This is a genomic window from Fibrobacter sp. UBA7003 (assembly GCA_002449765.1).
In the GTDB taxonomy this organism is placed as follows: domain Bacteria; phylum Fibrobacterota; class Fibrobacteria; order Fibrobacterales; family Fibrobacteraceae; genus Fibrobacter.
In genome coordinates this window covers 1-115,343 of the sequence record DJXN01000008.1, presented here as the reverse complement: position 1 = coordinate 115,343, position 115,343 = coordinate 1, and the positions used below count along the sequence as shown (strand labels likewise).

The window sequence follows — 115,343 nt, the reverse complement described above, 5'->3', positions numbered from 1 at the left end:
AAGCGCCGTGCCACGCGGATAGCGGATGGCAACCGGGCCTTCCATGTCGATGGAGGCCGTTATCATGTCGCGGAGCTCGTTCTCGTCGCTCGGAGCCATGATGGTAAGGCCAGGCACGGTACGCAGGAACGAAAGGTCGAATGCGCCATGGTGCGTGGGGCCGTCGGCTCCGACAAGCCCTGCGCGGTCGAGGACGAAAACGACATGCAGGTTCTGGAGCGCCACGTCGTGCATAATCTGGTCGTAGGCACGCTGCATGAAGCTCGAATAAATTGCCACGACGGGAACAACGCCATCGCAGGCGAGCCCCGCGGCAAAAGTAACCGCATGCTCTTCGGCGATGCCCACATCGATGACACGGTCGGGCAGTTCCTTCGCGACAATATCCATGCCGCAGCCAGTCGGCATCGCGGCCGTAATGCCCATGATGCGGTCGTCCTTCTTCGCAAGTTCCAAAAGCGTCTTGCCGAACACGCTTGTCAGCGAGGGATTCGGGCTGCCCGGCGAAAGCGGAAGTCCGCTCTCGGGATCGAACGGGCCCGTACCGTGGAACTTCGTCGGATTCTTCTCGGCAGCGTTGAGGCCGCGGCCCTTCTCGGTAAGCACGTGCACAATGCAGGGACCGGGCTGGTTCTTGACCCTCTGAAGGATCATGATAAGTTCGTTGATATCGTGGCCGTCGATCGGGCCAAAGTAGCGGACGCCCAGGTCCTCGAAGAACGTTCCGGGCTTCACCGCATTCTTCGCGGCCGTTTCCACCTGCAGGAACAAATCACGGAAACGGCTGCCGAGCACACCCGGAAGCCTCTTCATCAGGCGGTCCAGGTCCGAACGCATCTTGTTGTAGACCGGGTCCGATATAACGCGGTTCAGGTACTTGCTGAACCCGCCCACGTTCGGCGCGATGCTCATCTTGTTATCGTTCAAGATGATGGTCATGTTCTGCTTCGAGACGCCCGCATTGTTCAGGGCCTCGTAGGCCATACCGCCAGTCATGGAGCCGTCACCGATGACCGCCACCACGTTGTTCTTGCGGTTGAAATGGTTACGGGCAACCGCAAAACCGAGCGCCGCCGAAATGGAGGTGGTCGCATGCCCCGCGCCAAAGCAGTCGTATTCGCTTTCGCAGCGCTTCAAGAACCCGGAGATGCCGCCCTGTTGACGGAGCGTGTCGAACCGGTCGTAGCGACCCGTCAGAAGCTTGTGCACGTAAGCCTGGTGTCCCACGTCCCAGACAATCTTGTCGTCCGGGGCGTTGAACACGTAATGGAGCGCAAGCGTGAGCTCCACGACGCCAAGGCTAGACGCAAGATGCCCGCCATGCTTCGAGACCTGCCCGATGATGGTTTCGCGGACCTGCGATGCAAGCCGGTTCAATTCGTCCAAGGAGCAGTGCTTGATGTCCTCGGGAGACTTTACGTCTTTCAATTCCATTACTTAACCCGTGTAATGATGAAGGCGGCAATCGCGCGGAGGATGGAGGTGTCGCAGTCCAACCTATCCAAGGCAAGGAGAGATTCTTCGTAGAGTTCGTGCGCACGCTCGCGGGACTTTTCGAGTCCGACCAGCGAAGGATAAGTCGCCTTGCCCTTCTCGATGTCGGAACCGGCATCCTTGCCCAGTTCCTCGGTCGTAGAAACAATGTCCAGGATGTCGTCCACAATCTGGAAGGCAAGCCCGATGGAGCGTCCGTAATCGCGGATAGCTTCGATAGATTTCTTGTCGGCGCCAGCCAGCATCGCACCCACCTGGAGCGAAGCCTCGATAAGGGCAGCCGTCTTGTGGTAATGGATGTAGTCCACAATTTCGAGGTCGACCGTCTTGCCTTCGCATTCGATATCGGTCATCTCGCCGCCGATCATGCCGTAGGTACCGAGCAGGTGGGCAAGCAGCTCTATCGCCTGGGCATCGCCCGTCTTGCCCATCAGTTCGAAAGCCTGCACGCACAGGGCGTCTCCCGCCATGACGGCAGTCGCCTCCCCGAACTTCTTGTGGTTCGTGAGCTTTCCGCGACGGTAGTCGTCATTATCGACACAGGGCAGGTCGTCGTGGATGAGGCTAAAGGTGTGGAGCATCTCGAGCGCAGATGTCGCAAGCCAGATTTTCTCGCCCTTGCCGCCGAACATGTCGAACGTCGCCTTTGCAAGGCCCGGACGCAAGCGTTTCCCACCAGCAAACATGGAATAACGCATAGCCTCGTGCAGGCGGCACGGGCGGTCACTTACGGGGGGAAGGTGTTCGTCAAATTTCGCTTCCGCTTCCTTGGCAATGCGGGCAAGATAGTCCTGCGCTATAGCAGATTCTTTTTCAAGATTTTCCATAATCCAAAGATACTTAAATTCGCGTTTACAAACAATGGCGGCATTGTTCAAATATCAAATAAAAAAGCCCCCAGCAGGGGCTTTTCGGACATTTTCATGTGCGTTAGAACAGTGCGCCGTAGAGAATCACGTCGTCGATGTAGAACTCGGAACCGTCCTGCACGAAGATGTGGAACTGCTTGACCCAGCTCTTGACGCCGCTCCACGAGGTGAAGCAAGTTTCCGTTGCCGCGGCACCCACGCAGAGTTCTGCCGGGTTCACGCTGATGCGCTTCCAGTCCTTGGAGAGCGGGATCCATTCAGTCGCGGCCTTCAGGTTCTTGCTATCATCGATATAGTTCTCGAGCGAAAGCCTGATGTTGCCGTTGCCCTTCGCGTAGAACACCACGGAATCGATTTCGGAGAGATTCATGTAGTGTTCGAAAGACGTTCCGACAAGGGCCCATGCGTAATCGTCGTTGGCAAGCTTGTATGTACCGTGGAACACCTTCGACTTGCGGGTCGAATCGTAGACGATACCTTCCGCCACATTGTTGGCCGGCTTGATTTCGGTACCCTTCTTGAGGAGGTCGATATTCAGGTACCAGCCTTCGCCATCCTTCTCGAAATCCTGCAGCACCTTCACCGGGTTCAGGAACTGCGTACTGCTGGGTTCGACGGAGGTCTTCCATTCCGTGTAGAGGCTGTTCAGGCTGTCGGATGCGACGAAGTAGATGGAAAGCGAATCGTCGGCAGGCACGTTCGGGAGTACGTAGGCACCCACATCGTTAGTCTTCACAAGCATGTCGAGGCCACGCACGCCCACCCACAGGAAATCAGTCGTAGAGCGGAGCGTTACCTTGCTCGAAATGGAAGCGGTTGCAGAAAGCCTGATAGTGTCGAGATCGGGAAGATCTTCCGCATCGAAGACTTTCGAGAACGCGAAGCCATCCGAAACGACCGTCAGTCGGAAATCACCCTTCTTGGGCCATTCCATAGTGAACTTGCCGTTCGCATCGGTGCGGACATCCGAATCCACCACCATGCTCTGGACGGCGAATTCTTCGGCCATCGCATCCGCGGCACGGAGGGCGACCGTCGCATAGGCAGCGGGAGTACCGTCCTTCAGGAGCGCGACGATTTTCCCTTCATCGGGATCGGGAGCGCGATAATCCTTCAGCACGGATTCGCGGGGCTTCAGGTACAAGGTCTTTTCGTCCAGGGTCTTGTCGTAGTCCCCGTCAACGAAATAGAGGTGCAGCGAATCGTTCGCCGGGAGCGCGGACAACGCGAACCAGCCGTTCGAATCGGTCTTCACGAGCACGTCGGTACCGAGCACGCCCACCCAGACATTGGAACTGCCTTCGGGAACATCCACGACTCCAGCCATCAGGGCGGTCGCGAGGAGGTTCACCGTGTCGGGGGAAGCCTTGTCGTTCGATTCACTGAAATCGGCGCGGGTCACGACCTTGGAGAACGCGACTCCATCCGGATGGACCACCGTCAAGCGGTACTCGCCTTCCTCGGGAATCTTCACCTCGAAGGCGCCCTTCTCGTCTGCATAGCCGTCGGCCACCACGAGGGCGTTCTCCTCGACTGCCTGCGAAGCGCGGAAGTTGACCTTCCGGAGCGCGACAGACGCATAGGAAGCAGGCTTGCCGTCGATAAGCGCAAGTCCGTTCGTCGTCTCGCTGCCGGGACCTTTCGTAAATTCATCGGGCGCGGAAGAACAGAACCACCCCATAAGGGCGATCGGCATTAGAAGAAGCAACTTTTTCATTTTTCCTTCTCCTGTAGTTTCTTCGCAAATCCAATCGGGAACAGCTGGACATTCAGCTGGAAGACCGTATCGTCGCCATCGCCTTCCTGCGACATGCGCAGAAGCTCGCTGCGGAACTCCTTGATCTTTTCGCGGATGAGCGCGATGTCGTCCATGTTGAACGTCATCGTCACCGTGCTAATGTCCCTGAGGGGAGGCGCATGGCGTTCGAGGGATTCGCCGCCAAGGCGGATGGTTTCCTTCTGGAACGTGCGGACAGCCTCGGAGCGCCAGTTTCCACCGGTACTCACGAAGGTATCGTTCACCTTCCAGTATCCATCCCTATCCCTCGAAATCATGTTTAAATCATACAAAAGTTTTACGGCGCTCTTGGCCTCTTCCACCGTAATCGGGGGCGTACAGCTCTCCGCAAGGCCCTCGAAGTCGTCCTTGAACTTGCAGATGCCGATAATCGAGCGGATGGCGTTGCAATACCAGTTGCGGTAGAACTCGAGTTCCTTCTTCGCAAGCCTCTTGAGGGGGATTCCCTTCAGGATCTGCATCTTCTCGTAATGGTTCAGCGCCTCGGCATCCGTCTTCGCGCGGCCGAAGCAAACAAGTTCGGTCCAGTAGGCGGTCTCCTTCTCGTCGAGCCCGAAGAATTCCGCCATGGGCTTCACGAGAGAGAGCGTGAGGTGGATCTTTCCCTGGGATACGCGCAAAAGGTTGCCCGGGTCCGCCCCGAGCTTCATCGCCATGTAACGCCAGGAGATGACGCTCTTGCGCTGCTTGAAGTCGTCAAATGCGTCACGGATCCATTCGCGGTAGTCTGTATATTCAAAAATCGGCTTCACAAAAATATCCTCTGGAATCACCCCTCGGGGTGGCCCGCAAAGTCTTGTGGGCTAACAGATTAAAAATAAAACAGCGCAAGCCAAAAAGGTAGTATTAGGGGCTAGTCTCCGTTGTGAAATTTTACAACGACATTTTCGGCGCTAGGGCATGAGGCCGTCCAGCGGCACTCCGGGGATTCACGGGAAGCCGAAACCCCGCAAAAACCCTCAAATTCGAGGATACCGCCCTTAAGATCGTAGTTCACCAGGTAGTCCAGCACCTCGGACTTCGAGTCCAGGACCGCCCTCTCGCGCATCATTTTTGCGGTGACGGCAATCACACAGGCGTCCTTTTCCGGGTGGTTCTCGGCCTCCTCGGAGAGGGCGTTCCACGACAGCTGGATAGGCTTGAAATCGACCTCCGGCTCCTTGTGTGCGCACGAGGCGAGCAGAAGCGACAACGCCGCAAGGGCAAGGGAAAGACGCGTGCGCATAGGCTATCGGTTCTGGCGCTTGTAGGTCGCGCTCGTCACGCGGTTGCGGCCGCCTTCCTTGGAGGCATAGAGGGCCTTGTCGGCGCGTTCGAACAGCTTCTTGGGATCTTCGCCCGGAATCATCTCCGCAATGCCGAACGAGCACGTAATGGTCTGCTGCTTGATGAGCTGGGCCTTCTCGATGGCGATACGGAGCTTCTCGGCCAGGAACTGCGCGTTCTGGATGGGAGTGTCGCCGCAGAGGATGACGAATTCCTCGCCTCCCCAGCGCACCAGGCTGTCGCTGTTGCGGATCTTGCCCTGGATGAGCTTCGAGAGGTTCACGAGCACCTCGTCGCCCACGCTGTGGCCGTAGGTGTCGTTCACTTCCTTGAAATGGTCGATATCGAGCATCACGAACGAGACGGAGGAACCGTTCTTGTTGAGGTTTTCCTGTTCGCGCAAGAGCACACTGCCGAAACCGGCGCGGTTGAGGCAGCCAGTAAGCGGGTCGGTACGGCTGGACTTCTCGTATTCGCTCTTCTCGATTTCGAGAGCCTCGAGGTAGCGCTCCAGTTCTTCCTGGCGCTTCTTGTTCGCGGCGCGCTCGCGGTTGTAGTCGAAGAAGCGGATGACGAGGATGATAAGGAAGGTGACGAACCAGACCGCGACGATGATGGTCACAAGGTCGGCCCACGGGATCTTCTTGCCCTTGAAGCAGAGTCCGCGGATTTCGAGCGTGCCGTAGCCGAGCGGGGCGTTCGTGCCCGTCTGGATTTCGATAAGCGGGATGTTCGAGAGGTCGACGCGCGCCTTGTGGACGTTGATTTCGTTCTGGGCGACCCACCAGGACGCCACGCGGAATTCCTGCGGGACGAACACGGCGGGATAAGTCTCTTCGAGCGGGAAGAACTCGATTTCGTTGAACTTGAGCGAACCTTCGTCGCCCTCGCGGTAGAAGTCGGCATCGTAGCCGCGCAGGTAGAGGCGGACCGTTCCCTCGCCACGGGGCTTGATCCACACGAAGATGCTGTCGTATTTGGAGAAGTCGCGGCCCTTGGTCTTGCCATCGCCCAGGAGGATCTTCACGCCCGCATACGGGTAGGCGTAGCCTTCCTTGAGTTCGTAGTCGACAATGATGGAAGAATCCGTACGGGTAAGGGCGACCGCGGAAGCACCCCCGTCCGCGCTGTCCGTCTCGGGAATCACGTAGGCGTAATCAGAAAGGTTCAGGAACGTAATATCGTCCAAACCGTTCTTGTATGCGAACAGCGCAATGACCGTCGCAGCCAATAGGACGAAAATCAGGATGTTCATCCTGAATAGGGCGTATATTTTCTCCATGATTCTCGACATGTTCCTTCCTACCGATATACCTCCAAAAATAACATATTACGGATTCCTAAACCAGCCCGCTACCGCGAAAGCCACCCGCCAAGGCGCCCGACAAGGGGTCTGAGAGTGTTCGCGAGCTCCTTTTGCGACATTTCGCTCGGGTGACCGTGCAAGGCGGTATTCTCGGTGTAAACAAACTTATACACAATATCGTTCTTCCCCGCGGCCACCTGGTCGTTGTAGATGCTCTCGACAACGCCGCCCAGGTCGTCATTCGGCCACGTCTTCGTCGCGACGAGCAGGAACTTCACGCCGGGATGCAGGGCGCGGAGCTTATCCAGCAGTTTCGCATACGCTTCCTTGAACTTGCCCACGTCCGCATACGGGGGCTCGCCCTGGAAATCGTTGATGCCCACGAACACGACCACGACCTGCGGATGGAACTTCTCGAAATTCCAGCGTTCGGCATCCTTTTCCTGTTCGGGGGTGCCCATCATCGTGTATTCGTACAAATTCTCGAGCGTCCACTCGGGGACGATATTCGCATAGTTGCGCACGAGCCCGCGACCGCTCACGGCGTTTACCTGGTAATCGGCCTTGTAGCCTTCGGCAAGCAGGAAGGCGTAGCTCTTGCTCGCGTTCGTCTTCTCGAAGGGCGTGCCGTCTTCCGGCCCCTTGCCCTCGACCCCGTAGCCGACCGTAAAGGAATCGCCGATAAATTCGATGCGTCGGTTCCAGGACTTCGGTTTCGGCCCGAAGGAACCGCCCTTCCCGAGTTCGATGCCGCGGATGCAGATCTTGCCCGGATTGGATTCACTGACCTTGACGAGGCGGTAGGTGTGGGAAGCCTTGTCTTTCGGGGCCTTGAAGGAAAGTTTCCTGCGGTCGTTCACCGTCTCGTATTTCACCGCCTTGCCGTCGATTTCGAAAAGGAACCGGGCCTCGCCCTCGATGTCAAACGAAACTTCGGATGCCGTCGCGTTGAAGGAGACCGATGCCGCGGGGGCACTCGCACAAAGGCATTCTTCACTGACACTCCACCGCCCCTGCAAAAGCAGGGACTCTTCTTTGGGCATGGACATGGATTGCCCTCCATAGGCAAGGACGGACACAAAAAGGGCCGTCGGCAAAAACAACTTCACATTCATGGGGGACAAAGTAGCAAGTTCAGCCCCAGAGCCTGGGCGTTTTATATATTCTCTACATGCAAAAGCGCAGAAATGCATATGTTTTCATCGCGGCGGCCACCTTCTACGGGCTGCTCTCGGGCCTTGCCGCCGCGGGCGAGGCTGCGCCGGAAGGCGCCGGCGCCCCCCAGGTGGAGGCGCCCGCCCCCGGATCCCCCGGGGACACCCTCACCCGCGAGGATGCGCGCATGGCGTACCTCGTGTACAAGCTGCTCGACAAGAACGGCAAGATAAAGGGTGCAAACCTCAAGCGCGGCGCAAAGCTCTTTTACCAGAACTGCAGGCCATGCCACGGCGAAGACGGCAGGCGCGTAAACGTGAATCCCTCCGGGAAGCCCACCTACATAGGAGAGCGCGCACGCGAGGACATGCCCACGTTCTGGTACCAGATGAACTTCGGCGACGAAGAGCGCAACATGGAAGCCTACTACGACGAGATTTCGCTCGACGAGATGAAGGACATCGCGGGCTACGCGCAGACGCTTCCCTAGCGCGGGAGGCGCCGCGGGGGCCTAGATATTCTTCTGCAGGACCTTGATTTCCTGGATAAACGAAAGCGGAAGCGGAAGCATGGATTCGACTCCGCGTTCCTGGATATCGACATTGAGCGGCGCCCTTGCTAGGTGCAGCGCATGGACGGAGAAGACAATCTCGCGTTCCTTTTCCGCACGCTTGGCAGGATCCTTGACCTTTGCGGCCAGGAACGTCCCCGCCATCTTCGCATAGCGGAGCACCTTCACCAGGTCGAACGTATCCAGCTTCTGGTAGACGCTTCCGTACTTGGTCGAATTGAGCGCAGACTGGATAGACGCCTCGTCGATATCGTCCTTGAGTTCGTAGTCGGGCTTGCCCGCCTCGGGCCAGGCGATGGTGAAATCCTTGCGCCATTCTTCCGTAGGCGCGCGGTCGCGAACCTTCGCGGACAGATCCACGAACGGACAGTAACCGAAACTCTCGAGGATTTCAAAAGCCTTGTGTTCGAGTTTCGGGTTCAAGATAAAACCGTAGCCCGGGATGTATTCTTCCGTACATTCCATGAAATGCGGGAACCTGGCCAGTTCCGACAGGATCTTCAGGTCGTCAATCTTCAGCAGCCGGACCGTACTCACGCGGGCGCCATAGAACGAGGAGTTCCATTCCCGGAAAGTCGAGAGCACGTTCTCGGGCGGCTTGATCCAGTTGAAGAACTGCTCCATCTCGGATTCGTATATGCCGCTCTTCAGCCCCGCGAGGTAGCCTTCCTTGTCGATGTTGAAGCAGAGGAAGGATTCGTCGTTCTTTACGCGGGAGAGGCACGAGACAAGGAACAGCAGGTAGGGCGAAGTGTCCGTAGATACGACCATGTCGAAGTTCGGCAACATCGAGACATTCCCTTCGGGCTGCGGGACGACGGACGTTTCCATCCATTCCTTCCCCGCACCGCTTACCACAACGGCCGAGACCTTGCCCGACTGGAACTGGAACTTCACGAGCCCGAGAAGCCAGAGTTCACGGAGCGGACGCGGCAAGAAATCCCAGGCCAGGTGCTTGCTCGACTCGAGGACCCGGTAGGAGGGGTCCATGACCCAGAAGAGGTACGCCGCCTCGGACACGCTCCTTCCCTTGGCAAGCTCGTTCAGCAGCTGCCTGCAATGCACGGCATCGCCGCGGAAGCGCACATTCAGCCACCACGACAGGACATACTGACGGAGGCGGAATCCACTCGTCTTCAGGAACTCGGTCGCCTTCTCGGAGGGGTACAGGAGGGAGTTCTCCTGTTCGAGCCAGTCGTTCTGCGTGAGGAAATTGAAGATGAGCGAAAGCTCGTTCTCGGCGGCCTTTTCCGAAATCTTGGATGCAGCCGTAAACGCGCTCGTGCAAATCTGGAAGCTCCTCCTGTGGAGCGTACCGTTGGTGTTCACCCGCAGCTCACCCTTTTTGGCAAGCGAGAGCACCATGCAAATGTGCCAGTTCAGCAGGTTCCCGTAATCGACAAGATTGCGGTCGAGCCCGGCCGGTTCGTCCGCCTTTATCTCGAAGCACCTCGAAAAATCGCTGAAGCCCTGGTATACGGCCGCACCCGTAGAATTCGACCTCCAAATCAGGAAGTCCCTGCACATCGCAAGCAGGAACTTTCTCAGTTCCTTCTCCTTGCTCACGTGGACCGTCAGGCGGAGCTCATTGTAGGTAAGGCCCCTAGAGACGCTGTGGTAAATCAGGTTCAGTACGCGACGCTGCCACGGTTCCATCGCCGCAAATTTTTCGACGGCGCGGTTCTTGTCGCTAAAGAACGACATCACCTCGGACTGGATGAGCGCATTGTTCAGAAGCCCCTTTTTCCCATACGCCTTCGCATGGACATCGCGGAGCAGCGACTTGGACATGCCATCGAAATAACTAAAGAGATCTAGCATCAAAAAACCTAAACATCAAAGGAACACCCCTTCCCAAACACAACATTCAGGGGGACGCAAATTTAGAAAATATGGCGAGGGGTGTCAAGAAACGAACTTCTTCACGTCGTCGACAGTATTCGCGGTAGCGTGCTTCATGTTCCAAATGCGAGCGAACGTCTTGCCGTAAGCCTCGGTCACTACACGGTTGTCGAGAACAAGCACCTTGCCCGAATCGTTTTCCGTGCGCAAAAGCCTGCCCAGGCCCTGACGCAGTTCCATGTACGCCTCGGGAATGTAGTAGCTCTTGAACACGTTCTCGCCCTTCGCCTTCAGGTCGGCGGAGATTCCCGCGACCAGCGGTTCCGACGGATTCGGGAACGGAAGTTTCGTAATGACCAAAAGCTTGAGCGCATCGCCCGGGAAGTCGACACCTTCCCACAGGCTCTGGCAGCCGAGAAGGCATGCGCCGCGCGACTTGCGGAACATCGCCACGAGACCGTCGAGAGCGCCATCCACGTGCTGGCACAACAGGAGTTTGCCCTTCGCCGCAAAAACGGGAGCGAGCGCCGCCTGCGCCTTCATCATCGCGGAAATGCTCGTGAACAGCACCATCGTGTTCTCTTCCACTTCGGGGAGCACCTGCACGAGAGTCTCGTTCAGCGCATCGCCGAATTCGGGAGTCGAGGGTTTCGGCAGGTAGCGCGCAACCATCACGGAGCGTCTGGAATCGCTGTTGAACGGTTCGTTGAACACCTTGAGGAACGGACGCTTGGGCTGGTCCGCGCCGACAAGGCCCATGCGCTGCGAGAAATACATGAGATCCCCCTGCACGGCAAGCGTCGCCGACGTGAACGTTGCAGACTTTACCCACGGATAGAATTTGGACTTCCAGACATCGCCGGAATCGAGCGGATAGGCATGCATCTTGAGCGTATGCGGATTGAACGGTTCTTCCAGGTAGAACACCCAGTCGCCACGGCCAGCCTTCACAAGGAATTCGAAATCGGCCATGAAACGCTTGAGCTCTTCCATTCGGCCGGAGGCATCTTTCACAAGGCCTTCCATACGCGGGTTTCCGGAAACGAACCCGAACAGGGACTCGGCACGGCTCTTCGCAATTTCGTACTGGTCCAGCACAGATTTTGGGTCCGCCTCGTATTCGGCAAGGATCCCGTTCGCAAAGACAAAGCCTCCCCTTCCGGCTTTCTGCTTCTGGAGCTTTTTCCCGATCTTCATGAAGAAGCGATGCAGGCACTTTTCCGTCTCGGCAATATCGGCGGTAAGCTGGTCGCACTCGCTACGGGCCGCGGCATCCTCTTCGGGAATACGCGAGCGGATTTCCGAGAGCAGCCCGCCCTGGCCATCCTTCGTCGGCAAAAGCGTCTTGGCCACATTCCTGAATCCAAAGAAGGAGACTGTCCTCCCAAAGCACTGGTTGCTAGCATCGGGAAGCTTGTGCGCCTCATCGAACACCACATGTTCGTACGAAGGCAGCAGCGCGAAATCGAGAGAAAGGTCCGCAAGGAACAGCGAGTGGTTCACCAGGAGAAGGTTCGCCGCCATGGCACGGCGCTTGGCGGCAAGCGCGGGACACTTCGAATAGTAGGGGCACTTTTCGCCGCTACACGAAGAGGCGCTGCTCGAAATCTTGGACCACAGCACGCGATTGCGGGAATGGCTGAGCGACGAACATTCGCCCACGTCGCCGCTCCGGGTCGAAACGGCCCACGGCAGGATCGCCATGAAGGAATCGCGTTCATCGGGAGCCAGAAGCGTTTCCGGTGCAGAAAGGATTTCCGAAAGTTTGCGGAGACAGAGGTAATTGTCGCGGCCCTTGAGGATCGCGGGCACGAGATTGCCTTCGTAGAGAGGCATGATCGAGGGAATGTCCTTGTTCCACAGCTGGCTCTGCAGCGCATGTGTCGCCGTGCTGATAACCACGCGTTCGCCCGTGACCGCCTTGTTCGCGGCAGAAACGAGATAGGCAAGCGACTTGCCCGAGCCCGTCGGGGCTTCGAGCACGCAGAGGCCGCCCTTGTGCATATTGCGTTCCACGCACGATGCGTAGTCCTGCTGGTTCAGCCTCGGCTTGAATCCTTCGACAACGCGAGAAAGCAGGCCGTCTTCCTTCAAGAATTCGCTCACGCGAGGAGCTTTCCAGGTCGGAAGCGAGCCCGCCTGCGACGGGACATCCGCCATGGCGAACTTGGCTTCGGGCAATTCTCCCGCCTTCTTTTCGAATAAAATCTCCCAGTCGGAACCTTCGGCAATGCGTCCGAACGCATCAAGCAGCCACGGGTCCATCCCCTTGATTTTTTCGTAGGCCATCACGAACAGCTTTCCGCAGGCATCCGCATCGGGAAGCGCACGGTGGGCGCGGCTACGTTCGATTCCCAGTTCCTGAGTAAGCGTGTCGAGCCTATGGTTGGGCACATCCTGGTAGGCGATTCTGGACAAGGTAAGCGAATCCCAAACGCGGACATTGTCGAAGGCGATTCCCACCTTCTTCATGGATTGCTTCAGGAATTTGGAATCGAAATTCGCATTGTGCGCAACGAGCGGCAGGTCGCCGACAAACGAGCAAATTTTCCCGGCGAGGCTTGCAAAATCTTCCGCCGATTCCAGGTCCGCACGCGAAATACCCGTCAAGGATTCGATGAAGGGCCGAAGTTCGGCAGATGCCGGCTTGACCAAGCAATCCAGGGAGTCCACGGGTTCCCCATTCTCGAAGCGGACGAGAGCCACCTCGATAATTTCGTCCTTGTCAAATTCCAGACCGGTCGTTTCCAAATCGACCGCGACAAATGCGGGAATCTTGTCCATTATTTACCTCTTTCTTTCCGGAAGCACCGGCAAATTCGGCAACAGCTTGTTGATATCGTTTTCACCATTGGCCACATGCACCGTATCGTTCGGGGCGCGCCACGGCAAGCCATACCGGAATGGCGCCAGAGTCCCGCCGTCGGGAGTCAGCCTGCCACTTTCGGCATAGTAGTAGTCAATAAAATACTTGCCTTCCACAAGATTTTCAAAGGCAAAGGTCCCATCGCGGTTGCAACGGACATAGTAGGGATTCTTGTTTTCGGTCGCAATCAGTCGAACTGTCACGTCCGTGTTCCCGTTCGGGATGCGCCCCTTGAGTTTCGCAAGCTTCAGCTTGGATACCGTCTCGAACTTAAGAAGCTGCTGATACTTAGTCTCGATTACCGTATCGCGCACGCCGTTGCTGTCGGCTTTTGCAAGCGTCGTATCCTTGTAGCCCTTCAAGAAGCCGACCGTCACGTCCGTAGGCCACGGTTCCTTAGGAACGGCCATGTAGCGGACCGGGTCTATGCGTTGCATTTTCACTTCGGACGTATCCTTATTTATCACGATATGGAACGTTTCTAAAAGCGAATCGACCGGCTTGCTGTAAGCGACGACAAGCGTATCGCCCGGGAACGCGGACCTCGTTTTCGAAAGCAGCTTAGTCTTCGCAATCGATGGGGCAAGCGTGTCGGCGGGCTTCTCGACCCATTCGAGTTCCACTTCCGCATGAAGGGAATCGAGTTCGCGGAAAAGGGAATCCTTCGCCACCTTGCATGCAAACTTGTATGTAAGTTCAGGAGCAGGAACCGAATCGAAATAGAACTGCGGCTTTTCGGAAGATGCCCCCAGGTAAACCGCCGAGGGGTGTACGGAACGCCCGTCGGGATAAGTCAGCGTGCAGTTCGAAAGTTCCGCGAATGCGGAATCGAAATAGAGCGGACGGGAAAACGAGGCTTCCAGGACATTCGCAAACGGCTGTGAGACAGACACGAGTTCCAGCTTGGAGGAATCCTGGTCCGCGAGGGGAACCCACAGCGTATCCGCAGTCTCGGGAGTCAGCACAAGGTCGTCCGTCCACACACCGGCAAGTTCCATCGAAGGCTCAATTTTCTGGTTCCCGTTCACATCCACAAAGGCAACAACGCGGTAGCGTCCGGGCTTGAGCCCCGTGAGCTTGAAGTTGCCCGCGCTGTCCGCACGCGTAAGGAACAGCGGGGGTTCCTTCGTGAGCATCGGGAGGGAATCAAGCGCATGCGTCACCGTATCGCGGTACTTTTCGAGATAGCGGTGCCCTTCGCGGGATTCTCCCATCAAAAAGAGGCCGATGCTCGGGAACATCTTCTTCCTCGCCATGGAATCGTTCACCAGCACGCGCCCTTCAAGCGAAAGCGAATCGATATGGTCGCCCGTCGAGAACACTATCTGGAACGGTTGCGCAAGGGCGTTGCCGTGCAAGTCCTTGATGCCGCCCGCGAAGGTGACCGTATAGGTCGTTCCCGTGTCGAGAACCGCCCTGGACGTAAGCTCCAGCGTCTTCCCGCTGACCTCGAACTTCATCTTCTTTTCGATGGGGGGCGAAATGGACACGGCACTGCGCGGAATCGAGGCGTTAATCCACTCATCGAACTCGAGTTTCACATAGAGTTCCTCGGGATGGTTCGTCGTATTCAGGGCCGGGTAGACCGCAGCCACCCGCGGAGGCAACTTGTCCGCAGGGCCTCCCGAGGGCGCCACCTGAGTCGCGCACGCCCATAGCCCGATGCAGGCAAGCAACGAGACAAAGGCGGAAACGTATGCGGAACGGCCAAACTTCATCAGTCTATCAGCGAAATAATCTTTCCGATGCGGGACCAGCGGATCCTGAACGGGATGCGCCACCAGGTAAAGGGGTTCCCCAGGCTGAACGCCTGGTCATCGTTCTCGAAGGAGAAGTAGATTACGAATGCCTTCGCACGGATATTGCGGAGCGTCACGAATCCCCAGTAGCGACTATCCGCAGAGTTGTCGCGGTTGTCTCCCATCATAAAGAAGAGCGGCGTCTGGACAACATAGCGGTCGATCGGCTTTCCGTCCACCAGCAGGCGGCGGCGAATCTCGAAGCGCGGCTGCGTAGACGGTTCCATGAAGGAGCTTTCTGCAGCAGCGGAATCGGAAGCGACACTGTCGGCCACCGTGGAATCCACGGTAACGGCAGGCGCATTAAGCATCGCCACGTTGCCTTCCAAATCACGCAACAGCGAACCCTCGAAGCCGACATAGCTGACAAGGCGCGACATCGAGCCCTGCGCTTCCGGCGGAATCGGGACGGGGATAAAACCGATCCCTGCGTTCCTGCGGAAGAACTCAAAATTCACAGACCCCGTCACCGTATCGCCCCAGACCGGCCTGCTGTCCGTCTTGGACCTGAGTCCGGAAAGCGCCTGCAGGAGCATCCCGCGATCCGTTTCCACGGGCAGATTGAAATCCTCGAATATGTAGTTGTTCGCCTCTACGCCATCTTTCCACAGCGCAAGTTCCAAATTCACACGGCTGTCCGGATTTTCCTGCAGCACGATGGAACGGAGCCACCACAATTTTTCGAGCGACAGCGAATCCACGAACAAGGTATCGCCCACGGAAGGAATCACGAAGCTTTCTCGTTCGTCGCGCGGAGAATGGCTCCTGAACGACATCGTGAGCTTGCCGCGTCCCGGGAGTTCCGTCTGTTCCTTGCCGTTGATCGAAAGGCGCCCCTGATGGACAGCCACAGTATCGCCGCTCACGGCCACACAGCGCTTGATGTAGTCCTTCGGACCGTCCGCATAGTGCACCAGGTGAGGCTTCCCCTTCTCCGGCTCGTGATCCCAGTAATAGTTGCCGAACATGAGCGCGTTGAACAGGTGCGTGTAGCGCGCGGGATTGTTGTCGGGATACTCCGGTTCGCCGGGATAGCGGAAAATCACCACGTCGCCGGGTTTGGGTTCGGCATAGCCCGGAAAATGCTGGTTCGTAAAAGGAATCGGCGAACCGTACGTAAACTTGAGGCCCAGCAAAAAGTCACCCGTATGGAGCGTATCTTCCATCGAGCCGCTCGGGATCTGGAACGCCTGGATAACGTACTGGATAACCACGAGCGCAAGCACGATGGGAACGATGATTTCGCGCAGGAACGATTTCAGGAATTTCTTTATCGAAAAATTCTTAGGAGGCTCTTCCATATCTTTCCATTCTTAGAGGTTGCGGACACTCTTCACGAAATTCCTGCTCACGAGGATCTGCGTCCTGTCCTTGTCGCGCAGCTGCACGACCAGACGGCCCATGTCCGACTTGCGGATTTCGGAGATGTAGTCGATGGCTACGAGGTGCGCACGATGCACACGCACGAACTGGCGCGGGTCGAGTTTCTTTTCGAGATCCACCAGCGGCGTGTCGATAATATACTGGTTCGTGGGCGTGTAGACCGTCGTGTACTTTTCCTCGCTGTGGAAGCGGATAATCTCGTCCACGTTCACGAGCAAAATCCTATCGCCGATCTTCACCTGGATGCGCTGCAGGTAGGCGTCGCCCTGCGCCATGAGCGAACGGAACTTCTCCCACGAAAAATCCGCAGGCATCTGCGAATTTTCCGCGACCGCAGAGAACCGCTTGCGCAATTTTTCCATCGTGGCTTCGAGACGCTCGGGATCGACCGGCTTAAGCAGGTAATCCACCGTATTTTCCTCGTAGGCACGGAGCGCAAAATTTTCGTAGGCCGTCGTGAAGACAATCAGCGGCATGTCGTCGTCCTCGATCTTTTTCAGGACCTCGAACGCGTCCATGTCAGGCATCTGGATATCCAGAAACACCACATCGGGCATCAGTTCGCGGATTTTCGATATCGCCTGCGCACCGGATCCGGCCTCGTCCAATATTTCCAAATCCTCGGAATATTTTTCCAGGAGCGAACGCATACGCATACGCGCCAAGGGTTCATCATCCACAATCAAAGTTTTTGCACGCATATTACTTCTCCGTTACTGTTCCGTTTTTTTCTGAGACGGGAGGTTGAGTATCCTGATGAGATCGACCCGCACGCCATTTTCATCCTCGTAGACGGTACCCGCGCCCGTCAAGAGCGAAAGCGATCCCGACTTTTCCACCTGGAAATTCCAACGGGTTCCTTCCGACAGCGCCACGGCCACCTTTCCCGAATCGATGGAGAACCTGCCGGCAAGCGTGTCCGTCTTCATGGAATCCGTCATGATGTTCTGTATCACCGTCACGCTGCTATCTTCGGCAAGCGTCATGCGAACCATGCGCACCTTGCAGTTTTCGCACGGCAGGCGGCCGGTATAGAAGCCCACGATGGTTTCCGGAAGCTCGACCTTGGGCAAATCCGGCAACGGAGCCGGTTCTTCCTTATTGCAACCGGCAAGAAAAAGACCCATACAAAGGGTCGCAAGCACAATCCTTTTCATGGGCTATAATCTAACAAAATTAGAGCAGTCCGCGGGAATAAACCACACGGAACCCAAGTGTCGGAGCCGTATAGAGCGGGTCCTTTTTCGCACGCACGTCCGGAGCGCAGTCCTTGATGGGGTCGCTCCAGCCGCCACCGCGCACCACGCGGGCCGTACCCGAAGTGGCACCCGTGTAATTGTCCATGGTCTTCGTCGGGAATGCGCCGTACCAGTCGTTTACCCATTCGGCGACGTTACCCGCCATATCGAACAGGCCATAAGGATTCGGTGGATAACTCCCTACCCTCGTGGGGCCAGAAGTTTGTCCGTAATACACAAAGTCCGACGCCTTGTCCGTACCCCAGTAGAACATCGTGTTCGTACCGCCATGTGCAGCGATTTCCCACTCGATTTCTGTGGCAAGACGGAACGATTCCACCCCGTAATTGATTTCGAGATCCTGCAGGTAGTTCTCAGCGCCCACGGAAGAATAGACGTAGGCCGTATCGAGCCCCATGCTCTTGGAAAGTTCATTGCAAAAGAGTACCGCATCGAACCAGGAAACATTCACTACGGGGTTCTCGGGGGCATCCTTTGGCTGGTCAGGCATGCCGCCCATCGCCTCCGCATATGCCGCCTGCGTCACTTCCGTCGCCGAAACGGAATACGCACTGAAAGAGAACTCGACAGAATTGACCTTCGCCTTCCCGCCCTGGAATTCAACCCAACGCAGAAGATTGTAGATAGAAGAATCACGTTCCCCGCCATTCCCGGATTCACTACTGGAAGGATCCCCGGCAGATGACTTTCCATCGCCAGAGGAAGGCTGCTTCGCGGAAGAATACCAGTCGGAGTCATGCTCGATGGGCTTGACATCGACGGGATCGCCGCCGGCAGTACAGGCGGAAAGGAAAGCGGCAAACAAACCCGCGAGTGCTAGTTTATACACAACCTTCATTGTTTTCCGCCTCCAAAGACTACTTAATCACGCCCACGCGGTAAAGCTTCTGTTTCGTCTTGCCGCTCTTGAATTTTACCTTGAGCCGCGCCGTATAGACATCGGAACCGAGTTGCTTCAGGTCGAGATTCTCGAACTGGTTACGGCCCTGCGCAGGTTCTTCCATCTTCTGCTTGAACACGCAAAGGCCCGTGATGTCGTAAAGTTCAAGGGTTGCATTCTTTGCGGCCGCACCGATTTCAAAACGCGCCTTCGCATTGCCGCCGCGGACCGGATTCGGGAATACGAAGAACTCGCTTATCTCGTCCTTCTCTTCCGCCTTCTCCACGTCGCCAAGTTTGCTTGCATCAAAGTAACCCGTGCGCTCGTTGCCACCCGCGGGGAGCGTCCATGCCGCAGGCGATTCCGCGGCCGACCCGTTCGCCTTGCGCAGGCGGAAAGCGGAGAGGCTGTTGCGATGCAGTGCGTAAAGTTCGGGACCCGCAGACTTCTTGCCCGGAACAGCGTCCGCTACGAATATGCTCATCGGGTAGATTGTCCCAAGCGTATCCTGGTATTCAAAGCTGCCGGCCGCAAGCGGGAACTGGTCCTTCACTTCCGTGCCCTTGCCCGTATAGGCGTACACGAGGCCGTCGCTGCTCGGGACAAGAATCTCGGGAATATCGTCGCCCGTCACATCCACAAGGAGCGGGTCGCTCATGAATCCCGCAACCGGGGTGCCGCGGGAAATCTTCACCGGGAAGCCCGCAATCGGGAGGCCCGAACGGTCGAGCGCATACACGAGGTTATCGCCCAGGAATACGACTTCAGGATAACCGTCGCCGTTTATGTCGCCGATGGCAATGCCGGAAGTCTCGTCCTTGAGGCCGCTCGTACCGCTGGCGCCACGCTTGTAGCTCTTGGTCCAGAGGGCTCTCAATTCATTTTTACCCTGCCCGTATGCAGTCACCGTACCGCGGCTACCGACCACAATCACATCGTCTGTCCCGTCACGGTCCAAATCGGTGCATGCAATTTTCCACTTTTCACCGGATGCGCCACCCAGATTTTTTCCATGTCCTTTCGCATAAACAAAATTGCCGGCTGTTACAAAAGCAAAGGCGAAAGCACCATCTGTTCTTGAGCACTTTGCCATATCGACAACGGGCGCAGGAATTTCACGTATAGGAGCGGACTTCCCGTCAAACGACGCCCCGCTAAAGGTCCACACAAAGCTCCTTCCTTCCGTTTTATCTGCAACCATAATTTTTCCATCATAAACCAGAGGCCCCGCCGTCGCGGAATCGATGTCAATTTCCTGCTGCACCGGGAATCCGCCCGCAAAACTCGTCTTCACGAGTTTCTTGGTATGCAGGCTGTAAACATCCTTGCCGTCGCTCGCCATGCCCACCAGCGGGCCGTAGCTTGCGCCCACGCGGTACAGCGGCACTTCGCGCTCCGCTCCGTCGCGGCTCAGCGACTTCTGCACAATCGCGGTATCGGCAACGAACAGCGTATCGCCCAAAGCATTAAAGGCCTGCAGCGTTCCGTCCTCGGCACCCACCACGATAATCTTTTGCCCTTCGTTTTCGGGGTCGTCCACGAACACCGCGCCGCGCACCGCCGAATTCAGGCCAATCTCACGCGGGAACTTGCCGCCCTCGATACTCCCGTCGTCGATGCTTATCGTCACGCTGATTGTCTGTGCTGCAAAGTTCACCACGCTATCGCCCATGAATGCGTTCGCGGTCTTTTCCTTGCGGGCATCCTTCGGCACGTTCACCGTAATCTTCACGCCGGTATAGCCGCCCATGGAGGTCATCGTGTTCGCGTAGCCCGAGGGCCCGATGCTCTTGACAGTATCGTACTTCTTCTTTTCGGAATAGCGCAGGTGCGGCAACAAATCCGTACCGCTTCCGTAATCGTACATGTCCTCGCCGAGCGCGTTCTTGAACGTCTTGCCGATGGAAAGCATGCCGTCGGCCTCCACCATCGCAACCCCGAACTGGTGGTCGCGCAGGGTATCGCCGCCCCAGAAGTTCGCAATGCCGTACGGCAACGTCTCGCGCAGGTACCAGTCGTTCACGCGCCACACCACGATACCGCTCGCCGGCAGCCCCGCATCGTAGGAATCGAGCCCGACAATCAGGCCCTTCGCCTTCTTCTTGTTCTCGTTGCACTTGCCCTTCACGCAAACGCTGTCCTCGAACACGAGATTCAGGCTATCCACGGGAACCGTACGAACGCTCGACTCCGCATTCGGAGTCAGCCTGTCCACTGCCACGTCGACCGTTCCTTCCTTGTTCCAGCTGCGCTGGCGGTTTTCAATCAGCAGGTATTCGCTCGCGCTGAGCGGCACCTTTACAATCTCGGTTCCCTTGCCCGTACCCGCGGCTGCGATATCCACCGTCACGGGTTTCCCTGCCACCGGGCGCACTTCCTTCACCTGCGACCAGCCCATGTAGGCACGTTCCCACGCGGCAGGCAGCGAAGGCAGGAACCCGTTGCCGGCATTGTAGCCCGCAAAATCCATCACGTCGTAATAACCGAGGCGGCTGATTCCCTTCACCACGTCGTAGGTGTTCGGGAGCCCGATTTCGCGCGCAATCTGGTTCACGATGATTCCGTTTACGCCCCAGTTGAGGCCATCCTGCGAGGCAGTCTCGCTCACCACCATTACCGAACGGAGCGTATCGACAGCACCGCCCGGAATGCGGATTCCCGTCGTCGCGGTATCGCCGACGCTCGTAAGCCCGATTACCGGTTTTGCGGCCTTGCTCCTCGCGGAATCTGCCTGCAGGTATTGCCAGTCGTCACCGGCAATGTAGATGTCCATGAAGTCGCCCGGAGTGTCCGCACCCTTCGTGCCCATGCTTCCGCCATCCACAAGGCGGCTTGCGCCCGCGTGTATAATCATGTACGCGCGCTTCACGTTCGGATTCTTCGAAACCGGAATGCGGAACGGCCCCGCCTCCGAGGAATCTGCGGCGGCAGCGGCAATGGCGTCGTAAATGAACGTGAGGTAGTCGCGACTGCGGGCCTCGTCATATTCGGCCGTCTTTTCGCCCTTCTTCTTGCTCGTGCGGTTGTAGTCGATAATCGGCTTGGCCAGCGTATAGACGGAAGAACCCGTGGATGGGTCCGGGAACACGCGCGCCTTCACGACCAGGTTCCCGCCGCTCACCGCATTGAAATAATTGTTGGCGAATTCAAAATGCTTGAGCCAATACAAGGGCGTGCCGCGGTTTTCGGGAGGATCCAGACTATAGGCATCCTTGTTCTTCTTGTCGGAATCGAAAGTGCCGTCGCCCGTAGTGAGCGAGTTATCCGGGTTTTCCTTCTGGAACTGGATGCGCAGCGCAAATACTTCAAGCGTATCTACAGCAAAAGACTTCGGAACAAGACCGAATACACCCAAAAACAATGCAAGTAGGGTCGCATTAAACTTCATGATTACAATTTACAAAAATAGTCCCCGACGGATTATTCCCCGACGGCCTTGTAGCTTCTAGGGACATTCAACCGCCAGGTTCCGAGGCTGAAGGCCTTCCCGTGGGTCACCTTCTTCAGGCGTATTTCAAGATATTTAGCACCGTCGCGCTCGAACACGATTCTTTCGGCCAGCGTACGGCCTTCGAAGGGCCTATAGTCCAGGAATTTCAGCACCTCGGGCTTGCCGCCACTCCCCTTCTTCGAGATCCATTCCACCTGCCCGTCACGCACCGCATACGTCAGGCGAATTCCCATGGCGTCATCCGCCTCTACAAGTTTCAGGCCCGCGGAATCCCGCTCCGACACCAGTTTCGCACCCGCGGGTACATATTGCCCGTCAAAGAAACCGGCAATCTGGTGAATATTCACCGTCGGGATAGAGGGTTCACCGAATAGCCCCACCATGTAGCCGCGGCCCTTCATGTAGAGTTTCTCCGTCGGGAAGGTCATGGTCCAGCCCTCTTCGGTCCAGAGCATCGAGGCAACGCCTATCCCCATCGGACCCGTAAGTTCCATGCGGTAGCGCTTCCCGGGTACCGAGAACAGTACCGCGTCCAGGTTCTGTTCCTTGCCGTTCTGGTCCACGAGGGTTATCGCCATCTTCGCGCGCAGGCTATCAAGCTTCGGCGCTTCGGGTGCGCACGCCGCACTCGCCGCATCTGTTGCACCGGCCACGCACTTCGCCGCAGTCGGTTCCACTGCGGGTTTCGACGACGCACATCCCGCAAGCCACACGGTCACGGCACAAAGCACAGCGAGCGCAATGCGGTTCACGAAAGCAGTGCGATTTAAGACAAACGAACGCATGAATACTACTTCTTGCCCTTCAGGAATTCGAGCGCCGCCGGGTGCTTGGGCCTGAGTTTCAAAAGCCTGCGGTATGTTTCCGCCGCCTCGGTCTTCTTGCCTGCGGCATCCTGTATCGCGGCCAAATGTTCCAAGTACTCGTCATCGTCCTTGAACTTTTCGGGATTGACCTGCAAAATCACCTCGAGCGCTTCCTGGAAGCGGCCCAAGCGGTAGAGCCCCCAGGCCTTGGAATCTATAATCGCATCGGGCTTGTCGCCCTTTATCGCGTCGAGCGCCTTGAGTACGAGCGAATAGCCGTATTCCACCTCGGCCTTGTTGCGGTTCAAGTTAATAAGCGTATAGCCGTAGTAGTTTGCCACCTCGGGGTAGTCGAGCTTTTGCAGCTGAGGCGACTTGAGGATAGCCTCGAACATCACAAACATCTCGTCTATGCGGCCGAGACGTTCGAGGTTGCGGGCCATCGTAAAGCGGAGCGCGACATCGTCGGGTTCCTCGGCCAGAATACTTTCCCAGAAAAGTTCCGCCTTCGTGCGCGCCTCGCGTGCAGCGGCACGGTTCAGGGAATCCTTCAGGGATTCCTTCGGCTTGCCCGCAAGGGGACTGAGATTTTTGAAGAAATCCGTAAACACTGTCTTGCCTTCGAGGTCGCGAGCCTGCAACATAAGCACATCGGCATAGGCACGCTGGAACCTGCGGTGTTTCACCTTCGCGGCAGTCATCAGTTTGTTCAGTTGCGCGGAATCCACGACACCTTCCATCGGGCGCCAGTTGCTCCACACGCCGAGCATCGAATCCAGCAGCGCATACGCCTTGTTGAATTCCTTCGCCGTCCCCAAAGCAAGCGCAAGGAACACCTTCCCTTCTCCTTGCAGCAGGGAATCCGCCTGCTCCGCATAACGCACGCCTTCCTTGTTCTGCCCGCGACTAAAAGCGATTGCCGAAAGGGTCCTGCAAGCCTGCGCCCCGTAAGAAGGGTCGCGCTCCAATTTCAGGTGGACACTGTCCAAATGAACCTTCGCGCTATCGACCTCGTGCAGCATGTACTCGTTCAGTCCCAGGTGATACACCAGCTCCGGCACACGCACGCCATCGTTGTAATACTTCTTCTTGAGGAACTTGAGTACAGGTTCACGCGAGCCATCGACAAAAGTGAGGAGTGCAAGTTCGACAATCATCGCATCGGATTCGGTCGAACCCGTAATGGTATCGGCAACCGCGCGCGCCTCGATAAAGCGTTTCTGCAGCACCAAGGCGTGCACCCCCTTCGCCAGAAAATCCCGGTTTCCAGTCGCCTCGTACGCGCTCATGAAAAGTTCCACAACCGCAGAATCCTTTCCCTGTTCAGTAAGAAGTTTCACCTGCCTGTTAAAAAGAGACTGAATATAGTTCGTCTGCGGAAGCAATTGTTCATAAACGCGAACCAGTTCTTCCTTGTCCTGCACCGCCTCCAAGAACAAGCTATAATCATAAAGCAACTTCATGTCCTGATTCTTCGAAGAATCGAGAGCGGCCACAAAATATTTACGGGCGGAATCGGCAACACCTTCTTTCACATACAGGCGGGCCATCGTTTCTAGTTGCGCCGCAGTCTGCCGACCCTTTAACTTGTTCGCTTGTTTTGCAATGGCGAATGCAAGCGAGTCCGCGCCGTGGGCAAGCATCCTTTGCGCCACCTGGAAAGCCAGGAAACGATTATTCGGATCATATTGCCACGCAAGAATCCACAGCGAATCCGCTTCAAATCCAAGCCCCCGAAGTTCCATGTCCATCGCGGCGATAAACGCAGCATGAGCCGTATCGAGATTGCCCTTGTACACCTGCGGCGTTTCCGCAACCGGAGTCGCGACCGCCGGAGTCGCCGGAGCGGCACTATCCGTTTTTTTCACGGGAGCCGAGCTGCACGCCACAAGGGCGAACGCAGTACAAGCAAGTACGGCAAGCAGCTTGGCAAAAAAATTCATAGTTTAGTCCACAATGACGAAATCGATTTTCGTGTCGGGCTTCAGGTAGTCGCCTTCCTTCGGAGCGGTCTCGAGAACCGTGCCCGACATCTCGCCGTTTTCGCCCTTCACGCGCTTAATCTTGCCCACGCGGAACCCGAGCTTTTCGAGTTTCGGGTAAACGTTATCCATTATTTCGCCTTCGAACGAGGGGAGCATCACCTTGCCGGTGGTTACACCCGCAGAAATAACGACCTTCACCGTATCGCCCATACGGACCTTGTTACCCGCCATCGGTTCCGTGCGGATAACTACCCCGCGGGGGATACTCGCATGGGCGCCCTTCACGATTTCGCCCTGCACGAGGCCGGCACGGGTAAGCGAGATTTCGGCCTGTTTCTGGCTCTTTCCGCGCAGGTCAGGGATTTCCACCTCGCGCACGCCGAGGCTCCTGGTGAGCTTTACCGTGCGGCCGAGCTTTGCGGTACGGCCCGCTGCAGGCATCTGCACGAGCACCATGCCCGCAGGCACCTGTGCGCTGTAGCGGCCCTCCTCGAGCCATTCGTACTTGAATCCGGCGGAATCGAGCGCCTTTTCCACTGCAGAGGCCTCAAGCCCTTCCAGGTTCGGCACTATGCCCGTCTTTGCGAAATGCCCGGAGAATATAGGCAACGCAATCTTGTCGACAACAAAGGCGAGCACGACCAGGCCCACAATCCAAACTATTACCGCCTTCACGATAGGCGACGTCTTGAACCAGGTCAACAACTTGTTTATAATGGATTTTAGTTTATTCATACAGCGGTCATTAGTCACAGGTCAATAGGCGGCCGCAACGCGCCGCCAACCACTAGCCCTTCGTAGCCTTTTCCTGCAAGGCGCTTTCGTCGAAGATGACGATGTCCTTGCCAGTCATGGCAATCGCGTTCGTCTTCACCAACAGGGAGCAGATGCGGCTCACGGTCTCGCGGGTAGTACCCGACATGTCGGCCAGCTGCTGCTGGGTCGGGCGGTTGTGGATGACCGTCACCATGTTGCCGTTGTCGGTGTGGATGCGCACGCCGCGTTCTTCCATGAGGTTGAGGAGGGTGCCGGCCACGCGCCCGCTCACGGACATCGTGGAGAGCGACCCGATCTGGCGGTTCGCCTTGCGGAGGCGCTTGCTGAGTTCACTCAGGAGGCCCATCGCAATCTCGGGGGACTGGCGGATGAGTTGCAGGAAGGATTCACGGTGGATGATGAGCAACTGCGCGTCGGTCACGGTGCGCACCGAGGCAGACCTCGGTTCGCCGTCGATGAGCGACATTTCGCCGAAGAAGTCACCGCGTTCAAGGAAGCTGAGGATCGTTTCGCGACCATCGACGCCGGTCATGTAGACCTGCACCGAGCCCGACGCGATGAGGTACAGGGCCTGCACCGAATCGTCGCCCTCAAGCACAACCGTCTCGTCGCGGTTGAAGTTCTGGGACACCACCAGATTGGCAAGCATCCCGATCTGTTCTTCGCTCAACTCCGAGAAGAGTTCAACGCCCTTCAGCAGTCCAAGAATTGTAGAGTCCACCATGTGCGATTCTCCTGTTTCTAGTTACAGACCCAACCCCTTCGCGAGGCCCTTATCGATTACGATACTCTGGTCGCGCTTAGCGCCAATAGATATCATACCAATTTTTACGTCAACAAGTTCAGCCATTTTCTGCAAATATTTTTTTGCGTTTTCCGGGAGCTCGTCGTAACTGCGGCACTTGGTCGTGTCGCACTTCCAGCCGGGCATTTCCTCGTACACCGGAGTGCAGCGGCCCACCTTCGAGAGCTGGTTCGGGATAAAGTCGAGCTTTTCGCCGTCGCATTCGTAGTGGGTGCAGATTTTCACCGTGTCGAAGGTGTCGAGCACGTCGAGCTTGGTGATGGCGAGGTGCGTGAGGCCGTTCACCACGGCAGCCTTGCGGACGACCGGGGCGTCGAACCAGCCGCAACGGCGGTTGCGGCCCGTGGTGGCGCCATATTCGTTACCGATCTTGCGAAGCGTGTCGCCCGTCTCGTCCAGAAGTTCCGTCGGGAAGGGGCCGTTACCCACGCGGGTCGTGTACGCCTTCACCACGCCCCAGACTTCGTCCAGGGCCGTAGGTCCGACGCCCGCGCCGCAGCTCGCGTAACCCGCGACCGTATTGCTGGAGGTCACGAACGGGTAGGTACCCTGGTCCACGTCGAGGATGGTGCCCTGGGCGCCCTCGAACACGAGGCGCTTGCCCGCCTTCACGGCCTTGTAGAGCATCTCGCTCACGTCGGTCACGAACGGCTTGATCTTCTGGCCGAGTTCGAGGTAGTCCTTGATGACCACTTCGGGGTCAATCGCCGGGACGTCGTACATCACGGTAAATTCTTCGTTGTGGACCTTGGCCATCGCCTCGACGCGGGGGCGCAGTTCGCGTTCATCCATGAGGTCACCCACGCGGACGCCGATACGGTTCACCTTGTCGCTGTAGCAGGGGCCAATGCCGCGGCCCGTCGTGCCGATGGCAGCCTTGCCCGCCTTCTTTTCCTTCGCCTTGTCGAGCGTGGAGTGGTACGGGAGCACCACGTGGGCGTTATTCGCAATGAACAGGCGGCCTTCCGGGTTGATTCCCTTCGTGTGGAGGTCGGCAATCTCGGCGAGCGTCTGGATGGGGTCGAGTACGACACCGTTACCGATGACGCAAATCTTGTCCTGGTGCATGATGCCCGAGGGAATCAGGTGGAACACGAACTTCTGGTCGCCCACCTCGACGGTGTGGCCCGCATTCGCGCCGCCCTGGAAGCGCACGATGATATCCGCATCGAGCGTCAAGAAATCAACAACCTTCGCCTTACCTTCATCGCCCCACTGGGAGCCGATTACAACACGATTTGCCATATATCCTTCGTTTTTGTGACCCGGAGCAAAGCCTTGGCGGGCAGCCCGCGGGTCGATTGCTTGTTTAAAACGCGAAATTGCAACGCGGGGGATTTCCCTGCGCCCTTTTTCGCCCAAAAGATAAAAAAGTGGGGTTAAATTGGGGCGGGCAGCGCGGCTGCGGGGCATTAAAAACAGCATTTTCACTTGTTTATACGCCCCGTTCGAGTTTCAACAGCGTCTTTTGACCGTCCTTACATACTAAACCTGCAATTTCAGCAAGCTAGTATGTAAGCAGCACGAATTCGGTCGCCTTTTAGCATTCCATTTTCAGAACCTTACATACTTTTCAGCCCGTTTCAAACATTTAGTATGTATTTTTCAAAAATTCCATACAAACTAGAAAACCAAGATTCATGTTTTTACATATTAAATACTCTTTTTCCGCCATGTAGTATGTAAGGCAGCTCTAAAACAGTCCATCACGCAAGACTTTTTTACGAAGCCTACATACCAAAACCTGTCTAATTCACATTCTAGTATGTAAATCTCGTAAAAAACACCCCCCAAAAAATTTTTTGACGTAAAATTGGTTTCCAAAACCGCAATTTCGTATATTAACGGAACATCTGCGTTGATACTTAGCCCATAGGCCGTATCAACGCTTTTTTTATTTCAAACCTTCAAATGGAAATAACAATGGCAGTTGAAGCAAATAACGAAGATTCTCAGGATATTCTCATCCAAGCAGTTCTAAATCGTCGTCGGGAAATGCAAGAACTACTTGCTGCGATTCCCAGAGCAAGCAAGACAATAAAGGACAGATTACGTATCATCAGGAACCACAATTCACTGCAATATTATATTGTAAGCGACAAAGAAAAACCCAACGGGACGTTCTTGCCTCAAATGCAAATCAAGAAGGCCAAAACAATCGCCCAGCGGGACTACAATGCGGCAGCGGCGGCCATCCTCAAAAGAGACATCGCGACCATCAACAACTTCCTCGCGGCATTCCACCCGGAGGAACTCGACAACGCCTTCACTAGACTGCACCCCGGCCGTCGCGCGCTCGTCACACCCGTCCGCGAATCCGACGAAGATTTCATTGCCCGATGGCGGCACCTCCCCTACACCGGCAAACCGTTCGAAATCAACGCGCCCGAGCACTACACCGCAAGCGGCGTCCGCGTCCGCTCGAAATCCGAGATCATCATCGCGGACGCCCTCGACCGCGCAGGCACCCCCTACCGCTACGAATACCCTACAAGCGTCAAGGGCTGGGGCACGCTCTACCCGGACTTCACATGCCTCGACGTTCGCACCCGCAAGGAAATCATCTGGGAGCACTTCGGCCTGATGGGCAACCCCGACTACGCCGAGAACGCCATCCAGAAAATCGCGCACTACGCCGCAAGCGGATACATCCTCGGCAAGAACCTCGTTGCGACATTCGAAATCGGCACCACCCCGCTCTCCACAAAACAGGTGCAAACCTGTATCAAGGCGTTTTTTGGGTAATGTTTAAATTTTGAGATAACGCAGGAATAACGACAGCCTACTTCGCGAGCGCCTCGATATCGGCGCGGCTGAGGTAGGTCCGCTCGTTCAGGGCCTGCGCAATCTTGCAGAGCTGCATCCGGCAGGCCATCAGGATGTTGTAATCCTGCTCGACCACGTTCGTCTCGGCCAGCTGAAAATAGTAGCACGCCGCCTGGAACTTCTGGTAATCCGGATCGTTCTTGTAGAGTTCCATGGGCAGTTCCTTCATGACGGTATCGAGGTCGCACTTGAAATCCTTGCGCATCAGGAATTCCGCGATGTGGCCCGCCATCGCGATATGTGCATCGCCCTCGAGTTCCGTACCCGCGATGTGCGTGGTGCCCGGCTGCTCCCTGGAATTGTTCATTTTCACGTAATCCAGCGGGCGCTTGAACAGGAACGCGACGAGCGCGTGGCCCGCCTCGTGATTGCACAACTTCTTGAATTCTTCTTCCCCGAAAAACTCCACCAACGATTCACGCGTCAAGACTTGTTCCGGCATTGCGAAACTCCTTTTTTAGCCGAATAAAATATATGAAAATTACAGGCGTTCACCATTCAGCGTGTTATTGACAAGGCGCGTCCTTTCCTTGTTATTCGCATCAAAGTATATCGGAAGCGCAGGTAATCCCGCCGCAGCGTCACCCGAGCAACGGAAGGAACAATTTTCAAAGTCTCCCGAAGCTTCTGGCATAATGGCTGCGGCACACTTTATGTAATCTATCTTGCAGTTATTGAACGTTCCATGCGCCCCGATATCTATACGGAGCGTAATGCATTTTTCGGAAAACATCTGGCAATCGACAAACGAGCACTGCGCGAAATGCCACAGCGACACGCTCGGTTCATTTTCTCCATGGAACGAACAGGCCTTAAAAGAGGCCGATGGAAATTCACCCGATAAAAAAAAACTCTTAGAATTTCCTTTAACCAGCACGCCTTTTTCAAAGACGCAGTTTTCAAAAGTTGATTCACCTTCATAAATTTCGACTTTTTCCGTGAAGACCTGACCTATGTAATTTCCTGGAGCCATATTCCCTCACCGCATTGTGGTTCAACCATAAATATATATTATATTTACGTCATAAAATGACAGAAATAATTTTCTTTCGTTCCTACCTACCTAAAAAATATTGAGTAGATAAACAGGAACGCCAAGAATATCCCTGTAAGGCATCCGCCGCACAGGGCTATTTCCCGTTGTGCCCACCGCGCCTTGCGTAGTCGGCATCGACCTTCGCCTTCCACTGGCGGGCGTTCTTGCGATTGTTACGGATGTCGCTCATCAGGCAGCATTCCGCCTCGTACATGACTCCGATTCCGGGTTTGTCGTTCACGAAGTTTGCGGCGCGATCCTCGTCGATGCCGAAGTTCCTTGCGGTCTCGATGGCGTCGATGTTTGCACCGAGGAAGATAAATTCCCAGCCGTACTTCTGCTTCTGGCGTTCAATCATCTGCTTCACGCGTTCGGCGGTGTACTTGCGGCTCGAATTCTCGTAGCCGTCGGTGGTGATGACAAAGATGGTCTTTTCGGGGCGGTCTTCGTCGCGGGCGTACTTGTGCACGTTGCCGATGTGGTGAATTGCCCCGCCGATGGCGTCGAGGAGCGCGGTGCAGCCACGGGCGTAGTATTCCTTTTCGGTGAGCGGCGCAATGTTTGCAAGCGGGGTGCGGTCGTGGAGCACTTCCATTTCGGTATCGAAGAGCACGGTAGAGACATACGCCTCGCCCGTCTCCTGTTTCTGCTTGTCGATGGTGCTGTTAAAGCCCCCGATAGTATCCTTTTCGAGCCCGCTCATGGAACCACTGCGGTCCAGGATAAATACGATTTCGGTGAGTCCCTGTTTCATGATTGCCTCCGTGCCGCTATGAATGCGGCTTAGGTAGTGGTCGCTGGCTTGGTGCGTTCGCACCTTCACATTTGCGACCGGTTAACGATGGCAATAATAGATGTTAGGTGAGGCGTTTTGGTCGCCTGGCAGGCGACATTTTAAGCGCCAAGAGTCGGCAGCCCGAACTTGAAAAGCATGTTATTGATTTCCCAGATATCGAACATTCCGCGCTCGATAAAGTACGAAACGACCAGGTCGCCCCTGTTGGAGGGCGAAAGCGCGAGTTCCGCGCGGGCGAGCAAGTCCTTTGTCTCGTCCATGTTCAGGTGGAGCGCGATGGCAAGCGCGAGGGCCGTCTTCTTGGTGGGCTTGTACTTCACGTTGCTGCGTATCTTGGAAAAATGCTTGCGGTCGAGATTTGCCTTCTTGTAGACTTCCACGTCGTCCAGGTTCTTTTCGTGAATGAGATTGAAAAGCTTGTCGCAGAAGGTTTCGCCAGGTTTCGCGAGAATGTCATCGAGGCTTGCCGAGCTTTTTTCTGCCAGTTTCATCGCGCAATAGAGAGGTTCCTCGGCAGGAATCTGCGGCGATTGCAGGGCCATGTCTTCGCATTCCTCGTCGGGAACGTTGCGACCTTGCCAGCGCCGCCTTGCATACCTGCGCACACCCTCGTATTTATCTTGTACGTAATTGTCGTCGATAAACGCCTGGATATCGCTGTACAAATCCTCGGAAACTTCGAACGCCTTGCGGTCAAAAACCACGAGGGTCACCAGTATTTCGTTTGTCTGCAAGAACTCGCCGATAGCCTGCGTCGCAATCCTTACGGCATAATCCTTCGGGAAACGGAACACACCGCTGGAAATAAGCGGGAAGGCGATGGACTCACAACCCAGTTCCTTCGCCTTATCGAGGGCATTACGGTAGCAATTTGCGAGCGCGAGCATTTCGCCGGACTTGCCGTCATTCCACTTTGGCCCCACGGTATGGATGATGTACTTCGCGTCTAGCGCGAACGCGGGCGTCACCGCCACCTCGGCAACATCCAGCGGGCCAACCTGCTCGCGGGCCTTCAGCAGATCTTCGCGGCCTGCGGCCTCGTAAATCTGGTATTCGGTACCGCCCCCGCAAATAGGGTGCCTATTCGCGGAATTTACGATGGCATCAGCCTTGACCTTGGTAATGTCGTTGCGTACAATCTCGAAGGGCATTACTTACTTTTCTTGTAGCGCTCGATGCATTCCTGGTAAAAGTCGTACGTCTGCTTGGCGATAGACTTCCAGCTGAACACATCTACGGCACGCTTGCGGCTTACCTCGCCCATTTTCTTCGCGAGTTCCGGGTCTGCGAGAACCTTGTTTAGCTTGTTCGCAAAGTCGGTCTGGAAGGCCTTCGGGTCGGCAGGCTCGAAATCCGTCTCGGACACGTGCTTGAGCGGCACCAGGAATCCGGTTTCGCCGTCCACGATAATCTCGGGAATCCCGCCCACCGCAGAACCCACCACCGGGGTCCCGCAGCTCATCGCCTCGAGGTTGATTATCCCGAACGGCTCGTAGAGCGAGGGCGTGGCAAACACGGTCGCATGGCTGTAGAGCACGCGGAGTTCCTCGTGCGGGACGGCTTCCTGAATCCACACCACGCCGTCGCGGGTGGCCTGGACCTTTTCGATAAGCGACTTGCATTCCTCGGCGAGTTCCACCGTATCGGGAGCACCCGCACAGAGCACCACCTGCGCCTTCTTGTCGATTTGCGGAATGGCCTGGATAAGCTGGCTAATGCCCTTCTGGCGCGTAATGCGGCCCACGAACAGCACGTAGGGGCGGTTCGGGTCCACGCCCCACTTCTCGAGGATGCCCGCATTGAATGTCGGCGCGTAGAATTCCGGGTCGATGCCGTTGTAGATAACCTTTACGCGGTCCTCGGGCACACCATAGAGTTTCATCACGTCGCGCTTCATGCCCTCGCTCACCGCAATCACGCCGTCGGCAGCCTCGTAGGCCGTGCGTTCGATCCAGCAGCTCATGGCATAACCGCCGTCACCGAGCTGTTCCGCCTTCCACGGGCGGTGCGGTTCAAGCGAATGCGTAGTGAGGATTAGCGGGCACTGCAAAAGGCGGCTCGCAAGCACGCCGCCGAAATGGCTGTACCAGGTGTGACAATGGATTACGTCAATATCCTTGAGGGTAGCGGCCCACTGCAGGTTGATATCGAGCGGCTTGAAAATTTTCTGGAAACGGTCATCTTCCGGATTCAGCCCGATCTTGCGCGAAAAGCCCAATGCACGGATATTGTCCTCGTCGACATCCTGGTCTCCGAAGCAGCGCGCCTCGATGTGGCAAAGCTTTGCGAGTTCCTGCGTGAGGAACTTGACATGGATACCTGCACCACCGTAAATCTCCGGCGGGAACTCATTGGTCAGAATTGCTGCGTTCATGCGATTAAACTCCGGTTTGACGTTCCTAGACTTCATTAAAATAGTAATTATATCATAGAAAAAGAGCCTATTATTAAATTACATCTTTTTTCAAAATATCTATTTTTCAGGTAAAAACGGGATAACGCGAATGTACAAGAAATTACTGACAAGCCTGTTCTTCGCCTCGTGCGTCACGGCCCTCCATGCAGAACCGAACTGCACCAGCGGTGATCCGGTCAACGGGTGGGGCAATGCCGCCCCGGAAGACGAAGCTCAGTGCGCCAAGGAATACTACGAGAACCTCCTGAAGAACGATCCCGACAAGTTCTTCGAGGTCTGCAAGCTGGACGGATGCCCGGTCAAGTGGAACGACGTGATGCTCTACGCCGCCGCATCGAATGTTCTCGCCGGAGGCCACGACCCCAACAGCAGGCTGCGCGACGACAATACCGCGACCGCCTGGGCCGCCAAATGGGAAGGCCAGAAGAACCTGACCATCGCCATCAAGGTGAAGGCCAAGGTCATCGCAGGATTCAGCATCGCGAACGGCTACCAGAAAACCGACGAGGATTTTGAAAAGCACGGCGCCATCAAGAAAATTTCCATCTACCATGACGCCGTCACCGAAGCGAACAAGGTCGGCACCTTCGAAATCAACAAGCAGAAGGAAATCCAATACTTCCCCTTCGACAAGCTCCTGAGAGGCGCCGGCAAGCTTTTCTGCCGCATCGAGGAAGTTCACGAAGGCGAAGCCGCGTCCGTAAGCGCATCCGAATTCAGGGTCTGGGGCAACTAGCCACCACCCCCAAGACAAGCCTCTATAAAAAGTGCCCCGCCGGTATGGCGAGGCACTTTTTTGGAGTGAGTGTGGAGATTCTTAGAAGTTCTTGCACTGGCCTTTCCACTTGCCATCGTGGCCGGCGATGTTTCCGTCGATGTACTTGCCGCTGGTGCCTACGAAGTCTGCCTTACGCCATTCTTCGCCACCGAGATGCCAGCGCATCCAGGCAACCGTAGCGGCCATGCCGTCCCACGAGCCGGAACCGTGACCGTAACCGCATTCCCTGCGGCCGGGAGCGACTTCGTAGCATTCGGTACCCTTGCCACCCGTCATCTGGATAAGGCATGCAGGTGCCTTGACGTTCGCGTTGTTGTAATCGTTCTCGGCGTTGCCGCGTTCCATGCCGCCTTCACCGTAGAGGATAGCGATAGTCCGGTCGGTCGCCACCTTCATGGCACCGGCTCCGCCCCAGTCACCGCTGTTGTTGAGGAATGCGGTAAGCACGCGCCTGTCCTTGATGAGGGCCTGTTCGGATTCGAGACCACCCATGGAGTGGCCCGAGCAACCGACCGTATTCATGTCGAGCTTGCCAAACAGCGGGCTGTTCGAATCCTTGTTCAGCCCATCCAGCCAGTCGAGAGCCTTGATGGCCTGGGTCGCGTTGCCCGGAGATTCCTTGAGAGCAACCACCACGAAACCGTGAGAAGCAAGACGGCGAATCATGCCTTCGTATGCACTCGGCTGAGTACCACCACCGGGGCCCCACACCACGATGGCGTGCTTCTGGTCCGGATTGTCGGTCAGACGCTTGGGATATGCGAGGATTCCTTCCCCATCCCAGCCTGTCCTTGTCTTGTACTCGACTTCCATATAGTTCTTTTCTTCTTCCTTGTCGTTCGCGAGGAAAATTTTCGGAACAGCGGGCTTCGCTTCTTCGCTGGAAGAAGAAACGACCGGAGCCGCCTCGCTAGAAGAAGATTCAGCCGAAACCGACTCGCTGGAAGCGGGCGCGACCATTTCGGAACTTGTCGGGTTTACATCGGCACTGGAAGAAAGATTCTCATCGGCACTACTCGTCGGATTTACGACAGGATTTGTCCCAGGGCCGCAAGCATCGGGCAGGCTAGAGGCCAAGCAGGCATCGTCGCCGCCCGGAGTCACCGTCCCGTCCCCCATTTGGGAGGGATCGACCATGCCCGAAGAACTAAGCGCGGCAAGCGGATCGTTCGGATCGTATTGCGGGGCATTGGTCAACGCGGAATCATCGCAGTTGACAACGGCGAAAGCAGCACTAGCAACCACAATGCCCTTCGCCAGATTCCTGAAGAATCGAGATTTCATTGTATTACTCCTTGTTTTGCTCCGTAACCGCATATAAAGATACCTCGCAAAAAAAGGAAAAACTCGCGGCTTACGCGAGTTTCTATGGACAATAAATCCAAAAGCGGCAATTTAACGGGGCGCGTAGATACGCGACATGAACTCGGCGCGGGTCTTCTCGTCGGTCTTGAAACGGCCGAGAAGCTGGGTCGTGACCATCGTGGCACCGGGCTTCTTTACCCCGCGCATGGTCATGCACATGTGGGATGCCTCGAGCACCACGGCGACTCCCTTCGGGTTCAGTTCCTTCTGGATAAGTTCTGCAATCTGGCGGGTCATGCGTTCCTGGATTTGCGGGAAGCGGGCATAGAATTCAACGACGCGCGGGATCTTGGAAAGGCCCACCACGCAGTCGCCCGGAATGTAGGCCACGTGCGCCTTGCCCGTAAACGGCAGAAAATGATGTTCGCACATGCTCGCGAACTCGATATCCGGCACGATAATCATCTCGTCGTACTTCTCGTGGAAACGCGTCTTGAGAATGTCTTCGGCGCGGGTCTCGCCCGAAAGGCCGGTCATGAGTTCGGCATACATCTTCGCGACACGCTTCGGCGTATCAAGCAAGCCTTCGCGGTTCGGATTCTCGCCCATGCCGGTGAGAATCATCCGGAAGCCGTCTTCCATCATCTTCAAGTTCATGCGGGCAAAGATAGAAAAATTACCGGATATCAACCCTCACCAAGGCGCCAGCGCCCTTGGCAATATATATACCGTGCGGAATGTTTTCGAGCGACATGCCGTTTATCGCGGTGCGGACAAGCGTTCCGTTCAGGTTGAACAGCCTGATCTCGCCCGCAGATTCCAGGCGGTTGCCCACGCGGACAATCCCGGAGGTCACGCGCGCCAAGCCCTCACCCAACTGCGCGCCGTTCACGATGCCCGTCGTTTCGCCGCCGGCCTTGAAATTTTCCACGTGCGTGATGCCATTGTTCACATAGTCGCCGAGCCCGTAGGCACTGCGCATAATCTTCAGCACGTCCATGTCGAACACGGAGCCGTCCGGCGCGGACTGCCTGCGGATAATGGTCATGTTGTTTTCGCCCTCGTGACCGGTATCCCAGGCGATGGGCACAACCTTGTTCTGTTTCGCGAGTTTCATCACGGCGTCGTAATAGGCAAGGCGGCCCTTGCGGTGCTTCGCGTAGTTGTCGCCCGTCAGCACGCCCACACGGTCGTTCGCACCGAACTCGCCGATAATCACGGGCACGCCCTTGTCCACAAAGTTCGTCTTCATCTTGCCGAACTGTTCCTGAATCTGCGCGCTGGTGCACTTGTCGCCCATCGCGCCCGCCCAGGCGTTGTAACCGCAGTTGTGCACGATGTCTGCACCGGTCGCAAGGTCATCGCCCCAGTAGTATTGCGGATAAACTTGCGCGCCCCAGTCGGCAATGTCGTTCATGAGCGTGTAGGTGTACGGGTCGTAAAAATGCACCTCGACCATCAGGCGGTTTTCAATCACGTCCTTCGGGAGCTTGGAAACCGGCATCACCTCGGTCGTGCGGTCGATACTCGTGGAAGGTCCCTGGATTACAAGAGTACGGCTCGCGTTGTTGCCGCCCGTTGCGCGCACGGCATCCACGAACGTCTGGTGGTATACCATCAGGATTTCCGTCTCGTGCCTGTAATTGTCGTCGGTAGTCGCGGGCTCGTTCGCGCTCGCAAAGAGCAGGTTCTCGTTATAGTCCTTGAAACGCGTCGCAATCTGCGTCCAGTAGGATTTCTGCTTCGCGTTCACCTCGTCCTTCTTTTCGTCCTTCAGGTTCTCTTCGAGCCAGCCGCCATCCCAATGGATGTTCAGGACCGTCACGAGGCCTGCGCGCATGCACATGTCCACCACCGTCTGCACCGAGTCCATCCAGCTTTCGTTAATCACGCCATCCTTAGCGTGGCTGTCCCAGGCGCAGGGAATGCGTATGGTGCTGAACCCCGCCGCCTTCACCGAATCAATGTAGGCCTCTGTCGGGAACTTGTTTCCCCAACCCGTCGGGTTGCCTGGAACTTCCATCGTGTTGCCGATGTTTATCCCGAAGCCCATCTTGTTGAACATTTCGCCCGCCGTCGGGAGCGTTTCGGCATTCGCGAGCACAGCAAGCGACGCCACGGAGAAGGAAGCGGCCTGCGCCGCAGTCCTGAATCTGCTTTTAAGCATAACATCCCTTTAAGGCGCGAAGGCGCCTTCACTTCAAACAACACCCAAAATATATATGGATTTACAGCCCGCAGGCGCCCGCCAGGCAGTTTTTCTCGTTGACAAAATGTCCTTGAATTGGATTTCTTTGCAAAAAAGTCGGGTTTTAGCAGAATTTACACAAACACGACTTCGTTGCCGGTGCGGGGCGACTGGCTGCGGTTCGGGAGGCCACTCTCCGTATCGGCGTAGCCGATGGCAACGGAGGCGTACACGCGTTCGTCTTCGCGCAAGCCAAGGCCACGCAGGTATTCGAGGAGCGTCGGGTCTTCGTTCAGCCACTTGAGCTGGTTGATGTAGCAACTGCCCAGGTCGAGCTCGTTCGCCGCAAGCATCATGTTCTCCACCGCGCATGCCACGTCGGCCATGTTGTTGCCGTAATCTTTCTTGTTCGCGACTACAATCAGAACAGGCGCCGTGTAGCAGAACGAGTAATTGCCTTTGCGGGCGAGCGTGATGGAATTCTTGAGGCTCTTGTACAGGTCTTCGCGGAGTTCCATCTTCGCGAACGCTGCCTGTACCAGTTCCTTGAGTTTCGCAATCACCGAAGCATCCGAAATCACGAAGAAGTGATTCGTCTGAGCGTTGCCGCCGGTAGGGCCAAACTGACCCGCCTCGACAATCTGCTTCAACTTCTCGAGTTCCACAGGCTGTGCCTTGAACTTGCGGGTACTGCGACGTGTGCGTATTGCTTCGAGTGTGTTCATACTACTTATCCAGCGGGAGAATCAGGATACGCGAGTTGCGCTTCTGGTTGTAATGGTCGCGCTTGCTCTTGGGCAAATCCTCGACCGTACCATCCTCGAATCCGAAGTGGTAGAACCAGTCGAGAGCCTGCGTGGTGAGCAAGAACAGCTTACTGTAGCCTTTCATGCGCCCGACAGAAATCAGGTGCCGCACGATGGCATCGCCAATGCCCGACTTGCGGTAGTTCGCACCCACCGCGATGCCCGCAACTTCGGCCATCCCGTCTTCGAACTCGTGCAAGGCGCCGCAACCGTGAATGCTGTTGTCGATGCTGTACACCACGTAGTCCTTGAGCTTCTCGGAAATGCTTTCCTGAGTGCGCGGCACCAGGTAGCCCTTCGCGATGTAGTCCTGCATAATGCGCAGGATATCGGGAATGTCCTCGATGTTCGCGGGCCGGATACTCGAGTACTGGTTCGCGTACACCATGGTACCGTCGCCCCGCGCGCTGAACACTTCCTGCAGCACGCTGCCCTGAAATTCACCGCTCAGCAAATGCACGCGGTTAGCGCCCGCCTCGCACGCCCGGATGGCGTTCATCAGGTAGTCCATCTGCGCGAAGTCGAGCACGTCGGAATTGAGTTCCAGGAGTTCCTTCGCCTGGTCCACGTCCAGTGCAGAAATCACGCCCGAGTCGGTCGGTTCCAGATACTTCGTGTTCTTGCCGGTGACAAGCCCCTTGAGCTTGATGCCGTTCTCGTTACCGATAAAGAAGAGCTTGCCGACCTGCATGTACTTGCAGATTTCAGTCGCGAGCTCGGTAGAACTGATGTTGTAGGCGTGCCCGAGCTTGTTCCACCCGATAGGCGGAATGATGGGCACGAACTTCTCGTCCAAAAGCTGTTCGAGCGTATCGCGCTGGATACGTTCAATGCGCCCGGTACGCATGTAGTCGATACCGTCAATAACCCCGAGGCTCCGGGCGAGCACCCAGTTGCCCTGGATACCCTTGAGCCCGCTCGCCGTGAGGTGGCTCATGATGCGCTGTGCAACCCCGAGGCTCGCCTGCTCAATGAGGGGCAGGGCCTCCTCGCTCGTAAGCCGGACGCCGCCCTCGAACTTGCTTTCAAGTTCCCAGGCCTTCAGCTGCGCGTCGATACTGTTCCGCGTACCCGGCACGATGATGATGCGGATGCCCGCCTTGTGCAACAGGGCGATATCCCGCATGAGCACGGGGAACAGCGGATGGTCCATAAGGCTATCGTCAATCTTCAATACGAAAAGCTGGCCCTTGAACCGGTCCATATAGCCGAACACTTCCCGGATGAATCCGGCAACTTCGAAGTGCTGGGAATAGAAATCGGACGCAGTGTTGTTCATATTTCTTACTTCTTCTTGCCCTTCGCAGGCTTCTTGCTATCCTTCGCGGGCTTTGCAGGTTCGGCAGCCTTCGGCGCTTCGGCGGCAGGCTTCTCCTCGGCCTTCGGGGCCTCTTCGGCAGCGGGGGCGGCCTCGGCCGGAGCGGCAGGGGCTACAGCGGCATCGGTTGGCGAGCCCGTCGAACCATCCACGGCCGGAGTTTCGGCATACACCTTCAGGAGTTCCACCTCGAACACGAGAAGCGCATTCGCGGGAATCATCGGCGGCACGCCGGCCTCTCCGTAAGCAAGCGCGCTCGGAATCCAGGCCTTCACCTTCATGCCTTCCTTCATCACCTGGAGCAAATCCTGCCAGCCCTCGATCACGGCATTCACCGGGAATTCCAGCGGCTCGCCGCGCTTCACGCTGTTGTCGAACTCGGTACCGTCGAGGAGCGAACCCACATAGTGCACCTGCACCTTGTCGGAGGCCTTGGGGGTAATGCCCGCGCCTTCCTTAATTACCTTGTACTGCACTCCTTTGGTCGTCACCTTCACCGTGGAATCCAACACGTTCTTCGCGAGGAACTGAGCCTGCTCCTCGAGAGCCTTCTGGGCGGCGGCCTTCGCGTCGGCTTCCTTCTTCTGCTGCATCTGCAAGAGCAAGCCCTGGAGCGCCTGCTCGGAAGCGGAATCCGTCATGAGCACCTTGCGGCTCGTGTCCACCTCGTCCTTGATGGCGGCGATAATCACGTCGAGCTTGAGGGGAACTTTTATTTCGGCAATCGCCCTGCCAAGATCCATACCCAGGGCGTAACTGTAGCGGTCGACCGTGCTGTCGAGGGAAATCTTCGTTTCGGGGGCAACCGCGGGAGCGGGAGCCGGAGTCGGGTCTGTCGCGGGAGCAGCGTTCTTGTTTCCGCCACAGGCGACAAAAACCAGGCAAGAGGCAGCAATCGGGGCTAAAACAGAAAATTTCATACAGGAGAACCTTTTTTGGATGTTAACATAAGAAAAAATAGGTAATTTCGCTCACACCCGCCTCCGAAAAGGGGCAAGATTGCGTGAATCACCTCACAAAAAACCTGCTTTGTAAACTTCTATAAACATTTTCTATTGCGGAAGGGCGCTGCATGTACTATTTTTTATAAGCAGGAAGAGAAAGGTACAGCTTATGACCAGCAACTTTATGAATATCGTAGCGAAAGCAAGCGAGAACAAAAGTCGCTTCGACACGTCTATGCTCGGCCTCAAGGACGAACTTGAGAAATCAGTGAGCCGCGACGCCAGCATGGTGCGCGCACACGTGAGACATTCCAAAGGCACAACCGGCTGGCTCCCGGGAGCCCTCTCCTACCCCTGGATTTTCGTCTGCATCGTAATTCCTGCCGTCATGGACATGTTCGTCTAGGCGCCACTTTTCTATCTTTGTTGCCGTAAAACAGCGCACCCGCGCACCGGAGACATTATGGCAGCACTCATCCTCGACGGCAAGGCCCTCGCCAAGACCACTGAAGAAGAACTCAGCGCCCGCGTGGCGAAACTCAAGGAAAAGACGGGCAAGACCCCCATCCTCGCCACCATCCTGGTGGGCGACGACCCGGCGAGCGCCACCTACGTGAAGATGAAGGGCAACGCCTGCGCCCGCGTGGGCATGAAAAGCATCCGCGTGGTGCTCCCGAAGAACACCACCACCGAGGAACTCCTGAACAAAATCCAGGAACTCAACGACAACCGCGACGTGCACGGCATTTTGCTGCAGCACCCGGTTCCGCGCCACATCGACGAGCGTGCCGCCTTCGAGGCCATCGACGCCCGCAAGGACGTGGATGGCGTGACCTGCCTGGGCTTTGGCCGCATGGCGATGGGCGAACCCGCCTACGGATGCGCCACACCCGCAGGCATCATGCGCCTCCTGAAGGCATACAACATCCCGCTCGCGGGCAAGCACGCCGTCGTGGTGGGCCGTAGCGCGATCCTCGGCAAGCCCATGGCCATGATGCTCCTGAACGCAGACTGCACCGTGACCATCTGCCACAGCAAGACGCAGAACCTCCCCGAATTTGTGGGTCAGGCCGACATCCTCGTGGGTGCGGTCGGCAAACCCGAGTTCATCAAGAAGGAATGGATCAAGCAGGGCGCGGTCGTGGTCGACGCCGGCTACCATCCGGGTGGCGTGGGCGATATCGAGAAGGGTCTCGACGACGTGGCGAGCGCGTACACTCCGGTTCCGGGCGGCGTGGGCCCCATGACCATCAATACGCTCATCTACCAGAGCGTGGAAAGCGGCGAAAAATATTTAGGGTAAGATCCTCGCCTGCTCCCCAAAGAGGATAACTCTACTATGGCAACAAGTTGCCAAGTATCGTATAGCGAGGATGACGTGGGCCTGCAAGGATGACGAGGGCGCGGGCTAGCGTCTTTGGCGTTCGAGCTCGACGGCATCCGCTTCGGCGGAATTCGGCGAGAGGATGTTCTTGACGGTCTGTCCCACGAATTCGGCGCCAATACCAATCAATGTCCCCGTGAGGGAATCGTTCGAGTATTCAAGGTTCATCGCGGCCTTCGCATCGGATGTCGCACGTTCGTTACGCAGCGTCGCACTGTCTGAATAAACTAACGGACGTTTGCCGGTGAGGTTCACGCTATCGGTCTGCGAGGCATCCTTCTTCTGCACGAGCTGCGCATTTGCAGCCGAAGCGCAGGCAAATAATGCAGCAAGCACGGCAAGACGGGAAACAAGCCTCTTCGCCAAAATCATGCCGTTTTTTCCTTCTTATCGTGCCGCGCAAAGAACTCCGCGACAATCGTGCCACTTATGGAATGGTACGCGCAGCTGATGGCACACGGAACCACGCAAATCGCAGCCTCCGGGTGGGCAGCTACGTTCTCGGGGTTCGCGAAGAAGGCTGCCGCAAGCACGGTCGCCATGCCCGCATTCTGCACGCCCACCTCGATAGCGATAGTGCGCTTCTTTGCGGTATTGAACTTGAATATGCGCCCGACGGTATAGCCCAGCACGTAGCCGAGCCCGTTGTGGAAAAACACCACCGCAAGCACGAGGAACAACAGCGAAAGCCCGTTCGTAAGCAGGTGCGGGCGCACCGTCACGATGACACCGCCCACAATCAGCGCAAGGCCAATCACGCTAACCGCGGGCATGTTCGCACGCACTTCCTTGAACACCGGGTTCTTGCCCAGGAAATAGTTGCAAACAAAGCCAACCAGAATCGGCGCAACCGTCACGTACAGGATATTCAGGAACATCCCCTTCGCGTTCACGTCAATGCTCGTATCGGCAAGCCAGAGCACGAGCAGCGGGGTCATGAGCGGGGCAAGCAAAGTCGAGACCATCGTCATGCTCACGGAATACGTCACGTCCCCCTTGGCGAGGAAGCTCATCACGTTGCTCGAGACGCCACCCGGGCAGCAACCCACGAGAATGATGCCCACGGCCAGGTACGGGTCGAGCCTGAAAACCTTGGTGAGGGTGAAGGCCACCAGCGGCATGATGGTGTACTGCGCGCAGGCCCCGAGCAGAATGTGGAGCGGCTGCTTCATGAGGTTCTTCACGTCGTCGACGGTGATGGTAAGGCCCATGCTGAGCATGATAACGCCGAGGATTATGGAACTCGTGTTGCCGTGCACCCAACCGAAAGTTACAGGGGCAAAAAAAGCCACGACGGCGGCACCGATGACGAAAAGCGATGTGTATGAAGAAAGCAGACGGCTAGCAGCCTTGATTATTTTCAACATGCGCAAAATATAGGAAATCGCCTACACTGCAACACGTCTACCGTCTAGAACATTACCCTGTAAGGGATCAGCCTGTCGAAGCGACGTCCCTTCAGGTCGCGGTATTCCTTATGCGTAGCCCCGCGCATGTCGGCAGGGCGAGTCCGGCGAATATCGCGAATAAGGGTTGTCGAATCCGTCGCCGTAGAATCACCCGCGACAATGGACGTCGTGTCGGTCGCGGAGGTATCGCGCGCAGTCGTGTCCTGCGGCTGCACGGTTGAAGTATCCGCGCCTGCCGACTTTTCCACCAGCACCTCGACGCGGCCCGTATATTCGGTATTGTCGTTGCCCTTCACGGTATACTTAAACGAGGCAAGCCCGCTGAAATTCGCCTTGGGCGCAAACCTTGCCGTATAGCCGTCACCCGCAAGTTCCACACTTCCGTTCTCCGCAGCAGAGACGCTGTAGGTCGGCGATACATCCTTGAACCCGCGCGTAATCGTGCGCAGGTCAAAATCGAGAGACTTGCCGTCCGTTGCCGTCGCGTGCATGGCACCCAGCCAGTTGATATACTTCTCGATACGCACGTAGCCGTCGCTTTCCTTGGTCATGGCATCATCTTTTGACTTGTCATAACCCATCGCCTCTTCGAAGTAATCCGGCATGCCATCCTTGTCGGAATCGGTCGCGGTCTTCCCCGCAATCACCTCTCCCCAGCCGTTATTGGTCTTGAGCCCCATCGCGCCCACGCTCTTCACGAGCGCACCGGCCGTTCCAAGCGTATTCACCTGGTACCACACCAGCGAATCGATGTCGTCGTACGGGAGCACGCCGCTCTGCGACGTCACGTAGCGCCACGCACTTGCGGCAGAGAGCATCGGGCCCGATGTCGTAAGTTCGCTCCAGGGTTTCGCAAGTTCCTCGCCCACGCCCTGATAGTAGTAAATACTCGAAGGCCCGCCGTTCAGTTTTCCGTCGCGGTCCGTATCAATCATGTTGCCGCTCGCGTAGATACTCTGGTTCTTGTCCACCTGGAACCACGGGTTACTCCCCTTCGGGCCATAGACAAAGTAATTGTTCACGATATCGTGATTGAAGTGCGTGCTAGTGTGCGTCGTATAGCCCGCCTCGAAGTTGTAGAGGATGTTGTTCACGAACACATCGTTAATCTTGTCGAGCGGGTTTCGGTTGTGCGTATTCACAAAGGCGTTGTAGTACCAAGCCCAAGTGCCATCCACCGATTCGATGTGCGCACCGAACTGCTGCCCGATGGGGTTTGCAATCAGCGAGTTCTGCACCGTAATGCCCGTAACGCGGTAGCTTGCGTTGTCCGAGGAACCGCCGAAGTTGTTCCACGGCGCAAGTTCCACCGAGCAGTGGTCCACGATTACGTTCTTGGAATCGTAAAGGTTGAGCGCATCATCCTTCTCGGACGCGGTATTTTCGCCCGGACGGATTCGCAGGTAGCGGATGATAATGTTGCTCTGCTTGCCGGTACTGAGCTTGCCGCCGTGAATGGCGATTCCCTCGCCCGGAGCCGTCTGCCCCGCGATGGTAATGTTGCTCTTGATGGAAACCGCCGTCTTGATATTGATGATGCCACCCACGTCAAAAACCACAATGCGGTTGCCCTGGCTCACCGCATCGCGGAAAGAACCCGCACCGTCATCGTTCAGGTTCGTCACGTGGTAAACGCTGCCGCCACGACCACCCGTGACCTGCGCGCCAAAACCCAGCGCCTCAGGGAAAGCCAGCGGCTCGGCACCCGCCCCGATAAAACCAAACACTGTTAGGCAAAGCGCCGAAACCGGCAATCCTTTATGCAAACCAAAGCCCATATTTCCCATACCTTTACTGGGCGGGTTTCCGAACCACCGGAATCCGCCTTCTGAAATATATACTTAAAAATGATGGAACGGGACTGAAAATGAGCATTAACGTTGTCTACGGACTACGGCGGTATACCCGGAAACCATTCCATCTCTGCATTCTTGCACCTTGTCAGGCAATTTGCGAAACAACGCTCTGTGCAGCCCCTATTTTGTTATTTTTCCGATATGCACAAGAAAATCGCCATATTTTCAGCGACCGCAATCGCCGCTACCATCCTCGGGGCCTGTGATGCCAACGGGGACCTCATCATCGTAGATGATGAAGGCCGCATTTTGGGAATGGACCCGGTCTACGACTACTGCGAAAACCATGTTTGCCTCCCCGCAGCCGAAATAGTGCACCGTCCAACGACACTCCAGATTTCGTTCACCGCAACAGACTCCATCACAAACGTGCACCTGGAAACGCTTGATTGCAAACTGCTCGAGAACGAGAGCGCGGATTCGGTACACCCCGCATGCGTCACGAAAATCAAGGTGGGTGACAGCGATTCTATTAGAAACATGCCGCCTTTTGATTACTACAACAGGCATTACAATTACGGCATAAGCTTTGCCCCCGATAGCGACAACCACTTACGATTCGCCCTCGTTGACATAAAAGGCGAAGAGAAAAAGTTTGACATAGACCTTAATTTATACGCAAAGATATACCATAAGGTTTCTGCCGGCGACCACGATACGGCCTACTTCTCGTTCCCCGAGGGGCTTGACTCGCTAGAGGGCTACACGCTCGACACGAACTTCGACAGGTCGCAACTGCCAAGTGGCACCGAGTTCGAGACCATCGAAAAATGTTCTATCGCAAGCTATGAATACGACTACGATCTCGATACCACCTACAAATGCGTCTCATGCCCCGAATGGATGGACGATTCTACCCGGCGCGAGGCCCTCAAGAAAAACGACTGTCCTTTCTACATGGCCGAATCACCCGAAAAATGCAACGGAGACACGCTCTACGTCCTCCCTAGAAGATGGGAGCATAAGGACATAGGCTGCCTGCACTTCACGGCGACCGACCTACCCCAAGACGTCGCCATCGCCGACATGTTCTCGACTTCGCGCATCAAGAACAACTACGAAGCCGACAAAGCCTACCGCGCCTCAGACTCAAGATTCTTTAACATCTGGCAAGCAACGTTCCGTCTCGGGAACCAGGGTTCGTTCAAAACCGACAGCCTGGTCATCACCGTGCACGCTCCGTACAGTTACGGCGAATAGAAAAGGGCCGCATCCTTTTTTGATAAGACGAATTTATCCCGCAATTTCATCAAGATTCTGCATCAACTTGTGAGTTTCGATAAGGATGGCGATGATTTTACGGTAGTGAGAGATGTCGTCGTAGGTAAGGGTGCGGTTCTTGCGGTCTTTGAGCCACTTTTGGGCGGGTTGGTAACCGCCGATGTAGAAATTCCAGGCTAGTTCAGGAACGTTTGCAAAATACTGCGTCTTGTTGATGTAGACCTTTCCCTTTTCAAAACGAATTTCGCTCACGGCATTGTCGCCTTCGATGTCGAAGGAGGTCGCCTGCGGAGGAATTTCTTCCATCAGGTGCAATTTGCGGAGTTTATTGCCGATGGAAACGATGCGTTCGAATTCTTCTTTGTTTTCAGGGAAAGGAATACGCGGGAAATCGATTTTCAGAAATTCCTTGTATTTTTCACGATAGGACGGTGTATGGAGAACGCCATAGATGTAATCAAAAATCTGTTCAGGAGTTGTAATATGCGAATTGTCATTCTGAGCGTAGTTCCCTGAGCTTGCCGAAGGGAACGGAGTCGAAGAATCTAGGCATGCGTCGATTTTACGCCAAATAGTTTCATCTAGATTGGGCTTGCGTGTTTCGCCGAGTTTTTCTTCACCTTCGGTAGGGTAAAGATAGAGAGGGAAAACATTGGCCGTAGCATTCATTGTTTCCAATATGTGAGAATCAACAATATTTCGACACACAAAATACTGTGTAATATCCTCAGATTTTATTGTTTTATTTGCAATCAAGGCGCAATTACTTACATTCAGCAGATTTCGCATCAATGAATGTCTAGGATAGCTCATTATCCCTTTTGAATTTCCTGTATAGTTTGCGAACCGTAAATCAAATGGCCGATAATCAATAGTAGTCAACAAAACCGTTTTTTTACTCAGGTCTTCTTTTGCAAAAGAAATCTTCCAATCTCGAGAATCTTTAAAATTGTATTTTGATTGAATTTCAGAATGGTTCAAATTCAAAAAATCTTTTTTTAAAATATTACACTCTTCTTGTGTGAATGCAATAGAAGCTTCATCTCGCTGAGTTACAATTCCTTTAGCAAAAGTATTCATCAATTCATCTATTTTAAAACCCTTCTCGTATTCAATCTGAACGGAAAAATCTTTAGGGACAAAGAAATATTGTGGTGCTTGCGGAGAGAGTTCTTTCCAAGGAATATCGCTGAATGATGTTTTAGCCAGAAAAGCGTACTTTTCAAAACGTTTGCCGAAGAGTTCATAGTGATAAACGCGGGCTAGAAATCCTTCGACTTCGCCCTTACGAGCTTCGCTCAGGATGACGCCCTGTTTTTTCTTAACAAAGATGTTAATGCTTACGCCTTGCATGATGTCGAAAACATTTTCATCTTTGCCACCATCAAAAGCGGTTTCTTTTTTTCTTGTGTTTCCATGCAAATCAAGAATGTAGATTTCATCAAAAGTTTCCATCAATGCTTTTCGCATTTGTCGGTGGATGATTCCATCTATAAAACTGTTGTTTGAAATATATGCGAGAATTCCTTCGCCATTCTTTTCTACATAGTAATGGCCTAATCGAATGAATTTGATATAATCATCCGAAAGCGGCTGGATATTTTTCTCGTTTAAATTTTTCTTGTAGGTTTCCGATAATTCCTGAATCCAAGCGCCTTTATTGCTACTGCTCACGCTATACGGCGGGTTGCCAATCATCACCATCACGGGAGTATCGCGCTTGACAAGGTTCGCCTCGCTCGCTTCTTGCGCAAGCCATTGTGCAAACAGCGTTCCCGTGTCATGGTCACATTCTTCGAGGGAATTGGTAAGGAATATGCGGAGTCTCTTGTCCTGCTTTGCCTTGTAACCCGTCTGCGCCAGCACCATATCTAATTTCAAGTGCGCAACGGCGTATGGAGCCATCATGAATTCAAAACCGTTCAAGCGTAGGAGTAAATGCTCTTCTACATAGTTTTGCCAAGCTCCCTTCTGGTTTTCCATGCCAGAATATATCTTACGGACCACTTCGGCAAGGAATGTTCCCGTTCCTGTTGCAGGGTCGAGAATTTGAACCTTATGGTATTCTCGCGTTTCGTATTTCTTGTGGTCTTTGGTGCGATTGTCCGTATACAGGTTCGAAGTTTGTCGAATCGTCACCTTGCTTGTGTCGGCGAGACCATCACTCAAATTGAAGCTGGATTTCAAAATTTCATCGACAGCATTGACGATAAAGTGAACAACGGGTTCGGGCGTGTAGTAAACACCGCAAGCCTTTTTCTGCTTAGGGTCGTAATAGCGCAGAAAATCTTCATAGAAGTGAATCATCGGATCGGCCTGACCAGTAGCCTTTCCAAAATTTTTCATGACCTTCGGCATGTCCGTCACCCGGAATGTTTCTGCCAGGTCATCAACAATCCATGCGATGCTTGTATCTACATCGAATGCGGCAACATTCTGGAAAACTTTGCGCAAGAACGGATTTGTCTTGGGAATGAGTGTAGCCGCTTCTTCTCGACTGAAAGTGTCGGGAGTATCGTCATGGAGCCTTGCTGCAAACATTCCATAGCAGATTGTCTGTGCGTAAATATCGGCAAATTGCCGTTCCGTCAAATCGTGAATCAACACTTTCTGGAAAGATTTCCATTGTCCCGCCAACTCACCTGTCTTTTCGCTATCAGTTTCGAGAGTCTTCTCAATCACTTCGGCAAGGAGGCGCGCCTTGGCGGCCATCATCTGCGCTAATTTCGTAGAACTCGTTATCTTCTGCGGCATTGATTCCGCGAGATGCGCCACCATTTCCAAAAACATCGGGACATTGGTGTCTATCAGCGCAATCTTATTTCCTTTGATTTCTGCGATTCGGATGCTATTGACAAATTCACCGTTTTCATAAAGATGAAAATCAAGGTAATCCGTGAAAAGGATATGGTCTAGCGAGTTCTTATAGCGGTTGAACTGTTCCTTGTGCTGGCGGTTGCCATCCAGGTCACTATCGCCAATGTCTTTAGCCTCTACGAAGGCAACAGGAATCGATGTTGCTCCTTTCCCTTTCGCGATAATGTAATCCGGCGCTCCGCACTGGATTCGGCTGGGCTCGTTCGTGATGGTGAATTTGGGGAGCAAGTCGCCAAGCAGTTTCGCAAGTGCTGGGCGGTAACTGTGTTCGGTCGCCTTGCCCGTAGAAAACTGCTTGGAAACCTCGTCGATGTATTGTGCGACGGCTTGAATCTTGCTCTTGTCCAAATCGGCCATGGCGGCTCCAACGTTGCGAGATCCGCTCTACTTGACTTACGATTTACCCAATAAAAAAAGGGCGCGAAGTTGCCTGCAAGTTACTGTGTTTCGAGGCTCTAGCAAAGCCCAACTTACCAATAACTGCAAACAACCCACGCCCCAATTGGGACGTGAGCAGTCTGCCCTATTCTCGTAAGTTGTGAAACTGCTAGATTTCGAAACAGAGATTAGAGCAAATACTCAAAAATTCCGGTCGCTCCGAACCATTCGGTACGGGGCTATTTATCGTGCAATATAGATTATTGGAATGGCAAATATTGCAAAAACCGACCCTAAGGGGCCGGTTAACGCAAATATATGGCTTAGCCGAAACAGCCCTACGGGCTACAAGAGACTTTTTATTTCTTCGACAACCTGATTGGGTTCAGAATCGATGTTCACAAACCGGATATTCCGTCTTTGGATCTCGGCCGCATCGCATTTAGATTCCACACCGGCACGGCAAATCGCTATATCCCTATAAGGAATGTAGATGGGAATAACTTCACCATTCGCAAACAGCGGCCTTGCTTCTAGGAACATCTTTAACTGAGGAAGATATCCCTTTAAGTACTCAAATATCCGCTCGTGACGCTCTATTTCCCATGAGTCACCGTTTGATTTCATTTCAATAGCCATCTTTTCGGCATCTTGGCAAACAGAAACTATTGTTTTACAGACAGGCTCCGCCGAAGCGTCAAACAGATTGTAAACTTTCGACTCGCATACGACACCAGGCAAGCCCAAATAGCACTGAACCGCATTTATATGTCCTGCCTTCGGAAGTTTCTTGAGTAGATTATACCAGCCCTTCGCATTGTCATATTCAGAGAACTTTTGATAAAGGCAGAACTTGTATAGGGCATAGTTATCGCGAATGAACTTGGAATAATAACCACCCGTAGCCATTATGATATCCATCGGATGGAGCGGAATATTTTCGCGCATGGCGACACCCACCCGCGATTCACTTTCTAATGAACAATGTCCATAGACACGTTGCATTTCTGACCAGTCCAAATAGCACTTGACATCACCACGTTCAAGGGCCAAATCCTCAATATAAGGCCCACACGATATGAAGAACGTTTCCTCCGTATAGTAGCGTTCGCAAAGACGCATGAGAATCCCTTTTAAGAACTCGAATGTCGCCGATTGTCTTTTGGCAAGAAGTTCCTGAACATAAACCCACAGGTAGTTTACATTTTCTTCGATATCAATGTATTCTTCCTTATCCCAAATCGCCTTGGCCTGGTGGTAAAAAGCCTTTTCTTCGGGCAACATGGCACTTTCCGGCGTATGCGGCAAGGATATAGGGACTTTGTCTTTTACAAGACTTTTCCTTATCTTGTAAACCCGATCATCCATTATCGCGAGCAAATCACGATAGGCCTTATGGGCTTTCTTGAATTTTGGGGTTGCCTTTTTCCAAAAAGTATTTTCAAATTCTACTTGTTCTTCTGTGGAGAGCCTATCTGTATAAGGGATTCCGTGTAAATCTATAATTTCATATGTAAACCCTCTTACATTCCACAAATATTCGTATAGCGCATCTGTTTTAACCTTAAGTTCCGAGTCATTCTGAACAAGATCATTAACAACATCTCGGCCATCGTTAAAGTATCGTTCCATATTATTGATGCGTTCTTCCATTGCCAAATCGAACTGATACAAATCAATGACACAATCTGAAATCTGATAAAGAATGGCTGACCAAAGATTTTCAGGAACGCTAAGCAATTCCTTTTTTTTCTCAAAGCAATATGCCAAAGAGCCCATGCACCAAACTAGGGATGCCCTATGGCGATAGAAATCTCCAAATCTATTAATGTATCGTTTGTCCATATTGACCAGCCTTGCTTAACCGTTATCGACGCTAGTATTTTTCCGTTCTTCTTTGCGTCTTTCTTTCCACATGAGCATAATGACCATAAACAATAAGCACAAACAGTAGCAAAAGAAAAATAGCGTTCCAAAGTTTTTATCGAATTTACAGTCGAAAATCGAATTGATGGCGATAGATATTATTATAGCCTCTGCAAATGCACCTAGCGAAGCCGCCAACAGACCAGCAAACATGTCTGTAAAAATATCAGAGAAGAAACGGAGAACATAAGATATTCCGACAAACACAAAGATTGAAACTCCCATATACACACAATCGAAATCAAGGCAGAAATTTTCTACAAACAGCACAGCAATAAGCAGGACTGCCGCCACTATGGCTATAATTCTGCTCTTTTGACTTGCCCGCATCGACAATTTAAGATTTATGATGTTCCGATCTGACATAAGGCGCCCTTACTGCAAAAATAGGAAAGAACGCAAATTCAGTAATATACTAATCCAAATACCAGACTGTTTCAACATTGACTTTCTATAAAAAAAGTGGTATATTAGGGAGGAAAGGTGTTATTTTATGAAACTCATCAGTACAGATTTCTCTAATTTGGGAGAAAAGACCATATACGATTTTGGCGATGACGAAGCCATTGATGAACTTTTGAAGGAGCATAAATCGACTAGAGAACATATTACACGCGATTTTTTCGACACCGCAGATTCGATGGTGCGCTTTAATTGGATGCGTGATTTAGCTAGTATGCTACTGCATGTAGACCCGAATGCGAAAAAATTTTTCAAAGCAGTCGAAAAAGAACTTGACAAATACTTCAAGCATCGCGACAAAATGTTTACAAAAGGCATCATCATAGATTGAATATTGTTGCCTTATTGATTTTATCAACAATAAAATCAATCCTCTATTTTGTCTAATCCAAATACCAGACTGTTTCAACAGTATCTCCTGCTTCAATATCATCAGGGGTATAATCAACAGATTGCGAGCCGGAACTTTCTGCTAAATCAGCCACCATGTTATAATCTTCCCGACCAACATAAACGTCAATGCTACGTCTGGAGTAATCGACACTTACGATACCGCCTAGCTTATGTCCAAGCGTCATGGCGATCACCTCGGCTTTTTCGCGGGCATCCTTGACTGCCGATTCGAGAATTTGAAGCTTGACATCGTGAGAATCTTTCCTGATAAAAGATATGTTCACTTCGAGTTCAGGCCACGCGGCTCCCAAAGTCGACATAACCTTTGATGTAAGAACACTATCCAAAGGCAACTCAATAGAGAGACTTTGATTCAAATGATATTCGACAAGCCACCGGACTTCCTTGCTAATCCATTCCCGATGTTTACTTATCGAGAAATCTGATGTCTTAAGAGATTCCTTCGGAATATTCAGCTTTTCAAGAGCATCCCTCAAACCTTTGTTACCTAGGGAGGCCTCGTTATATGCCTTTTCATAGGAATCGTGCTTGGAATCTATAGAAAAAGTGAGTCTCGTGGTGTCCGGAGAGATTTTGACAAAGCCCGTCCCCATAACTCTAATAGTTTTCTGATTCTGTTCCATAATAGCCTCCATTTGGTTATACCACAAATATATATTCATAAACTGTCATAAAATGACAATTTATATTTTTTCAAATCTCGTTTCAAAAAAAAACGAAAATCTCTTGACATTCACCCCTTGTGGAGTTATATTTATTAGTGCACAAACGTTCTAGTGCCCAAAATTTCAAACACTACGGTTTTTACGCTTGTCCGTAGCAAAAAAGGAGTAAAAGATGAAACGAATAAACGTCATGAACCGTGAAATCAAAACAATGCTCGTTAACGGCGTCGATTATGTCTGCATTACTGATATTGCTCGGCAAAAGAATCCTGTGGAGCCTAAGGATGTTGTGAAAAATTGGATGAGGTCAAAAAATACAATAGAATACTTAGGTTTATGGGAAATGTTGAACAATCCCGACTTCAAAGGGGTCGAATTCGACCCCTTTTTAAAAGAAGCTGGTAGCCATTCGTTCACTATGAGCCCTTCTCGATGGATTGAAGAAACTGGTGCAATTGGACTCATTTCTAAAAATGGTGTTAACGGCGGGACATTCGCACAATATGATATCGCCGTCAAATTTGCAAGTTGGGTTTCTGTCGAATTCGAATTGTACTTGGTTAAGGAGTTCCAACGCCTCAAGGCTGCGGAACAAGCTCAATTAGGATGGTCACTACGTCGTGAACTCTCAAAAATCAACTACCATATCCATACGGACGCCATCAAGCAGAATTTGATTCCGGCAACACTTACAAAGCAACAGATGAGCATGGTTTACGCAAACGAAGCCGATGTTCTAAATGTTGCTTTATTCGGATTTACGGCTAAGGAATGGCGCGATGCACACGCCGATTTGCAGGGCAATGTCCGCGACTATGCGACGGTAAACCAGCTTATATGCCTTTCGAATATGGAATCGCTGAATTCCGTCCTGATCAAGGAAGGCTTGCCGCAGCCAGAACGATTGCAAAAGCTGAACCAGATTGCGATTTCGCAGATGACAGTACTGGAATCTATCGGAGAGAACAAGCTTTTGAAATAAGAAAGCCTAGGCTCGTTTGAGCCTAGGTTTCGAGGATGCGTGATGTATTCTTTTGCGGTTTACTTGCGCATGACCTTGATGGTCTTGTTCAGGCGGGAACCGTCGCGGGCCATTCCGCGGACGTTCACTATATAGACGCCCCTGCCGAAGGGTTGCAGATCCACCGAAGCAGTTCCGTCTGCGGTCAGCACATTCTTGCCGAGCATCGGATTTCTGCCGCTCAGGTCCGTCACGCGGATCTGTGCATTTGCGGGAATGCCGTAGAGGCGCACGATGTTATCCGAAACGGTGTAGTGGAAAATTTTCACAGGAGAGAACGTCGCAATCGAAGTCGTCGAAGAATCCGTTGCCGTCGAATCGTCCGCGACAATAGATGTCGTATCGTTTTCATCCTGTTCGCCCTGCGAGGCGTTCAAGGCTAGGCCCTGCGTCACGCCGATGTAGCGGCTAAAGGTATCGCCCGCGTTGTCCTTGAGCGTAAACTGCACGTAGCCCGCACCTGCAAAACTGTCGGCGAGTTTCACCGTCAACCTGGAACCGCTCACGGTCGCCGTCACGCCGCTCGGGGCCGACACGGTGTAAATTCCGCCGTCGTAACCGCGGGTAAACTGCGAAAGGTCTATCACCTGGGTTTCGCCCTTCGCGAAGGTGTAGTGCGCGCGGGCCATCCATTCCAGGTAGCGTTCCAGTTCCGTCCAGCCATCGCCCAGGCGGTCCCTGTTCGCTTCGCTAAAGTCACCGCTCTTCGACTTCGGATTGTACCCGTACATATTTTCCCACCAATCCGGAAGCCCGTCCAAATCGCTGTCGTAGTCGTCGGCCCGGATTTCGCTCGGGTAAGGTTCCCAGCCCTTGATGTTCGCCGTATCCTTCACGTCGGTTTCGCGGTCGGGAATACCCGCCATGCCACCCACGGAGCCCTTCATGCTGTAGGTTCCGTTCTTGGTCTCGTTTATCACGCGGGTGTCATGATTGTCAAGTACCGGCATGCGCTGACCCACATCGCTCAGCACATCCTTGTAGGCGGCCTTCGCGCTCTGGACAGTCGCATACGAGGCAAAGAAGGGCTTGCTGTTCCATGGTTCCCAATCCAGCACCTGCCCGCCGGAAAGCGAATACTCGCGACCGCAATTGTCGTTGGTGCCGTCGCAGGTGAACTTGCCGCCCGCAGCCTCGAGAATATTGTTGTGGTAGTAATACGCCTGCGAGCCCTTGCCCGTACCTTCGAACTGCGCACGCAATGTATAGCCATGCAAGGTAGTGGCGGCGCCCTCCTTGTAGTAATTGCCCACGAAGTTCACCTCGTGCGCACCGCCATCGGTCACGCGGCTCACCCAGTTATAGACAACGTTGTTGAATATGTCGAGGCGACCCGCATAGTAGCCGTTCCCGTCGAGGCCACCACCCAGGCTCCAGTTGCGGCCCGCATTGTGCGCAAGCAGGTTGTGGTGGAAACTGCCGATATCGCCGCCGATAGTCGCCGCATACCCGTGTCCCGTCCCGACGGGGTAATTCTGGTGGTCCGCAATGTTCAGCGCTTCCGAAATCAGCGTGCGCTGCAGCGTAAGGTTCTTGCCGCCTCGGCTACTAAAGGCTTCGTCAATCGTCCAGCTGATACTCGCATGGTCCAATATGCTGTGGTCGCCGCCGGTGAGCCCCATACCGTCGTAGGTGGCGCCGTAGCCCAGGCGCACGCGCATGAAGCGGATGACCATGTCCTTGCCCGTGAACCCGATGGGGGCGCTCTTGATGGTAATACCCTTGCCGGGAGCCGTCTGCCCCGCAATCGTCACGTAATCCTGATTGCAGACCAGGCGCGATTTCAGCTGGATCATGCCCGACACCTTGAACACGATGGTACGCGGGCCAATTTCCGCCGTGCACGCCTCGCGCAAGGAGCCTGCACCGTCATCGTTCAGGTTCGTCACGTACACCACCTTGCCACCGCGGCCACCCAAGGCGTTGCGGCCATAACCTTCGGCACCTTCGAACGCGACGCGGCCCGGCTTGAACGACCAGACATTCCCTGCCGTGACCGTTCCGTTCGCATCGACCTCATCTACGCGCCAGTAGTATGTCTGGAGCGGAGTCGTACCGCTCACCTTATACGAACTGCCGGATTGTTCACCCTTGTAAATCGCAGTGCTCGAGGGCGTTGCCGCAAGCACAGCCGCCGAATCCGTCCCGAAATAGACGCGATGCTTTACGGCCGACTTCGCCGCCGTCCACGAAAGCGTCAGCGCTCCGTTTTCGTGCGGAGCGTGATAATCCAGATCCGCAGGCGAAGGCCCTGTCGCCTGTGCCGCCGCATTGGGCACGTCCAGTTCAAAGCCGTTCAGGGTAACCGTGCCCGTATTCAACTTTATCGCGGTCGAAGCACCCGTACCGCTTACATTAAAAGTCACGTAGGCAATCGCCGCCTCGCCTGTCGAGAGCGCACGATTCGTGGGCTTGACCGACGCCTGCTTCGAGTTGTTCACATAGACATCGATGCTGTTGCTTGCCGCCGTCCCATCGACATTGTTCAGGTACAAAAGGAGGCTGTGCGTTCCTGCCGCAAGATTCGAGAAGGTGAGCGTAATCGCCCCGCCGTTTTCAACCATCACGCCATCGCATACAAGGCGCGCATAGCTCGGGGACTGCACCCCGGCCTTGTACCAGTTGGCCTTGAGGTTCGCGCTTCCGGCGACATTCACCTTCACGCCCGAAAGCGTCGTATCTTTCGAAGCGACACCCGAAACCACCCAGGGCACGTAATTCGGTTCCGTAACCTCGCTCGAATTGCGGCCGCTCATGTCAAAATCGACCCTGATGACGGGCGATGCGGCAAAGGCAAGCGCCGCCGAGAGGCCCAATACGCGAATAGAATTCAAACATCCCATACAAAACTCCTTTCTGCCCACAAAAATACCCTCGGATTTGCTCCGGGGGTAGGATAAAAGAAATTTCCAGTTGTCCGCGGACTACGGCGGGCACCTGCGGTGCAAAAAAAAAAACGCCCCGGCTTTCCGCCGGGACGTATCGTTTAGTTAGGAAACTACCGTTCGACTCTTACCTGCACCGCATTCTGCATCGTGCGACCATTGAACTTGACACGGACCATGTAGACGCCCTCGGGGAGAGCCCTGATTTCGCGGGACAAGTCAGACGCTCCTGCCGGAACATTTCTTGCAAGGCGCGCCACCTGGTGGCCAGTCATGTCAAAGAAATCCACCTGGGCATACCCCGATTCGCGGGCAATCAGCGTACCATCTGCAAGATTCAGGTGTATTCCGGCAGCAACGCGAATGTTACCTGCAAAGTCGTCTTCTGCGGTGTAATCGCCACGGGTAAGTCCCGTCGTTCCCGAAGAGTCTCCCGCGACTTCAGCGCTCAAGGTGTCTATCGCCGAGAGTTGCGTTGAATCCTCAAAAAGCACCACGCCTTCGACATCAAAACCGATCTGATCGATGTTCGGTGCACCCGCCTCTTCCAGCGATTTCAGATAAAGCACATTCAACCCCTTCTGGAGCGAAACACCCACCGAGACGCTATCCCAGGTATCCCAATCGGCAGTGGGCTTGAACGTCAGCGAACCGACCAGGTCTTCATTCATCTTCACCATAATGCGACGCGTATCCGTTTTGCCGTGGGCGTAGCGCAGCACCATCGTTGCATTCTTGTATTCCTTCGGCGAAACCAGGTGGTAAATGCCGTAGCTATCGAGACTGTTTTCGAAATCGTAGAATCCCGTGCCGCGGAAATTCTCGTGATTGTCGGCAAAGGCTCCCTTTGCATCGGTCGGTACCGCCGCCTCGATATCGCTCCGAACCATAAGAGGAGCAGGCCCCGATTCCACGACACTCAGGATGGTGAATTTTCCGTTGCGAGTCGCTTCGCCAAAGTCAGCATTCCCGCCTTTCGTCGTAATCGTATAGGTAAACTCGCCCTCGACAACGGGAGTCCCGCTAAAATAGAGCGATGATGTCGTCGCATTCCACACGGCCGTCACGCCTGCCGGGAGCCCGTCAACATTCGCCCCGTCCGCATGCTGGATCGCGAAGGTGAACGGGACAATCGAATCACCCTTCACAATCACCTGGCTCGAACTACCTGCGCCCTGCTTGACAATCGCGGCCGCCTTCGGCGTGTTGTCGCCTATCAGCACAATGTCCGGCTTCGGGAACTTGCCCTTGTTGCCATGCAGCCAAAAACCCAGATGCGGCGGCTGGTTGTAGGCGGTATTCTGCCAGCTCATGCCATTGCGGTAAACCGGGTCGTGCGCAAGCGTGTACATGCGATGTTCGGTAGGCGCGGTCGTCGTGTAAATGTAAAGCTTGGAGGCTCCATCGTGCAAGATGACTTCCTCGCGCCAGTCACCCAGAATGTCACCGCTGAAATTCGGTGTCGCCTTGGTGGTATTGCAGCTGTTGCCCTGCATCTGGAAAAGCGTATTGCTCTGTTGCTTTGCATGGTCCCACTTGCTGATAGTCGTATTGTCCAAAAGTTCGTCAAGCAGGTCACCATCCCAGTAGATACGGAAGTTGTAGGCGGGGCGCTTGTCGGACTTCCAGATTTTTCCCTTAGCCGTATAGGTGTTCCAGTTTGCAGCAGACCAGAGCTCATGTCCGCGGCTGTTGGAATCAACGTCGCCCGCGACACCGCGCCCGTTATCGCCCGAACTGGTTTCGTAGAAAAGCACCTTGCCAGTACGTGCGTCGTGCAAGTTGTAGCCGTAGGGCTTTTCCTCGTGGACCTGCCAAACCTCGAGGCCCTCGTTGTCGGGGTCCAAATCGCCAAAGTGGATTGCATCACCGTGACCGTAACCTACACGGTACATGAACTTACCATCGTGATCGATAGCGCAATTACCCTGCATGATTTCATCAAATCCGTCGCCATCCACGTCACCCGCCGAAAGGTTATGGTTTCCCTGCCCGTAGCATTCCTTGCCGCTCGTCGCCGAATTGTGGTACCAGCGCTGCGTCAGCGATTTTCCGTCCCAGTCGTAGGCCGTGAGCGCCATGCGCGTGTAATAGCCGCGCTGGAAAACCATGCTCGGTTTCTTGCCATCGAGATAGGCATTTGTCGCAAGGAAGCGGTCGACGCGGTTCCCGTAACTGTCTCCCCAGCTCTTTACCGTACCGCGCCCTGGATTATAGGCGACGGTCGCCATTTCAAGTCCCGTTTCGCCGTTGAAAACCGTGAGGTATTCGTCACCGGTCAGAATGTATCCACTCGAATTGCGGTAATCGCTGGTATGTGCCGCATTGGCCGCTGCGCCCTTGCTCAGGTACTTTCCGCTGGCATCCTTCGTTCCCGGCGCTGTCTTTACGGCAAGTTCCGCCTTGCCGTCGCCATCGTAGTCACCCACGAGCATCTGCGTGTAGTGCGCCCCCGCACGGATGTTTACGCCCAGATCGATGCGCCAAAGTTTTTTGCCGCTCATCTTGTAACAGTCAATGATGACGTTGCCCGTCTTTCCCTTCTGGGAATTGTCCTTGGAATTGCTCGGATCCCACTTGAGAACCAACTCGAACTCGCCATCACCATCCACATCGCCCACGGCAATATCATTGGGACTGTAGGTGTAGTCGCTACCGCCTGCAGGCCTGTCCAGGTTCACAGTCAAGAACTGCTCGCCCCAAACGGGTACGGCATCGTCAGATGCAAGTTCCTTGCCGTTTATGACTGCCTTTACGGAATACCTGCTCGAGGTTGTCCCTTTCGCGTCGATATAGTTGCTCGCCTGTGTCCCGCTGAGGCTCGCGATTTTCTCGCCATCGCGGTACAGGTTAAAGCCCGTCTCGGAGCCATCGGTCCCAAGGACGCGCCAGCTGAGGAACACGCCCCCGCCGGTCTTAACCGCCACAAGCCCGCGGTTCAGCCATTCCATCTGGCGAGCCGCCTGCGACATGCCCACTCCAAGCGCGAGCGAAAGCCCAAACATCCACAACTTTTTCATCATCCAATCCTTTTTTTGAATTACAGGCCCCCGCACCACCGGGAACCTGCACCTATAATATATCTCCGGCACTCCAAATAGTACCTTCACCACCACACTTCCGGTTGTCCATAGACAACGGAGACAAGTTTCTTCGTGGGCACCTGCGGTGCTTTTGTTACTTCGCAAAAACGGGCTGTCGGGCCTTGCGCAAACGCATTTCCTTTACCCGCGGGCTGTCCGCAGTTCCCAGAAGGCGACCGCGAACATCGTAAACCTTCGCACCACGCATATCCTGCAGGCTGCGTCCCGTTTCAACGCCATTGCGAACCGCAAACGACGTGGTCGAAGAATCAGGATCTTCCACATGGATTTGCGTGCTGTCGCCCGCCACGCTATTCACAGAAACCGAAAGCAGGTCGACCACACTCTTCTCACAAGTAAACCCGAGCGACATCTCGGCAGTCGATGCGCCCCTGTTTACCGCCTTGTAGTGATACGCCTTGCCATCTTGCGCCGTGATGCGGGCCGAGTAGGTAACGACATCCTTTTCGCGCGAGACATCCATCACCACTTCGGCGTTGCGCATGATGCCAGCGAAATCGTCCCAGTTCCAGTCGAAATTGTAATCGAACGTCCCCGCGTTATCCATCGCAAAGGCATCGGCACGCAACAGCGTCGTCGCCCCGCCGGCAGTCGCACGCACAATGTAATTGTCCCAGTTGTTCACCTTGTTCGCATCGGCAAGCCCATAGACCGGCTTGTTTCCGTAATTCATAAAGCGGAATGTTGCGCTAAAGTCGCCCGAGACCTTGTATTCAGCCGTCTTCTGCGCATTGAACGCTACATTGTATTCGCCACCGTCGTTTATCGTACCCGCCACGATGCGATTTTCAAGTGCTCCGTAGGCAACGCGGCTCAACTCGAGCGACGCCGCGTCGGCACCGAGCAAGATTTCGTAATCGCCAACCGGTGTCCCCGTAGCCGTAACCGCATACACTAGCGAGTCGGATCCATCCTTCGCCGCACCGCGCAAGAACGCATACACATTGATCAGGTAGCCGTCCTTTTCTGCACGCAGGCGGACTTTTGCACCGTCATACATCTTCTTGAAGGCATCCCAGTTTTCACCCCAGGCATTCCAGTAGTGCACCGTATTTTCGCCACCGAGCGTTTCCACGGAATAGCCGTCGGCACGCAGGTACCACATGTCGCCACCGTTCCTAAAGACGAGCACCCAGTTGTTCCAGTTTTCGGCACCGCTCTTTACCTTGTTCCTGAATTCAAATTCCGTGACAAAGTTTCCGCTTACCTTCACGGACTCAAATTCGTCGTAGGCATCCCATGCCGTGCTAAAGTCCTTTTTCCCAACGAACTTCACGCTGTCGCCGTAATAGCGGGCATCCTGCAGCACCTCGGTTTTCGGCACACGGTAACCCCAGAAGGCACGGTTCCCCGCCTTGTTCATCGCCGAGAACGTAAGCGTCCGCTTGCTCATATCGTTCTGCAATTGGTCAAGCACCACGCCCTCGTAGACAGTTCCACCCAGAGTAAGCGTCACGTAGCTCCGGCCCTTCGCATAGTCGTAATCCCAGGTTCCCGTGTAGGCGCCTGTCACCGTACCGTCGGCATTGAGCTGCATGTTCTGTTCCTGGTTCACCGCCACGGAATCTTCCCAGGTCTGCGGGTTGTTCCTGGGCGGGTTATGCATAATCACCTTGTACGGGCCCGCGATATCGCTGCGGTCGAGCGAACGCGCCGGTAGCCCGTAACCCTCGTGATACTCGAAAGGTGCCGCCACAATCCAGCCCATCCTGTTAAAGAACAGCTGGTGAGTCTCGACATTGTGCCAACCCGTATGGTTGTTGAACTTGCGGTGATAAACCAGGTACATGCCACCATCGTCGTCGCGCAACAGCGAATTGTGCCCATCCGCAATTTCGGCACGGTCTTCGGCCCAGAAACTCCAGCGGTAATTCGCGACAATCGGGAATCCGCGGTCAGTATTGCCCCAATAGTTCAGGATAAACTTTTCAAAAATCGCAGGAGTCCCATCCACATCGACATAGGGCCCCTTCACGTCCTTGCTGCGGAACACGCGCATGGTGTAGCCGCCCTCGGGCGAATAGAACCCGTAACTCACGAACAGGTAGTAGTAGCCATTGCCATCCGCATCCTTGAAATACTGGATGTACGAACCCTCGCCACTCACATAATAACCGCCACCCACGTGGATGCCCATGTAAGGGTCCTCGAGCATCGAAGTCCCGCTCCACTTGGCAGCGCCATTGTTCCCGTACTTGTACGAATAGTCCCTGAGACCGGTAGACTCATCGAGCTTGACCAGGAAAAGCCCGCCGCTCCACGAACCGTACAGGAGCCACAGGTTTCCGTCCTCGTCGTAGAACACGTTCGGGTCGATGCAGCTGGAACCATAGCCGCCATCCCACTTGCCCAAATTAGTGACACCGTTGTTCGCGATATAGTAACGCTCGTCGATTGTCGAAGAACCGGTCACCTTCGCGTAGTCGGCATTGGCGGCAGAACCCGCCGTCTGCTTGTCCATCCCGCCGTAGACGACCGCACCCTTGTACTCGTACGGCCCCTCGATCTTGTCGGATGTCAGGAGCACAATGGAACTTTTCCAGTCCTCGCCCGCCATCGAAAAGTACAGGCACCACTTTTTCAGCTTCTTGTTCCACACGATATCGGGCGCCCACAGGTTCCCCTTGGCGGTCGCGGAATTCGTATGTTCCGCATAGTCGGCTTCCGCCTTGAACACGCTGTAGTAATCGTCCTTGGCCTCGTTGCCAGTGACATACACCGTGCCGCCCCTCGAAAGCTGCGGCGTAAACGGGGTCCAGTCCAGCATATCGCGGGAATATGCCGCCCCGTTCATGGTCCCGAATATGTAATAATACTTCGTCCGCGACTTGGCCGCATCGTTTTCAGGATACGAATTCCCGCCCGCGTCCTTATAGACCACAATGACGGAAGGATCGTGAACGGCGACCGAGGCCGCAAATGCGGCAACAGCCGCGAGAGATAAGGCGACACACGCCGCCCTGAATGTTTCCAATACACCCATACCACACTCCTTTCCAGAGAATATATAAAAAATCTACACTTTTGGCAATTAAAAGTCAATAGTTTTACAATATTTTAGAATAATATTATGAGATTTTAACAACGTTTTGCTTAAAAAAAGTCTACATTTCGCAAGATGTGCCACGAAAGGCGCCTTAAACGCCCGTTTATTCCTTTATAACCGCATATTGCAGGGCGTAGAAGAGCCGCATCCAGTTGTTGGACTGCGTACCATCGAAGAAGAATACCTCGTCGACACCACCGCGGATACCGCCATAACCGATTGTGGGGTTGAATGCGGCAGCAAAGCCTTCGCCCGAATCAAACTGCCTGGATTCCAGCAGCGTTCCGTCAATGAACGTGGTTACGCTATCGCCGTGAATCTTGAACGAGTAGTTATGCCACTTACCGTCGAGCACCCCGTTTGCGCGACCGAACAGGGCGTTATACGCCCCCGTCTTGGTATCGAGCCTGAGGTTCACCGCACCCGTAGCACCGCGCTTCTGCAGTGCAAAACCCGTACTGTCATTCTTGGCAGAAATAATTTGCGCGTACTCGCTCACCTGCATGGAATCGATATTGAACCAAATGGAAAGCCCCATGTAGTAGCCGTCTTCGGAGAAGGGCTTGAAATCGGGAATGTAGAACCAGTTGTCGGTAGAATCCGTCCAGCGTGAATTGCCGAGCACAGACGCAAGCCCGTTGCCGGTAGCGAGCACCGCCTCGGAAGGTTTGAACGAATCGAAATGCTCCACATAGCGGGCCAGAGCCAAGTTAATCCGGTCGCTGGACTGGCACGATTCCACGATGTCAAGGGAAATCGCGCCATTCTCGTCGAAGGCTACCCGCGGCAGCACGCCCCAATAAACAGCAGAATCGGAAACATTCGCCGTAGGGGCATCTGCAAGCTCGGTACGGCTGAGACGCACCATGTTGCCGTCAGCATCCAGCAGGCATGGGTTCTTCACATCCGGGAGCCGAACCGCGAAAGGCATGCTTTCGAACACCTCGTCCGAACCGGCCAAATCTTCAAAACCCTCAGGAAGCACGAGCGCGACAGCGCCCTTGAATTCAGCTTCCAGCGCACGGTCGATATTCGTGGAATTTTCCTCGACGTTCCAGGAAACAGCCACGGAACGCACGTCACCTTCCAGAGGGTGCACCGAAACGGATTCGTAATTGCCCACGGGCAGGCTATCGAGCGCCATCACGCCCGATGCGCACTCAATCGAGGTCGTCACATGCCTGTAGTCCACCGTATCTACATACAAAGTATCGTCTACGGTATCGGCGCTCGCCTTGAACACCACGACGGTATCGCCCACGACAACATCCAGATTTTCGGTAGAAACAAGAATCCGCGCAACGCCCTTGTTGCCCGTATTCGTCTCAATCAAAATCCCCGCGGAATCCGTAGAAGACGTATTGCTGCAGCCCGCAAAGAAGGCGAGCACGCACACCGCGGCAAAAGCAAACGCGAGTCGCCCCGAACCAATCATATTCCTAAAGCATTCCATAATTCCTTCCTCCCTACGCCTCGTCCGTTCCGGACGGTTTATTGTTTTCGCGGATGTTGCTGAACACGTGCAGGTTCACATGTTCCACAACGGTCGGCGTCTCGTTATCGGCCATCACAATCTGGCGCACCTGCGCCTTGAATTTTTCGGCAGCCTTCTCGACCTTCGCCTGTGCGGATTTCGAAACCGCGAACGTGAACGTAGTCATGTCGCGGGATTCACTCCCTTCGGACTCCAGCGCCTGCTTCGAGAGTTCCAGGCACTGCTTCTGGAACTGGAGTACCATCTGGCTCTTGCTCTGCTGCACCGTGGCAAGACTATCCTTCGTCGGCTTCCAGAATCCGCGTTCGTCCTTGCGCACGAGCGACATCTTCTGCATGAGTTCAAGGCTTGCCTTCAGGCGCTTCTCGGACACGGGCGGGAAAATCTTCGCCGCAAGTTCCGATACGTCGTCGCCCACATCCATCACCTCGAGAATCGCGTAGACCGTGCTGTTGTACCAGTTGCCAAAGAACTCGTAGCTGTCCGGGTCCACAATCGCCTGCGGGTTCTTGTTCAGGCGCATCATGGCATCGAACGCCGCTTCGCGCACCTGGGCAGTCTTCCCCTGGTCAAAATCGACCATCGCCTCGAAATACCTCGCCTCGTTCCCCTTGAGCCCGATAACGTTTATAAAGCGCTCGCGCATGTTGTCGGTCACGCGCTTGCCCTGCACCACGTCGTTGAAATAGCTGCGGGTATTCGGGAGTCCCAGCAAGTTGCAGAACTCGGTACGCGAAAACGAAGGCTCCGCCGCCTGACGGCGCTCCTGGTATTCTGCCAGGAACTTGCGGAACTTGGTAAACTCGAAAATGTTTACGAAGGTATTCATGATATTAAATATACATAAAAATGTAGTACATAGTATAGTAAAAACAAAGATATATGCTATTTACCCATTTTTTTGCTAAAATTTGAGAATTATTCAATTTTTTCTTGCATTTTATAAATTTTTATAGTACATTTTGTAGTACATTAACGATAAAAAGGTAGTACACTACGTAGTATCGTCATCAGGGATGTTAAAAAATCAAAAAGGAGTAACCCATGTTACGCAAGACCCTTCTCGCCACATGCATTGCCGGGGCAGGCATTGCAAGCGAATCTCTCGCCGCAGGCGAGGCTCTCGTCAAAAGGCAATTTGAATACCTGGACAGGGGCGTTGTCGCCGTACGGCAGAACAATTCCAGCGCACTTGTCAGCTGGCGAAGCCTCGCCACCGACGAAAGCGACCTCGGATTCAACGTTTACCGAACAACCGATGGAAAAACCGTCAAGTTGAACCAGACCGTACTTACCAAGGGTACAAATTTCACCGACGGTACCGCCGACTTTTCGAAGGCCAACACCTACTCCGTCAAGAAGGTACTGAACGGCGTAGAACTCGGAACAAACGGCAGCTACACCATGCCCGCGAACAAGGGAATCGGAGCGTATGTCACCGTTCCCGTCCCAAATATCACATCCACCGTCCATTTCGTGTGGGTGGGCGACTTTGACGGGGATGGCGCATACGACTACCTGCTCGACCAGCCCGCACTCGACCACCAGCAACTGCAGGCATACTCGAGCCAGGGAAAGTACCTGTGGACTCTTGATCTTGGCCCGAACAGCGAGAACAAGAACAACATTACACCGGGCGCATCAACGCTCGACGTGGGCATGTGGGACGGGGCAACCGTCTATGATATCGATTCCGACGGCTTTGCCGACGTTATCGTGCGAATAGCCGACGGTGTCACCTTCGGTGATGGCAAAAAATTCACGCTCAGTGGAACAAACGCCCAGGCCATAGCCGTCCTGGACGGGCGTACCGGCGCACTGAAAACATACGCTCCTGTCCCCGATGACTACATCTCGATCGGTCCGATGGCCTGCATGATGGAAATCGCCTATCTCGACGGAAAAACCCCGAGCGTCGTCACGTGGATAAAGAACAGGAATGCGGACAAGAGCTTCAACAGCATGACCGTCGCCTACCGCGTCGAGAAGGGAAAGCTCACGCAGCAGTGGAAGCACGATGCACGCAAAAGCGGCGGCGGAGCCGAAGCGCACCAGATTAGAATCGCCGATGTGGATTACGACGGCAAGGACGAAGTGTTGCACATGGGCTACGCACTGAACGGCGACGGAAGCCTGCGTTACCAGATTCCCGAAGTCGTTCACGGTGACCGCTGGTACGTAGGGGCATTCAACAAGGGCGACAAGGTGATGATGGGCTACGGAATACAGCAGGACCATCCGAAAAACCTGCTCGAATACTACTACAACGCCTCCACCGGCAAGGTCATCTGGACCCACTACGGCGACGAGTCCTGCGCAGGCCAGTGCGACGTCGCACGCGGGAACATCGGTGACATCGACCCCGATTACGACGGATTCGAAGTCTGGAGTTTCCAGGGAACCTACAACGGCGTCACCAACAAACTTATCGCCAGCAACTACCTGTACCCCGTACTCCGCTACTGGTGGGACGGGGATCTCGCGGCAGAAAGCTACAATGACGGAAAAATCGAAAAGTGGGATTACAAGAACAAGTCGGTTGGCCGTGTGGCAACCACATGGAAAATCTACGGCAGCAGCGGGAGCGAGAGGGGCGTGGGAATGTTCCACGGGGATATCTTCGGTGACTGGCGCGAAGAATCAATCCTCGTGAACTACGACACGAAGGAACTCGTGATATTCACGACAGACATCGCAAGCGAACACCGCTTCTACTCGCTGATGCAGAACCCCTGCTACCGCATGGGGACTACTGCGAAGGGCTATGTGCAGGCAAGCATGCTCGACTACTTCCTCGGCTACGGCATGGACATGCCCCCGAAACCGGATATCGAGATTGTCGGAGGACTACGCGAAGAATCCTTCGCCGACGTCAACTCCTCAAGCGCAGAAATCGTCGGGCCACAGTCTTCCAGCGCAGCAGAAGGCACATCTTCCAGCGCGGAAGGAACCGAGGGCACCACCGCCGTCGAATCCTTGACACCGCGCAACGCAATTAGCGGCCGTATCGACGGTAGCACGCTCCTTCTCAAGGGCATCGACGGCGGCGCGCACGATATCAGCATCTTCGACATGCAAGGCCACCGCATCGCGGAATTTCGCGCAGTGCAGGGGAACGAACTCCACATCACCCTGCGTCAAGGCGCCTACCTCGTCAAAGTCTCGCAAGGCAACAGGACCCTCGGGATATTCAAGGCCGTAAGGCGATAACTCTCGAAGCAACACACCTCCAAAAAATCCCCGGCCACCTCGGCTGGGGATTATTGACTTTAGGTTACCAACATCGAGATTTATTCCAACGTCTTTATCAAGGAATCCAGCCGAACAGACAAGCGTTCCGCCCCGACTGCGCTGAGATGGTCATAATCGTTCGCCATCGAGTCCGGATAATCGTGCGCACCAAACTTGTTCTCATCCATCAAGACAAAGTATGGATACCCCCCGGCAAGAGAGTCAAGATACGCCACAGTTTCCTCCGCCAAATCCCTGGGCGTTCCGTGTCGACCGAAACATTCCGTGTCCGCATATTTTGGAGACTGCGGATAAATGAGACCAATTATCACAAAGCCCTTACCTTGCATGCGGTCGACAAAAGCAACCAAGCTATCGACCACGTTCGCATAATGTCTACGTTTGCTATCGAACAATATAGCACCCTGCTTTATCTCAGGATCTTCACCCCAACCGCCCGATTCCATCCTATTCAAGCCACGCGTATTGACATATTGCGTCGAGTCATTCAACGTATAGACGACATTGATATCAACTAGGCGAACAAAGGCTTCGGGTACGCTATCGTTCCAGAATCCATGGTTTCTATCGTAGAAATACCCTGGAGCCTGTTCAAACACCTCACGCATTCTCGCAAAAGGATCATTGGTCATCAAGTCGGGCGAAATTTCGACAATCAAATACTTAAGATTACGAGCATGAGGAACAACATAATTTTCTAACAAATAAAGTTCGCCCCACAAGTCTTCGCCTATAAAGCCAAAATTAAAGGCAGGCCTCGAAATCTTCAAAGGATCAAAGCCCCTCTCCGTACGCGAACTTCCGACGGCAATTACCTCCAGGGAGTCGAACGTATCCCAGAACATACGCATCTTCAACGCAGCAGATTTTGAACCACTTTGTAAAATGGGATCCCAGTACACGCCAGCACTGTCCAAGTCAAGATATGTCGTTCCCGACGCAACCCGGGGCATCACCCATAAATTCGGATGCCAAAGTTCTTCCCCCTCGACCAAAGCCACCACGCTAGAATCTGCGATGCTCACCAACACTATTTTTGAATGTTTTCCATCCGAATCCGCGAGCGATGCGACAGCCCAGTTTTCACGATCCACCCATTCTGTATGGTCGAAGGAATAACCTTCCGGTGCAGGGATAGCTCGAACAAGCGACCCCGTACTATCGACAACAAGTAAACGTTCGTGAACTCCATATTTTTCGTGTGCAAACATTCTGCCGGCATCGCCACCAAAATCCAAGAAAAGCGTTTGGTTCGAGCCATCCTTCGAAAGTGAAGCATTGCAGGCCTGTTCACCGTCATACCAAATTTCGTCTGTTCCATCCACATGCGCACGCAGCCGTCGAGCACCTGAAACAGCACGACTTCCGTCTGGCGACAAACCGCCATGGTAAGCACCATCCATCAGTTTTCTTGGCACACCGAAACGTCCGTCAGAGAAAGGCACCAGCCATGTCGCTGCAGCAAGAAAATTCGCATCGTCCGTATTGTCCCCGGTATTATCTACATATACAATAGAGGTATCCCCATTCGAATCCACGTTCCATCGCGGAATTGCCGCATTCTCTACTTCAAGCTTAACAAGCCCGCTACCAGCTACATCCAAATTCCTCACATAAACAGCCGAAGGCGCATCAACACCTTCAACACCCGTGCAGAACGCAACTTTCTTTCCATCCGGTGAAATTTCAGGATGGAATACAGGAACACTATCGAGAATTTCCACCGCACCCGGCGCACCACCCCCAAAATCCACATAAACCAGGTTACCCGTCATATCGTTCCGAAAAGCGAGCTTCGCATGCACAGTCCCGATTTTTTCGCGCATGTCCAATGAGAATGCTTTCATTTTTATCAGCTCCGTCGCGACATCACCACGCCCATCCATCCAGACAGCATCAGGAATCTTTCCAAATGCTAAACGAAAACCCATGTAAACAGAAATCGTCGAGGCCGTCACAGGATAGACGTCGACCCGATTATTCCAATTCATCTCAACACCAAGCCCATACGCCGTTCCGCCCTTGACCACCTTCTCGAACAAGGCGTTTCCCGTCGGGGGACCAACAAAGTTTTTTACAACGGAGTCGCCGAGATTACCAAGCCAATCATTTGTCAGTTCGAGAGCGTTACCCGCCAAGTCGCAGAAGCCCATCGAATCCGGGAACGCGCAAGGAGCATGGAGTTCGTAATTCGAATTAGCGGAAGTCCAGCCGTATCTTTCAGGATCCCACGACAACGATGCCGCCATCACCCATTCCGCTTCGGTCGGCAAACGAAAGCCATCTACATCCGTCCGAACATTCAGTCCCTCGAGATTAACGCAGTGCCCCTTCGAGTTAAAGACCGCACGGTGATAGACATAAACCGAATCGTAACCATGCACTCTACCATAAGCGTTCGCAAAAAGGACCGCATCGAAATAAGACACATTAGTCACAGGCAAGTCGTCTTGCGTACAGTCCAAATAAAAATACCACGTTTCCTTTTCAGAAATTTGAGCGAATTCCCCACACGTCACCTCGTGAATTCCGAGCGAGTAATCGTAATCCAGTTTCACCCGCATTCGGTCGTCACCCAGCAAAACCGAGGCACCGTTCGACTTAATTCGCATCATTCCTGGCCGCAGTGAATCCAGTTCAACTTCGGGAACCGCTACATCGCGTTCTGCAGACCGGCTTTCGTCGTCCAATCCCTCATCCATTTGAGAATTAGAGCACGCCCCCAAAAGTACCAAAGCAAGAATGGCGCTATTCAGCATAAATAGGAGTTGCCAGGATTTCATAATTTTTAAAATAGTAAAAGAACGCCTCTTGTCGGGGCGTTCTTCTTTCTCATATGATTTCTGTGCGATTCCTGCGCAGGTTTAATGCGCCAAAGATGATCGCGAAGTTTACGGCACTTCGACGCTGTCGAGAATCTTCTGCACGAAGGTTTCGGCGGAGACTTCTTCCGCTTCGGCCTCGTAGCTTAAGATAATGCGGTGGCGGAGCACTTCCATCGCGACGGCCTGCGGAAAACCGCCTATAGGTTGCAAAATAACGCCCGCGAACCTCAGAGAAGTCGTCTAGGAGCGGGGAAAACGCATCTATTTACATACTAAAACACCAAAAAAGTTCAATTAGTATGCAATCCGCAACCAGCATTCACAGACCTTACATACCTATTTTCCCGAAGCAATGTTTTAGTATGTAAAAAATAGCCAAAACACAGACAAACTAAGCAAAAATCGCCCTAATTTCGTCATCCGCGACCCCATTTGGGACACTTTTCGCTCTTTCGCAACCTTTTTTACATACCAACCACCACTATTTACGTCTTTGGTATGTAAGCCCCCGCAAAACAGACGTTCAAAAGTCAAAAAAAATGCTATCCAACTGCCGCCTAAAGCATCAACTTGTTTTTTTGCCACACACTTTGTATATTAGGGACACATAAGCGTTGATATCGTCCGTTAAAACGGCGTATCAGCGCTTTTTTGTTTCACAGAAAAAGGGAACGGAAATGGCAGACCAACTCATTCAAATCGCCAACGAGCGGATTCAGCAACTGATCGCACTGAAGGCTAAACTCCCCAAGGGAAAGCAACCCACAGGAAGATTGCGAGTCATAACCAACCATGACCGGTCGCAATACTATCTCGTAGACAAGGGCAGCAACTCTAACGGAAAATACCTCCCCCGCAAGGAACGACGCAGGGCGGCGGCAATCGCGCAACGCGATTACAACGCGGCTGTCGCAGGCATCATCGGCAGGCAAATCATCGCACTCAACAACCTGACGGAGAATTACCATCCCGAAGAAATCGACACCGCGTTCACGGGGCTACACCCCGGCCGCCGCCCCCTTGTGACGCCCGTGCGCGAGCCCGACGAGGATTTCATCGCTGCATGGCAGCACCTCCCCTACACCGGCAAGCCCTTCGAAATCAACGCACCCGAATTCTTCACGAGCACGGGCGTGCGCGTCCGCTCAAAATCCGAAGTCATCATCGCAGACGCGCTCAATCGCGCAGGCATCCCCTTCCGCTACGAATACCCTACCAGCGTCAAAGGCTGGGGTACGCTCTACCCCGATTTCACCTGCCTGCGCACCAGCTCCCGCGAAGAAATCATCTGGGAGCACTTCGGCCTGATGGGCGACCCCGACTACACCGAAAACGCCGTGCAGAAAATCTCCCGATACGCCGCCAGCGGCTACATCCTCGGCAAGAACTTCATCGCCACCTTCGAAAGCGGCAACACCCCTCTCTCCGTCAAGCAGGTGCAGGCATACATCAAGACGATTTTCGAACAGGACGCCCACCGCCAACAGAATTAAACTATTATTCTTCTTGAGATGAAATCGGTGCTGAAAACAATCCTCTTTCTGGCATGCTTCATAAATGCCGAGCCTGCACTGCATTTTGGCAGATTCAAATGCGACATATCGTCGGATCCTTCCCTGCAAAAGAAAATCCAGACGATAGACGATTCCCTATACACCCGGTGGAGCAAGGGAGAATTCATCATCCCAAAATTATCTGGCATGTGTGGCTGCGCATGCGAAGTCAACGAAGAGGATTGCTGTTTCGATGACATTATTACAATTTCATCTGCCCATGACGAAACACGCCCATAAAAAGCAAAAGACGTGCTTGAAAAACCGCAAAAAAGAAAAGTGACGTTTAGCAAAAGGTTTCCCGCTATGATAACAAGACCCGACCCGAATACAATCCACCCCATCGCGGGCTACGACAAGGAAATCTACGTGAAGCCGACGCTCAAGAGAGCGAATATAATCGTGGGCGATTTCACCTACATTGCCGATTCGGATTTCGAGAGCCACGTGACGCACCATTACAACTTCATTGGAGACAAACTCATCATCGGCAAATTTTGCCAAATTGCCTCCGGCGTGGAATTCGTCATGAACGGGGCGAACCACCAGATGAATGCGGTTTCCACCTTCCCGTTCTACACGCTGCAGGGCTGGGACATGGCACCGCCCGCCCGCGAAGATATGCCGTTCAAAGGCGATACCGTCATCGGGAACGACGTGTGGATCGGGCAGAATGTGACGATTCTCCCAGGCGTTCACATCGGCGACGGTACCATCATCGGGGCAAACTCCGTCGTAGCAAGCGACGTGGAGCCCTACACCATCGTGGCAGGGAACCCTGCCAAACTCATCCGCAAGCGATTCGACGACGAACTCACCGCACTTCTGCTCAAGTTCAAGTGGTGGGACAAGCCCATCGACGAAATCAACAGTCTCATTCCCATTCTCACCAGCGGCGACCTCAAAAAAGTGAAAGCCGAGCTCAAGGCCCGGCTTATGTAAGTGGAGATCCCGCAACGAGTGCGAGATAACAATGTCGGTTAGAGATGGCCGCGACTACGGAACCTCAACAGAATCCAGAATCTTCTGCACCACAGTCTCGGCGGAGACTTCTTCCGCTTCGGCCTCGTAACTGAGGATAATGCGGTGGCGGAGCACTTCCATCGCGACGGCCTTCACATCTTCCGGCGTCACGTAGGCGCGGCCCTGGATGAACGCATGAGCCTTCGAAGCCTGGGCAAGGCCGATGGATGCACGCGGCGAGGCGCCCACTTCCACAAAGCCCACCAGGTCGCTGCGCTTGATGCTGCCCGGATCGCGGGTCGCAAGCACCAGGTTCACGATGTATTCGCGCACGCGTTCGTCCACGTACACCTGCTTCACGAGCTGGCGGGCGGCAAGGATATCTTCCTTCGTGGCGACAGCCTGCGGCTGGCGCAGCCCCGCACCGGCAACGGCGTCGAGAATCTTCATTTCGTCGGCCTTGTTCGGGTAGCTGACCTTCACCTTCAACAGGAAACGGTCCACCTGGGCTTCGGGCAGCGGATACGTACCTTCCTGCTCGATGGGGTTCTGCGTGGCAAGCACCAGGAACGGCTCGTCCAGCTTGAACGTCTCGTCGCCAATCGTGATGTGGCGTTCCTGCATGGCTTCGAGGAGGGCGCTCTGCACCTTCGACGGAGCACGGTTAATTTCATCGGCGAGCACGAGGTTCGTGAAGAGCGGGCCCTTACGGGTTTCGAACTTCGCTTCCTTCGCGTTGTAAATCGTGGTACCCAGCAAGTCGGCCGGCAACAGGTCGGGAGTGAACTGGATGCGCTTGAAGTCCAGCGACACAGCATCGGCAAAAGCCTTCACCGCAGTCGTCTTGGCAAGGCCCGGCAAGCCTTCCAGCAGCACGTGACCGTCCGCCAAAATACCCGTCAGAATGCTTTCGACCAGAGCCTTCTGGCCAATCACCGTCCCTTCCACTTCACGCAGCAAATTCATGCAAAAAGCACTCTGCTGGCGCACCTTTTCCGAAAGTTCCTGAATATCCATTAGTGTACCTCTAAAATTTTTACGGACATTAAAATACAAAAATTGCCCCGAAAAAAGCAAATCTTCCCCTTTTAAGTTACATTTATTGCAAAATATGACACATTTTACCGATAAAGATCTCAAAATTTACGAGGAAAAAATCCTCAAGCAGCCGCAGCCCCTGCCCGACAAAAAGGGATTTAAGCAGTTCCTGATACTCTTCGGAATCGTATTCGCAATTTACGTTCTCGTTTTACTTCGCGGACCACGCGGCCGCCTTGAAGACGGTTTACTGTTCTCCATCGCCAGCGACCCCTCCGTAATCAAGAGCCTTCAACTTTGGCACGTTTTCGAATTTGCCAAGTTCCTCCCCGCATTCGGGATTTTCATCTGGTATTCGACATGCATCCCCTTTTTCAATAAGCACATCTGGAAAGACAAGGATCCGTCAGCGAACCTCCCTCCCGAAGATTTCTGGCTCAGGAACTTCAAGATTGCCCTAAGCATCGCATCGTTCCTTTTCTTCTTTTCCCTAGAAACTTTCGCCCGCGGGGAATACGACGGCCTGTTCTATTCCGGCCTGGGCCAGCCTGCATACATCATCGCGTTAGGCTACCTGGTCGCATCTACTTTGTACATCATCAACGCGTTCTTCCCCATAATCAAGAGGCTCCGCCCCAAGTACGGCATAACCCTGCTCGCATTCGCCGCAATCCTCGAAGCATGCGTCAAGAACTGCTTTTCGTAAAAGCATAGACGGGGGGGGACCGCCCTTTTTAAAAAACTAGCCATCAGAATCAAAGCCATAATTTATCATAAAATAAAAGCGATTTCTCGGTTCATCAATTTCCCGTCCATATCGCAACTCTACCGAAAAGGCCTTATACGCCAAATAAATTCCGGTACCAAACTCATGATAAAAACCCGTAGCCGGAGAACCTAAACCAGCTTCATTCTTATCTACACCGTGGGCATTACGCGAAATGTGTTCACTTAGCCCCACTCTAAGATTTTTACTTACAGGATATTCTTCGATCAACATCAATCCGCCGTAAATAGGGACTTGCTTGTCAACCACTAAAACAGACATACCGAACCAGCCTTGAATTCCTACATATTCCCATCGGGAACCAGCAAGGCCGCTTATCGAATAAAGATTTTCCGAATAAAGTCCCAGAACCAAATGGCTGTATCTAAACAAAAGAGAAACATCTAAATCACCAAAGAGTTCTACATCAGAATAGTCACTCTGCAACCGATTCTTGCCTCGATGGAGGTCTCCGATTTTAGCGGTCCCTCCAACAACAATATCACCTTCGTCTTCTTTCACATTCATGAACTGCGCCGCAGAAGGCGGATGACTTGAGCACCCCGCAAGCAGCAGGGCGCACACCACCAACACAATCCATAAAATTCCGCGGGCCATTATCTATAAAATAGAATATCTAGGCAAAACCCGGATTCATCCCATCCAACAATTCGTGGACTTCATCAAATAAAACGGACTTACAAATACAATCCAAATCGGATGTCGCACTTGACGCCGGCAAAATCGGCGTAGTTCATCCACACGGCGCAACCGGCGCTCACGCCGTTGATAAGCACGTCCTCGTCCTCGATGATGTTCTTGCGGCTTTGCAGGGTATGCTCGTAGCGCACGCCCACTGAATAATGGTACAAGGGTTCAACATAATCGTCGCTATCGAACGGCTCATAAGACGTGACGCCAATACCGACTTCGGGCGCAATTTTCCAAATACCGTTCATGTCGATTGGCGGCCTGTAAAAGACGTTTGCATCGACAAATGCCATCGATAAATTAGTGCCGCCACCAAACGACATAAAAAGTTCACCAAACCGGGAAACAAAAGCCCAAACAAGTTCCGCACCTCCCGCCACATCTTTTTCTTCAGCAAAGAAAGGCATGGTCAGCGCAATTCCCAAGTAGCCCGTCTTGTAATTTCGATTCTTCTCGCGCCATTTTTTCTGATTTTCCTTGGCTCGGCGCGCATTTTCATCATTTTCGCGCTTGTGATATTCACCTTGGCGCTTTTTACAATCATAATCGTCGTCTCTGCACGAAGTCGCCCATTCGGCAATACCAAAAATCACATCCAGCACAGAAGGCTTATCATCACTGTTCGAATTCGAGGAACCCGCCCATGCCGGAAAAACAAGCATGCACACGCATGCTAGAACAATCCGCAAATTGTGTTTCGGCGAGAACATACCTAACCCCCATATCCATGAAGATATATTAACGCACTTGAAAATGAGCGTAGGTTATCAGCAAATTCCGTGCGTTCGTCGGGATTATTTCTTCTTCGCTTTCGGGGCGGGCACTTCCGGCAGCATCGCGTCCAGAAGCTTCGCCAAAAATTCGCTGTCTTCAATCTGTTCGTTGGTCACGCGGAGCATGGGCTTCGCACCATCGTAGGGTAATTGCTTCTTTGCGCCGGGGAGCATCGCCACAGCCGCCGGCACGGGCTTCACCAGCAGGCGGTCATCGTAAATCCCGCCGAAGATTTTCCCGTCGGCATACAGAATGTACTCGCCCATCATCTTGCGGGTGGTCACGCGGAAACCACCTTCAAGCAGCTCCCCATTGAACTGCTCCAAAACGTGGTCACGAAACTTCTCTGAACTCGGCATGGTTACAATATAACAATTAATTTGTATATTCTCCCTATGCTCAACTACGTATTCCTTATCCTCGCCATTGTTGCGGAAGCCGCCGGCACCACACTGCTCAAGATGTCGGAACAGTTCACCAAACTCGTCCCTTCCATCGCATCGCTCGTCTGCTACGTGGCGTCGCTTTATCTGCTAAGCCTTTGCATGCGGACTATCCCCATCGGCATCGCATATGCCACCTGGTCGGCGCTCGGCATCGCGCTCATTACCGTCAGCGGCATTTTCTTTTTCAAGCAGATGCCGGATTTGGGCGCCATTATCGGGCTCGTCCTGATTATTTCCGGCGTTGCCGTGCTGAATCTTTTCTCGAAGATGGATATCCACTAGAGCTAGAATTCCGGCATGCTGAAATCGCCGTAAAGCTCGCGGCCGTCGAATACCCAGACAACCATCTTTTTGCCTTCCAGGAATTTTGAACGGCCCTTGAACAAGGTCGGGCCCAGGTTCCCCCCACCGATTCGGCTGCGGGTAAAGGTCTTTATCCCTGTCGCCTGCGCTATGTAAGCGCCGATATTGGAAGAACTGTTCCAGCCAAAATCGGCATTGCTGTCGCCGATAACCACGATGGGAGCGTCCTTGGAACCATGGTAGCGTTTACCTTCGGCATCTACGGTCTTCAGCACACGCACGTCGTAATCGGGATAGCTGTTATACTTCAGGTGGTAAAGATTCCCAGAGCCGGGGACAACCGTATCGCGCAGGAACCACTCTCCCCTCGGGACATCCAAATCCATCTCGTTGATGGTATCGGCAATCATCTGGGCAAGCAATTGCCGGCCAGCGCTGGTATAGTGGCTTTCGTACGCCTCGAACATGGGCGTTTCCTCGTTCTTTTCGAGAAACTCCTCCACGGCATCTACAACGACAACACCTTCGTCCTGCAAAGCATCCACCCATTCTTCATATTGCGGAGCAACAATCCCACCCGACAATTCTTCCGAATAATGTTCCGCCTCGATTTGCAGTTTGTCCGGAACCGGCACCACAACCAGCTTGATACCGCGCACTTCCAGCGAATCGTTGAAGGCGACAAAGGAATTCAAGTTTTCTTTCCAGTCCACCACCAGGTTGACAAGACTTTCCTGCAGGAATATCCAGTCGTCAACGCCGTTCACCGCACAGCGGGCCTCTTTCAGTTCACCGCCGCATTTTTCAAGATCGTCTTCAATCTGTTCCTGAACTTCCGGTGGGATTTCGGGGCGCAAAGACCACCAAGCCGTGACAAGCATCGCCGCCACCGTCGCAAGCCCCAAGGCTACCATCAGACATTTTCGAGAAACCATTGCAGCGTCAAATTTAGTTTTTATATTTGTTTATTGCACACAAAATACTTGTAGGAGAAGATAATATGAACTTCAAACGCTCCAGCAGCATTGTAATCGCGGCTCTTGCCTTCGGGATTGCGCTTGTCGCCTGCGATTCCGATTCGTCTTCCGGCCCGCAAAATGACCCCGCCTCTTCGAATGCGTATGACCGCGTCAGCGTTGGCCCTACTAGTTATGGCGAAATTATTTTGGTTTCAAGCTCCAGCGCCACACCGAAGGACGTCGTTCTGAGTAGTAGCGAAAAATCGAGCAGCAGCGAGACAAGTGTGTCCAGTTCATCTAGCGCAGCCGTCTCGAACGTGGAATACGGCACGCTCGCCGATTCCCGCGACGGCAAGAGCTACAAGACCGTGAAAATCGGCAGCCTCACGTGGATGGCCGAGAACCTGAACTATGACAACAGTGCTACCGCCACGGGTTCCATCGATTCAAGCTTCTGCTACGACGGCATTCCCGCGAACTGCGAAAAGTATGGCCGCCTTTACCAGGAATACGCCGCGACGGCCGTGTGCCCCGAGGGTTGGCGCCTCCCCACTGCGGACGACTGGCGCGACCTGACCACTACGGCGAAGAGCGAGTTCGGCGACAACAACGGCTCCCTGCGCGCTGTGGGTGAATGGGAAAATACGATTTTTGGAGACAACGTAACGGCCACGAACGCAAGCGGGTTCTCCGCTCTCCCGGCAGGTTACCGCGCCAAGACGGGCGAATGCGACGGCGAGGGCACCAAGGCCTATTTCTGGGGCGAAGACAACATGAATCACTACGCCTGGATACTCTCGAACCAGTACGACATGGAGAAGGAATCCATGCAGCGCGGGTACTATGCCTACGCCGTGCGTTGCGTCAAGGAATAGTAAATCAGGAAGCGCGGACTAGGAACCGCGTTTCATCTCGGCCATGACCATGCCCGCGACAATCGCTACCGCACCCGCGATGGCGACAGGCGTGATGCGTTCCCCGAGGGCGATGACCGCCGTGATGATGGTGACGAGCGGGATGGCGTAGATGTAGTTGCTCGCGAGCACCGTGCCGAGCTGCTTCAGCACCTTGTTCCATGCGAGGTAGCCGAGCAGCGACGAGAAAACCGTGAGGCAGACGAAGTTGAACGATACGACCGGTTCCGCGAAATTTTGCCACGGGATATCGAACGTTTTGTGGATATCGCCACCCGCCTCGAAGAATAGCGCGGGCAGCGACATGAGTGCCCCGTAAAAGAACATCTTGCGGGTTATGAACAAAGTAGAATACACGCCGTTGAACTGGCGCACGACCAGCGAATAGATGGCCCACATGACGGACGAGGTGAACGCGAGCATGTCGCCCACGGGCGAAAGTTTCAGGATGAATTTCCCGTTCAGCACCACGAGCACCATCCCGACAAACGTAATCAGGCACCCGACAACCTGCCGCTTGCCGAGGCGCTCCGCCTTGTACAGGATGCCCCCGAAAATCATGGTGAGCAGCGGGTTCGTGCACACGATGAGCGAGACGTTGCTGCTGGGTGAAAGCGAGAGGGCCGTGTTCTCGGCCCAGAAATAGAGCGTGCAGCCCGTGATACCGCAGACGAACAGGATGATTTCGTGCTTCCAGTTCTTGCAGCGGAACTTCTTGTGGGATGCCGCGAGCAGGATAAGGTAGGTGACCGCGAACCGCAACGTAAAAATCTGCACCGCGGTAAAACCGTGATTCAGCAGCACCTTCGTGCTCACGAAACTCGTGCCCCAGAACGCAATCGTCGCGATGGCGAGGATATGCCAGAGGGCCATGTTGTTGCGCGCGGGTGTCATCGGCCACAAAGATAGAAAAAAGGGATGCTTAGCCGTCGGTTGATTTTAAATTTATGCAAATATTTGCATAAACGCATTGACAAGGTATAGTCTTTTTCTATATTTACCTACCGAAAAGATATGCTAAGGCGGCCTTTTTCGAAGACCATACGATGAGATTATCTATCGTCTAGGTTGGTGAGCTTGTCGAACCACGTCTTTCGTCTATCTATATTTTAAGGCTATAACAAACAAGAGGCAAAAATGTCCAAGATCGAAACTTTGTGCGTACAGGGCGGCTGGCAGCCGAAAAACGGCGAACCGCGCGTCCTTCCCATCTACCAGAGCACCACTTTCAAGTACGAGTCCAGCAACGCGATGGCCGACCTGTTCGACCTGAAGGCCAGCGGCTACTTCTACACGCGCCTGCAGAACCCGACCAACGATGCCGTGGCATCCAAGATTGCGGCCATGGAAGGCGGTGTCGCTGCGATGCTCACGAGTTCCGGTCAGGCGGCGAACTTCTTCGCCGTGTTCAACATCTGCGAGGCGGGCGACCACTTCATCAGCACCAGCGCTATTTACGGCGGTACGAGCAACCTCTTCAGCGTTACCATGAAGAAGCTCGGTATCGAATGCACGTTCGTGGACCAGGACGCTAGCGACGAGGAAATCGAGAAGGCTTTCCGCCCGAACACCAAGTGCTTCTTCGGCGAGACGGTGGCAAACCCCGCCGGCAAGATTTTGGACCTCAAGCGCTTCGCCGACATCGCCCACAAGCACGGCGTGCCGATGATTGTGGACAATACGTTCCCGACTCCGATTCTTTGCCGCCCGATTGAATTCGGCGTGGACATCGTGACTCACTCCACCACCAAGTACATGGACGGTCACGCGATGGCTGTGGGTGGCTGCATCGTGGATAGCGGTAACTTTGACTGGGAAGCCCATCACGACAAGTTCAAGGGTCTCACCGAACCGGACCCGAGCTACCACGGCCTTGCCTACACGAAGGCTTTCGGCAAGGGCGCCTTCATCACGAAGGCTACGGCCCAGCTGATGCGTGACCTCGGCAGCATCCAGGCTCCGCAGAACGCGTTCCTCCTGAACGTTGGCCTTGAAACGCTCCATCTGCGCATGCCGCGCCACTGCGAAAACGCTCTCGCCTGCGCGAAGTTCCTGCAGAACCACCCGAAGGTGGCCTGGGTCGATTACGCGGGCCTCGAGGGCAACAAGTACCACGAACTTGCCAAGAAGCAGTTCAAGGGCGGGCTCCCGTGTGGCGTGCTCACCTTCGGTATCAAGGGTGGCCGCGAAAAGAGCATCCAGTTCATGGACAACCTCAAGATGATCTGCATCGTGACCCATGTGGCCGATGCCCGCAGCTGCGTGCTGCATCCGGCAAGCCACACGCACCGTCAGCTCAGCGACGAACAGTTGATCGAGGCAGGCGTTGCTCCGGACCTGATCCGCTTCAGCGTCGGTATCGAAAACGTCGAAGACATCATCGCGGACCTCACGCAGGCTTTGGACAAGGTGTAATTCCCGAAGATGAGAACCTCCTTCGTAAAGGTAATCGCGAATATCTGCGCCGTGGCTCTGGCCACGGCCAGTTTCGCGTTTGCAAAAGGGAACGCACAGGCGGCCGAAGACATCAAGATTGTCAAGATAAACGACAGCAACTTCGAGAAAGAAATCCTGCAGTCGAAAAAGCCAGTGATTCTGGACATCACTTCCACAAGCTGCCCGCCCTGCCTCATCATGATTCCGACCCTCATCGGCATCGCCAAAAATTACAGCGACATCAAGATTGCGACCGTGGGAATCGACGAGCCGAACATAGACAAGATAAAGGCTTCACTCCCGATTCAAGCGTTTCCGACATTCTTCTTCATCCGCGACGGAAAGTTTATCAACCAGCTCGTCGGGGCAGTCAAGGAAGAAGATCTGTTGAACGCCCTGCAGTATACGCCGGACCCGAAAGTGAAGGCAAATGCGGCAAGGCCGAAAAAAGTCAAGAACACGCAGAAGAATCTCGTCTGCAAGGTAAACGGCCAGTTCAACGGTCTCAAGAACCTCGTCACCATTTCGTTCGTGTTCGGTGACTACGAAATCAAGAATGTCGACATCGTCACCGACGTGTTCGTGCCGCCCGAACTGAGCGACAGGCGCGAACAGATGATAGAACACGTGCGTGCAAGCGGCAAGGGCGAGGTCGAGCCGACCATGACTGGATTCCGCATGCACATCGACAACGATTGCCGATTCATGAAGGCGATGGACATGAAACGCACTTCGACCTATGGCGAAATGCGTGCCGGTCTCGAATTGCAGGGTTTTTCCTGCAAGTAGCGGCGCAGGGCTATTTTCCCGTTTCGTTTCCAGTAAAATAATATAGATTTGAAGAGCGTATGCCAAAAAGAAAGACGAACCAGACTCTTCTCGCAGGCATCAGCTCCGTCATGCTGATGCTCACGATGGTCGCCACCGTGGCCATCATCAAGCTTTCCTCCGTTCTGGGAGCGTCCGCCTACCTCCTCTTCATCGCGCTCGTCCTCATTATCTCCGTAACCGGGTTCCTCCTGTGGACCCGCTACCGTTCCACCGAGACGGCGCAGCAGGTTGCCGACCTGATGAAAGAGGTGATGACATCCCCGATGGAGAAGAATCTTTCGGGAGATTCGCAGTATGCCGTTGCCGTGAAGCCGAACGGCCAGATAGACCCGAGGCTCACGAAATACATGACGAAGCTTGCGCCCACGGTAAACGCCATCGCAAGTTTCTTCAAGGATTTCATATATTACGACGGCGTGGCCGAAAAGTTGCGCAACCACTTTGAACTGGGCGAAGGCAGCGACACGTTCCAGGAACTTTCGACCATATTCCTCTCGGACATCAACTACCTTTCCGAAAAGCTCGGCCACGAAATGAGCCTCGACTCGTTCGAGTCCTGCGGTTTTGTTTCGCTACTGCTGCGCCTGCGGACAAACGCACCCGCCACGACGGACTGGAACCGCCTTGTTCTCCAGTCATTCGTCGACAAAGAAATCGAGATGGGTCCCCTGGTGCAAAACCTGGAAAGGAACCACGCCCAGATAGAGACCACCGGAGAGATATTCCTGTTCAGTTCGATATTCGGAGGATTTTCTCCCGATGCCGTCCGCAAGTACTCGCGGCTCCTTTATGACTATTCCGCGGCGCTTGCAAACATCGACGGCAAGCTCACTCCGGACGAGGTGCAATGGCTGCAGTACCTGGAAAGGCACATCGGGAACAACCGCTCGGCAGCATGGCGCCCGGGATTCGTCAAGTGCTCCACGCGACCGGTGAACTACAAGAACACGCCTCTAAAAGAAGCCGTCTCGCGCAACATGCGACCCGCAAAGGAAGAACGCGTCCCGCAGGGCGAGGCGGTGAAGCAGCTCGATTCGCTCATCGGCCTTTCGTCGGTGAAGAAGGAAGTCGTCACGTTCTACAACTTTATCCGCGTGCAGAACGAACGCAAGAAGAAAGGGCTTTCCGTTCCGCCGACATCGTACCACCTGGTGTTCTCCGGAAATCCCGGCACGGGCAAGACGACAATCGCGCGCATCATGGCCGAAATTTTCAAGGACCTGGGCGTTCTCCGCAAAGGCCACCTGGTAGAGGCGACGCGGGCAGACCTGGTCGCAGGCTACATGGGACAGACGGCCATCAAGACAAACAAAGTAATAGACGACGCCCTGGACGGAGTCCTGTTTATCGACGAAGCCTACACGCTCGCGCGAAGCGCCGAAAACGACTACGGGCAGGAGGCCATCGACACGCTCCTCAAGCGCATGGAAGATGACCGTGACAGGCTCGTGGTCATCATCGCCGGCTACACGGACGAAATCAAGCGCTTCGTGAACTCGAATCCCGGCCTCTCTTCGCGATTCAACAGGTACATCAACTTCCCCGACTATTCGGAAGACGAGCTCGCGCAGATTTTCAGGTCGTTCCTCGCGAAATACGACTACAAGATAGGCAAAGCCGCAGAGGCCGCCATGAAGCGCTGCATCGCCGATGCCGTCAGCAAGAAAGACAGCCGGTTCGGAAACGGACGCTACGTGCGCAACCTGTTCGAAAAAGTCATCGAGAAGCAGGCCAACCGCCTTGCAGCTTCCCCGGATCTTGGCAGGGTCGACGTAAGCGACCTCATCGCGACCGATTTCGAGCAGGCCGCCGCCGAAAAATAAAGCTACTCCCCGACAATGACCTTGTAGAATTCAAGGAACTGCGAAGGCGAAAGTTCCTCGGCACGGACCGTCGTAGGATAATCCAGAAGTTCGATGGCTTCCTGGATTTTCTTCTTGTCGTAGGCGCGACCGAAGGAATTCGCGAGCGTCTTCCTCTTCTGCGTAAACGCGGCCCGCACGAAGTCGAAGTAACCCTCGGGGACCTGGAGCGGACATTCCTTGGGCGTGAGGAGCATCGTAGCGCTGTCCACGTTCGGGCGCGGCGTGAAGTGTTCCGGGCCGATCTTCCTCAGTATCTGCGTATCGGCGAACGCGGACACGAGTACGGATAAACTTCCGTAGTTGCTGCTGCAGGGCGACGCGCAGATGCGTTCAGCGACTTCGAGCTGCACCATCCCCATGAATCCCCTGGTCAGATGGAGCTTCGGCATGAGCCCCGCGATAATCGCCGTGGAAACGTTGTACGGGAGATTGCCGGTGACCCACGGTTTTGCGTGCGCATCCAGGAATCCCTGCAGGTCGAACTTCAGGAAGTCGATATTCTCGATGCGGAAGTTTTCCCGGCCCCGGAATTTCTGTTCCAGAAATTCCACGCACTGCTCGTCGATCTCGACGGCAGTGAGTTGCACGGCGCGCCCGAGCAGATGCTCGGTCAGCGCCCCGTGCCCGGGGCCAATTTCAAGCACGTAGTCGCCCGCCTCTGCAGGCAGGTCCCCCGCAATCATCTGCGCGGTAGGTACATCCAGAAAGTTTTGGCCGAATTTGCGGCGGCGTGCTCTATCCATACCGAAAAATTAGCAATTCGAATCCGGCGGAGCAATCCTATTCCTGCGCAAAGCGGAACACATGGCGGTTGCAGCTCGTGGTAAGCAGGTAATGCTTGTCGCGCTGGACCTTCATGAACATGTTCACGAGGTAGGCACGAAGTCCCGTCACCGAACGCTCCAGGTCTGTCAGGTCCATGAGTTTCCCGTCGTCCTTGATGACAAGCAGGAATTCGCCCTGCAGCACCTGCAGCGAGACTTCCATGTAAACCTTCCGTCCCGCATTGCTCTCGTAGACGGTCATGCCGAGTTCCTCGAGCAGGAGCATCGCCTTCACGATTCCGGCGTCATCCACGGACGCATCCTTCAGCTTCTTCCCGATGATATCGCGGTACTTGACCAGGTTTTCGGGATTCAGCAACAGATCGTACATATACCAGTGTCCCGTTCCTTCGGATTCTTCGAGAAGGAGCGGAAAACCGGATCTACCGTAGAGCACGAGCTGGACAATGCAGCACACTGCAAAAGCAACAAACGGAGAAACGCCAAATCCGAGCCACACATTACCATCGCCCCAGAGCGGCACACCGCCCAGGACACAGGCTACCGGGCCGAGGAACACCGCGACAAAGATGAACAGGAACGAGAGAATCGGCTTTTCGTGGACATGATAGGCCGCATATATCTTCACAAAAGCGAGCGGACACAGCCCGACAGCGCAGGCGCGAATCGCAAAGGCGAGTTCGTCCGCGGCGCTTGCCGAACTGATGTGGAACAGGCGCGCGAGCAGGGGCGCAAACGCCAGCAGGAGCGCGGTAGCGACCAGAGTCTCCTTGAGCGACACCCAGTTCACGAATTTCATCATCTGCGCGACCCCGTTACCGTTTTCCTCGCCTCGGTAGATGTTGATAATCGGCTCGGCCGCCATCCAGATGCCATTGAATACGACGCTGAGTTCAAGGATTTCGTAAATAACCGAGAGGATGGCAATCCTGTCGCTGCCGAAATGGGTGACGAAGTAGAAGTTCATGACTGCGGCAAACAGCGCAAAGAAAAGATACTCGCACGCTTCCGCCATGCTGAACCGGACAACCTTCGCGACATCGCGGATCTTGAAATACCACACAAACTTGAGCGTATTGCCCTTCCGCACAAAGTGCGAACAAAGCACAAGGATGCTGAGAACAACGGAAAGCACCGTCCCGAGCGCGATTCCCGACATTCCCCAGAACTTGCAGAACACGCACGAGAAGACCAGGTTTCCAAGCAGCAGCACCGCATACGAGATATTGCATGTCTTCATGTCACCGTCGACATACACCATCTCCTGCAAGATATTGTTCAGCGGGATTACGAAGGCAAGTCCCAGGAACCATCCGTAAAACTCGTTCACGAATTTCAGCTGTTCGGCATCTATTCCCGACGTATCGAGGAACAGGCGCCCGACAGCAAAAAGAGCCACCATCAGGATCCCGACCGCAAAAGAAAGGATTATCCCCTGTCCGAAAAAACGGTCCGCACGGTGCTTGTTCAGGCGCCCCAGCTCAATCGAATAGCAGACGAGGCTCCCCACCATGACCATCGCGCTCAGAAACAGGATGAACGAGAACATCGGCGTGAAGAAGGATATCGCCGCCAGCGCATTTTCGCCCAGGAACCGGGCCGCGACCACCTTGTCGATGAAGATGTTCACGAGTTCAGCACAGACCGAAAACGATGCCGTAAAGAGCATCGACGTAAACCGCCTTCCGCAAAATGTCTGGCTGATGCGCATACGGAATGAAATAATAGAATTTTTACTTCAGGCGACGCAAGATAGCCTTCTGCGCATCGGTAATGCGGTAGCTTTCGCACGCCTTCTGGATGGACTTCGCGTGAATCCACGGCGAAAGCTTTCGGCCCTCGATGTAGGGGAACGTCGCATCCCACTGCTTGGCAAGCGCGGTCGCGAAATACCAGGCGACGACCATCTGCACGTAGTAGCGGTCGGTGGGGCATTCCGCGCGGCCGTCGTCATTAAACAGAGATTCATCAATAGCCGCGACCCACTTCAAAAACTTCTTGTCGAATCGCACGTCCAAAAAGAACGTCATGAGCATGTTCACGCCGAAGCGAACCGTGTAAGGGTGCTTTGACTTGAGCCATTTTTCGATGCACGACACGAACCGCTTTTCGTCCTTGAGCAATGCCTTTGGCGATTTGCCATCGCATACCGCCCAGTTGTCGATGTAGGGCAGGAACTGTTCGATGCGGTACAGGCACTCGTCCGCATCCTTAATGCGTTCGACCACGAAGAGGTGAACCTGGTTTTCTTCAAAGTACTTGTGCGGCAGTTTGTCCAAAAACTTGGCGACATCGGCCGCCGCGAACTCCTTCGCAATCTTTCGCATGGTAGGCACCCGCACGCCGATAATCGATTTCTTGTCGATGTTCGGCAACAGCGACGCATGAAAGTCGCGGTACTTCAAATCCTGTTCGGCCTGCAGTCGCTTTAGGAGTTCGGCATGGGTCATGGGCTACCTTTTTAGCAAAAGCGCCTTTCCGGCGACGCGGCCGTTCACCTGCAGCACGCCCACGTAGCGCCCGCGGGCAATCGCACCGGCATCGAGCGCATCGCTATACGCACCTGCGGCACGGCTCCCCAGGTTGAACGAGCGCACCACGCGACCCTGCATGTCTACAAACGCGAACTTCACGGCGCCCGCGGCAGGAATTTCGAAGCGGAGCGCCACATGCGGGCCATGGAATGCGGCACCGAACCCGAGTCCAGACGCAACCGCAATTTCGAAGTTCCCGACCGTCTTCTCGATTTCAAGCTGCATCGTAGCGGGCTTGCTCCAGAGCGTGTCGGAACCGAGCAAAACGCCCACGCGGTAGGAGACTTCGAACTTCCCAGACGGCGCCTCGACATTTTCGAGCGAATCGAGCAGGGCCTCGCTTGCAGAATCCAGCGCGAGTACCTTCGTTGCCGCCGTATCCATCACGAAGGCATCTTCGAGAAGCTTGGCGCGGACATTCTTTGCAATCCCGGTGTTGCTATTGTACACGGCATTCTCTTCTGCAAGCATCGGCGGGTTCGGCATGCCGCGCAGCAGCGGATAGCTCACACCCTCCTTGATGTACCACACGGAATCGAAATCGAACGCGGAGAAGGATTTTTGCTTACGCATTGCCGAGGGCGAAAGTCCGGTATTCGTCGCCAGTGTATCGATACAGCCGTCGGCAAGGAAGTAGAACTCATCCGAAGGCATCGACCCTCTGGGCAAGTCAACGCAAAAACGGTTTCCGTCCTTAACGGCCGTTCCGGAAGCATACCCCCTCACCTTCGTAGCGCTACCGTTGACACTGGCAAATCCAAAGCCATATGGCGTTTCATTCGCCGACACATCGCCCGTCGAATAGCAATCTTCAATTACAGCCTGATTGATATTGGCAAAACCGCCAGCCTCCTCTACATTTCCCGTAGAATAGGACCGCCTGATAGTTCCATCATTTTCGCCGACAAAACCGGCAGCCGCGCTTGCATTCCCCATCGCAAACGAACGCTCAATCACGCCTTCGTTCTTGCCGACAAATGCTCCAGAATAGGAATAATTTCCACTCCCCTTGACATTTCCGGCAGCATAGCTTTCAGAAATAGTCGCCTGGTTCAAGCCCACAAAGCCACCGACACAATACATGCCCCCAACATCGACAGACGCATGCAGCCCTTTCAATTCCTTGCTATAAGCTTTAGCGATCAGGCCACCGACATAGGCCCCATCCTTCGCGTCAATAACGCCCGTTGCAGCAGAGTTCGTTATAGTCCCGCTATCAATCGCGACAAGGCCACCTATTCCATCAATATAAAAATCCTCGTATTCGTAATCCTTTATTTTGTGGTCAACATAATAATACACGCCGCGTTCTTGGATAATCTGTTTCGCATCAATATTTACAGATGCGTCGACTATACGCCCGGTTCCCGTATTCATGGCGGCAATTCCACCAATCGGGCCACGGCCATTATTCAACGACACCTTGGCAGACGAAAGCTTGATAAGTCCCCTGTTGACAAGAGCAATTCCACCAACGAGTCCCGAGCTATCGCTCCAGACAGCATCAACATTCACGTTGAGGACATCGCCATCGTTTATCACGGAAATACCCGCCAAAGATGACCCGCCAAAAATTCCCTTGACTGAACAATTTTCTATAAGCCCCTTGTTATCGTAAACAAGACCCGCACCGCCAAAAGTTTTCTTGAACAAGACATCCATATCAACATGGCTTACAGTCCCCATGTTCACGCCGGCCAAGGCGCCAACTTTATTTACATTTCCTTCTTCTCTGCTTATCTCATACCTCTTGAAGGACAAGCTATCGATTACACCTGTTTTTGCAATCGTATCCACAAGCCCCGTGGGTTCACTGTCCCAGAAGTCCATATAAAGGTCGCTGATACTGTGACCGCCGCCGTGAATTTTTCCAGTAAACAATCTCGAGGTATCCTGCGGTATATATCCGCCCAAAACAACACCATAGCAATTGCAAAAATCTTCGAGTATTTCAATCTTGCCAATAGGGTTGAATCCAATGCCTCGCCCGCTGAAAAGGGTTTGGGTCTTTGAGGCAGAAGCATCGATATCATTAGCCACACGATAGACGGACGAAAGCTTGTACTTTCCGTACCCGATTGATTTCAAGTCACCGTATGTCTTGATCAGGAACGGATCGCTCTCAGTACCGGAGCCAGCCATTTTGAGCATCGTCTGGTCAACATCCAAATTCGGATAGACTTTTTCCTTCATTGTTTTGGATATACGGTAAGCCGAAGTAAACCAAGACAAATAGGGATAGGTTGTATCTGCAGCAATGCTCCAAGTTGAAACGAAATCCCAATCCTTGTAATTTTCCTTCGTAACCATCTGCCGCGTAGTGCGGAGTTTCCCACCAGCCGTTACATTAACAAACCAAAGAGAGCTATCGCCATACACCGACGTATAAGTCGACTTGTCGGCATCCCCTGCAACAACTCCCCATTTAGAAGACCCCACTACACGGCCTGCGGCAAAGGAGTTTTTCACGGTTGCATTGTCGGAGTAGCCAAACAGACCACCGACATTCTTTGTACCCACGACATTCGCAATCGAATAGCAATCCGCTACGCTAGCCGCGCCCAAATGCCCTACGAGGCCGCCCACATTTTCGTTTCCCGAAACGAGGAACCTGGATGCGCTCTTTGCGAGAGATCCCGAAGATTTCTTACCGACAACGGAGCCTACGTAATTTTCGCCAGAAACATCATACTTTACAAAGATTTTTTCGAGCGTAGCACCTTTATCGACACCGGCGAGGGTACCGACATAGTTCTTGCCATGGATGGCACCCCTAGTATCCGCAGGCCCATACGAATTATCTTTTCCAAGATACGAAGCCGTATCAAAGACGACGCCGCTCACCTTGGCACCCGCCGCCAGAGCCCGGAAAAGCCCTACGGAATCCTCGTCGGGGCGGTTGATGTTCAAGCCCGCAATAAACTTGTTATTCCCGTCAAACACGCCGCTGAATTCTCCAATCGGTTCGAAGCCCTTGCAAAGAGTGCTGTCGGCATTGCAGTTCTCCCTGAACGAACTCGCGGCATTGATATTGCTCATCAGCTTGTAATACTTGTCAAGCCCGTATTCGTACTTGCCGATATACTTGAGGTCATCGTAATCGTAAATCTTGTAGGGGTTCCTTTCGGTACCGGTACCAGCGAGCATATTTACCGTACCGTCGTCTTCGAGCGTGCCCGGCAATATCGGGTCCATGCCCTTGAAGTACGGGTAAGAAACGCCTTCCTGGATAGCCCACACGGTATCGAAGTTGAAACCTTCGTATGTTGACTGTTTCAACATTTCTTCGGTGGTATTCCCTCCGTACACGTTTCCTGTAACAGTACTGTCGAAATAACATGATTTGATGTGTTCGCCCGACCCGAAGAAGTTTCCTCCGATAATTCCTTCCGGGTCGGGAGCCTTCAGGATACTCGCAGAATAGATGTTCTGTTGCAAGGTGCCCGATGAAAACTCATCCGAAATGCCCATAACGCCACCCACGTTCTCGTAACCCTTGACGACATTCACCGAGAACGCGTCTACAACCCTCGAAGCGGAAGCGCCAAAAATTCCACCGACAATATCGCCCGACGTTACATAGCCGGTAGTCCCGACCACATGGATTTCACTTATGCGGGTAGCACCCATCAATCCGCCGACAAACGACATCCCCGACACGTTCCCGTTCAAGGAGACAACGTTAGTGACACGGGAGTTATCGATTTCACCCGCCAGCGCACCGACATACCAATCCCCTTCGACTTTCGCGTTTTCAAGTTTCAGGTTCTTGATGTCAGCGTCATCCGCCACCCCGAACATTCCCGCAAAGTCACGATACGGGTCGACAATCGTCAGGTTCTTGATGGTATGGTTTTTTCCGTCGAAGACTCCCGCGAACACATGCACGCTATCGCCGATGGGCCTAAAATTGACCCCGGCAGCATCGATATCGGCAGTCAGTTCGTAACTTGCCACCAGCGGGTAGGCCATGTCGTTTCCGATTTTCTGGAGTTCCGCAAGTGTCGAAATCTTTATCCCGTTGGGTACAGCCACGTAGCTCGACGTTCCCCAGACGGTATCGCCTTCGTTTACCACGCCGATTCTATAGCCATAATAGAGCGTATCTCTCCTTAATATAAAACTTGTATAATCGCCACTAACGGTATCATATTTATCGCCCAGATTCACCCAGCCGAGCCACTTGCCGACAAGTTCGCCATCGACCTCGGTAAGCGAGGCAACAGGCGGCTGCTCTTGCCACTTTGCCGCCACAGTCGGAGTCGCAATCGGGATAAACGACTTTTTCGAATAGGGGTTGTTCGCCAGGTACGGGAAAGTCTTGCCTTCGTCTATGTCCCAATAACGAATAAAGTTCCCCGTAGGCGAATAGCAAGCGCCTTCATATATAAAGTATTCGCATGTATCCGTACCATCAACGACATACTCATCATAACCCAGAGTGTCCCAGCCCGCAAACGACGAGAGCTTCATCATCTTCGCGGTAGAAAGCCCCGTGCCGCCTGCACTCGTATCGAGTCCCGAAATTTCGGTATTCCAGTAGGAGCTAAAAATTGTATCGGGCGAATATCCAATAAGCCCGCCTACAAGCGAATCGCCCAAGACCTTGTTTGCCGCATAGGAATTGAAAATGGAAGCACCGGAGCCTGCAACGCCACCGACCTTGTTGTTTCCGCGCACCTCGCCCATGGCGAACGAACTCTGTACAAAGCCACCGCTCCCGACAACACCACCCACATAGCGTTCTCCTTCTACCTTTCCGATGGCATACGAATGGGATACCGTTCCCTTATCGTTATCGCCAACAATGCCGCCAATATCTTCATCAAATTCATAGCCGTAACGTACCAAGTCCATTGTAGACACGCACATTTGAACATCACCTTCGGATTCTCCGGCGATGCCACCGACATTATTCACATCGGATTCTCCCGGGACAATCGTTCCATTGGAACGGCTGTTAGTAATACGCCCGTCATTGAACCCGACAATACCGCCGACACGCCCGTCCATAGCAATGATATTCACATCGGCAACGGCGCTATCGATTGTCGCCTCGTCTGTTTCACCCACAATTCCGCCAACCCGTTCCGTACCCTTGATTTCTCCTTGGAACGAAACATCCTTCAAGGCGGGAATCATACCGGAATACCCGATAGCCCTCATCGCAGCACCCACAATGCCGCCGACACGCTTCTTCCCTTGAACAAAACCGTTCGTCACATGCACATTTTCAATCGTACCGACAAGCCTTGCGACAACGCCACCCACATGGTCGGTTTCGCTCACCCTCCCCGTCACATGGAGATGGTCAAAATTCAAGTTCTTGACAGAACCGACAAGTGCGTAGATAAAGCCCACATTCTGTTCACAGGGTAGCCAGATTGTTAAATTGAGAATCGTGTGGTTCTGGCCGTCGATAGTTCCCCAAAACGCCACGCTGTCGGCTGCATCCTTGTTCTTGCCGATAGGGATAAAGCCGTTGCAGCCGCCCTCGTCACTGCACATCTCGTGCGCCGAGGCCGAAGCGTCGATATCGGCAGTCAGCACGTAGTTCGAAGAATAGAGGTAAGTGCCCTTGCCTATCGCCTTCAGGTCTTCGTAATCCTCAATCTGGAAAGGCTTTTCGGCGGAACCATCACCCTTCATGGTGCCGTTCGCCGCGAACGAATGGATCGCAAGCAGCGACAGAACGGCAGCGAAAACAAAACGTAACTTCATCATCTTTCTCTCTCCTAGTCTCTAGCCATCAAAACTTTTTCCATCACCTTGCCGTTCACCTGCAACACGCCGATGTAGCGGCCTCGGGCAATCGCACCGGCATCGAGCGTTTCGCTATACGCACCCGCGGCACGGTTGCCCAGGTTGAACGTGCGGACGACACGGCCCTGCATGTCCATGAGCATAAACTTCACGGCACCCGCGGCAGGAATTTCGAAACGGAGCGCCACATTCGAGCCTCGGAAGGCGGCACCGAAGCGGGCTCCCGACGGGGTGGCAACCTTGCTCAAGCCAACCGACTTCAGGACACCGAGTCTAGCTACGGCTTCGTCGCTCCAAATCGTATCCTTGCCGAGTACCATGCCCACGCTGTACAAAATCTCAAACATCCCGGAAGGGTTCTCCGCCTTTTCCAGAGAATCAATCAGGAAGATACTCGTAACATCCAGATGGACCACCTTCGTCATCGTCGAATCCATCACGATGGCATCTTCGAGTATCTTGGCGCGGATCCTATTTTCGAGGGACCCGTTCCCTTCAAGCTTCAGATTCACACTCGCAGGGAATGGCATGTTCGGCAAACCGCGCAGCATCGGTGTCGAGAAGCCTTCCTTGATGTACCACACGGAATCAAAATCGAAACCGCGGTACTCATCCTGCATGTACATGGAGCCCATGGTAGTTCCCTGGGGCGTATGGTAATTCGTACCATCGACAGGCTTCCCGTTGTCGGACTGTTCCACAAAATACCTCGTCTTGAGAGCATACGAATTTTCGATGGAACCCTTGTTCTCGTATGCAAAGGCGCGATAGCCCTTTCCGACAGAATAAGACTTGCTGATGACACCCGTATTCAGATAAACAGCCGAATAGGCGGAATCGTTCATTCCGAGCACATCACCCATCGAGAACGAATTTTCGATTGTCCCGTGGTTCTCCACGGCAAAGCCAGCTATGACATACGGCATATCCCGTTCGACATCCGCATTAACGTAGCATTCCGATATGGTTCCCTCGTTGATATAGACCAGGCCACCCCCGCGAGGGCCGAAACGCCCGTAACCGCCAAAGAACCCCTCGAAGGAACTCTGCCGGATGGTACCCTCGTTCCGGTAGACAAGCCCCACATCGGCCTCCAGATTGTCGCACTTGACATTTACGTTGTCTACAATTCCCTTGTTCACATAGGCAAGGCCTGCTGTAACGCCGGAGAACTCCACAAACCTTATTTCAAGGCTATCCACGATTGCCGAAGAATCGATAGCAAGGAAGAATCCCGAATTGCGGTACGCTTGGAGCGTACAGATATACAGGTCATGTATCACGTGGCCGTTCCCGTGGAATTTGCCCGTAAAGGTCGTATCCGTCCCGTGTTCGTAGGAACCCCCGAACAGGCCCTTGGAATTTTCGCGATACTTCCCGATAGACGGGAAACCGATGGTGAAATTCAGCTGCGGATGGCTGGCAGAATCCACATAATATAATTCATCCGAGGAGGCCGACGCATCGATATCGTTTGCAAGACGGTAAACCGCCGAGAGCTTGTATTTCCCATAGCCTATCGCCTTGAGGTCGTCGTATGTCTTGACGAGGAACGGGTCTTCCTCGGTGCCGGAACCTTCCATCTGGAATTTCACATCGTGTGTCCTGACAGGGTAAATCAACTTGACACCGTCTGTCCATGCGAGGATGGGATAGGCATCTGCGGCATGTTTCAGCCACACCGTCCCGAATTCCCAGCCCTCGTAAGAAGCCGAATCCAGCATTTCGGCCGTCGTGAGCGACTTTCCGACACTGCTGTTGTCGAACTGCCACACTTCGCCATCGTAGTAGACCGACTTGTAGGTCGACTTCTCGCTTGATCCCGCCAGGTTCCCGACATTTTCGTTTCCGCGCACTTGGCTTATGCTGTAGATGTTCGTGTACGCCGAAGCGGAATCGATACCGACAAAGCCGCCGACATTGGCATTGCCCTGAACACTCGCCCAGGAAAGGTTGTCTGTATAGGAAGCGTTCTTGGAGCTTCCGGCAAAGGATCCGACATAATCGTTGCCTTCAACCGTACCGTTGACATGGTCGTACTTCGCGGTACCACCTTCCTTCGCCCCGACAACCATACCGACATAGTTGTTGCCGCGAACGACCAGGTCGCGTTCCGTACCCATGCTCTCAAGGTCGGCACCCTTGTCCAGCCCGGCAATACCACCCACATAGTTCCTGCCGATAATGGTGCTCTCGCCCAACCCTATTCCCGAAACCTTGGCACCGGGATTGAGTTTCGTGAACAAGCCGACGTAATCCTCGTCGGGGCGGTTGATGGTCAGCTTGAAAATGCCGTCCCTGTGTCCGATGAACGTCCCGCTGAAACCTTCGGTTCCGCCGATGGGTTCAAAACCGGCACACACGCCGTCGACGCAGTTGTCCGTCGCGGATTCGCTTGCATAAAATCCCTGCAATTCGTAATGGGCGTCCAGGCCGAATTCATGCTTGCCGACATTCTTGAGGTCATCGTAGCTGGTAATCTGGAACGGTTTTTCCGCCGTACCTTCGCCCACCAGGGCATAGCTCGTTCCGTCATCGACCAATGTTCCCGGAAGCGAGGGGTCCATTCCCTTGAAATAAGGATACGACACGCCTTCCTGGATAGTCCACACGGACTCAAAGTCGAACCCCTTGAACGTGGCCCGCTTCAGCAGGGAATCAGTCGGGAGCGCTTCACCCAACTCGTACCGATCGACCTGCCATTCGGAAGGCATAAGCGTGCTGTCGAAGTATATGTCCGCATACTTCTCGTCGTAGTAGGAATTCTCCACGGATCCGGCAATTCCCTCGATACGCTTGCGGGGGCCCTTCACAAGGCTCGCGGAGTAAACATTGAGGACGGTATCGGCATTATGGAAATCCAAATTCGCACCGCCCATAACGCCCCCAACCCAATAATGCCCCTTGACGACATTCACGGAATAGGCATCTGTCAACTTCGACGCGAACGCCCCGAAAAGACCTCCGACACAGGTATCTCCCGTGACGGCGCCCGTACTTGCAAGGCGCTCCATGTCGTTTGAGAACGCGATACCGATAAGCCCACCGACATTGCTATGGCCATTGACCGTTGCGTCATACGAGACAACGTTGCTCACAATCGACCCGTCAATCTGGCCCGCAAGCACGCCAACTATTTTCTTACCATTGACATTTGCGTTCCTGAAAACAATGTTCCTGAAGACAGCCTTTTCCGCCTTCCCGAAGAGTCCGGAATAATCCTTCTTGCGGCCATCAATCCTGAATCCACTGATGGTATGGTTCTTTCCGTCGAAGCTACCCGTAAACAAGACACGCTCGTCACCGATAGGTTCGAAATCAACCCCGGACGCATCGATATCGGCCGTCAGCTCGTAATTTGCAAACAGCGGGAAGCCGACATGCCTGCCAATCTTCTGCAGGTCTTCGAGAGTCGCAATCTCGATACGGTTCGGGACCGCCATGTAGCTCGACGTACTCCAGACGGTATCGGATTCCTTGACGTAGCCAATCTTGTAGCCGTAGTAGATGGAATCGCGCGCCGCATTCAGGTAGTTCGCGCCAGTCCATTTGCCGAACAATTCACGGCCGGTATCGTCTTTCGCGGCGACAACCGGATTTTCCTGCCACTTCGCTGCCGTCGTGGGAATCGCATAGACGACAGCATCGGGCTTCTTGCCGAACACAGCCAGGTAGGGGTACGATTCCCCCTCGTCGATAGTCCAGATTTCGGTGTCCCATCCGAAAAAGCTTTCGAACTTTTTCATGGCGACATCGGAAAGTCCCGTCCCGCCGCTGCTTGTATCCAATCCGGAAAATTCCACGTTCCAGTAGGAGCTGTCCGCCTCGCCCGAACCGATCAGGCCGCCTACCTCCTCGACTTCCGTCGTATCAAAAATTTCAACAGGCCCGACCGAGTACGACGTGCTTACCGCTCCCGATGCATCGCCAACGAGTCCGCCTACATACCTATTCCCCCTCACCGCTCCCGTAGCAAAGCAATTACGGATAGTCCCATCATAGTTCTTACCGACCAGGCCGCCAATATCGAACTCGCTCCCAGTGACGCTGCCCGTAGCATACGACTGCTCAATAGAACCATAGTTGGCTCCGATCAGACCGCCCAATTTGCTTTTGGGAACCGCAGTAGTCAAAGGCAGAATATCCACAGATGCCCTGGATGAAGTGATGTAGCCACCGCTTATGTTATACCCCACAAGCCCGCCGACTTCGGTGATTGAACTTCCGGCAATGGGGAGGATTAAACCAGCCGCTTCGCTTTTTTCAATATCTCCTTTATTTTCGCCAACAAGGCCACCAATATCGCTTCCCTTCGCATATATCTTGACATCCGCCTTGCTTTCGGCAATCGTACCACGGGATCTTCCGGCCAGCCCCCCTACACTGGATCCGCCCCGGACAACGCCCTCATACGAGACATTATCCAAATTGGCCGTCGTCTTTTCCATGTCGCCCACGATACCGCCCACATACTCACGGCCCTGCACTTCGCCATTTGTAACGTGCACATCGAGGATATACCCGGTAGCCGTGCCCGCAACGGCGCCGACATATTTCGAATGGGGCGCATAGATATCATCCAGGCCGCCCCACACCACAAGGGAATCAAAGTTCAAATGTGAGACCAGTCCACCCTGACCCAGGTTCGCGAAAAAACCCACGTTGTGCGCACAGGGCGTCCATATGCGCATATTCCTGATCGTAAATCCACGCCCCCAAAAATAGCCCGTGAAAACGGAAGCGTCCGCAGCATCCTTCTCAAGTCCCAAGGGAATGAACCCGTTGCACACGCCTTCACTGCACCATTCGCCATACGAGGCCGAAGCGTCGATATCGGCAGTCAGCATATAGGCTGAAGAATACAGGTAGGCACCCTTGCCTATCATCTTCAGGTCTTCGTAGTCATCGACCAGGAATGGGCTTTCGATGGTACCTTCGCCCTTCATGGTACCGTTCGCCGCGAACGAACAAACCGCAAGCAGCGACAATGCGGCTACAAAAGCAAGCCTGATTTTCATTGCGTTCCTCACCGACATCATGAACATAATATATACTCTCCTAATCCATTACGCAACGGACCGCAAACCCGTTTGCCAAGGGGAATGCCTTCAAAGTGACCGAATCGTCACTCCCGACAAGGATTCCATAAGCGGACTCACGGTCTTCCGAATCATTTTCGGCGCTCCACAGGTACGCCTTCAGCCCTTCGGAATCGAACGAACCGCTGCGGTAGCGTTCGCCGACAGCGACCGCCGAGAACCCGGTCCCGTTCGTGCCCGCGCCGCTATCCCAGCCTGCTGCCGACTTGAGCGCAGATGCAGCCGCGCTCCCCCCAGCCGCCGCCATCAGGGCGTTCCATTCCGTCGTATCGGGCAAATGCCAACCATCGGGGCAAACGGCCGCCCTTGCGACACTCCAGGTATAGAGGCGCCCCGCCTCCGCGCATTTCGCGGGATTGTTGTCGTAGCACCAGCTGCTGTCCTTGAGTCCGGGCACCGCCACGGTATCGAAGTAGTTCAGGTTCTCGGCCATCCACGTCTGGCCACCGATTTTTATCGTCGCATAGGCATGGCCGTCGCGGGCATCCACGAGCGTCCCGTATTCCACTTCGGGGTTCAGGTAGGGGTTCCTGGAAACTTCCTCGACAATCTCGTCCACGACGCTTTCGAACGTCGGCGCCACGCCGCCCTCGCTCCAGCTTTCGACATTCCTGCGGATAGCGTCGAACCCGCCGTTTGCCTCGGCCGCGCGCGCCCAGCCTGCCATAGCCTTCTTCGTTTCGGCATCGTCCCACGAGCCGGCCGCGACAAATGCGTCGTCGAACTTGTCGAGGCGTTCTGCCAGTTCCGCGACACCGCCATCGGCCTGCATCATCACGCTCACGGCAAGCAGGGCTGCATTGCCATCTCCCGGTTCTGCGATGTTCATGTCCTCGAACTCTTCAAGTTCGCCCGCAATTCCGAACGCCGCCAGAACTTCGGCCTCGGCCTGTTCCTTCGCGTCGTCAAAGTCCATGCCCTTCGCGGTCACCAGGCGCACCACGCGTCCATATTCCATGTGGGTGAACAGGTTCACGTTCACGCTGTTGCGGTCCGTAAGCCTTGTCACCGCGCGAAGAGTAAACTTGTCCGCAGTCCGCTCGCCCGTCAGTTCGTTCAGGTAATAGCCCGTCGCCTCGAATATGGCGCACGATGTAGACAAAGTAAGTTTCGCGAAATTGAATTCGCCCCTGCTGTTCGCGATCGAGCCCTCGGCAATCTCGCCCGTCGGTTCGAGAGTCTCGCAGTCAACGCCCTTCACCTTCACGGGAGTCCCCTCGACAAACGGGCCCTTCTGGAACACGCCCGATACGTCGGCGACAATGCCCGCATCTTCTGTAACGCCGCCCGCGACCTCGCTGTCGCCACAACCCACAACTACAAACGACAAAATGGCCAGAGGCAGCAACAAGACCGGCAAAACGCCACCGACACACTTAAACAGTTTTATTTTCATCATCCGTCCAGCCCCTTTTCAAATAGTCCTTGTCCTTGATGTTTTCGCTCACCGGGAACAGCTGCATGTTCAGGCGATACACCCGCTCCGTCTCGTCGTCTTCCACGACAATGGCCATGATGCGCTTGCGACATTCCGCAAGCTCGTTCTTTATGCGCTCGTAGGCACGGCTCGTTATCCCCATGGTAAGCCCCGACATGTCGCGTTCCGATAGCGGCAAATCCAATGCACTAACCGCAAACTCCCCCATTTGCCTTTGCATCTCGCGAGCCGCCACCGGAACCGCGTCCACCTTCCCCATGGAAATGGCCTTGTCTGTCTGCTGGTAGTTACCGCTCCCGTCCTTCTTCAGGAGTTTCGCCTTCACCAAAAAATCGAGCGTCTCCGCAACCTCCGCCGCAGAAATCTTCTGCTTGCAGGCACGTGCGATATCGAGCGGCTTCGCGCCGGGCATGTGCGATGCGAGTTCACGGATCACCGGGTTTTTCCACGACTTGAAATAGTCGAATTCCTCGTTGCCCAGAACGCGCACCTTGTGCGCCATCGCGAGCGCGCACCGCTGTTCGAACGCCGCACGCTTCGCCTTGTCGTTTTTCGCGTGCGCATACGAGACCATGAGCACAAAATATTCGGCCTCGAAACCGACAAGCCCCATGGCGCGCGCGACCGAACCCGCAGCCGACACGCTCAGGTTCTTTTTCCCCTCGCTGACATACTTCAGGTACACCGCCGACGAAAAACCGACATCCCGGGCAAAATCTCGCCAGGTAAATGCCGAACTCCGCTTACGTTCCTCGTAGTAGTCACGAATGAACTTGCGATAATCAGTGTATTCTACAATCGCATTCATCACTACAAATATAGCCTTTTTCCGGGGCTGTGCAACGGAATAGAGCACAAAAATGCCGTTTTTACTTCAAATTTTACACTTTTGGAGAATTCTTATAAAATTTCAGTATTCTAGAACACAAAAGTGTATTCTCGGAACACGGCTGTATTCCTGGAACACAAAAAAAGGGCACATAAAACTAGGGATTTTTCTTTTCCTGGCCGCGGAGCATCCGTTCGCGGGTCTTTTCGCGGCTCATCCAGGTGAGCACCAGGTTCTGCCAGATAACGTAACAGGTCGGGGCGAGCGCCACCACCGGGCCTGCGAACAAGGTAGATACCCAGATGACGAGCGTCGTGTTCTTCTGCCCCATGCTCTGCGACCCCTCGATGGGGCGGCGCTTGCGTTCACAGAACCAGCCGAGCCAGAACAGCAAAATGCAGAGCACCAGCGAGACCCCCGCCATCATCGGGAGCTTGCCGCTGTTCCACAAGTCGGTGAACCCCATCTCGCGGATATCGAAACTCGCCTTCGAAATGATGACGAACACCGAGAACGTCCAGATGAACATCGTGTACTTCTGGAATTTCGCGGCGCGGTCGGCAAGCTCCGGGTAGAACGCGCGCAGGCCCAGCGCAAACGCGAGCGGTATGCTGATGATGGGCTGGATGGTATTGAAAATCTTCATCGCGATTTCGGAGAGGCTCGCATCGGCGCCGGTAAGGCACCCGAAAATGACGGGGATCGAAAAGCACGCGAGCAAGTTCCCGCTCAAAAAAATCTTGAGCGCGAGCGAAGCCGATCCGCCGAGCATCTTGGCCATCGTGGGGGCGGCATTCGCAGGCGGGCAGAGAGCGATGATGGCACCGCCCAGCAGCACCTCGCGCGGGAGCCCGAACAGTTCCACGATACCCCACAGGGCGGCAATCAGCACAAGGCTTGCGACAAACGCGCGGGCCTCGATCTTGAACGTGTAGCCGTGAGTCTGCGGCGGGATCTTCGTGACAAACGTCAGGAACATCATCGAGCCGATAAGGAAGGGCATCATAGGCGAAAGCACGTGCGCCTGCGGGAGCAGAATCCCGAGAACAATCGCCAGCGGCATCAATATGGACCGCAAATTCCTCATAGCGTGCCCAAATGTAGAAAATTGCTACATTTCGCTCCATGCTTCGTTCCAAGTACCAAGCCTTCTCGGATACGACGTCCGAGAACGTCTTCAAACCGAAAAAACAGGCAAACCCGATTACCCTGGTGGTGCTCGGTTATCTTATGCTTATAACCGTCGGCGCGGTACTCCTGCGCCTGCCGGTCTCCACCCGCGAGCCCATCGACTTTCTCCAGGCGCTCTTCACGGCCACATCCGCAGTGTGCGTGACAGGCCTTTCCGTCATCGACATCAGCTCGACCTTCTCGACATTCGGCAACTGGGTGCTCGTCGTCCTCATGCAGCTGGGCGGCCTCGGCATCATGACCGTGTCTACCGTGCTTATCCTGCTTGCGGGCATGCACCCGGGCTTTAACCACCAGTCCGTGCTGCTCGCCGACTTCACGCAAGAGGGAAACGTCGACGCGAAGCGCATCCTCATGGCCGTCCTCCCCTTCACGTTCATACTGGAAGCCATCGGCGGCGTGCTCTACTTTACGCAGTTTGGAGACATGGAGCTCCACGACCGCATCTTCTGCTCGCTATTCCAGGCAGTCAGTTCGTTCTGTAACGTCGGGTTCACGCTGTTCCCCGACTCGCTCGTACAGTTCCAGCTGAACCCGGTCATGAACATCACCACCTGCATCCTCGCGCTGGCCGGGGGCTTCGGGTTCCTCGCCATCACCGAGCTGCAGTATTCCTTCGACTTCAAGCAGCGCAAGTTCCGCAAGATTTCGCTCCATACCCGCATCGCGACGTTCTGCACGTTCGTCATCATCGGCGCAAGCATCGTCGCCTTCATGATAACCGAATGGGGCAACACGCTCGACGGCTTAAGCTTCTTCGACAAGCTCCAAACCACGTTCTTCATGGCCTTCACAAGCCGCACCGCGGGCCTCAACACGGTAGACACCCCGGCCCTGTGCGCAAGCTCCCTGTTCTTCTTCGCCATCATCATGTTCATCGGCGCAAACCCCGGCAGCTGCGGCGGCGGCATCAAGGTAACGACCGCGGCGGTCATCGGGCTGCTCGGGTTCAACCGCCTGCTCGGCCGCGAAAAGACCCAGGTCATGGGCCGTACCATCCCCGAAACCACGGTCGACAAGGCCGTGCGAATCTTCGTGGTCGCCATCGTCGTTATAGCGCTTGCAACGATGGTCCTCCTCATCACCGAGATTCCGGCGGGCACCGGGTTCAACGAGAACGGCACCCCCTTCCTCAAGATCCTCTTCGAGGTCATCAGCGCCTACAGCACCTGCGGACTCTCGATGGGGCTTACCGGCGAACTTTCCACCGTAGGCCAGATTGTCATCTGCTGCGTGATGTTTATCGGCCGTATGGGCCCGCTTTTCCTCATTTCGGCGGTCGCCGGCAGGGTCCAGAACACTACCTGGTATGCCGAAGAAGACATCATGGTGGGCTAATCATCAATTGATAATTAGGGATTGATTACTAAATTATAGCCCATGGCATCTAAACAGTACATCATCATCGGGCTCGGCAACTCCGCCATCTTTCTGGCCCGTCACCTGACGAGCCTCGGCCACGACGTGCTCGTTGTGGACAACCACCCCGAAAAGGTGCAGGACATCTCCAGCACCGTATCGCAGGCCATGGTCGCCGACTCCACACGCAAGAAGCAGCTCGCGAGCATCCCGCTCCAGAAGGCGGACTCCGTCATCGTCTGTATCGGCGAGAACCTGGAAGCAAGCCTCCTTACCGTACTGAACCTGAAGGAACTCGGCGTAAAGCACATCATCGCGAAGTCCTCTAGCGCCGCCCACTCGAGCATCCTCGAGAAGCTCGGCGTATCCGACATCTTCCACCCGGAACGCGACAGCGCCATCGCGCTCGCCGAACGCCTGAACAGGCCGAACATGCTCGACTTCCTGCCGTTCATGGAAGGCTTCTCCATCGTCGAGGTCGTGTGCCCCGAAAAGTTCCAGGGCAAGACCCTCAAGGACCTCTCGCTCACGCACAAGTACGGCATCCAGGTCATCGCCATCCGCGACCCGCTCGAGACCAAGCCCAAGATAGGCAACCTCGCCGACTACGTGCTCAAGGAAAACGACGTGCTGTTCCTCATGGGCCCGAACGACGCCCTCGACGACTTCAAGGGCTAGCAGGGACCCGCCGCAAGCCGAAAAAACAGAATTCCTGTAATAATTACAAAAATTTATAACAAAACGATTGACAAAGCGCGATCGTGATTTTATAATTTCCATAATCACAGTTACAAACACCCAAACCCCCGCCAAGCGGGACAGGAGACACAAATGAAAGTATGGGTTTGCAAAGTCTGCGGTTATGTCCACATGGGCCCCGAGGCTCCGGACGAATGCCCCCAGTGCCACGCTCCCAAGAGCAAGTTCTTCGAAAAGGAGGACAAGTCTAGCGGCAAGATCGTATGGGCCGACGAACACAAGATCGGAGTCGCCCAGGGTCTCGATGCCGAGGTCGTCCAGGGACTGCGCGAGAATTTCGCAGGCGAATGCACCGAAGTCGGCATGTATCTCGCCATGAGCCGCCAGGCCGACCGCGAAGGGTTCCCCGAAGTCGCCGAGGCCTACAAGCGCATCGCCTTCGAGGAAGCCGAACATGCCGCCAAGTTCGCAGAACTCCTCGGCGAAGTCGTCTACCCCGACACCAAGAAGAACCTCGAACTCCGCGTCGCCGCCGAAGCGGGCGCCACCGAAGGCAAGCTCGCCCTCGCGAAGCGTGCGAAGGAACTCGGCTACGACGCCATCCACGATACCGTCCACGAAATGTGCAAAGACGAGGCCCGCCACGGCGGAGCCTTCCAGGGCCTGCTCGGACGCTACTTCAAGTAAGCGATGGCATCCGCTTCCGTCATGCTTCAAGAATGCGGGATCCGCCCGTCGCTACAGCGGGTCCTCATTCTCGACTACCTGAAAAGCGTCCATTCGCACCCGTCGGTGGATTCCATCTACCAGGCGCTGCTGCCAGGCAATCCCGGGCTCTCGCGGACGACCGTCTACAACACGCTCGAACTGTTCGCGGAAAAAGGGCTCGCCCTCTCGCTGGACTTCGGCGAAGGGTTCCTGCGCTACGACGGCGAGACCAAACCGCACAGCCATTTCCGATGCGAAAAATGCGGCAGGGTCATCGACATCGACAGCGTCCCGGAAGGTTGCGAACAGATGCTCCCCGAAGGCTGTTCGCTCACCGGAGCGTCGCTCTACATGTTCGGGCTCTGCCCGCAGTGCAACAGGGACCGCGACGTGTGACAAAGTTTACATAAGTTTATTTTTTTCAGAACAAAATAACAAACCCCGCATAGGCGGGGTTTTCTTTTTAACTTATTATCTATCTTAGACTTAGGGGCGAGGTCCGACCTAGAACACCGGCTGGTCGCTTCCCTTTTCCTTGCCCTTCTTCTGCGCGAGCCCTTCCTTCGCGAGGGTGCGGTGCTCCACGTAGCCAAGAACGAAATAGCGGTTGGACTTGCCGACGACAGCCGTAAAGGCGTTCAGGACCTTGACCCCGAACCATTCCTGGTAGTTGTTGCGGCCTTCCTTGATGGCGGATTCAACAAGCGTCGGCGCCTGCGAAGGCTTGCCGTACTTGAGCGTAAACTGTTCCGACATGTATTCCGCAGCCTCGATGGCCTTGAACCTGCGGCTCGCCTCCACCTTGCCCGTGCGGATTTCAAAAGCGTAGAACTTGTCGTTCGCGTTAAAGATGAAAGAAACCTGAACCGGCAGTTCGCCGAAATTGAACATGGGAAGCACAACCCGCTCACCCTTGCCCATCTGGCCGAAGGGCTCGTAGCCCATCTTCATCACCTCTTCAATCACTGTCTCGCGCGAGGCGCCAAAGGGGATACCGGCAAATTCGAGTTCGCCATTGCGCTGCGCGAACGCTTCCATGGAAAGCGCCAGCAGCAACAAGACGATGATATTTCTAAACATGGACACGGACTATCTCCTAAAACCTTTGTAAAAGATAGTAAACTTTCAGCAAAAATGGGCCGTCCGGACGGTTTTAGGGCCTCTTTATCTATATTTTGCAACATGGCTAGCACTTTTGGCAAAATTTTCAGCGTGACGACCTGGGGCGAATCCCACGGTCCGGCAGTAGGCGCCGTCGTGGACGGATGCCCGGCAGGGCTTCCCCTCTGCGAAGAAGACATCCAGTTTTACCTCGACCGCAGGCGCCCGGGGCAGGGCGCGATGACCACCGCCCGCGACGAAAAGGACAAGGTCAGGATCCTGAGCGGCGTTTTCGAAGGCAAGACGACCGGGACTCCCATCTCGTTCGCCGTATTCAACGAGGACCAGCGAAGCCATGACTACGCGGATATCGAGAAATGGTACAGACCGGGACATGCCGACCTCTGCTACGACATGAAGTACGGGTTCCGCGACTACCGCGGCGGCGGACGCAGTTCCGCACGCGAAACCATCGGCAGGGTCTGCGCGGGCGCCGTCGCACGCAAGTTCCTCGCACAGGTCGCCGGAACAGAATTTATCGCGTGGGTCGATTCCGTCGGCAACATCGACTGCCCCGAATTCGACATCGGTACACTCACGCACGAATCTATCGAAGCCTCTCCCGTCCGCTGTCCCGTTCCCGAAGCGGGCATGAAAATGGAAGAAGAAATCCTCGACGCGAAGAAGAACGCCGACAGCATCGGCGGCACGGTGCGGCTGCTGGTGCGCGGCGTCCCCGCCGCACTCGGCGAACCCGTGTTCGACAGGCTCGACGCGCTGCTCGCCCAGGCGATGCTCAGCATCCCCGCCTGCAAGGGTTTCGAGATCGGCAGCGGGTTCGCCGCCGCGCGCATGCGCGGCAGCCGCCACAACGACGAAATCTACTTCGACGGCAAGCAATACCGCACGCGCACAAACAACGCGGGCGGCTGCGTCGGAGGAATCAGCAACGGCGAAGACATCCTCTGCCGCATGGCGTTCAAGCCCACCGCGACAATCGCGCAAGCGCAGAAGACCGCCGGCCGCGGAGGGGAGAACGGAGAACTCGCCGCCAAAGGCCGCCACGACCCGTGCGTCGCGGTACGCGCGCCGGTCATCGTCGAAAGCATGGCCGCTATCGTGCTTGCCGACCTCTACCTGCAGCAGAAACGCCACTGCCTGTAGCATGGCCTACGGCCAGGACGCCGCAACGACATGAACACATTAACGCGCTTCCCGCTCACATGCCTTGCCGCCTGTTACCATGCCGCATACCGGCTCCACCACCGCCTTTGCCTCAAGCCCGGGCAGCCGCTCCAAAATTCTAGCTTGTATGTAATAGGAAGCTTCCGCATCGGGGGCGCGGGCAAGAGTCCGTTCACCGCGTGGTTCGTCCGCTTCCTCCGCGAACAGGGCGCCGGGCGTATCGCGGTCCTTTGCCATGCGAAAGCCCGCGACGAAGCGCAAATGCTACGGCGAAGGCTCGCGCAATTGCCGCAGGTCCAGGTATTCTCGACAGGCAACCGCTACCGCACCGCCCACGAACTCGACGGCGAATTCGATGCGATCGTCTGCGACGACGGATTCGAGGACACCCGACTTTCCGGTGCCACAGTCATCCGCCTCGACTGGGAAGACCCGCCCGTGCACACCGAAAGCCTCGTGCCCGCGGGCATGTTCCGGAGCATGGCAACGGATCATGCGGCGCCCGCAATCGCGCTCCGTTGCGCGAGCGCGCATACGGGCGCCGATGCCGATGTCACCTTCGGCATCGCGGGCATCGAGAACGCAGCGGGCAATTCCCTCAGCCGCGACCCGGTCCTCCTCTGCGGCATAGCCGACCCGTCCCGGTTCGCAAGCGACGTCGCCGCTTCGGGAATCCGCGCGACCCGCACCATCGCGCTCCGCGACCACGACAGGCGCCTGCGGCGTATCCTCGAGGCCCTTCTCCGCGATGGCGAACAAGTCGTCATCACCGAGAAGGACTTCGCAAGGCTCCCCCCGGAACTCCAAAATGAACATGCAGTCTTTATCGCCCGCCAGCGGGTTCTCGTCTCGGACTCCGCCAAAAACGCGCTTATCGCAGCCCGCGCGAACACAGGGCGCTAAACGGATGACCTCACGTTATTATTTTTTATGCAACGCGCAAACCGCAAGAAGGAATAGAAAATGAATCTCTCTACGCGTATTAAGGATTTGATGAACGCCCTCTCCGCAGGCATCCCCGAACGCGAATTCTGTATCGAACTTGCCTTTCTCACGACCATCGTCCGTGAACCGTTCTACCTCTACGGCCGCTCCGGCTCCGGCAAGGCCATCGTCATCGACAGGCTCGTCGCCGCATTCAAGAACGCCAAGGTGCTCCGCATCGGCAGGCGCATCCAGGAAATTCCCTCCAAGCTCAGCGACTATAACCTTATCGTATTCCAGAGCTACGACGTCACGAACGAGCGCCAAAAAGAGAGCGTGCAGATTGCGCTCCAGGATCGCGCCGGCACGCCGGTCATCATTTCGGGCGACCTGCGCCCCGAAGTGGCCCTGACCCGCGGTGAGATTGTAGACAAGATAGCGCTCACCGTCGCCCTCCCCGACAGCATCTCGGCAAGCGCCCTCTGTCAGCTGCTCACGACCCCCCGCGATGTGACCCTGACCGACATCCCCGCAGAACTCACCATCACGCCAGAAGAATCCGCGGAATGGAAAGAGAAAATCAACAAGATTGCATTCTCTGCCGATGCGCTCGACATGATCGGCAAGCTCGCCGAACTCTGCGACTCAAACAACATCTACGTCTCCATCAAGAAATGGATGGTCCTAAGCAACATCGCAAAGGCCGCCGCCTTCTTCAACGGGCGCACCGAAGCCAGCCTCATGGACACCTTCTTCCTCGGCACAAACATCTGGGGCCGCACCATTTCGAACAAGATTATTGTCGAAGGCTACAAGAAGATAGCCCTCGAAATCCTCCTGAAAAACATCCCGGAAATCCATGAAAAGCGCTACGATGCCGACGACCTCCTCGCCCGCATCGACAGGCTGCTGAACAGCAGCAACAACAAATACGACACCAGGGAATTCAACAACGAAGCCTGCGTTATGTACAAAGTTACAATCGCCGGCGAATCCACGCCGCTCTATGTTCCGCTCCGCTATATCGAAACGGATGGCGACTTCAACCCGTACAACGAACTGCGCCAGGTCGAAAAGCGCGTGCGCTGCAACTATCACGGCACTTCCAACTGTTCCATCGCCATCGACTCCGCAGTCAAGGGCATCGGGCTGCGCACCAACGTGGTCCGTTCCAGCAACAGCACCCTCAAGACAGGCAAGTTCGAAGATTACGCAACGCTCCCGACCTATATCCTGAGCGAAAACGACCCCGACATCATCGCGCAAAAGAAAATCCAGCGCGAAGAAATCCGGAAGGAAGTCAACGCCTCCATGGAACGCGAATCCAAGACGCTCCTGAGCCTGCGCGATACCTACCGCAGCCTCAAGCAGAACCGCAACGAGCTGTTCTGTAACCAGCAGCTCTTTGACGAAATCCTCGGACAAATCAAGGAAGAATTCGACGCGACTTCCGTTCTGATTTCCAAAATCAAGGAAGCGCACGCCAAACTCGACGGCAAGGCGTCCTAGAGGTTATCGATACTGTCGGGAATCTCGTTTCGCATCACGAGCAGGATCGCGTTCTGCCCGACGATGACATACTTTTCGCCGTTGATTTCTATTTCGGTTCCGCTCGCATGCAGGTAGAGCGCCTCGTCGCCTTCATGGACCTGGAGCGGCACATAGTTCACCGCATCTTCCCTTTCGCCCGTAAAGATGGAATCCGGATCGCGGTTCGCGGGAATCGGGTATCCGGGTCCGACCCGCATCACGAGCCCCGCATGCACGGCGTCATGGTCCTTCACGCTCGGCGGCAGGTATAGCCCGCTCCCCGTTCGGTTCGACGCCTCCAGGGACTTTATCAACACTCGGTCGCCAATTACAACAACATTTTTCAAAGCATCCATCATGGGCGCTAAAATAGAATTTATATTGCAGCTGTGGTCATCGCAATTCTCATAGCGCTCTGGTTTGCCATATCCATCGGCATGCTCGGTATCGTCCTCTCGACACCGAAAGGGAGGGCCATGCTGAAAATCCTGTGGCGCAGCCGCAAAATCCGCATCGCGTGCGCCGCGGCTGTCGTAGCGATCATCGCCATCGCCACCATCTTCGTGCTCCATCCGAAGCCAGCCGCCCCCGAACCGCTGGACGCAAGGCACATATTCGAGAGCTACTCCCGCACGCTCGTCTCCGCAATGGAAGCAAGCGGTGCCATCGCGATCGATTCCCGGTGCAACCTCGAAAGCCCGAAGCCCGAACTTGCGCACACGCTCCCCGTCCTCGTCGAAGTCTACCACGAAATGGTCAACAGGCCCACCACGGCAAGGCTCGTGCGCCTCGACGACACGCTGGTCCTCTCCTTCGACGGCTACAAGCAATTCAAGAACAGGACTATCAAGATTACGAAGGGCGTGCAAAAAAGACTCGGCCCGCGCTATTCCATAAGGATGCAAAGCAAGGGCGAAAGCCACGAGCTCGAAATCACATACAGGGGAAGCCCCTGGGACAACGAACAGCTCTGCGCCCTTCCCGTCCTGGAAGCAAGCCTCCGCGAAAAGGTCGACCCCGCCATGCTCATGTCCATCATCCGCCACATTTCGGGATTCGACTTCAACTACAAAGGCGAAAAGACCGGACGCGGCCTGCTCGCACTGGATTCAGGAGACGGCCTCGCGCAAATCCGCACCGGGGCGCGCATGCTGAAGGCAGCCCTCGATACCGCCAAGAGCGAAGAAGACGCCATCGCCGCCTTCTATCCCGAAAACAGCATCCAGGGGCTAAACGCCGAGTGGCGCAAGAGCCCGCTCAAGAACGGCTGGGTGCAGGATGTCCTTGCCGACATCCCCTTCTACAGGAACAACGGATTGTCCCACGCGCAGGTCGGCCGCTAGGCTACTTCCCGCGCTTTACCCCCATCGTGAACGTGTCGTCGCGCTTGCCGACAGTCTCGCGCCCCGCCTTCACGCGCCATTCGAGCTTCGATACATACGCGCCCGTGCCCACGAGCCTTCCATTCTCGCTGCGGGCGTTCCATGCGAGGAATACCTTCGCCGGATTCGAGCGGCAGTCTCCATTGAACACCGCAGTGTCGGAACAAGCCACGGAACCCTTCGCCCGGTTCACAAACTGGCCAAGGTTCGAAAAATAGCTCACTTCCCATTCGATGCGGATAGAATCGATGGACACCGAATCGCTCGCCGTAAGGCCCAGTTCCTGCAAATCGTAGTTCAAAAGCTGCCCCGGAAGGCCCGTCTGTTCCACGGCATCCTTCAAGGACATCTCGGGCGGAATAGCGAACGTGTGCACGCCGCCTTCCCAGGATGCAGTCTGTTCCGCAGTCTCCTGCGAAAGCGTAACCACGCCCGGCACGTCCACCAGCAATCTCTGGCCGCCAATGACCCTCACCCACGGATTGTTCGCATGGGGCACGTTCCCGCCCAGGTCCCGGATCGCGCCCGGCATGAGCCGCACCGAATCACCCACGGCAGGCAGCACCTCGTCTTCGCCGCCATAGAAGTAAAGGTCATAGCGCACGCCATTCTGCAACCTGGTCCTGCGTGGCGATACCATCTGCGCCGACGCCTGTTCGCCCATCCGCCAAATCCTGAAATCGAACAAGTCCTCCGCGGCGAGATTCGTATCGAGTGATCCCTCGCTCAACAGGAGCGTCAACGTCGTCATCTTGTCCTTGCCCGGATTCACTATGGCGCTCAACAGCACGGGTCCGACCCTGTCCTCTATCATGCCGTTCATCGAAAGCGAAATCGAGTCTCCCTTGTCCTCGTCCCAGTAGGTGTAATGGTAATGCAAGCCTCCCTGGTAGATTTCCTTGTTTCCGCCGGTAAAAACCTTGTCGAGCAGGGAATCCGCCGTCACTACGATATCGGACGCGTTCTCGATTTTCGTGCGGACACTTTCAACCCCCACGATTCTGCTCCAGGCCGAATCACCGAACGACCATGCAAGCGTATCGGGAATGTCGGAATCGAAGGCCTCGCTGAAGGGGATGTGCAGACTGTCGGGAACGCCGTCGCCATCTCGGTCGAACATGTAGCCCTTGCTCGCAAACGGCACGGGCGGTTCCATCATGTTGATGTTCTCCCACACGATCTTGTTCGCAACCTGCGAACCGGAAACCGTGAACGAGGCATTGTTGACCGCCGCAAGGCCCATCACGTTGAATATCGCATAGCCCGAAGAATCCGTCGTGACACTCGTGATCGGCTGTCCGTTCGCATCCAGGAACGAGAGCGAATCCGCAGTCGAGAGGTCCACCGACACGATACAGTCGGCGCAGACCTGCCCGATATACATCACCATGATGCGTACCGGGTAAGACACAAAAGCCATCAGCGTATCCTTGCCGCCATTGTCACCCGGGACCCCCATCGGTTCGAGCAGCAAGTTGTAGCCTTTCGGGTCAAACGGTTCGCCCGCCGCATCCGCAAACGCGATATCCGGAAGCGGGTACTCCGGCACCTCGAAATACACCTGCGAACGCTGCGAGGGGTCGGCCACCAGGTAAAAATCGAGCATGTACATTCCCGGCGGGAGCGCACGCGCACGCACGATCGCCGCCGTATCGATAACAAAGCCCGCCATGTTCTCGTTGACGGTAATGCCGCCGTAGTTCACGCCCGGCTTCAGCACCTCGCCCTCCTGCAATGCAGTCTGTCCGTACAGAATGAAGGACGATTCCGCAAGCGTCGTATCCACCTTCCCCACGCTCGAAATGTCGCAGGTCAGGTTCTCTTCCGTAAGAATCTGCAGAATCACGTACTCGATGGTTCCGTCATCCGTATGCTGTTCCACCGGGAAGTAGCGCTTTTCCGTCTGCAGGTTGATGGAGGTGCGCATCTTGAAGTTCGAACCCGTCGCGTTCCTTTCCGAGAAGAATATGTGGAACGGATAGATCTTGCCTTCCTCGAGCCCCATCGTGTCGAGATTCACCGCGCCTTCCACCGGGTTGTGGCACCCGCCGATATCCACCGCGAGGCGGTTGTCGATAAACACCCACACGTCATCGTCTCCGCGGAACTCGAAGTACTGCCCCGGAATGTACTGGAACTGCGCCGAAATCTTCATCGCGAAGCTGTAATTGTGCCTGCAGCCGCTCACGTTCCAGTCGAATTTCGGGTTCTTCACCGTCTTCGCGGAATCCAGGTACTCAAAATCGTCAATCGGATAGAATCCCGGATTCAGCGTGTCGTTGCAGTCGTTCTCGTTCGTAAAGTCCGCAAGCCAGAACCCTTCCTCGTCGAGCGTGAGGTCGATATCGCGGCAAGTCGCATTCGTGTATTCCTTGCCCCCGGCATCGGTCGCCACTACCTGCGGCACAAACCATTTTTCAATCTCGTGCGCCGCGGAACACTGGTTCCACGGATAAACTAACGAATCCACGCGCGCAGGCAAGCCGTTCACTAGTTTATCCTGAACCATTCCCAACACGTGACCGCCACAGGTCTTGAGCGAATCGAGTTCGCCATTCTGGTTCTTCTCCCACACCGTCGTATAGGGGTTGCCGTTATAGATGTTGCCGAAGTCCACGTCAATCGCGTCCGCATACGATTCTCCGGCCCAGTCCACCACCATCGCCGAAATCTTCATCTCGGGGCAACGTCCCAAGTGGTTCGGGAACGTCACGTCCAGCAGCGGGGCACTGCTCGAAACCGGGTAAGGGTGCACCCACACCGTATCGCGCACCTTCAGCACCGAATCGAGACGCACCGTCTCGCCCAGATCCTTGCCCTCGGCCGCAATGCCGCCCATGCTGTAGTAATCCATGCCGAACGTCTGCTTAAAGTATACACCCCAGTCATCCACATGCTTGTAGTAGGTACCCTCGTACCAGCCGCACGTGTCCTTCTGTCGGTCCATCGGCAGCGGGCCCATCTTTACCGTATCGTCCATCGAAACCACGAGCATCGAGGGCGACATGTCGTCCCACGGCGAAAGCAGGCGCACCACCTTCGGTTCGGGCGGGTAGTACACGAAATCCTTTATATGCAGCGAGGTGCTCGCGAACATCCACGTCTCGTAAATGCCGGCAGGGAACAGGTCCGTGGCCAGCGGGCGTTCAGCATCGTCGAAATACTTGTGCTGCGGCCACTCGTTCTGCCCGCGATAGAACTGCACCCACGCCCATGTCGAATTCCACTTCGGCGAACTCACCAGCGAATCGTCAAAACTGATATGCCGCCAGTACTTGTATTCGCCCTCGGCCGTGAGCGGAGTCGGCTGGTTCATGATGTTGTTGTCCACCGAGATGTAGAAGGCGCTGTCGCGGTAACTCGTGTTGGTGCGCCACGGGTGATAAACGTGAAGTACCCGCGTCGGGTCAAAGCATTCGCCCTTCGTTCCTATCGTAAGCGAGGCCTCGGGAGTTGCCGACGTGCCATCCACATAGACGGTATCCCCCGCAGCGAGGACCGCCGACAAATCGACGACCGAATCGGAATCCGCAGGCACAACATACCACGGAGCCTTGTAGCGGACAAAGTAAGCACTCTGTATCGGGTTCGCCGCCATCATCGCGGGCGTAACCGAGCCGTAGAACCACCCGCACTTCGAAGCATCGCCCGGAATGAACCGCATCAGCACGGAATCTGCCCCGAAAATCATCTGGGGCAGGGCCTTGTTGCCCCACGGGCTCTTGAACCAGACGATCTTCGAACCCGGAGCCATGAACGACTTCTCGTAGGTACCGTCGGCCTCCGTGTACAGCCAGAGCTCAGTCTCCGTGCCAAAGAACTCGCCCATCTTGAATTCGTTCGAGCCCCACGTGACGCAGTTGTTCTGGTTAAAATTATAGTCGGCAGTATTCGGGCAGGCCTTGATGTTGAAGCTCATCCAGTCCTGAAAATCGGCAAGCGTCTTGCCCACCCAAGTGTAGGTGAACCAGCCGTCGCCATCGCTCTTCATCATCGTCGAGGAATTCGCGTCGAAATGCGGGTTGTAGTCGCCACCCGCACCGCCCAGTACATGCGGCACATAATCGCTCCGGGTCGCATCGTCACGCCACGGTGACTGGAAATGCAGAATAAGGTCGGCCCAGGCAGCAGATCCGAACAAAAAAAGCAAACAGACACCCAAACAAATGCGCTTCATACCAACTCCTTTCCGAGCGCAATAAACAACTATAGGTAATGTATATTCAAAAAGCGGAAAAAGAGCGTCTAGCAATCGCAAAAAGCGGAAAGCGTTGTCTTAAACGCAATAAAAAAAGCCCGCGGGAATGTGGCG

Annotated in this window: 86 protein-coding genes and 1 pseudogene (1 of these 87 running past the window's edge); 25 read left to right on the top strand and 62 right to left on the bottom strand. The window is 54.8% G+C overall.

Going from position 1 to position 115,343, the window contains the following annotated elements; genetic code table 11:
- The 7 genes from dxs to B2952_RS06015 form a co-directional block, all read right to left on the bottom strand.
- Positions 1-1,434, bottom strand: partial view of a 1-deoxy-D-xylulose-5-phosphate synthase gene (gene dxs, locus B2952_RS06045; RefSeq protein WP_290729498.1) — the 5' portion only. Its footprint begins 438 nt before the window's first position; the window shows 1,434 of its 1,872 coding nt (coding positions 1-1,434); it begins with the start codon at positions 1,432-1,434; its stop codon lies beyond the left edge, outside the window.
- Complete coding sequence (locus B2952_RS06040; RefSeq protein WP_173381743.1) at positions 1,434-2,321, bottom strand: polyprenyl synthetase family protein; 888 nt, start codon at positions 2,319-2,321, stop codon at positions 1,434-1,436. The genes dxs and B2952_RS06040 overlap by 1 nt, the downstream gene beginning before the upstream one ends.
- Before the next feature lie 103 nt (positions 2,322-2,424).
- Complete coding sequence (locus B2952_RS06035; RefSeq protein WP_173381744.1) at positions 2,425-4,080, bottom strand: hypothetical protein; 1,656 nt, start codon at positions 4,078-4,080, stop codon at positions 2,425-2,427.
- Positions 4,077-4,913, bottom strand: a complete 837-nt coding sequence (locus tag B2952_RS06030; RefSeq protein WP_173381745.1) for a TIGR02147 family protein — start codon at positions 4,911-4,913, stop codon at positions 4,077-4,079. The genes B2952_RS06035 and B2952_RS06030 overlap by 4 nt, the downstream gene beginning before the upstream one ends.
- Before the next feature lie 101 nt (positions 4,914-5,014).
- Complete coding sequence (locus B2952_RS06025) at positions 5,015-5,386, bottom strand: hypothetical protein (protein ID WP_290735306.1); 372 nt, start codon at positions 5,384-5,386, stop codon at positions 5,015-5,017.
- Positions 5,387-5,389: 3 nt separating this feature from the next.
- The gene (locus B2952_RS06020) at positions 5,390-6,721 is read right to left on the bottom strand and encodes a GGDEF domain-containing protein (RefSeq protein ID WP_173365610.1); all 1,332 of its coding nucleotides are present in this window, start codon (positions 6,719-6,721) and stop codon (positions 5,390-5,392) included.
- Between the two features lie 59 nt (positions 6,722-6,780).
- Positions 6,781-7,782 carry a GDSL-type esterase/lipase family protein gene (locus tag B2952_RS06015; RefSeq protein ID WP_290729509.1) on the bottom strand — a complete coding sequence of 334 codons (1,002 nt, stop codon included), beginning with the start codon at positions 7,780-7,782 and terminating at the stop codon, positions 6,781-6,783.
- A 122-nt stretch (positions 7,783-7,904) separates the two neighbouring features.
- On the opposite strand from B2952_RS06015, the gene B2952_RS06010 reads away from it, so the two are divergent.
- Complete coding sequence (locus B2952_RS06010; RefSeq protein WP_173365612.1) at positions 7,905-8,378, top strand: c-type cytochrome; 474 nt, start codon at positions 7,905-7,907, stop codon at positions 8,376-8,378.
- Positions 8,379-8,399: 21 nt separating this feature from the next.
- On the opposite strand, the gene B2952_RS06005 is transcribed toward B2952_RS06010, so the two are convergent.
- The 13 genes from B2952_RS06005 to B2952_RS05945 all read right to left on the bottom strand — a co-directional run bounded on the left by B2952_RS06005 (position 8,400) and on the right by B2952_RS05945 (position 27,557).
- On the bottom strand, positions 8,400-10,280 hold the full coding sequence (locus tag B2952_RS06005) for a hypothetical protein (protein WP_290725489.1): 1,881 nt from the start codon (positions 10,278-10,280) through the stop codon (positions 8,400-8,402).
- Between the two features lie 84 nt (positions 10,281-10,364).
- Positions 10,365-13,085: a helicase C-terminal domain-containing protein gene (locus tag B2952_RS06000; RefSeq protein ID WP_290735301.1), complete on the bottom strand. Its 2,721-nt coding sequence runs from the start codon at positions 13,083-13,085 to the stop codon at positions 10,365-10,367.
- 3 nt (positions 13,086-13,088) lie between these two features.
- Entirely contained in the window at positions 13,089-14,885 is a 1,797-nt protein-coding gene (locus tag B2952_RS05995; RefSeq protein WP_290729515.1) for an Ig-like domain-containing domain, read from the bottom strand.
- Entirely contained in the window at positions 14,885-16,267 is a 1,383-nt protein-coding gene (lepB, locus tag B2952_RS05990; RefSeq protein WP_290735299.1) for a signal peptidase I, read from the bottom strand. The genes B2952_RS05995 and lepB overlap by 1 nt, the downstream gene beginning before the upstream one ends.
- 12 nt (positions 16,268-16,279) lie before the next feature.
- On the bottom strand, positions 16,280-17,050 hold the full coding sequence (locus tag B2952_RS05985; protein ID WP_173365617.1) for a LytR/AlgR family response regulator transcription factor: 771 nt from the start codon (positions 17,048-17,050) through the stop codon (positions 16,280-16,282).
- 12 nt (positions 17,051-17,062) lie between these two features.
- On the bottom strand, positions 17,063-17,506 hold the full coding sequence (locus tag B2952_RS05980) for a copper resistance protein NlpE N-terminal domain-containing protein (RefSeq protein ID WP_290735296.1): 444 nt from the start codon (positions 17,504-17,506) through the stop codon (positions 17,063-17,065).
- Between the two features lie 19 nt (positions 17,507-17,525).
- Entirely contained in the window at positions 17,526-18,446 is a 921-nt protein-coding gene (locus B2952_RS05975) for a formylglycine-generating enzyme family protein (protein ID WP_290735294.1), read from the bottom strand.
- Positions 18,447-18,465: 19 nt separating this feature from the next.
- Positions 18,466-21,876 carry an FG-GAP-like repeat-containing protein gene (locus tag B2952_RS05970; RefSeq protein ID WP_290735291.1) on the bottom strand — a complete coding sequence of 1,137 codons (3,411 nt, stop codon included), beginning with the start codon at positions 21,874-21,876 and terminating at the stop codon, positions 18,466-18,468.
- Between the two features lie 32 nt (positions 21,877-21,908).
- Positions 21,909-22,724: a hypothetical protein gene (locus tag B2952_RS05965; RefSeq protein ID WP_290735288.1), complete on the bottom strand. Its 816-nt coding sequence runs from the start codon at positions 22,722-22,724 to the stop codon at positions 21,909-21,911.
- 5 nt (positions 22,725-22,729) lie between these two features.
- A complete protein-coding gene (locus tag B2952_RS05960; protein ID WP_290735285.1) occupies positions 22,730-24,688 on the bottom strand; it encodes a tetratricopeptide repeat protein in 1,959 nt (652 codons plus the stop codon).
- Between the two features lie 3 nt (positions 24,689-24,691).
- Positions 24,692-25,465, bottom strand: a complete 774-nt coding sequence (locus tag B2952_RS05955; protein ID WP_083535397.1) for a PASTA domain-containing protein — start codon at positions 25,463-25,465, stop codon at positions 24,692-24,694.
- Between the two features lie 52 nt (positions 25,466-25,517).
- Positions 25,518-26,231 (bottom strand): Crp/Fnr family transcriptional regulator, encoded by a 714-nt coding sequence (locus tag B2952_RS05950; protein WP_254794645.1) that lies wholly within the window; start codon positions 26,229-26,231, stop codon positions 25,518-25,520.
- Positions 26,232-26,252: 21 nt separating this feature from the next.
- Positions 26,253-27,557, bottom strand: coding sequence for an adenylosuccinate synthase (locus tag B2952_RS05945; protein ID WP_073114188.1), 1,305 nt, complete (start codon positions 27,555-27,557; stop codon positions 26,253-26,255).
- A gap of 678 nt (positions 27,558-28,235) precedes the next feature.
- Between B2952_RS05945 and B2952_RS05940 the strand changes: the two genes are divergently transcribed.
- On the top strand, positions 28,236-29,057 hold the full coding sequence (locus B2952_RS05940) for a hypothetical protein (RefSeq protein ID WP_290735278.1): 822 nt from the start codon (positions 28,236-28,238) through the stop codon (positions 29,055-29,057).
- 37 nt (positions 29,058-29,094) lie between these two features.
- On the opposite strand, the gene B2952_RS05935 is transcribed toward B2952_RS05940, so the two are convergent.
- From B2952_RS05935 to glgA, 5 genes are all read right to left on the bottom strand, one after another.
- Entirely contained in the window at positions 29,095-29,580 is a 486-nt protein-coding gene (locus B2952_RS05935) for a hypothetical protein (protein WP_290735275.1), read from the bottom strand.
- Between the two features lie 39 nt (positions 29,581-29,619).
- On the bottom strand, positions 29,620-30,111 hold the full coding sequence (locus B2952_RS05930; protein WP_290735273.1) for a right-handed parallel beta-helix repeat-containing protein: 492 nt from the start codon (positions 30,109-30,111) through the stop codon (positions 29,620-29,622).
- Positions 30,112-30,268: 157 nt separating this feature from the next.
- Complete coding sequence (locus tag B2952_RS05925; protein WP_290735270.1) at positions 30,269-30,928, bottom strand: vWA domain-containing protein; 660 nt, start codon at positions 30,926-30,928, stop codon at positions 30,269-30,271.
- Between the two features lie 140 nt (positions 30,929-31,068).
- On the bottom strand, positions 31,069-32,121 hold the full coding sequence (locus B2952_RS05920; protein WP_290735267.1) for a macro domain-containing protein: 1,053 nt from the start codon (positions 32,119-32,121) through the stop codon (positions 31,069-31,071).
- Positions 32,121-33,344 (bottom strand): glycogen synthase, encoded by a 1,224-nt coding sequence (gene glgA / locus B2952_RS05915; RefSeq protein WP_173366448.1) that lies wholly within the window; start codon positions 33,342-33,344, stop codon positions 32,121-32,123. Before glgA ends, B2952_RS05920 begins: the two co-directional genes overlap by 1 nt.
- 130 nt (positions 33,345-33,474) lie before the next feature.
- Between glgA and B2952_RS05910 the strand changes: the two genes are divergently transcribed.
- On the top strand, positions 33,475-34,122 hold the full coding sequence (locus tag B2952_RS05910; protein WP_290735265.1) for an NADase-type glycan-binding domain-containing protein: 648 nt from the start codon (positions 33,475-33,477) through the stop codon (positions 34,120-34,122).
- 81 nt (positions 34,123-34,203) lie between these two features.
- Here the strand turns inward: B2952_RS05910 and B2952_RS05905 are convergent, their stop codons facing one another.
- The 6 genes from B2952_RS05905 to B2952_RS05880 form a co-directional block, all read right to left on the bottom strand.
- Positions 34,204-35,448, bottom strand: a complete 1,245-nt coding sequence (locus B2952_RS05905) for an alpha/beta hydrolase (RefSeq protein ID WP_290735262.1) — start codon at positions 35,446-35,448, stop codon at positions 34,204-34,206.
- Positions 35,449-35,559: 111 nt separating this feature from the next.
- Positions 35,560-36,126 carry a GTP cyclohydrolase I FolE gene (gene folE, locus B2952_RS05900; protein WP_290735259.1) on the bottom strand — a complete coding sequence of 189 codons (567 nt, stop codon included), beginning with the start codon at positions 36,124-36,126 and terminating at the stop codon, positions 35,560-35,562.
- Positions 36,127-36,145: 19 nt separating this feature from the next.
- Positions 36,146-37,636: a glycoside hydrolase family 5 protein gene (locus B2952_RS05895; RefSeq protein WP_290735256.1), complete on the bottom strand. Its 1,491-nt coding sequence runs from the start codon at positions 37,634-37,636 to the stop codon at positions 36,146-36,148.
- Positions 37,637-37,791: 155 nt separating this feature from the next.
- Positions 37,792-38,382 (bottom strand): nitroreductase family protein, encoded by a 591-nt coding sequence (locus B2952_RS05890; RefSeq protein ID WP_290729564.1) that lies wholly within the window; start codon positions 38,380-38,382, stop codon positions 37,792-37,794.
- Position 38,383: 1 nt separating this feature from the next.
- Positions 38,384-39,742, bottom strand: a complete 1,359-nt coding sequence (gene argA / locus B2952_RS05885; protein ID WP_290729567.1) for an amino-acid N-acetyltransferase — start codon at positions 39,740-39,742, stop codon at positions 38,384-38,386.
- A gap of 5 nt (positions 39,743-39,747) precedes the next feature.
- Positions 39,748-40,701, bottom strand: coding sequence for an FKBP-type peptidyl-prolyl cis-trans isomerase (locus B2952_RS05880; RefSeq protein ID WP_290735254.1), 954 nt, complete (start codon positions 40,699-40,701; stop codon positions 39,748-39,750).
- A 193-nt stretch (positions 40,702-40,894) separates the two neighbouring features.
- Between B2952_RS05880 and B2952_RS05875 the strand changes: the two genes are divergently transcribed.
- Both B2952_RS05875 and folD read left to right on the top strand, forming a co-directional pair.
- Complete coding sequence (locus B2952_RS05875; RefSeq protein WP_290725429.1) at positions 40,895-41,131, top strand: hypothetical protein; 237 nt, start codon at positions 40,895-40,897, stop codon at positions 41,129-41,131.
- Between the two features lie 57 nt (positions 41,132-41,188).
- A complete protein-coding gene (gene folD, locus B2952_RS05870) occupies positions 41,189-42,028 on the top strand; it encodes a bifunctional methylenetetrahydrofolate dehydrogenase/methenyltetrahydrofolate cyclohydrolase FolD (protein WP_290735252.1) in 840 nt (279 codons plus the stop codon).
- 105 nt (positions 42,029-42,133) lie between these two features.
- Here the strand turns inward: folD and B2952_RS05865 are convergent, their stop codons facing one another.
- Genes B2952_RS05865 through B2952_RS05855 form a run of 3 tightly spaced genes read right to left on the bottom strand, consistent with a single transcriptional unit; the run spans position 42,134 to position 45,245 of the window.
- Positions 42,134-42,481 carry a hypothetical protein gene (locus B2952_RS05865; RefSeq protein WP_290735250.1) on the bottom strand — a complete coding sequence of 116 codons (348 nt, stop codon included), beginning with the start codon at positions 42,479-42,481 and terminating at the stop codon, positions 42,134-42,136.
- Positions 42,478-43,476: a bile acid:sodium symporter family protein gene (locus B2952_RS05860; RefSeq protein WP_290735248.1), complete on the bottom strand. Its 999-nt coding sequence runs from the start codon at positions 43,474-43,476 to the stop codon at positions 42,478-42,480. The genes B2952_RS05865 and B2952_RS05860 overlap by 4 nt, the downstream gene beginning before the upstream one ends.
- A gap of 44 nt (positions 43,477-43,520) precedes the next feature.
- A complete protein-coding gene (locus tag B2952_RS05855; protein ID WP_290735247.1) occupies positions 43,521-45,245 on the bottom strand; it encodes an Ig-like domain-containing protein in 1,725 nt (574 codons plus the stop codon).
- Between the two features lie 270 nt (positions 45,246-45,515).
- Here B2952_RS05855 and B2952_RS05850 point away from each other — a divergent pair, with 270 nt between their 5' ends.
- Entirely contained in the window at positions 45,516-46,574 is a 1,059-nt protein-coding gene (locus tag B2952_RS05850; RefSeq protein WP_290735245.1) for a hypothetical protein, read from the top strand.
- Between the two features lie 33 nt (positions 46,575-46,607).
- Here B2952_RS05850 and B2952_RS05845 read toward each other — a convergent pair whose 3' ends face one another.
- The 3 genes from B2952_RS05845 to B2952_RS05835 all read right to left on the bottom strand — a co-directional run bounded on the left by B2952_RS05845 (position 46,608) and on the right by B2952_RS05835 (position 52,142).
- Positions 46,608-49,829, bottom strand: a complete 3,222-nt coding sequence (locus B2952_RS05845) for a type ISP restriction/modification enzyme (protein ID WP_290735243.1) — start codon at positions 49,827-49,829, stop codon at positions 46,608-46,610.
- 366 nt (positions 49,830-50,195) lie between these two features.
- Positions 50,196-51,629, bottom strand: coding sequence for a hypothetical protein (locus B2952_RS05840; RefSeq protein ID WP_290781533.1), 1,434 nt, complete (start codon positions 51,627-51,629; stop codon positions 50,196-50,198).
- Positions 51,630-51,710: 81 nt separating this feature from the next.
- Positions 51,711-52,142, bottom strand: a complete 432-nt coding sequence (locus tag B2952_RS05835; protein WP_290735238.1) for a hypothetical protein — start codon at positions 52,140-52,142, stop codon at positions 51,711-51,713.
- Positions 52,143-52,269: 127 nt separating this feature from the next.
- On the opposite strand from B2952_RS05835, the gene B2952_RS05830 reads away from it, so the two are divergent.
- On the top strand, positions 52,270-52,569 hold the full coding sequence (locus B2952_RS05830; RefSeq protein ID WP_290735236.1) for a hypothetical protein: 300 nt from the start codon (positions 52,270-52,272) through the stop codon (positions 52,567-52,569).
- A gap of 52 nt (positions 52,570-52,621) precedes the next feature.
- Here the strand turns inward: B2952_RS05830 and B2952_RS05825 are convergent, their stop codons facing one another.
- Positions 52,622-53,275: an SIMPL domain-containing protein gene (locus B2952_RS05825; RefSeq protein WP_175549808.1), complete on the bottom strand. Its 654-nt coding sequence runs from the start codon at positions 53,273-53,275 to the stop codon at positions 52,622-52,624.
- Between the two features lie 214 nt (positions 53,276-53,489).
- Here B2952_RS05825 and B2952_RS05820 point away from each other — a divergent pair, with 214 nt between their 5' ends.
- Positions 53,490-54,299 carry a KilA-N domain-containing protein gene (locus B2952_RS05820; protein ID WP_072798892.1) on the top strand — a complete coding sequence of 270 codons (810 nt, stop codon included), beginning with the start codon at positions 53,490-53,492 and terminating at the stop codon, positions 54,297-54,299.
- Positions 54,300-54,358: 59 nt separating this feature from the next.
- On the opposite strand, the gene B2952_RS05815 is transcribed toward B2952_RS05820, so the two are convergent.
- The 5 genes from B2952_RS05815 to B2952_RS05795 all read right to left on the bottom strand — a co-directional run bounded on the left by B2952_RS05815 (position 54,359) and on the right by B2952_RS05795 (position 65,697).
- Complete coding sequence (locus B2952_RS05815) at positions 54,359-57,181, bottom strand: T9SS type A sorting domain-containing protein (RefSeq protein WP_290735232.1); 2,823 nt, start codon at positions 57,179-57,181, stop codon at positions 54,359-54,361.
- A 155-nt stretch (positions 57,182-57,336) separates the two neighbouring features.
- Positions 57,337-60,243, bottom strand: a complete 2,907-nt coding sequence (locus tag B2952_RS05810; RefSeq protein WP_290781531.1) for a carbohydrate-binding protein — start codon at positions 60,241-60,243, stop codon at positions 57,337-57,339.
- Positions 60,244-60,400: 157 nt separating this feature from the next.
- Entirely contained in the window at positions 60,401-63,310 is a 2,910-nt protein-coding gene (locus B2952_RS05805) for a glycoside hydrolase family 43 protein (RefSeq protein WP_290735227.1), read from the bottom strand.
- A 166-nt stretch (positions 63,311-63,476) separates the two neighbouring features.
- On the bottom strand, positions 63,477-64,826 hold the full coding sequence (locus B2952_RS05800; protein ID WP_290735226.1) for a LamG-like jellyroll fold domain-containing protein: 1,350 nt from the start codon (positions 64,824-64,826) through the stop codon (positions 63,477-63,479).
- A 13-nt stretch (positions 64,827-64,839) separates the two neighbouring features.
- Positions 64,840-65,697 carry a TIGR02147 family protein gene (locus B2952_RS05795; RefSeq protein ID WP_290735224.1) on the bottom strand — a complete coding sequence of 286 codons (858 nt, stop codon included), beginning with the start codon at positions 65,695-65,697 and terminating at the stop codon, positions 64,840-64,842.
- A 215-nt stretch (positions 65,698-65,912) separates the two neighbouring features.
- Between B2952_RS05795 and B2952_RS05790 the strand changes: the two genes are divergently transcribed.
- A complete protein-coding gene (locus tag B2952_RS05790; RefSeq protein ID WP_290735222.1) occupies positions 65,913-68,078 on the top strand; it encodes a T9SS type A sorting domain-containing protein in 2,166 nt (721 codons plus the stop codon).
- Between the two features lie 80 nt (positions 68,079-68,158).
- Here the strand turns inward: B2952_RS05790 and B2952_RS05785 are convergent, their stop codons facing one another.
- The gene (locus B2952_RS05785; RefSeq protein ID WP_290735220.1) at positions 68,159-70,903 is read right to left on the bottom strand and encodes a TIGR02171 family lipoprotein; all 2,745 of its coding nucleotides are present in this window, start codon (positions 70,901-70,903) and stop codon (positions 68,159-68,161) included.
- A gap of 108 nt (positions 70,904-71,011) precedes the next feature.
- Positions 71,012-71,125, bottom strand: a pseudogene (locus B2952_RS05780) (ATPase); the annotation flags it as partial.
- Positions 71,126-71,622: 497 nt separating this feature from the next.
- On the opposite strand from B2952_RS05780, the gene B2952_RS05775 reads away from it, so the two are divergent.
- Positions 71,623-72,438 (top strand): hypothetical protein, encoded by an 816-nt coding sequence (locus tag B2952_RS05775; RefSeq protein ID WP_290735214.1) that lies wholly within the window; start codon positions 71,623-71,625, stop codon positions 72,436-72,438.
- Between the two features lie 366 nt (positions 72,439-72,804).
- A complete protein-coding gene (locus tag B2952_RS05770) occupies positions 72,805-73,440 on the top strand; it encodes a CatB-related O-acetyltransferase (RefSeq protein WP_290735211.1) in 636 nt (211 codons plus the stop codon).
- Between the two features lie 54 nt (positions 73,441-73,494).
- Here B2952_RS05770 and B2952_RS05765 read toward each other — a convergent pair whose 3' ends face one another.
- The gene (locus B2952_RS05765) at positions 73,495-74,478 is read right to left on the bottom strand and encodes an AAA family ATPase (RefSeq protein WP_072807678.1); all 984 of its coding nucleotides are present in this window, start codon (positions 74,476-74,478) and stop codon (positions 73,495-73,497) included.
- Between the two features lie 94 nt (positions 74,479-74,572).
- Between B2952_RS05765 and B2952_RS05760 the strand changes: the two genes are divergently transcribed.
- Positions 74,573-75,205 carry a hypothetical protein gene (locus B2952_RS05760; protein WP_290735208.1) on the top strand — a complete coding sequence of 211 codons (633 nt, stop codon included), beginning with the start codon at positions 74,573-74,575 and terminating at the stop codon, positions 75,203-75,205.
- A gap of 36 nt (positions 75,206-75,241) precedes the next feature.
- On the opposite strand, the gene B2952_RS05755 is transcribed toward B2952_RS05760, so the two are convergent.
- From B2952_RS05755 to B2952_RS05745, 3 genes are all read right to left on the bottom strand, one after another.
- Entirely contained in the window at positions 75,242-75,883 is a 642-nt protein-coding gene (locus B2952_RS05755; RefSeq protein WP_290735205.1) for a hypothetical protein, read from the bottom strand.
- Between the two features lie 80 nt (positions 75,884-75,963).
- Entirely contained in the window at positions 75,964-76,686 is a 723-nt protein-coding gene (locus B2952_RS05750; protein WP_290737279.1) for a hypothetical protein, read from the bottom strand.
- An 84-nt stretch (positions 76,687-76,770) separates the two neighbouring features.
- A complete protein-coding gene (locus tag B2952_RS05745) occupies positions 76,771-77,109 on the bottom strand; it encodes a TfoX/Sxy family protein (protein ID WP_290729729.1) in 339 nt (112 codons plus the stop codon).
- Between the two features lie 36 nt (positions 77,110-77,145).
- Here B2952_RS05745 and B2952_RS05740 point away from each other — a divergent pair, with 36 nt between their 5' ends.
- Positions 77,146-77,478, top strand: a complete 333-nt coding sequence (locus B2952_RS05740) for a DMT family transporter (RefSeq protein WP_290729731.1) — start codon at positions 77,146-77,148, stop codon at positions 77,476-77,478.
- Between the two features lie 2 nt (positions 77,479-77,480).
- Here the strand turns inward: B2952_RS05740 and B2952_RS05735 are convergent, their stop codons facing one another.
- Positions 77,481-78,434 (bottom strand): alginate O-acetyltransferase AlgX-related protein, encoded by a 954-nt coding sequence (locus B2952_RS05735; RefSeq protein WP_290729734.1) that lies wholly within the window; start codon positions 78,432-78,434, stop codon positions 77,481-77,483.
- A 65-nt stretch (positions 78,435-78,499) separates the two neighbouring features.
- Here B2952_RS05735 and B2952_RS05730 point away from each other — a divergent pair, with 65 nt between their 5' ends.
- Positions 78,500-79,333 carry an FISUMP domain-containing protein gene (locus B2952_RS05730; protein WP_290729737.1) on the top strand — a complete coding sequence of 278 codons (834 nt, stop codon included), beginning with the start codon at positions 78,500-78,502 and terminating at the stop codon, positions 79,331-79,333.
- Between the two features lie 18 nt (positions 79,334-79,351).
- Here the strand turns inward: B2952_RS05730 and B2952_RS05725 are convergent, their stop codons facing one another.
- Positions 79,352-80,266 carry a DMT family transporter gene (locus B2952_RS05725; protein ID WP_290729740.1) on the bottom strand — a complete coding sequence of 305 codons (915 nt, stop codon included), beginning with the start codon at positions 80,264-80,266 and terminating at the stop codon, positions 79,352-79,354.
- A 243-nt stretch (positions 80,267-80,509) separates the two neighbouring features.
- On the opposite strand from B2952_RS05725, the gene B2952_RS05720 reads away from it, so the two are divergent.
- The 3 genes from B2952_RS05720 to B2952_RS05710 are packed head-to-tail and all read left to right on the top strand — an operon-like array spanning position 80,510 to position 84,462.
- Positions 80,510-81,787 carry an O-acetylhomoserine aminocarboxypropyltransferase/cysteine synthase family protein gene (locus tag B2952_RS05720; RefSeq protein ID WP_072807659.1) on the top strand — a complete coding sequence of 426 codons (1,278 nt, stop codon included), beginning with the start codon at positions 80,510-80,512 and terminating at the stop codon, positions 81,785-81,787.
- Positions 81,788-81,796: 9 nt separating this feature from the next.
- Positions 81,797-82,597, top strand: a complete 801-nt coding sequence (locus B2952_RS05715; RefSeq protein ID WP_173381600.1) for a thioredoxin family protein — start codon at positions 81,797-81,799, stop codon at positions 82,595-82,597.
- Positions 82,598-82,656: 59 nt separating this feature from the next.
- Positions 82,657-84,462, top strand: a complete 1,806-nt coding sequence (locus B2952_RS05710) for an AAA family ATPase (protein WP_290729746.1) — start codon at positions 82,657-82,659, stop codon at positions 84,460-84,462.
- Between the two features lie 2 nt (positions 84,463-84,464).
- Here the strand turns inward: B2952_RS05710 and rsmA are convergent, their stop codons facing one another.
- From rsmA to B2952_RS05670, 8 genes are all read right to left on the bottom strand, one after another.
- Positions 84,465-85,247, bottom strand: a complete 783-nt coding sequence (rsmA, locus tag B2952_RS05705; RefSeq protein ID WP_290729749.1) for a 16S rRNA (adenine(1518)-N(6)/adenine(1519)-N(6))-dimethyltransferase RsmA — start codon at positions 85,245-85,247, stop codon at positions 84,465-84,467.
- Between the two features lie 37 nt (positions 85,248-85,284).
- Positions 85,285-87,000 (bottom strand): MATE family efflux transporter, encoded by a 1,716-nt coding sequence (locus B2952_RS05700; protein ID WP_290729752.1) that lies wholly within the window; start codon positions 86,998-87,000, stop codon positions 85,285-85,287.
- A gap of 22 nt (positions 87,001-87,022) precedes the next feature.
- Positions 87,023-87,739, bottom strand: a complete 717-nt coding sequence (locus B2952_RS05695; protein WP_290729755.1) for a DNA alkylation repair protein — start codon at positions 87,737-87,739, stop codon at positions 87,023-87,025.
- A gap of 3 nt (positions 87,740-87,742) precedes the next feature.
- On the bottom strand, positions 87,743-93,547 hold the full coding sequence (locus tag B2952_RS05690) for a GLUG motif-containing protein (RefSeq protein ID WP_290729758.1): 5,805 nt from the start codon (positions 93,545-93,547) through the stop codon (positions 87,743-87,745).
- An 11-nt stretch (positions 93,548-93,558) separates the two neighbouring features.
- Positions 93,559-98,631, bottom strand: coding sequence for a GLUG motif-containing protein (locus B2952_RS05685; RefSeq protein WP_290735198.1), 5,073 nt, complete (start codon positions 98,629-98,631; stop codon positions 93,559-93,561).
- A 13-nt stretch (positions 98,632-98,644) separates the two neighbouring features.
- Positions 98,645-100,084 carry a fibrobacter succinogenes major paralogous domain-containing protein gene (locus B2952_RS05680; protein WP_290735195.1) on the bottom strand — a complete coding sequence of 480 codons (1,440 nt, stop codon included), beginning with the start codon at positions 100,082-100,084 and terminating at the stop codon, positions 98,645-98,647.
- Positions 100,062-100,931, bottom strand: coding sequence for a TIGR02147 family protein (locus tag B2952_RS05675; RefSeq protein ID WP_290725337.1), 870 nt, complete (start codon positions 100,929-100,931; stop codon positions 100,062-100,064). The genes B2952_RS05680 and B2952_RS05675 overlap by 23 nt, the downstream gene beginning before the upstream one ends.
- 178 nt (positions 100,932-101,109) lie before the next feature.
- A complete protein-coding gene (locus tag B2952_RS05670; RefSeq protein ID WP_290729770.1) occupies positions 101,110-102,039 on the bottom strand; it encodes a bile acid:sodium symporter family protein in 930 nt (309 codons plus the stop codon).
- 38 nt (positions 102,040-102,077) lie between these two features.
- Here B2952_RS05670 and B2952_RS05665 point away from each other — a divergent pair, with 38 nt between their 5' ends.
- From B2952_RS05665 to B2952_RS05650, 4 genes are all read left to right on the top strand, one after another.
- Positions 102,078-103,481, top strand: coding sequence for a TrkH family potassium uptake protein (locus B2952_RS05665; protein ID WP_173381590.1), 1,404 nt, complete (start codon positions 102,078-102,080; stop codon positions 103,479-103,481).
- A 42-nt stretch (positions 103,482-103,523) separates the two neighbouring features.
- The gene (locus B2952_RS05660; RefSeq protein ID WP_173381589.1) at positions 103,524-104,180 is read left to right on the top strand and encodes a potassium channel family protein; all 657 of its coding nucleotides are present in this window, start codon (positions 103,524-103,526) and stop codon (positions 104,178-104,180) included.
- A 153-nt stretch (positions 104,181-104,333) separates the two neighbouring features.
- Positions 104,334-104,888: an NADH peroxidase gene (locus B2952_RS05655; protein WP_173366272.1), complete on the top strand. Its 555-nt coding sequence runs from the start codon at positions 104,334-104,336 to the stop codon at positions 104,886-104,888.
- A 3-nt stretch (positions 104,889-104,891) separates the two neighbouring features.
- A complete protein-coding gene (locus B2952_RS05650; RefSeq protein ID WP_173381588.1) occupies positions 104,892-105,305 on the top strand; it encodes a Fur family transcriptional regulator in 414 nt (137 codons plus the stop codon).
- 108 nt (positions 105,306-105,413) lie between these two features.
- Here the strand turns inward: B2952_RS05650 and B2952_RS05645 are convergent, their stop codons facing one another.
- Positions 105,414-105,989: a hypothetical protein gene (locus B2952_RS05645; RefSeq protein ID WP_290725814.1), complete on the bottom strand. Its 576-nt coding sequence runs from the start codon at positions 105,987-105,989 to the stop codon at positions 105,414-105,416.
- 102 nt (positions 105,990-106,091) lie between these two features.
- On the opposite strand from B2952_RS05645, the gene aroC reads away from it, so the two are divergent.
- The 3 genes from aroC to B2952_RS05630 are packed head-to-tail and all read left to right on the top strand — an operon-like array spanning position 106,092 to position 109,628.
- The gene (gene aroC, locus B2952_RS05640; protein ID WP_173381586.1) at positions 106,092-107,174 is read left to right on the top strand and encodes a chorismate synthase; all 1,083 of its coding nucleotides are present in this window, start codon (positions 106,092-106,094) and stop codon (positions 107,172-107,174) included.
- A 30-nt stretch (positions 107,175-107,204) separates the two neighbouring features.
- Positions 107,205-108,098 carry a tetraacyldisaccharide 4'-kinase gene (locus B2952_RS05635; RefSeq protein ID WP_290735192.1) on the top strand — a complete coding sequence of 298 codons (894 nt, stop codon included), beginning with the start codon at positions 107,205-107,207 and terminating at the stop codon, positions 108,096-108,098.
- A 60-nt stretch (positions 108,099-108,158) separates the two neighbouring features.
- The gene (locus tag B2952_RS05630; protein ID WP_290725326.1) at positions 108,159-109,628 is read left to right on the top strand and encodes a hypothetical protein; all 1,470 of its coding nucleotides are present in this window, start codon (positions 108,159-108,161) and stop codon (positions 109,626-109,628) included.
- Here B2952_RS05630 and B2952_RS05625 read toward each other — a convergent pair.
- The gene (locus tag B2952_RS05625; RefSeq protein ID WP_290729778.1) at positions 109,625-110,008 is read right to left on the bottom strand and encodes a co-chaperone GroES; all 384 of its coding nucleotides are present in this window, start codon (positions 110,006-110,008) and stop codon (positions 109,625-109,627) included. The genes B2952_RS05630 and B2952_RS05625 overlap by 4 nt on opposite strands.
- A gap of 30 nt (positions 110,009-110,038) precedes the next feature.
- Here B2952_RS05625 and B2952_RS05620 point away from each other — a divergent pair, with 30 nt between their 5' ends.
- Positions 110,039-110,992: a hypothetical protein gene (locus B2952_RS05620; RefSeq protein ID WP_290729781.1), complete on the top strand. Its 954-nt coding sequence runs from the start codon at positions 110,039-110,041 to the stop codon at positions 110,990-110,992.
- Between the two features lies 1 nt (position 110,993).
- On the opposite strand, the gene B2952_RS05615 is transcribed toward B2952_RS05620, so the two are convergent.
- On the bottom strand, positions 110,994-115,208 hold the full coding sequence (locus tag B2952_RS05615) for a fibro-slime domain-containing protein (RefSeq protein ID WP_290735189.1): 4,215 nt from the start codon (positions 115,206-115,208) through the stop codon (positions 110,994-110,996).
- Positions 115,209-115,343: the final 135 nt, after the last annotated feature.

What these genes read in the sequence shown, in the direction of transcription:
- B2952_RS06040 (WP_173381743.1), bottom strand. Translation starts at nt 2,321, where the DNA reads ATGGAAAATCTTGAAAAAGAATCTGCTATAGCGCAGGACTATCTTGCC.
- B2952_RS06035 (WP_173381744.1), bottom strand. Translation starts at nt 4,080, where the DNA reads ATGAAAAAGTTGCTTCTTCTAATGCCGATCGCCCTTATGGGGTGGTTC.
- B2952_RS06025 (WP_290735306.1), bottom strand. Translation starts at nt 5,386, where the DNA reads ATGCGCACGCGTCTTTCCCTTGCCCTTGCGGCGTTGTCGCTTCTGCTC.
- B2952_RS06020 (WP_173365610.1), bottom strand. Translation starts at nt 6,721, where the DNA reads ATGTCGAGAATCATGGAGAAAATATACGCCCTATTCAGGATGAACATC.
- B2952_RS06015 (WP_290729509.1), bottom strand. Translation starts at nt 7,782, where the DNA reads ATGTCCATGCCCAAAGAAGAGTCCCTGCTTTTGCAGGGGCGGTGGAGT.
- B2952_RS06010 (WP_173365612.1), top strand. Translation starts at nt 7,905, where the DNA reads ATGCAAAAGCGCAGAAATGCATATGTTTTCATCGCGGCGGCCACCTTC.
- B2952_RS06005 (WP_290725489.1), bottom strand. Translation starts at nt 10,280, where the DNA reads ATGCTAGATCTCTTTAGTTATTTCGATGGCATGTCCAAGTCGCTGCTC.
- B2952_RS06000 (WP_290735301.1), bottom strand. Translation starts at nt 13,085, where the DNA reads ATGGACAAGATTCCCGCATTTGTCGCGGTCGATTTGGAAACGACCGGT.
- B2952_RS05995 (WP_290729515.1), bottom strand. Translation starts at nt 14,885, where the DNA reads ATGAAGTTTGGCCGTTCCGCATACGTTTCCGCCTTTGTCTCGTTGCTT.
- lepB (WP_290735299.1), bottom strand. Translation starts at nt 16,267, where the DNA reads ATGGAAGAGCCTCCTAAGAATTTTTCGATAAAGAAATTCCTGAAATCG.
- B2952_RS05985 (WP_173365617.1), bottom strand. Translation starts at nt 17,050, where the DNA reads ATGCGTGCAAAAACTTTGATTGTGGATGATGAACCCTTGGCGCGTATG.
- B2952_RS05980 (WP_290735296.1), bottom strand. Translation starts at nt 17,506, where the DNA reads ATGAAAAGGATTGTGCTTGCGACCCTTTGTATGGGTCTTTTTCTTGCC.
- B2952_RS05975 (WP_290735294.1), bottom strand. Translation starts at nt 18,446, where the DNA reads ATGAAGGTTGTGTATAAACTAGCACTCGCGGGTTTGTTTGCCGCTTTC.
- B2952_RS05970 (WP_290735291.1), bottom strand. Translation starts at nt 21,876, where the DNA reads ATGAAGTTTAATGCGACCCTACTTGCATTGTTTTTGGGTGTATTCGGT.
- B2952_RS05965 (WP_290735288.1), bottom strand. Translation starts at nt 22,724, where the DNA reads ATGCGTTCGTTTGTCTTAAATCGCACTGCTTTCGTGAACCGCATTGCG.
- B2952_RS05960 (WP_290735285.1), bottom strand. Translation starts at nt 24,688, where the DNA reads ATGAATTTTTTTGCCAAGCTGCTTGCCGTACTTGCTTGTACTGCGTTC.
- B2952_RS05955 (WP_083535397.1), bottom strand. Translation starts at nt 25,465, where the DNA reads ATGAATAAACTAAAATCCATTATAAACAAGTTGTTGACCTGGTTCAAG.
- B2952_RS05950 (WP_254794645.1), bottom strand. Translation starts at nt 26,231, where the DNA reads ATGGTGGACTCTACAATTCTTGGACTGCTGAAGGGCGTTGAACTCTTC.
- B2952_RS05945 (WP_073114188.1), bottom strand. Translation starts at nt 27,557, where the DNA reads ATGGCAAATCGTGTTGTAATCGGCTCCCAGTGGGGCGATGAAGGTAAG.
- B2952_RS05940 (WP_290735278.1), top strand. Translation starts at nt 28,236, where the DNA reads ATGGCAGTTGAAGCAAATAACGAAGATTCTCAGGATATTCTCATCCAA.
- B2952_RS05935 (WP_290735275.1), bottom strand. Translation starts at nt 29,580, where the DNA reads ATGCCGGAACAAGTCTTGACGCGTGAATCGTTGGTGGAGTTTTTCGGG.
- B2952_RS05930 (WP_290735273.1), bottom strand. Translation starts at nt 30,111, where the DNA reads ATGGCTCCAGGAAATTACATAGGTCAGGTCTTCACGGAAAAAGTCGAA.
- B2952_RS05925 (WP_290735270.1), bottom strand. Translation starts at nt 30,928, where the DNA reads ATGAAACAGGGACTCACCGAAATCGTATTTATCCTGGACCGCAGTGGT.
- B2952_RS05920 (WP_290735267.1), bottom strand. Translation starts at nt 32,121, where the DNA reads ATGCCCTTCGAGATTGTACGCAACGACATTACCAAGGTCAAGGCTGAT.
- glgA (WP_173366448.1), bottom strand. Translation starts at nt 33,344, where the DNA reads ATGAACGCAGCAATTCTGACCAATGAGTTCCCGCCGGAGATTTACGGT.
- B2952_RS05910 (WP_290735265.1), top strand. Translation starts at nt 33,475, where the DNA reads ATGTACAAGAAATTACTGACAAGCCTGTTCTTCGCCTCGTGCGTCACG.
- B2952_RS05905 (WP_290735262.1), bottom strand. Translation starts at nt 35,448, where the DNA reads ATGAAATCTCGATTCTTCAGGAATCTGGCGAAGGGCATTGTGGTTGCT.
- folE (WP_290735259.1), bottom strand. Translation starts at nt 36,126, where the DNA reads ATGAACTTGAAGATGATGGAAGACGGCTTCCGGATGATTCTCACCGGC.
- B2952_RS05895 (WP_290735256.1), bottom strand. Translation starts at nt 37,636, where the DNA reads ATGCTTAAAAGCAGATTCAGGACTGCGGCGCAGGCCGCTTCCTTCTCC.
- B2952_RS05890 (WP_290729564.1), bottom strand. Translation starts at nt 38,382, where the DNA reads ATGAACACACTCGAAGCAATACGCACACGTCGCAGTACCCGCAAGTTC.
- argA (WP_290729567.1), bottom strand. Translation starts at nt 39,742, where the DNA reads ATGAACAACACTGCGTCCGATTTCTATTCCCAGCACTTCGAAGTTGCC.
- B2952_RS05880 (WP_290735254.1), bottom strand. Translation starts at nt 40,701, where the DNA reads ATGAAATTTTCTGTTTTAGCCCCGATTGCTGCCTCTTGCCTGGTTTTT.
- B2952_RS05875 (WP_290725429.1), top strand. Translation starts at nt 40,895, where the DNA reads ATGACCAGCAACTTTATGAATATCGTAGCGAAAGCAAGCGAGAACAAA.
- folD (WP_290735252.1), top strand. Translation starts at nt 41,189, where the DNA reads ATGGCAGCACTCATCCTCGACGGCAAGGCCCTCGCCAAGACCACTGAA.
- B2952_RS05865 (WP_290735250.1), bottom strand. Translation starts at nt 42,481, where the DNA reads ATGATTTTGGCGAAGAGGCTTGTTTCCCGTCTTGCCGTGCTTGCTGCA.
- B2952_RS05860 (WP_290735248.1), bottom strand. Translation starts at nt 43,476, where the DNA reads ATGTTGAAAATAATCAAGGCTGCTAGCCGTCTGCTTTCTTCATACACA.
- B2952_RS05850 (WP_290735245.1), top strand. Translation starts at nt 45,516, where the DNA reads ATGCACAAGAAAATCGCCATATTTTCAGCGACCGCAATCGCCGCTACC.
- B2952_RS05845 (WP_290735243.1), bottom strand. Translation starts at nt 49,829, where the DNA reads ATGGCCGATTTGGACAAGAGCAAGATTCAAGCCGTCGCACAATACATC.
- B2952_RS05840 (WP_290781533.1), bottom strand. Translation starts at nt 51,629, where the DNA reads ATGGGCTCTTTGGCATATTGCTTTGAGAAAAAAAAGGAATTGCTTAGC.
- B2952_RS05835 (WP_290735238.1), bottom strand. Translation starts at nt 52,142, where the DNA reads ATGTCAGATCGGAACATCATAAATCTTAAATTGTCGATGCGGGCAAGT.
- B2952_RS05830 (WP_290735236.1), top strand. Translation starts at nt 52,270, where the DNA reads ATGAAACTCATCAGTACAGATTTCTCTAATTTGGGAGAAAAGACCATA.
- B2952_RS05825 (WP_175549808.1), bottom strand. Translation starts at nt 53,275, where the DNA reads ATGGAACAGAATCAGAAAACTATTAGAGTTATGGGGACGGGCTTTGTC.
- B2952_RS05820 (WP_072798892.1), top strand. Translation starts at nt 53,490, where the DNA reads ATGAAACGAATAAACGTCATGAACCGTGAAATCAAAACAATGCTCGTT.
- B2952_RS05815 (WP_290735232.1), bottom strand. Translation starts at nt 57,181, where the DNA reads ATGGGATGTTTGAATTCTATTCGCGTATTGGGCCTCTCGGCGGCGCTT.
- B2952_RS05810 (WP_290781531.1), bottom strand. Translation starts at nt 60,243, where the DNA reads ATGAAAAAGTTGTGGATGTTTGGGCTTTCGCTCGCGCTTGGAGTGGGC.
- B2952_RS05805 (WP_290735227.1), bottom strand. Translation starts at nt 63,310, where the DNA reads ATGGGTGTATTGGAAACATTCAGGGCGGCGTGTGTCGCCTTATCTCTC.
- B2952_RS05800 (WP_290735226.1), bottom strand. Translation starts at nt 64,826, where the DNA reads ATGGAATGCTTTAGGAATATGATTGGTTCGGGGCGACTCGCGTTTGCT.
- B2952_RS05795 (WP_290735224.1), bottom strand. Translation starts at nt 65,697, where the DNA reads ATGAATACCTTCGTAAACATTTTCGAGTTTACCAAGTTCCGCAAGTTC.
- B2952_RS05790 (WP_290735222.1), top strand. Translation starts at nt 65,913, where the DNA reads ATGTTACGCAAGACCCTTCTCGCCACATGCATTGCCGGGGCAGGCATT.
- B2952_RS05785 (WP_290735220.1), bottom strand. Translation starts at nt 70,903, where the DNA reads ATGAAATCCTGGCAACTCCTATTTATGCTGAATAGCGCCATTCTTGCT.
- B2952_RS05775 (WP_290735214.1), top strand. Translation starts at nt 71,623, where the DNA reads ATGGCAGACCAACTCATTCAAATCGCCAACGAGCGGATTCAGCAACTG.
- B2952_RS05770 (WP_290735211.1), top strand. Translation starts at nt 72,805, where the DNA reads ATGATAACAAGACCCGACCCGAATACAATCCACCCCATCGCGGGCTAC.
- B2952_RS05765 (WP_072807678.1), bottom strand. Translation starts at nt 74,478, where the DNA reads ATGGATATTCAGGAACTTTCGGAAAAGGTGCGCCAGCAGAGTGCTTTT.
- B2952_RS05760 (WP_290735208.1), top strand. Translation starts at nt 74,573, where the DNA reads ATGACACATTTTACCGATAAAGATCTCAAAATTTACGAGGAAAAAATC.
- B2952_RS05755 (WP_290735205.1), bottom strand. Translation starts at nt 75,883, where the DNA reads ATGGCCCGCGGAATTTTATGGATTGTGTTGGTGGTGTGCGCCCTGCTG.
- B2952_RS05750 (WP_290737279.1), bottom strand. Translation starts at nt 76,686, where the DNA reads ATGTTCTCGCCGAAACACAATTTGCGGATTGTTCTAGCATGCGTGTGC.
- B2952_RS05745 (WP_290729729.1), bottom strand. Translation starts at nt 77,109, where the DNA reads ATGCCGAGTTCAGAGAAGTTTCGTGACCACGTTTTGGAGCAGTTCAAT.
- B2952_RS05740 (WP_290729731.1), top strand. Translation starts at nt 77,146, where the DNA reads ATGCTCAACTACGTATTCCTTATCCTCGCCATTGTTGCGGAAGCCGCC.
- B2952_RS05735 (WP_290729734.1), bottom strand. Translation starts at nt 78,434, where the DNA reads ATGGTTTCTCGAAAATGTCTGATGGTAGCCTTGGGGCTTGCGACGGTG.
- B2952_RS05730 (WP_290729737.1), top strand. Translation starts at nt 78,500, where the DNA reads ATGAACTTCAAACGCTCCAGCAGCATTGTAATCGCGGCTCTTGCCTTC.
- B2952_RS05725 (WP_290729740.1), bottom strand. Translation starts at nt 80,266, where the DNA reads ATGACACCCGCGCGCAACAACATGGCCCTCTGGCATATCCTCGCCATC.
- B2952_RS05720 (WP_072807659.1), top strand. Translation starts at nt 80,510, where the DNA reads ATGTCCAAGATCGAAACTTTGTGCGTACAGGGCGGCTGGCAGCCGAAA.
- B2952_RS05715 (WP_173381600.1), top strand. Translation starts at nt 81,797, where the DNA reads ATGAGAACCTCCTTCGTAAAGGTAATCGCGAATATCTGCGCCGTGGCT.
- B2952_RS05710 (WP_290729746.1), top strand. Translation starts at nt 82,657, where the DNA reads ATGCCAAAAAGAAAGACGAACCAGACTCTTCTCGCAGGCATCAGCTCC.
- rsmA (WP_290729749.1), bottom strand. Translation starts at nt 85,247, where the DNA reads ATGGATAGAGCACGCCGCCGCAAATTCGGCCAAAACTTTCTGGATGTA.
- B2952_RS05700 (WP_290729752.1), bottom strand. Translation starts at nt 87,000, where the DNA reads ATGCGCATCAGCCAGACATTTTGCGGAAGGCGGTTTACGTCGATGCTC.
- B2952_RS05695 (WP_290729755.1), bottom strand. Translation starts at nt 87,739, where the DNA reads ATGACCCATGCCGAACTCCTAAAGCGACTGCAGGCCGAACAGGATTTG.
- B2952_RS05690 (WP_290729758.1), bottom strand. Translation starts at nt 93,547, where the DNA reads ATGATGAAGTTACGTTTTGTTTTCGCTGCCGTTCTGTCGCTGCTTGCG.
- B2952_RS05685 (WP_290735198.1), bottom strand. Translation starts at nt 98,631, where the DNA reads ATGTTCATGATGTCGGTGAGGAACGCAATGAAAATCAGGCTTGCTTTT.
- B2952_RS05680 (WP_290735195.1), bottom strand. Translation starts at nt 100,084, where the DNA reads ATGATGAAAATAAAACTGTTTAAGTGTGTCGGTGGCGTTTTGCCGGTC.
- B2952_RS05675 (WP_290725337.1), bottom strand. Translation starts at nt 100,931, where the DNA reads ATGAATGCGATTGTAGAATACACTGATTATCGCAAGTTCATTCGTGAC.
- B2952_RS05670 (WP_290729770.1), bottom strand. Translation starts at nt 102,039, where the DNA reads ATGAGGAATTTGCGGTCCATATTGATGCCGCTGGCGATTGTTCTCGGG.
- B2952_RS05665 (WP_173381590.1), top strand. Translation starts at nt 102,078, where the DNA reads ATGCTTCGTTCCAAGTACCAAGCCTTCTCGGATACGACGTCCGAGAAC.
- B2952_RS05660 (WP_173381589.1), top strand. Translation starts at nt 103,524, where the DNA reads ATGGCATCTAAACAGTACATCATCATCGGGCTCGGCAACTCCGCCATC.
- B2952_RS05655 (WP_173366272.1), top strand. Translation starts at nt 104,334, where the DNA reads ATGAAAGTATGGGTTTGCAAAGTCTGCGGTTATGTCCACATGGGCCCC.
- B2952_RS05650 (WP_173381588.1), top strand. Translation starts at nt 104,892, where the DNA reads ATGGCATCCGCTTCCGTCATGCTTCAAGAATGCGGGATCCGCCCGTCG.
- B2952_RS05645 (WP_290725814.1), bottom strand. Translation starts at nt 105,989, where the DNA reads ATGTTTAGAAATATCATCGTCTTGTTGCTGCTGGCGCTTTCCATGGAA.
- aroC (WP_173381586.1), top strand. Translation starts at nt 106,092, where the DNA reads ATGGCTAGCACTTTTGGCAAAATTTTCAGCGTGACGACCTGGGGCGAA.
- B2952_RS05635 (WP_290735192.1), top strand. Translation starts at nt 107,205, where the DNA reads ATGAACACATTAACGCGCTTCCCGCTCACATGCCTTGCCGCCTGTTAC.
- B2952_RS05630 (WP_290725326.1), top strand. Translation starts at nt 108,159, where the DNA reads ATGAATCTCTCTACGCGTATTAAGGATTTGATGAACGCCCTCTCCGCA.
- B2952_RS05625 (WP_290729778.1), bottom strand. Translation starts at nt 110,008, where the DNA reads ATGATGGATGCTTTGAAAAATGTTGTTGTAATTGGCGACCGAGTGTTG.
- B2952_RS05615 (WP_290735189.1), bottom strand. Translation starts at nt 115,208, where the DNA reads ATGAAGCGCATTTGTTTGGGTGTCTGTTTGCTTTTTTTGTTCGGATCT.